General features: G+C 68.2%; 102 protein-coding genes and 2 tRNA genes (1 of these 104 cut by a window edge). 67 read left to right on the top strand and 37 right to left on the bottom strand.

All coding sequences use genetic code 11. From position 1 onward, the window contains the following. Nucleotides 1-143: 143 nt before the first annotated feature. The gene (gene glnK, locus J5T34_RS03080) at nt 144-482 is read right to left on the bottom strand and encodes a P-II family nitrogen regulator (protein ID WP_006578394.1); all 339 of its coding nucleotides are present in this window, start codon (nt 480-482) and stop codon (nt 144-146) included. Between the two features lie 81 nt (nt 483-563). Beyond that, nucleotides 564-2,681 carry an NAD(+) synthase gene (locus J5T34_RS03075; RefSeq protein ID WP_244258669.1) on the bottom strand — a complete coding sequence of 706 codons (2,118 nt, stop codon included), beginning with the start codon at nt 2,679-2,681 and terminating at the stop codon, nt 564-566. Between the two features lie 178 nt (nt 2,682-2,859). On the opposite strand from J5T34_RS03075, the gene J5T34_RS03070 reads away from it, so the two are divergent. Continuing rightward, on the top strand, nt 2,860-4,107 hold the full coding sequence (locus J5T34_RS03070; protein ID WP_208578535.1) for a GNAT family N-acetyltransferase: 1,248 nt from the start codon (nt 2,860-2,862) through the stop codon (nt 4,105-4,107). A gap of 174 nt (nt 4,108-4,281) precedes the next feature. On the opposite strand, the gene alaS is transcribed toward J5T34_RS03070, so the two are convergent. Then, nucleotides 4,282-6,906, bottom strand: coding sequence for an alanine--tRNA ligase (alaS, locus tag J5T34_RS03065; protein WP_208578534.1), 2,625 nt, complete (start codon nt 6,904-6,906; stop codon nt 4,282-4,284). Nucleotides 6,907-7,262: 356 nt separating this feature from the next. Here alaS and J5T34_RS03060 point away from each other — a divergent pair, with 356 nt between their 5' ends. From J5T34_RS03060 to J5T34_RS03045, 4 genes are all read left to right on the top strand, one after another. After that, on the top strand, nt 7,263-8,483 hold the full coding sequence (locus J5T34_RS03060) for a CaiB/BaiF CoA transferase family protein (protein WP_208578533.1): 1,221 nt from the start codon (nt 7,263-7,265) through the stop codon (nt 8,481-8,483). A gap of 161 nt (nt 8,484-8,644) precedes the next feature. Then, on the top strand, nt 8,645-9,103 hold the full coding sequence (locus J5T34_RS03055) for a DUF2214 family protein (RefSeq protein ID WP_208578532.1): 459 nt from the start codon (nt 8,645-8,647) through the stop codon (nt 9,101-9,103). Between the two features lie 130 nt (nt 9,104-9,233). Continuing rightward, nucleotides 9,234-10,262 carry a Bug family tripartite tricarboxylate transporter substrate binding protein gene (locus J5T34_RS03050; RefSeq protein ID WP_208578531.1) on the top strand — a complete coding sequence of 343 codons (1,029 nt, stop codon included), beginning with the start codon at nt 9,234-9,236 and terminating at the stop codon, nt 10,260-10,262. Nucleotides 10,263-10,462: 200 nt separating this feature from the next. Further along, nucleotides 10,463-13,402, top strand: a complete 2,940-nt coding sequence (locus J5T34_RS03045; protein ID WP_208578529.1) for a hypothetical protein — start codon at nt 10,463-10,465, stop codon at nt 13,400-13,402. On the opposite strand, the gene J5T34_RS03040 is transcribed toward J5T34_RS03045, so the two are convergent. Further along, nucleotides 13,399-15,117 (bottom strand): potassium/proton antiporter, encoded by a 1,719-nt coding sequence (locus tag J5T34_RS03040; protein WP_208578527.1) that lies wholly within the window; start codon nt 15,115-15,117, stop codon nt 13,399-13,401. The two genes, J5T34_RS03045 and J5T34_RS03040, sit on opposite strands and share 4 nt — an antisense overlap. 398 nt (nt 15,118-15,515) lie before the next feature. Here J5T34_RS03040 and J5T34_RS03035 point away from each other — a divergent pair, with 398 nt between their 5' ends. Then, nucleotides 15,516-15,977, top strand: coding sequence for a tripartite tricarboxylate transporter TctB family protein (locus tag J5T34_RS03035; RefSeq protein ID WP_174108168.1), 462 nt, complete (start codon nt 15,516-15,518; stop codon nt 15,975-15,977). Nucleotides 15,978-15,987: 10 nt separating this feature from the next. Then, entirely contained in the window at nt 15,988-17,490 is a 1,503-nt protein-coding gene (locus J5T34_RS03030; RefSeq protein ID WP_208578526.1) for a tripartite tricarboxylate transporter permease, read from the top strand. Between the two features lie 83 nt (nt 17,491-17,573). Here the strand turns inward: J5T34_RS03030 and J5T34_RS03025 are convergent, their stop codons facing one another. Continuing rightward, nucleotides 17,574-18,470 (bottom strand): LysR family transcriptional regulator, encoded by an 897-nt coding sequence (locus J5T34_RS03025; protein WP_208578520.1) that lies wholly within the window; start codon nt 18,468-18,470, stop codon nt 17,574-17,576. 162 nt (nt 18,471-18,632) lie between these two features. Between J5T34_RS03025 and J5T34_RS03020 the strand changes: the two genes are divergently transcribed. The 6 genes from J5T34_RS03020 (at nt 18,633) to J5T34_RS02995 (ending at nt 23,714) form a co-directional block, all read left to right on the top strand. Continuing rightward, entirely contained in the window at nt 18,633-19,610 is a 978-nt protein-coding gene (locus J5T34_RS03020; RefSeq protein WP_208578518.1) for a Bug family tripartite tricarboxylate transporter substrate binding protein, read from the top strand. A 49-nt stretch (nt 19,611-19,659) separates the two neighbouring features. Then, a complete protein-coding gene (ggt, locus tag J5T34_RS03015; RefSeq protein ID WP_208578516.1) occupies nt 19,660-21,285 on the top strand; it encodes a gamma-glutamyltransferase in 1,626 nt (541 codons plus the stop codon). Nucleotides 21,286-21,447: 162 nt separating this feature from the next. Further along, on the top strand, nt 21,448-21,702 hold the full coding sequence (locus J5T34_RS03010; RefSeq protein WP_208578514.1) for an AbrB/MazE/SpoVT family DNA-binding domain-containing protein: 255 nt from the start codon (nt 21,448-21,450) through the stop codon (nt 21,700-21,702). A gap of 2 nt (nt 21,703-21,704) precedes the next feature. Then, complete coding sequence (locus tag J5T34_RS03005; RefSeq protein WP_208578509.1) at nt 21,705-22,067, top strand: type II toxin-antitoxin system PemK/MazF family toxin; 363 nt, start codon at nt 21,705-21,707, stop codon at nt 22,065-22,067. Between the two features lie 104 nt (nt 22,068-22,171). After that, nucleotides 22,172-23,041, top strand: coding sequence for a PhzF family phenazine biosynthesis protein (locus J5T34_RS03000; RefSeq protein WP_208578507.1), 870 nt, complete (start codon nt 22,172-22,174; stop codon nt 23,039-23,041). Nucleotides 23,042-23,096: 55 nt separating this feature from the next. Beyond that, nucleotides 23,097-23,714, top strand: coding sequence for a pyridoxamine 5'-phosphate oxidase family protein (locus J5T34_RS02995; RefSeq protein ID WP_208578506.1), 618 nt, complete (start codon nt 23,097-23,099; stop codon nt 23,712-23,714). A 15-nt stretch (nt 23,715-23,729) separates the two neighbouring features. Here the strand turns inward: J5T34_RS02995 and J5T34_RS02990 are convergent, their stop codons facing one another. The 4 genes from J5T34_RS02990 to J5T34_RS02975 all read right to left on the bottom strand — a co-directional run bounded on the left by J5T34_RS02990 (nt 23,730) and on the right by J5T34_RS02975 (nt 28,374). After that, the gene (locus tag J5T34_RS02990; RefSeq protein ID WP_208578504.1) at nt 23,730-24,404 is read right to left on the bottom strand and encodes a TetR/AcrR family transcriptional regulator; all 675 of its coding nucleotides are present in this window, start codon (nt 24,402-24,404) and stop codon (nt 23,730-23,732) included. Further along, entirely contained in the window at nt 24,401-25,807 is a 1,407-nt protein-coding gene (locus J5T34_RS02985; protein WP_208578502.1) for a flavin-containing monooxygenase, read from the bottom strand. The genes J5T34_RS02990 and J5T34_RS02985 overlap by 4 nt, the downstream gene beginning before the upstream one ends. Further along, a complete protein-coding gene (locus J5T34_RS02980; protein WP_208578500.1) occupies nt 25,804-26,790 on the bottom strand; it encodes an NAD-dependent epimerase/dehydratase family protein in 987 nt (328 codons plus the stop codon). Before J5T34_RS02980 ends, J5T34_RS02985 begins: the two co-directional genes overlap by 4 nt. 159 nt (nt 26,791-26,949) lie before the next feature. Continuing rightward, nucleotides 26,950-28,374 carry a CoA transferase gene (locus tag J5T34_RS02975; protein ID WP_208578498.1) on the bottom strand — a complete coding sequence of 475 codons (1,425 nt, stop codon included), beginning with the start codon at nt 28,372-28,374 and terminating at the stop codon, nt 26,950-26,952. Nucleotides 28,375-28,642: 268 nt separating this feature from the next. Between J5T34_RS02975 and J5T34_RS02970 the strand changes: the two genes are divergently transcribed. From J5T34_RS02970 to J5T34_RS02945, 6 genes are all read left to right on the top strand, one after another. Further along, on the top strand, nt 28,643-30,400 hold the full coding sequence (locus J5T34_RS02970) for a glutamine--tRNA ligase/YqeY domain fusion protein (protein WP_208578496.1): 1,758 nt from the start codon (nt 28,643-28,645) through the stop codon (nt 30,398-30,400). A 68-nt stretch (nt 30,401-30,468) separates the two neighbouring features. Beyond that, a complete protein-coding gene (locus J5T34_RS02965; RefSeq protein WP_208578495.1) occupies nt 30,469-30,687 on the top strand; it encodes an RNA-binding S4 domain-containing protein in 219 nt (72 codons plus the stop codon). A 61-nt stretch (nt 30,688-30,748) separates the two neighbouring features. Next, nucleotides 30,749-31,132 carry an MAPEG family protein gene (locus tag J5T34_RS02960; RefSeq protein WP_208578494.1) on the top strand — a complete coding sequence of 128 codons (384 nt, stop codon included), beginning with the start codon at nt 30,749-30,751 and terminating at the stop codon, nt 31,130-31,132. Nucleotides 31,133-31,270: 138 nt separating this feature from the next. Next, a complete protein-coding gene (locus J5T34_RS02955; protein WP_174108151.1) occupies nt 31,271-31,594 on the top strand; it encodes a hypothetical protein in 324 nt (107 codons plus the stop codon). Nucleotides 31,595-31,786: 192 nt separating this feature from the next. Next, nucleotides 31,787-32,335, top strand: coding sequence for a YaeQ family protein (locus J5T34_RS02950; protein ID WP_053821239.1), 549 nt, complete (start codon nt 31,787-31,789; stop codon nt 32,333-32,335). Nucleotides 32,336-32,471: 136 nt separating this feature from the next. Continuing rightward, a complete protein-coding gene (locus J5T34_RS02945) occupies nt 32,472-32,819 on the top strand; it encodes an FKBP-type peptidyl-prolyl cis-trans isomerase (RefSeq protein ID WP_006578666.1) in 348 nt (115 codons plus the stop codon). Between the two features lie 34 nt (nt 32,820-32,853). Here J5T34_RS02945 and J5T34_RS02940 read toward each other — a convergent pair whose 3' ends face one another. Then, on the bottom strand, nt 32,854-33,174 hold the full coding sequence (locus tag J5T34_RS02940) for a hypothetical protein (RefSeq protein ID WP_208578493.1): 321 nt from the start codon (nt 33,172-33,174) through the stop codon (nt 32,854-32,856). 164 nt (nt 33,175-33,338) lie between these two features. Between J5T34_RS02940 and J5T34_RS02935 the strand changes: the two genes are divergently transcribed. Continuing rightward, nucleotides 33,339-34,076, top strand: coding sequence for a gamma-glutamylcyclotransferase (locus tag J5T34_RS02935; RefSeq protein ID WP_208578492.1), 738 nt, complete (start codon nt 33,339-33,341; stop codon nt 34,074-34,076). Between the two features lie 13 nt (nt 34,077-34,089). After that, nucleotides 34,090-34,902, top strand: coding sequence for an ankyrin repeat domain-containing protein (locus tag J5T34_RS02930; RefSeq protein WP_208578491.1), 813 nt, complete (start codon nt 34,090-34,092; stop codon nt 34,900-34,902). 82 nt (nt 34,903-34,984) lie between these two features. Here the strand turns inward: J5T34_RS02930 and J5T34_RS02925 are convergent, their stop codons facing one another. Continuing rightward, nucleotides 34,985-36,682 (bottom strand): long-chain fatty acid--CoA ligase, encoded by a 1,698-nt coding sequence (locus J5T34_RS02925; RefSeq protein ID WP_208578488.1) that lies wholly within the window; start codon nt 36,680-36,682, stop codon nt 34,985-34,987. 349 nt (nt 36,683-37,031) lie between these two features. Here J5T34_RS02925 and trxA point away from each other — a divergent pair, with 349 nt between their 5' ends. Further along, nucleotides 37,032-37,877 carry a thioredoxin gene (gene trxA / locus J5T34_RS02920; RefSeq protein WP_208578487.1) on the top strand — a complete coding sequence of 282 codons (846 nt, stop codon included), beginning with the start codon at nt 37,032-37,034 and terminating at the stop codon, nt 37,875-37,877. Between the two features lie 207 nt (nt 37,878-38,084). On the opposite strand, the gene J5T34_RS02915 is transcribed toward trxA, so the two are convergent. Further along, complete coding sequence (locus tag J5T34_RS02915; RefSeq protein ID WP_208578486.1) at nt 38,085-38,558, bottom strand: hemerythrin domain-containing protein; 474 nt, start codon at nt 38,556-38,558, stop codon at nt 38,085-38,087. A 107-nt stretch (nt 38,559-38,665) separates the two neighbouring features. On the opposite strand from J5T34_RS02915, the gene J5T34_RS02910 reads away from it, so the two are divergent. Further along, complete coding sequence (locus tag J5T34_RS02910) at nt 38,666-39,244, top strand: AAA family ATPase (RefSeq protein ID WP_208578479.1); 579 nt, start codon at nt 38,666-38,668, stop codon at nt 39,242-39,244. Between the two features lie 12 nt (nt 39,245-39,256). Here the strand turns inward: J5T34_RS02910 and J5T34_RS02905 are convergent, their stop codons facing one another. Then, nucleotides 39,257-40,099, bottom strand: coding sequence for a tRNA threonylcarbamoyladenosine dehydratase (locus J5T34_RS02905; RefSeq protein ID WP_432207622.1), 843 nt, complete (start codon nt 40,097-40,099; stop codon nt 39,257-39,259). Between the two features lie 296 nt (nt 40,100-40,395). Between J5T34_RS02905 and J5T34_RS02900 the strand changes: the two genes are divergently transcribed. The 5 genes from J5T34_RS02900 to J5T34_RS02880 all read left to right on the top strand — a co-directional run bounded on the left by J5T34_RS02900 (nt 40,396) and on the right by J5T34_RS02880 (nt 47,583). Continuing rightward, nucleotides 40,396-42,687, top strand: a complete 2,292-nt coding sequence (locus J5T34_RS02900; protein ID WP_208578475.1) for an AsmA family protein — start codon at nt 40,396-40,398, stop codon at nt 42,685-42,687. A 336-nt stretch (nt 42,688-43,023) separates the two neighbouring features. Beyond that, nucleotides 43,024-44,217, top strand: a complete 1,194-nt coding sequence (locus tag J5T34_RS02895; protein WP_208578473.1) for an MFS transporter — start codon at nt 43,024-43,026, stop codon at nt 44,215-44,217. Nucleotides 44,218-44,417: 200 nt separating this feature from the next. Then, on the top strand, nt 44,418-45,056 hold the full coding sequence (pdxH, locus tag J5T34_RS02890; RefSeq protein WP_053821232.1) for a pyridoxamine 5'-phosphate oxidase: 639 nt from the start codon (nt 44,418-44,420) through the stop codon (nt 45,054-45,056). 222 nt (nt 45,057-45,278) lie between these two features. Further along, the gene (locus J5T34_RS02885) at nt 45,279-46,511 is read left to right on the top strand and encodes an SAM-dependent methyltransferase (RefSeq protein WP_208578471.1); all 1,233 of its coding nucleotides are present in this window, start codon (nt 45,279-45,281) and stop codon (nt 46,509-46,511) included. After that, nucleotides 46,504-47,583, top strand: a complete 1,080-nt coding sequence (locus J5T34_RS02880; protein WP_208578469.1) for a DUF72 domain-containing protein — start codon at nt 46,504-46,506, stop codon at nt 47,581-47,583. The genes J5T34_RS02885 and J5T34_RS02880 overlap by 8 nt, the downstream gene beginning before the upstream one ends. Nucleotides 47,584-47,616: 33 nt before the next feature. On the opposite strand, the gene msrA is transcribed toward J5T34_RS02880, so the two are convergent. The 5 genes from msrA to J5T34_RS02855 form a co-directional block, all read right to left on the bottom strand. Further along, complete coding sequence (gene msrA / locus J5T34_RS02875) at nt 47,617-48,162, bottom strand: peptide-methionine (S)-S-oxide reductase MsrA (protein WP_208578467.1); 546 nt, start codon at nt 48,160-48,162, stop codon at nt 47,617-47,619. A 61-nt stretch (nt 48,163-48,223) separates the two neighbouring features. Then, nucleotides 48,224-49,816, bottom strand: coding sequence for a class I adenylate-forming enzyme family protein (locus J5T34_RS02870; RefSeq protein WP_208578466.1), 1,593 nt, complete (start codon nt 49,814-49,816; stop codon nt 48,224-48,226). After that, the gene (locus J5T34_RS02865; protein ID WP_208578465.1) at nt 49,813-51,057 is read right to left on the bottom strand and encodes an acyl-CoA dehydrogenase family protein; all 1,245 of its coding nucleotides are present in this window, start codon (nt 51,055-51,057) and stop codon (nt 49,813-49,815) included. The genes J5T34_RS02870 and J5T34_RS02865 overlap by 4 nt, the downstream gene beginning before the upstream one ends. 68 nt (nt 51,058-51,125) lie before the next feature. Continuing rightward, nucleotides 51,126-51,965 (bottom strand): alpha/beta fold hydrolase, encoded by an 840-nt coding sequence (locus J5T34_RS02860; RefSeq protein WP_208578464.1) that lies wholly within the window; start codon nt 51,963-51,965, stop codon nt 51,126-51,128. Nucleotides 51,966-52,016: 51 nt separating this feature from the next. Next, nucleotides 52,017-53,087 carry a peptidase M29 gene (locus J5T34_RS02855; RefSeq protein ID WP_208578463.1) on the bottom strand — a complete coding sequence of 357 codons (1,071 nt, stop codon included), beginning with the start codon at nt 53,085-53,087 and terminating at the stop codon, nt 52,017-52,019. A 192-nt stretch (nt 53,088-53,279) separates the two neighbouring features. Between J5T34_RS02855 and J5T34_RS02850 the strand changes: the two genes are divergently transcribed. Together J5T34_RS02850 and J5T34_RS02845 are read left to right on the top strand one after the other, a co-directional pair. After that, nucleotides 53,280-53,849 (top strand): flavin reductase family protein, encoded by a 570-nt coding sequence (locus tag J5T34_RS02850; RefSeq protein WP_174108769.1) that lies wholly within the window; start codon nt 53,280-53,282, stop codon nt 53,847-53,849. A gap of 47 nt (nt 53,850-53,896) precedes the next feature. Next, entirely contained in the window at nt 53,897-54,328 is a 432-nt protein-coding gene (locus J5T34_RS02845; protein ID WP_208578462.1) for a MarR family winged helix-turn-helix transcriptional regulator, read from the top strand. An 18-nt stretch (nt 54,329-54,346) separates the two neighbouring features. On the opposite strand, the gene J5T34_RS02840 is transcribed toward J5T34_RS02845, so the two are convergent. Continuing rightward, a complete protein-coding gene (locus tag J5T34_RS02840) occupies nt 54,347-54,829 on the bottom strand; it encodes an Lrp/AsnC family transcriptional regulator (protein ID WP_208578461.1) in 483 nt (160 codons plus the stop codon). 188 nt (nt 54,830-55,017) lie between these two features. Here J5T34_RS02840 and kynB point away from each other — a divergent pair, with 188 nt between their 5' ends. From kynB to kynA, 3 genes are all read left to right on the top strand, one after another. Further along, on the top strand, nt 55,018-55,680 hold the full coding sequence (gene kynB, locus J5T34_RS02835) for an arylformamidase (protein WP_208578459.1): 663 nt from the start codon (nt 55,018-55,020) through the stop codon (nt 55,678-55,680). A 79-nt stretch (nt 55,681-55,759) separates the two neighbouring features. Next, complete coding sequence (kynU, locus tag J5T34_RS02830; RefSeq protein WP_208578458.1) at nt 55,760-57,016, top strand: kynureninase; 1,257 nt, start codon at nt 55,760-55,762, stop codon at nt 57,014-57,016. A 64-nt stretch (nt 57,017-57,080) separates the two neighbouring features. Further along, nucleotides 57,081-57,941 carry a tryptophan 2,3-dioxygenase gene (gene kynA, locus J5T34_RS02825; protein WP_208578546.1) on the top strand — a complete coding sequence of 287 codons (861 nt, stop codon included), beginning with the start codon at nt 57,081-57,083 and terminating at the stop codon, nt 57,939-57,941. Nucleotides 57,942-57,971: 30 nt separating this feature from the next. On the opposite strand, the gene J5T34_RS02820 is transcribed toward kynA, so the two are convergent. Further along, entirely contained in the window at nt 57,972-58,799 is an 828-nt protein-coding gene (locus J5T34_RS02820) for an IclR family transcriptional regulator (RefSeq protein WP_208578545.1), read from the bottom strand. Nucleotides 58,800-59,076: 277 nt separating this feature from the next. On the opposite strand from J5T34_RS02820, the gene J5T34_RS02815 reads away from it, so the two are divergent. Continuing rightward, on the top strand, nt 59,077-60,270 hold the full coding sequence (locus J5T34_RS02815) for an acyl-CoA dehydrogenase (RefSeq protein WP_006578460.1): 1,194 nt from the start codon (nt 59,077-59,079) through the stop codon (nt 60,268-60,270). 193 nt (nt 60,271-60,463) lie between these two features. Here J5T34_RS02815 and J5T34_RS02810 read toward each other — a convergent pair whose 3' ends face one another. After that, nucleotides 60,464-61,108 (bottom strand): peroxiredoxin, encoded by a 645-nt coding sequence (locus J5T34_RS02810; protein ID WP_208578457.1) that lies wholly within the window; start codon nt 61,106-61,108, stop codon nt 60,464-60,466. Nucleotides 61,109-61,514: 406 nt separating this feature from the next. Here J5T34_RS02810 and J5T34_RS02805 point away from each other — a divergent pair, with 406 nt between their 5' ends. The 4 genes from J5T34_RS02805 to J5T34_RS02790 all read left to right on the top strand — a co-directional run bounded on the left by J5T34_RS02805 (nt 61,515) and on the right by J5T34_RS02790 (nt 64,308). After that, nucleotides 61,515-61,832, top strand: a complete 318-nt coding sequence (locus J5T34_RS02805; RefSeq protein ID WP_315904136.1) for a DUF883 family protein — start codon at nt 61,515-61,517, stop codon at nt 61,830-61,832. Nucleotides 61,833-62,013: 181 nt separating this feature from the next. Then, entirely contained in the window at nt 62,014-62,391 is a 378-nt protein-coding gene (locus J5T34_RS02800) for a phage holin family protein (protein ID WP_208578456.1), read from the top strand. Next, nucleotides 62,388-63,056, top strand: coding sequence for a DUF3318 domain-containing protein (locus J5T34_RS02795; RefSeq protein WP_244258667.1), 669 nt, complete (start codon nt 62,388-62,390; stop codon nt 63,054-63,056). Before J5T34_RS02800 ends, J5T34_RS02795 begins: the two co-directional genes overlap by 4 nt. A gap of 136 nt (nt 63,057-63,192) precedes the next feature. Further along, nucleotides 63,193-64,308: an AI-2E family transporter gene (locus tag J5T34_RS02790; RefSeq protein WP_208578455.1), complete on the top strand. Its 1,116-nt coding sequence runs from the start codon at nt 63,193-63,195 to the stop codon at nt 64,306-64,308. Between the two features lie 88 nt (nt 64,309-64,396). Here J5T34_RS02790 and J5T34_RS02785 read toward each other — a convergent pair. The 10 genes from J5T34_RS02785 to ybgC form a co-directional block, all read right to left on the bottom strand. Next, nucleotides 64,397-64,472 (bottom strand) — tRNA-Lys (locus J5T34_RS02785). A gap of 93 nt (nt 64,473-64,565) precedes the next feature. Then, nucleotides 64,566-65,678: a YeeE/YedE family protein gene (locus J5T34_RS02780; protein WP_208578453.1), complete on the bottom strand. Its 1,113-nt coding sequence runs from the start codon at nt 65,676-65,678 to the stop codon at nt 64,566-64,568. A gap of 57 nt (nt 65,679-65,735) precedes the next feature. Further along, nucleotides 65,736-66,425, bottom strand: a complete 690-nt coding sequence (queC, locus tag J5T34_RS02775) for a 7-cyano-7-deazaguanine synthase QueC (protein WP_208578451.1) — start codon at nt 66,423-66,425, stop codon at nt 65,736-65,738. Nucleotides 66,426-66,602: 177 nt separating this feature from the next. Further along, nucleotides 66,603-67,361, bottom strand: a complete 759-nt coding sequence (gene ybgF, locus J5T34_RS02770) for a tol-pal system protein YbgF (protein WP_208578440.1) — start codon at nt 67,359-67,361, stop codon at nt 66,603-66,605. A gap of 53 nt (nt 67,362-67,414) precedes the next feature. Continuing rightward, on the bottom strand, nt 67,415-67,921 hold the full coding sequence (pal, locus tag J5T34_RS02765) for a peptidoglycan-associated lipoprotein Pal (protein WP_432207621.1): 507 nt from the start codon (nt 67,919-67,921) through the stop codon (nt 67,415-67,417). A gap of 30 nt (nt 67,922-67,951) precedes the next feature. Continuing rightward, complete coding sequence (gene tolB / locus J5T34_RS02760; RefSeq protein WP_208578543.1) at nt 67,952-69,205, bottom strand: Tol-Pal system beta propeller repeat protein TolB; 1,254 nt, start codon at nt 69,203-69,205, stop codon at nt 67,952-67,954. Nucleotides 69,206-69,528: 323 nt separating this feature from the next. After that, nucleotides 69,529-70,527 (bottom strand): cell envelope integrity protein TolA, encoded by a 999-nt coding sequence (tolA, locus tag J5T34_RS02755; protein ID WP_208578438.1) that lies wholly within the window; start codon nt 70,525-70,527, stop codon nt 69,529-69,531. 51 nt (nt 70,528-70,578) lie between these two features. Further along, nucleotides 70,579-71,016, bottom strand: a complete 438-nt coding sequence (gene tolR / locus J5T34_RS02750; RefSeq protein ID WP_149317785.1) for a protein TolR — start codon at nt 71,014-71,016, stop codon at nt 70,579-70,581. Between the two features lie 25 nt (nt 71,017-71,041). Next, entirely contained in the window at nt 71,042-71,725 is a 684-nt protein-coding gene (gene tolQ / locus J5T34_RS02745) for a protein TolQ (protein WP_174108784.1), read from the bottom strand. Next, on the bottom strand, nt 71,722-72,126 hold the full coding sequence (ybgC, locus tag J5T34_RS02740) for a tol-pal system-associated acyl-CoA thioesterase (protein WP_208578437.1): 405 nt from the start codon (nt 72,124-72,126) through the stop codon (nt 71,722-71,724). The genes tolQ and ybgC overlap by 4 nt, the downstream gene beginning before the upstream one ends. A 530-nt stretch (nt 72,127-72,656) precedes the next feature. Between ybgC and glyA the strand changes: the two genes are divergently transcribed. From glyA to J5T34_RS02675, 13 genes are all read left to right on the top strand, one after another. Further along, a complete protein-coding gene (glyA, locus tag J5T34_RS02735; protein WP_208578436.1) occupies nt 72,657-73,904 on the top strand; it encodes a serine hydroxymethyltransferase in 1,248 nt (415 codons plus the stop codon). A gap of 69 nt (nt 73,905-73,973) precedes the next feature. Next, the gene (gene nrdR / locus J5T34_RS02730) at nt 73,974-74,438 is read left to right on the top strand and encodes a transcriptional regulator NrdR (protein WP_053821213.1); all 465 of its coding nucleotides are present in this window, start codon (nt 73,974-73,976) and stop codon (nt 74,436-74,438) included. 126 nt (nt 74,439-74,564) lie between these two features. Continuing rightward, nucleotides 74,565-75,131: a hypothetical protein gene (locus tag J5T34_RS02725; RefSeq protein ID WP_208578435.1), complete on the top strand. Its 567-nt coding sequence runs from the start codon at nt 74,565-74,567 to the stop codon at nt 75,129-75,131. After that, a complete protein-coding gene (locus tag J5T34_RS02720; RefSeq protein WP_244258666.1) occupies nt 75,128-76,135 on the top strand; it encodes a PilW family protein in 1,008 nt (335 codons plus the stop codon). The genes J5T34_RS02725 and J5T34_RS02720 overlap by 4 nt, the downstream gene beginning before the upstream one ends. Nucleotides 76,136-76,179: 44 nt before the next feature. Next, nucleotides 76,180-76,851 carry a pilus assembly protein gene (locus J5T34_RS02715; RefSeq protein ID WP_208578434.1) on the top strand — a complete coding sequence of 224 codons (672 nt, stop codon included), beginning with the start codon at nt 76,180-76,182 and terminating at the stop codon, nt 76,849-76,851. 2 nt (nt 76,852-76,853) lie between these two features. Further along, nucleotides 76,854-77,309 (top strand): type IV pilin protein, encoded by a 456-nt coding sequence (locus tag J5T34_RS02710; RefSeq protein ID WP_208578433.1) that lies wholly within the window; start codon nt 76,854-76,856, stop codon nt 77,307-77,309. 2 nt (nt 77,310-77,311) lie between these two features. Then, nucleotides 77,312-77,917, top strand: a complete 606-nt coding sequence (locus J5T34_RS02705) for a GspH/FimT family pseudopilin (protein WP_347880630.1) — start codon at nt 77,312-77,314, stop codon at nt 77,915-77,917. A 48-nt stretch (nt 77,918-77,965) separates the two neighbouring features. Continuing rightward, nucleotides 77,966-79,084: a bifunctional diaminohydroxyphosphoribosylaminopyrimidine deaminase/5-amino-6-(5-phosphoribosylamino)uracil reductase RibD gene (gene ribD, locus J5T34_RS02700; RefSeq protein WP_208578431.1), complete on the top strand. Its 1,119-nt coding sequence runs from the start codon at nt 77,966-77,968 to the stop codon at nt 79,082-79,084. A gap of 78 nt (nt 79,085-79,162) precedes the next feature. After that, the gene (locus tag J5T34_RS02695; RefSeq protein ID WP_208578429.1) at nt 79,163-79,792 is read left to right on the top strand and encodes a riboflavin synthase; all 630 of its coding nucleotides are present in this window, start codon (nt 79,163-79,165) and stop codon (nt 79,790-79,792) included. Nucleotides 79,793-80,018: 226 nt separating this feature from the next. Next, a complete protein-coding gene (gene ribBA, locus J5T34_RS02690; protein WP_208578427.1) occupies nt 80,019-81,128 on the top strand; it encodes a bifunctional 3,4-dihydroxy-2-butanone-4-phosphate synthase/GTP cyclohydrolase II in 1,110 nt (369 codons plus the stop codon). A 75-nt stretch (nt 81,129-81,203) separates the two neighbouring features. Beyond that, complete coding sequence (ribH, locus tag J5T34_RS02685) at nt 81,204-81,704, top strand: 6,7-dimethyl-8-ribityllumazine synthase (protein WP_053821206.1); 501 nt, start codon at nt 81,204-81,206, stop codon at nt 81,702-81,704. Continuing rightward, nucleotides 81,697-82,191, top strand: coding sequence for a transcription antitermination factor NusB (gene nusB / locus J5T34_RS02680; protein ID WP_149317773.1), 495 nt, complete (start codon nt 81,697-81,699; stop codon nt 82,189-82,191). The genes ribH and nusB overlap by 8 nt, the downstream gene beginning before the upstream one ends. 147 nt (nt 82,192-82,338) lie before the next feature. Continuing rightward, complete coding sequence (locus J5T34_RS02675; RefSeq protein ID WP_208578425.1) at nt 82,339-83,523, top strand: pyridoxal phosphate-dependent aminotransferase; 1,185 nt, start codon at nt 82,339-82,341, stop codon at nt 83,521-83,523. Nucleotides 83,524-83,629: 106 nt separating this feature from the next. Here J5T34_RS02675 and J5T34_RS02670 read toward each other — a convergent pair whose 3' ends face one another. Beyond that, a complete protein-coding gene (locus tag J5T34_RS02670) occupies nt 83,630-84,766 on the bottom strand; it encodes a lytic transglycosylase domain-containing protein (protein ID WP_208578423.1) in 1,137 nt (378 codons plus the stop codon). Between the two features lie 651 nt (nt 84,767-85,417). On the opposite strand from J5T34_RS02670, the gene ubiD reads away from it, so the two are divergent. The 5 genes from ubiD to J5T34_RS02645 all read left to right on the top strand — a co-directional run bounded on the left by ubiD (nt 85,418) and on the right by J5T34_RS02645 (nt 91,812). Further along, complete coding sequence (gene ubiD / locus J5T34_RS02665; protein WP_208578421.1) at nt 85,418-86,968, top strand: 4-hydroxy-3-polyprenylbenzoate decarboxylase; 1,551 nt, start codon at nt 85,418-85,420, stop codon at nt 86,966-86,968. Nucleotides 86,969-87,065: 97 nt separating this feature from the next. Further along, the gene (locus tag J5T34_RS02660) at nt 87,066-88,547 is read left to right on the top strand and encodes an NAD-dependent succinate-semialdehyde dehydrogenase (protein WP_208578419.1); all 1,482 of its coding nucleotides are present in this window, start codon (nt 87,066-87,068) and stop codon (nt 88,545-88,547) included. 103 nt (nt 88,548-88,650) lie between these two features. Continuing rightward, the gene (locus J5T34_RS02655; protein WP_208578416.1) at nt 88,651-90,690 is read left to right on the top strand and encodes an acetoacetate--CoA ligase; all 2,040 of its coding nucleotides are present in this window, start codon (nt 88,651-88,653) and stop codon (nt 90,688-90,690) included. 68 nt (nt 90,691-90,758) lie between these two features. Continuing rightward, nucleotides 90,759-91,691 (top strand): aldose epimerase, encoded by a 933-nt coding sequence (locus J5T34_RS02650; RefSeq protein WP_208578414.1) that lies wholly within the window; start codon nt 90,759-90,761, stop codon nt 91,689-91,691. 46 nt (nt 91,692-91,737) lie between these two features. Continuing rightward, nucleotides 91,738-91,812: transfer RNA gene (locus tag J5T34_RS02645), tRNA-Gly, on the top strand. Nucleotides 91,813-91,873: 61 nt separating this feature from the next. On the opposite strand, the gene J5T34_RS02640 is transcribed toward J5T34_RS02645, so the two are convergent. Beyond that, nucleotides 91,874-92,770, bottom strand: coding sequence for a LysR family transcriptional regulator (locus J5T34_RS02640; protein ID WP_208578412.1), 897 nt, complete (start codon nt 92,768-92,770; stop codon nt 91,874-91,876). Between the two features lie 133 nt (nt 92,771-92,903). Between J5T34_RS02640 and J5T34_RS02635 the strand changes: the two genes are divergently transcribed. The 4 genes from J5T34_RS02635 (at nt 92,904) to J5T34_RS02620 (ending at nt 96,708) form a co-directional block, all read left to right on the top strand. Beyond that, on the top strand, nt 92,904-93,392 hold the full coding sequence (locus J5T34_RS02635) for a (R)-mandelonitrile lyase (protein ID WP_208578411.1): 489 nt from the start codon (nt 92,904-92,906) through the stop codon (nt 93,390-93,392). Nucleotides 93,393-93,501: 109 nt separating this feature from the next. Beyond that, nucleotides 93,502-94,158 (top strand): carboxymuconolactone decarboxylase family protein, encoded by a 657-nt coding sequence (locus J5T34_RS02630; protein WP_244258664.1) that lies wholly within the window; start codon nt 93,502-93,504, stop codon nt 94,156-94,158. A 131-nt stretch (nt 94,159-94,289) separates the two neighbouring features. After that, entirely contained in the window at nt 94,290-95,339 is a 1,050-nt protein-coding gene (locus J5T34_RS02625) for an NAD(P)-dependent alcohol dehydrogenase (RefSeq protein WP_208578408.1), read from the top strand. Between the two features lie 133 nt (nt 95,340-95,472). Beyond that, nucleotides 95,473-96,708 (top strand): MFS transporter, encoded by a 1,236-nt coding sequence (locus J5T34_RS02620; RefSeq protein ID WP_208578406.1) that lies wholly within the window; start codon nt 95,473-95,475, stop codon nt 96,706-96,708. Here J5T34_RS02620 and J5T34_RS02615 read toward each other — a convergent pair. Continuing rightward, nucleotides 96,686-98,041: a Fic family protein gene (locus J5T34_RS02615; protein ID WP_208578404.1), complete on the bottom strand. Its 1,356-nt coding sequence runs from the start codon at nt 98,039-98,041 to the stop codon at nt 96,686-96,688. The genes J5T34_RS02620 and J5T34_RS02615 overlap by 23 nt on opposite strands. Nucleotides 98,042-98,312: 271 nt before the next feature. Between J5T34_RS02615 and trmB the strand changes: the two genes are divergently transcribed. After that, nucleotides 98,313-99,092, top strand: coding sequence for a tRNA (guanosine(46)-N7)-methyltransferase TrmB (trmB, locus tag J5T34_RS02610; protein WP_208578396.1), 780 nt, complete (start codon nt 98,313-98,315; stop codon nt 99,090-99,092). Nucleotides 99,093-99,291: 199 nt separating this feature from the next. Here the strand turns inward: trmB and J5T34_RS02605 are convergent, their stop codons facing one another. The 3 genes from J5T34_RS02605 to J5T34_RS02595 form a co-directional block, all read right to left on the bottom strand. Beyond that, nucleotides 99,292-100,173, bottom strand: a complete 882-nt coding sequence (locus J5T34_RS02605) for an undecaprenyl-diphosphate phosphatase (RefSeq protein WP_208578395.1) — start codon at nt 100,171-100,173, stop codon at nt 99,292-99,294. A 190-nt stretch (nt 100,174-100,363) separates the two neighbouring features. Then, nucleotides 100,364-100,930, bottom strand: coding sequence for a DUF1439 domain-containing protein (locus J5T34_RS02600; RefSeq protein ID WP_208578394.1), 567 nt, complete (start codon nt 100,928-100,930; stop codon nt 100,364-100,366). Between the two features lie 20 nt (nt 100,931-100,950). Further along, the gene (locus J5T34_RS02595; protein ID WP_208578393.1) at nt 100,951-101,241 is read right to left on the bottom strand and encodes a YkgJ family cysteine cluster protein; all 291 of its coding nucleotides are present in this window, start codon (nt 101,239-101,241) and stop codon (nt 100,951-100,953) included. Between the two features lie 250 nt (nt 101,242-101,491). On the opposite strand from J5T34_RS02595, the gene J5T34_RS02590 reads away from it, so the two are divergent. The 6 genes from J5T34_RS02590 to J5T34_RS02565 form a co-directional block, all read left to right on the top strand. Further along, on the top strand, nt 101,492-102,427 hold the full coding sequence (locus J5T34_RS02590) for a TetR/AcrR family transcriptional regulator (RefSeq protein WP_208578392.1): 936 nt from the start codon (nt 101,492-101,494) through the stop codon (nt 102,425-102,427). 2 nt (nt 102,428-102,429) lie between these two features. Continuing rightward, the gene (locus tag J5T34_RS02585) at nt 102,430-103,554 is read left to right on the top strand and encodes an efflux RND transporter periplasmic adaptor subunit (protein ID WP_208578391.1); all 1,125 of its coding nucleotides are present in this window, start codon (nt 102,430-102,432) and stop codon (nt 103,552-103,554) included. 18 nt (nt 103,555-103,572) lie between these two features. Then, nucleotides 103,573-106,815 (top strand): efflux RND transporter permease subunit, encoded by a 3,243-nt coding sequence (locus J5T34_RS02580; RefSeq protein ID WP_208578390.1) that lies wholly within the window; start codon nt 103,573-103,575, stop codon nt 106,813-106,815. Between the two features lie 165 nt (nt 106,816-106,980). Beyond that, on the top strand, nt 106,981-107,634 hold the full coding sequence (locus J5T34_RS02575) for a protein-L-isoaspartate O-methyltransferase family protein (protein WP_208578387.1): 654 nt from the start codon (nt 106,981-106,983) through the stop codon (nt 107,632-107,634). A gap of 14 nt (nt 107,635-107,648) precedes the next feature. Next, nucleotides 107,649-107,975, top strand: a complete 327-nt coding sequence (locus J5T34_RS02570; protein WP_006579501.1) for a rhodanese-like domain-containing protein — start codon at nt 107,649-107,651, stop codon at nt 107,973-107,975. 162 nt (nt 107,976-108,137) lie between these two features. Continuing rightward, nucleotides 108,138-108,852, top strand: the 5' portion of a protein-coding gene (locus J5T34_RS02565) for a TolC family outer membrane protein (protein ID WP_208578385.1). 680 nt of this gene lie beyond the right edge of the window; only the first 715 of its 1,395 coding nucleotides appear in the window; its start codon is at nt 108,138-108,140; the stop codon falls past the right edge of the window.

The raw sequence follows: 108,852 nt of genomic DNA, 5'->3' as shown, positions 1-108,852 counted from the left end.
GGCTTAGGCTGAACGCTACCAAGAATTGGACGCCCCGATCCTCGCTCTCCCTCGAACTTGAGCTCGCGCTCAGAGCATGGGTCAATCGATCTGAGGCGTCCGGGACGAATTTTGCAACATACAAGGGATCAGACCGGGCGGCCTCAGACCGCCGCTTCGTCCTGCTCGCCGGTGCGAATCCGGATCACGCGTTCGATCTCGGTGACGAAGATCTTGCCGTCGCCGATCTTGCCGGTATGGGCGGCCTTGACGATCGCGTCCAGCACGGTATCGAGCTGACTTTCCGCCACGACCACCTCGATCTTGATCTTCGGCAGGAAGTCGACGACGTACTCCGCGCCGCGATACAGCTCCGTGTGACCCTTCTGCCGGCCGAACCCCTTGACCTCGGTGACCGTCAGACCGGTCACGCCCACGTCGGCCAGCGCCTCACGCACTTCGTCCAGCTTGAACGGTTTGATGATGGCGGTAATTTGTTTCATGTCGGCCCCCTTTCTGTCGTGATTGGTTGATGCAAGATTCTAGCCCGCGCGGCGCGATGGCGCGCCAAAGCGGGCCGGGGATCACCCCTTGTCGTGTCGATTGCCGGCCTTCGCGGCCGCCCTGCCGTTGCCGTTGCCCTTGCGCGCGGTAACGTCGTCCGGAATGCAGTCCAGCTCCGCCAGCCATGCGGTCGATTCGCTGTCGCTGGGCGCGCGCCAGTCGCCGCGCGGCGACAGCGAGCCGCCCGAGCCCACCTTCGGTGCATTCGGAACGCACGAGCGCTTGAACTGGCTGGTGCGGAAGAAGCGGTCCAGGAAGATGCGCAGGTTGCGCTTGATGTCGGCCAGTTCGTACTGGTTGCGCGCCACGTGCGCCTCCTCGGGCCACTGTCCCGCCTCGCGGTCTCCCCAGGCATGCAACGCCAGATAGGCCACCTTCGACGGCGTGAAGCCGAAGCGCAGCGTGTAGTACAGATTGAAATCCTGCAGCTCGTAGGGCCCGATCACGCTTTCGGTCTTCTGGCCGGGCTTGTCGTTCGAATCGCCCGGCACCAGTTCGGGGCTGATATCGGTGCCCAGCACGTCGAGCAGCACCTCGCTGCCGCCCGCACCGATCTGCCCCGTTTCGGCGACCCAGCGCACCAGATGCGAGATCAGCGTCTTGGGCACGCTGGCATTGACGTTGTAGTGCGACATGTGGTCGCCGACACCATAGGTGCACCAGCCTAGTGCCAGCTCGCTGAGGTCGCCGGTGCCGATCACGATGCCGTTGTGGTGGTTGGCCAGCCGGAAAAGATGGTTGGTGCGCTCGCCGGCCTGCACGTTCTCGAAGGTCACGTCATAGACCGGCTTGCCGTCGGCGAACGGGTGGCCGAGGTCCTTCAGCATCGCCAGGCAGCTCGGCCGGATGTCGATTTCCCGCGCGGTGCAGCCGACCACTTCCATCAGCCGCCGGGCCTGCTGCAGCGTGCGGTCGCTGGTCGCAAAACCGGGCATCGTGAAGCCGAGGATATTGGCGCGCGGCAGCCCCAGCCGGTCCATCGCCTTGGCGCAGACCAGCAGCGCATGGGTCGAATCGAGCCCGCCCGACACGCCGATCACCACCTTCGAAATGCCGGTGGCAGACAGCCGCTGTACCAGCGCCTGCACCTGGATCTGGTAGACCTCGTTGCAGCGCTCGTCGCGCCGGCGGCGGTCGGCCGGCACATAGGGGAAGCGCTCGACGCGGCGTCGCAGCGGCAGATCGCGGTCCTCGTCGACGCCGAGCACGAAGCCGACGGTGCGGAATTTCGCCACCTCGCCGGCATGGCGGCGCACCGAGTCGCCGAACGTGGTCATGTGCATGCGCTCGCGCGACAGCCGCTCCAGATCGACGTCGGCGAAGATCATGTGCGAATCGTCGGCAAAGCGCTCGGATTCGGCCAGCAGCTCGCCGTTCTCATAGACCAGCGCCTGGCCGTCCCAGGCCAGATCGGTCGTCGATTCGCCCTTGCCCGCCGAGCTGTACAGATAGGCGGCCAGGCAGCGCGCCGATTGCTGCGACACCAGCTGATGCCGATAGCCGGACTTGCCCACCACGATATTGGACGCCGACAGGTTGACCAGCACCGTGGCCCCCGCCAGCGCGGCGAACGACGACGGCGGGATCGGCACCCAGACGTCCTCGCAGATCTCGACATGAAAGCGCAGCAGCGGGATGTTCTCGATCTCGAACAGCAGCCCGGCGCCGAACGGCACGCTCTGCCCCAGCAGGTCGATCTGCTCGACCGTGGCGCAGTCCGCGGCGCTGAACTGGCGGGCCTCGTAGAACTCCCAGTAATTCGGCAGGAAGCTCTTGGGCACGACGCCGCGCAGCTGGCCGCCGGCGACGACGACCGCGCAGTTGAACAGCTGATGCTGGACCCGCAGCGGCATGCCGACGACCAGCGCGCACGGCAGCGTGCGTGAAGCCTCGACGATCTCGCCCAAGGCCCGCTCGCAGGCATCGAGCAGCGTCTTCTGATGGAACAGGTCGTCGCAGCTGTAGGCGGACAGGCCGAGCTCGGGGAAGGCCACCAGCGCGGCGCCGCCATCTGCGGCCTCGCGGGCCAGCGCAATGGTCTGCTGCGCGTTGAAGACGGGATCGGCGACCTTGCAGCGCGGCACGCCGACCGCCACGCGCACGAAGCCATGGGAATACAGATTGAAGAATCGGCTCATCTCGAACACCCTTGTTGTGCGCAGGGCCGGCACGGGCCCGACCTGTGCGATGCGCGGCGGCAGGCGATAATGCGGCGTCGTGGTCCGCCGGATCCACCGACTTTCTCTACCGCATTTCGCCGAAATTCGCCGCAGGCTCCATCCCTCGGCAAGGCACACCGTGAAAGCACCCAAGCCAATGCCAACCCGCTCAGTGCCGTCTGACTCAGGCAGCGCCGCCGTCCAGGCGAAGCGACCGGAGAATTATCGCACGCGTATTGTCGAGAACCTGGCCGACATCTCGCCGGCCGAATGGGATGGCCTGCTGGCGCAGCAGCCCGCCCGCACGCCGTTTCTGCGCCATGCCTTTCTGCATGCGCTGCATGCCAGCGGCAGCGCCAGCGACGATACCGGCTGGAGTCCGCGCTATCTGACCTTGTGGAAGGACGCCGAGGACGTAATCCATGGCGAGCGCCTGGCGGCGGCGATGCCGCTCTACGCGAAGGCGCACTCCTACGGCGAGTATGTGTTCGACTGGGCCTGGGCCGACGCCTATGCGCAGAACGGCCTGGAGTACTACCCGAAGTGGCTGGCGGCGATTCCGTTCACGCCGGTGCAGGGCACGCGCCTGCTTGCCGAGAACGCGCTGGCGCGCGAGCTGCTGCTGCAGGTCGCGCTGACGCTGGCCGAGCAGAGCCAGCTGTCCTCATTGCATGTGCTGTTCCCCGACGACGCCGAGGCCGCGCTGATGGAGCAGGCCGGCATGTTGATGCGCCATGGCGTGCAGTTCCACTGGACCAATCCCGGCTATCCGGACTTCGAGGCGTTTCTCGCCACACTGTCGCAAAAGAAGCGCAAGAACATCCGCGCCGAGCGCCGCCGTGTCGCCGAGGCCGGCATCACGTTCCGTCATCTGCGCGGCACGCGGATCGGCCCCGACGACTGGCGGCTGTTCCATCGCTGCTATCGGCAGACCTATCGCGAACACCGTTCGACGCCCTATCTGAACCTGGACTTCTTCGAGCGCATCGGCGCGGCGATGCCCGAGCATCTGCTGCTGGTGATCGCGCAGCGCGAGGGGCGCGATATCGCGGCATCGCTGCTGGTCTACGATGACGACCCCAGGGTCAGCACGTTGTACGGCCGCTATTGGGGCGCGCTCGAACACCATCCCTGCCTGCATTTCGAGACCGCGTACTACCAGCCGCTCGCCTTCTGCATCGAGCACGGCATCGGCACGTTCGAGGGCGGCGCGCAGGGCGAACACAAGATGGCGCGCGGCTTCCTGCCGGTGGCCACCCGCTCCGCCCACTGGCTCGCGCACCCGGCCTTCGCCGACGCGGTCGAGCGCTTCCTGGCGCGCGAGCGCCAGGGCATCGATGCCTATCTGGATGAATTGAACGACAGGACGCCGTATGCGAGGACGGCGGGGGACGGTACGGAGTAGATGTACTCCCCTCTCCCGCTTGCGGGAGAGGGGTCGGGGGAGAGGGAACCGACGGTCGTTATGCCAACGCTGTCAGCGCTTGTGTACGCCCTTTGCCCTTTGCCCTCTCCCCCAGCCCCTCTCCCACGAGTGGGAGAGGGGAGCCAACCAACGGCAGGGCGAATCGAATCGACCTCAAACCTTCGCCGCCACCCACTCGCCCACGCCCGCCAGCGCCGCCGGCAGCTTCGCCGGTTCGGTGCCGCCCGCCTGGGCCATGTCGGGACGGCCGCCGCCCTTGCCGCCGACCTGCTGGGCGACGAAGTTGACCAGCTCGCCGGCCTTGACCTTGCCGGTCGCATCGGCGGTGACGCCGGCGATCAGGCTGACCTTGCCGTCCTGCACCGCACCGAGCACGATGGCCGCGCTCTTGAGCTTGTCCTTGAGCTTGTCCATGGTCTCGCGCAACGTCTTGACGTCGGCGCCTTCCAGCTGGGCCGCCAGCACCTTCAGGCCCTTGACCTCGATCGCCTGGCTCGCCAGCTCGTCGCCCTGCGACGCGGCCAGCTTGCTCTTCAGGCGTTCGAGCTCCTTCTCCAGCGCGCGGACCTGGTCCTGCATCTGGCCGATGCGCGGCACCAGTTCGCCCGGCTGCGCCTTCAACGCGGACGCGGCCTCGTTCAGCCGCGCATCGAGCGACTGCAGATAGTGCAGCGCGTTGTCGCCGGTGATCGCCTCGACGCGGCGGATGCCGGCCGCGACGCCGCCTTCCATCACGATCTTGAACAGGCCGATATCGCCGGTGCGGGTCACGTGGGTGCCGCCGCACAGTTCCTTCGAGCTGCCGATCGACAGCACCCGCACCTCGTCGGCGTACTTCTCGCCGAACAGCGCCATCGCGCCGCTCTTGACGGCATCGTCGAACGGCATGAGCTCGGCGCCGGTGGCCTCGTTGCGCAGGATCTCGGCGTTGACGATCTCCTCGACCTCGCGGATCTGCGCCGCGGTCAGCGGCGCATTGTGCGAGAAGTCGAAACGGGTCTTGTCGGCATCGACCAGCGAGCCCTTCTGCTGCACGTGGCTGCCCAGCACTTCGCGCAGCGCCTTGTGCATCAGGTGGGTGGCCGAGTGGTTGCGCATCGTGCGCGCGCGGCGCACGGCGTCGACCTCGGCGCTCACGGTGTCGCCGACCTTCAGCGCGGCGCCGCCGAGCGTGCCCTGATGGCCGAACACATCGGCCTGGACCTTGGTGGTATCGGCGACCGCGAACACCGCCGCGCCGGCCTTCAGTTCGCCCTGGTCGCCGGCCTGGCCGCCCGACTCGGCGTAGAACGGCGTATGGTCGAGCACCACCACGCCGGTCTGGCCCGGCTGCATGGCGTCGACCGAGGCGCCGTCGACATACAGCGCGACCACCTTGGCATTGTCCAGCGCCAGCTTCTCGTAGCCGTGAAAGGTCGTCTTGGCGCCGCTGTACTCGAGGCCGGCGGCCATCTTGAACTTGCCGGCGGCACGGGCCTGCTCGCGCTGGCGCGTCATCGCGGCGTCGAAGGCGGCTTCATCGACCGACACTTCCTGCTCGCGGCAGACGTCCTGCGTCAGGTCCAGCGGAAAGCCATAGGTGTCGTGCAGCTTGAACGCGAGCTCCCCGTCCAGCATCTTGCCGCCCTTGGCCTTCAGGTCGGCCAGCGCCGCATCGAGAATGCTCATGCCGTTCTCGATGGTCTCGAAGAAGCGCTCCTCCTCGGCCTTCAGCACCTCGACCACGCGCGGCGCGGCCTCGGCCAGCTCCGGATAGGCCTCGCCCATCTGCGCAACCAGGTCGCCCACCAGCTTGTGGAAGAACGGCGTCTTGCGGCCCAGCTTGTAGCCGTGGCGGATCGCGCGGCGCACGATCCGGCGCAGCACGTAGCCGCGGCCTTCATTGCCCGGAATCACGCCGTCGACGATCAGGAAGGAGCAGGCGCGGATATGGTCGGCGATGACCTTCAGCGAGTTGTTGTTCAGATCGTCGATGCCGGTCTCGCGCGCGGCGGCGCGGATCAGCGCCTGGAACAGGTCGATCTCGTAGTTGCTGTGCACGTGCTGCAGCACCGCGGCGATACGCTCCAGGCCCATGCCGGTATCGACGCAGGGCTTGGGCAGCGGCGTCATGTTGCCCTGCTCGTCCCGGTTGAACTGCATGAACACCAGGTTCCAGATCTCGATATAGCGGTCGCCATCCTCTTCCGGCGATCCCGGCGGGCCGCCCCAGACGTCCGGGCCGTGGTCGTAGAAGATTTCCGAGCAGGGGCCGCAGGGGCCGGTGTCCGCCATCTGCCAGAAGTTGTCCGACGCATAGCGCGCGCCCTTGTTGTCGCCGATCCGCACGATGCGCTCGACCGGCACGCCGACTTCCCTGGCCCAGATGTCATAGGCCTCGTCGTCCTCGGCATAGACGGTGACCCACAGCTTCTCGGCCGGCAGGTTGTAGACCTTGGTCAGCAGCTCCCACGCGTACTGGATCGCCTCGCGCTTGAAGTAGTCGCCGAACGAGAAGTTGCCCAGCATCTCGAAGAAGGTATGGTGGCGCGCGGTATAGCCGACGTTTTCGAGGTCGTTGTGCTTGCCGCCGGCGCGCACCGAACGCTGCGACGAGGTCGCGCGCGTGTAGGGCCGCTTGTCGGTGCCGAGGAAGACGTCCTTGAACTGCACCATGCCGGAGTTGGTGAACAACAGCGTCGGATCGTTGGCCGGCACGAGGCTCGACGAGCGGACCACGGTATGGCCCTTCGATTCGAAGAACTGCAGGAACTTGCTGCGGATGTCGGAGACTTTCATGTTTGGGGCAAGGCGTCCCCGCATGGACATCGCAGGGCGCAGTCGGATTGGATTTGCAAACCGTTGATTATACGGGGAACGCCGCCGCAACGGCAGGCCGGACCGGCGGTCGCGGGCGGGCGCAGGCCGGCTTGCGCGGGATCGATGCGACAGCATGGCCGAAGCCCGTCGATGTGCGTCCGGCGGCCCGCCGGTGGTACAGTGCTGGCTGTCCGGGCCGGGCCGCCAGCCCACCTGCGCGCCTGTGCCGCCTCGCGCCGCCTCGTGCAGCCACCCCGGTCCGGCCGGCCTTGCGCCGCCCTGCCCGATTCCCGATTCGCCGTCCAGCCGCCTCACCGCTACCGCCTGATATTCCCATGGGAGCTTTAAGCCACCTCCGCGTTCTCGACCTGACCCGCGTGCTCGCCGGGCCCTGGTGCGCCCAGAACCTCGCCGACTTCGGCGCCGACGTGATCAAGATCGAACGGCCCGGCGCGGGCGACGACACCCGTACCTGGGGCCCACCCTGGCTGCAGGACGAGTCCGGCCGCGACACCGCCGAGGCGGCCTACTATCTGGCCGCCAACCGCAACAAGCGCTCGGTGACCTGCGACATCAGCACGCCCGAGGGCCAGCAGCTGGTGCGCGAGCTTGCCGCACAAAGCGACGTGGTGCTGGAGAACTACAAGGTCGGCCAGCTGAAGAAGTACGGGCTCGACTACGAATCGCTGAAGGCGGTCAAACCCGACCTGATCTACTGCTCGGTGACCGGCTTCGGCCAGACCGGCCCCTACGCCGCGCGCCCGGGCTACGACTTCATCATCCAGGGCATGGGCGGCTTCATGAGCCTGACCGGCGAGCGCGACGACCTGCCGGGCGGCGGGCCGCAAAAGGCCGGCGTGGCGATCTCCGACCTGATGACCGGCCAGTACGCCACCATCGCGGTGCTGGCCGCGCTGGCGCACCGCGACCGCACCGGGGAGGGCCAGTACATCGACATGGCGCTGCTCGACGTGCAGGTCGCGATGCTGGCCAACATGAACACCAATTACCTGGCCAGCGGCGTCGCGCCGAAGCGCTGGGGCAACGCCCATCCGAACATCGTCCCCTACCAGACCTTCCAGGCGGCCGACGGCTGGATCATCGTCGCGGTGGGCAACGACGGCCAGTTCCGCAAGTTCGTCGAGGCCGGCGGCCGGCCCGAACTGTCGGCCGATCCGCGCTTTGCCACCAATCCGCAGCGCGTGGCCAACCGCGACACGCTGGTGCCGATCCTGGCCGAGATGGTCAGGCCGCGCACGCGCGCGCAGTGGATCGCCGATCTGGAAGCGGCCGGCGTGCCGTGCGGCCCGATCAATACGCTGGACGATGTGTTCGAGGACGCCCAGGTCAAGGCGCGCGGGCTGCGCGTGGACCTGCCGCACCCGAGCGCCGGCGAGGTCAAGCTGGTCGGCAGCCCGATCAAGATGAGCGCCACGCCGCCGCAGGCGGTCCGCCACCCGCCGCTGCTGGGCGAGCACACCGACGCGGTGCTGGGCGAGATGCTCGGCTACACGCCGGAGCGCATCGCCGAACTGCGGGCGAAGGGCGTGCTGTGAAGGCGCGCTGTGAAGGCGGCGTGAAGCGCTGAGCCAATCCGTGTGACGAGGCGGCGGCAGGGGCTGGCCGGCGCCGAACGCGTATCGAACGCATATCGAACGCATATCGAATGCGTATTGCAGCCCCAACCACCCCCACCCTGAACCGAGCCGGAGTACCCATGCAGATCGATGCCTTGCTCGCTTTTATCCACTTCCTGTCCATCTTCGCGCTGATCACCTTCCTGGCGGCGGAGGCCGTCGTGCTGCGGCCGGGCATCACGCCGGCGGCGGTGCGCCGGGTCGGCATCTACGACCTGCTGTACTTCGGCTCGGCGATGGCGGCGCTGGCTACCGGCCTGCTGCGGCTGTTCTATGGCGCCAAGGGCGTCGATTTCTATCTGCCCAATCCGTGGTTCCACGCCAAGATGACGGTGTTCGTGCTGATCGCGCTGTGCTCGCTGCCGCCGACCTTGCGCTTTCGCCGCTGGCGCACGCAGGCGGCGGGTCAGACCGGCTTCGTGCCGTCCGACGTGGAATTGAAGGGCGCCCGCCGCTGGGTCCTGATCCAGGCGCATCTGCTGATCCTGCTGCCCTTGTGCGCCGTGATGATGGCGCGCGGGCTCGGCATCCGCGGCTGATACGGCCGCGCCGCCCTCCGATCGCTGCCCTGCAGACCGAAAGACTGCAAGACCGAAAGACTGAAACTCCAATACGAGGCGCCGGCGGACCCGCCGCGCCCGCCGATTCCCAACCTGCTGACTGGCTACCATGTTCAAGACCTTCGCCGCCAACGCGCTGAGCGCGGCCGCCCTCGTGGCGTCCGTCGGCGCCGCCCTGTTCGCCGCTCCGGCGGCCGCGCAACCGCCTGCCGCCGCCTGGCCCAGCAAGCCGATCCGCTTCGTCGTGCCCTATCCGGCCGGCGGCCCGCTCGATACCGTCGCGCGCGCGATCGGCGACAAGCTCAAGGACTCGCTGGGCCAGCCGGTGGTCATCGAGAACCGCCCGGGCGCCGGCGGCAACCTCGGCGCGGACTACGTCGCCCGCCAGCCCGCCGACGGCTACACCATCGTGATGGGCGCGGTGGCGACGCACGCGATCAATCCCACGCTGTTCGCGAAGATGCCGTATGACCCGGTCAAGGACTTCACGCCGATCACGCTGGTCGCCGACGTGCCCAACGTGCTGGTAATGCATCCGGGCAAGGCCGCCGAGCTGCATATCGAATCGGTGCGCGATCTGGTCGAATACGCGCGCAAGAACCCGGGCAAGCTCGACTACGCCTCGGGCGGCAACGGCAGCGCCGGCCATCTGTCGGGCGAACTGTTCAAGAGCCTGGCCAAAGTCAGCATGGTCCATATCCCCTACAACGGGGCCGCGCCCGCGCAGCTGTCGGTGCTGTCCGGCCAGACCGATCTGATCTTCGACAACCTGGCTTCGGCCAGCGCCAATATCAAGGCCGGCAAGCTCAAGGCGTTCGCGGTGACCACGCCGGCGCGCGCCAGCGCGCTGCCCGAGCTGCCGACCATCGCGGAAGCGGGCAAGGGGCTGGGTCTGGAGAGCTTCGACATCTCGACCTGGTTCGGCGTGTTTGCGCCGGCCAACGTGCCGCGCGACATCGTCGACCGGCTCAATCGCGAGATCGTCGCGATCCTGAAGACCGACGAGATGAAGGCGCGCATGACCCGCATCGGTGCGCAACCGGCACCGACCACGCCCGAGCAGTTCGGCGCGCTGGTGCAGCGCGAGCTGAAGAAGTACGCGCAGATCGTCAAGGCGTCGGGCGCCAAGGTCGACTGAACCCGCGCGCCATAGCGAGGCTGGCCAATCGCGGCCCGCTGCCTGTCATGGGCAGCGGGCCGTTTCCTTTTTTGACAAGGGGAAGATGGCGCGGACCGCTTTAACGATTTTTGCGCATGCCCGGCCACGGCGCCTCCCATATCGTGATGCCACGGGACCGCCGACGCGGTCCTCGATCGAAACGCTACGGGGGAGACATCGTGAACGCCAGCCACATCGACTTCGACATGCCATTGCCGCCAGCCGCCTGGCACGGCGCCTATCAGGTGCAGTGCGGCGCCAACGGGACGCTGGAGGTGGGCAGCAGCTTCGGCATGGCGCTGCGCGCCGGACTGCACCGCATCTTCCGCATCGGCAAGACCAGCGCCGACGTGGCACGCAACCAGGCGTCCTGGCGCGCATTGATCGCCGCGGTCGAAAGCCGGGCCGGCGCGGCAGTGCGCGAGCGCCTTTGCCACGCCAGCCTGACATTGCCTGGCGATCGACTGCAAGGGTTGACCATCTCCGACCGGATCGAGCGCGGCACCTATCTGTCGCACGCGGCCCTGCAGCAGGTGTTCGCGCTGTTTCGCAGCGCCGTGTCCGTGCAGCGGGCCAATCAACGCGTGTATGACGAATTGCTGTCGCCGACGTCCACATCGTCATCGGCCACGCCGCTGTACGCCATGCTCGATGGCATCAGCTTCGGAATGAGCGAGGCCGCTGACGGCGGCTCGCCCTGCCCGCTGCCGGCCACCCGCGCCTACGTCGCCGAACAGCTCAAGCTCGGTCTGCAGGCGCAAGCCGCGCGGCCGCGCCGCCGCGATCCGGCCGTGCTGCGCTCCGCGCTGGCCAGCTGCGCGCCCGAACTGGCAGGTCCGAACAACGCCGCAGGCCGTGAGCGATGGCTGCGCGAATACGATCGCCGGCTGCGCAGCGGACCGATCCAGCATGCCGCCATGAGCCCCAGCGAACGCAAGGCGTGCGACCGGGAAGCTGCCGTCGCGGGATTGCTGGCCGAGCTGCGGCACGAGGAACTGATGCGCGCGCTGAAGCAGAACGAAGCCGGCATCGCCGAGGAACGGTCGCGGCTGGCACGCGAAGCGGCCGGTCCGGGTGCCGGACGCCTCGACGACGGCACCGCGGACGGCAATGGGGGCGCTCGCGGCGATGGCACGCTGACCGTGCTGCTTGCCTCTCGAACCAATCTGCTGGCCGCGCTGAAGGAACGCGAGCTGTACGACGTGCTGCGCCGCTGCGACGGCGAACTGGCGCTGAGCCCACTGAACCAGGACGTCGCGTCAATGCGCACGCTGATGCAGCGCCGCGCCCGGGCGCGCGAGCAGCTCGACGGCGACCTGGCGGTACAGAAGCAGCGAGAACTGCTCCGCGTCGATCTCGTCATGGGACTGTGCCAGGCCATATGCCACGCCGTCGATCGCCATACCGCACGTGGCGAGCGGCTGGACGAGTCGGGACTGCTGCGCATCGTCGATGCGAAATTGTCCGAACCCGGCTACTTGCGCCAGTTTCTCGCCGCCCGCAACCTGCAATATCTGCACGACCTCGGCCACGGACACGACCGAGCGGCGGCCATTGCCTGCCTGGTGCGTGCGAGCGATCAGCATCCTCTGGACGAAGCCGCACGGGGCGAGCTCGACAGCAGCGACTTCCAATGGCTGGCCGCCGCGCTGGAAAAGGGCGAAGGCGAAGCGGTGGCACTGAACTACCGGCCGATGCTGACCGGCGCGCGCAAGATGTTCGCCCGCTTTTTCCGCCAGCGCTGGCCGATCGAGTCGATCTGCAACAATGTCGCCTCGCTGCTGGACGACTTCGCCGAGGACCACACACAGGTGCAGCGGCAACGCGCCGGCCATCGCGAGATCCCGTTGGAGACGCGCTGGCAGGCCGGCGTGCACGCGGTTCGCGACGTGATACGCAATGACGAGCTCGGTCCGGGCGACCTGATCGACGTCATTTTTCCCGCGATCAAGCCGTATCTGCGTGAACGGCACATGGTGATGGAGGATGTGCGGCGCGAATTGTTGCTCGCCGAGGCCCGGCTGGAGGAATTGCGCGGGCTGTATCCCGCGCTCGCGAACTGGACCACCAGCGTGCCCGTCGGCGCGGTGGCCGCCACACTGCTCGACCTGGCCAGCGTCCAGATCACCGGCCGGCTGATGAACGCCCACAATCGGCGGCTGGACGTCAGGCGGGAGCACGACACCGTGCGGGAAGAAGAACAACTGGCGATCGAGACCGCCCGCAAGATGCATGACTCGCTGCACCAGTTGTCCAGCATGCGCGTCGAGTACCGCGCCCGGATGGCGGATCACGGCATCGGCGATCCGGAAGGGGATAGCCCGGATGCCGGTGACACTTCGGTCAGGGACATCCAGGCCACGGCCGCCGGCGCCGGCGCCGGCGCCGGCGCGCCGGCTTCCAACGGAATCGAGCACAGCCTCCGGCAGCAATGGGAACAAGCGGACCGGCATGTCTCGTTGGCGCTGGGCGCCACCGCCAATGCGCTGGAGAACGGCCTGGACGCGGAAGTCGAACGCGTGCGCCGTCGCTCGGCGCAGCGCATGGTCGATGCCAAGCGCGACATCGAGCGACATCTGCGCGACGCGCTCGAAGGCAGCCGATCCAAGGCCGGCAAGCTGGAAGTCATTTGCGACGTGCTCGAGCAGGTCAGCCCGCTATGGCCGCGACTGCTTGCGGCAATGAACCGCAACGGCGAAATCGACGCAAACAACGCCACCCGCCGGCAAGCCCTCGGTCTGCGCGAGGCGGCTCTGCGCGCGCTGCCGCTGATCGACGAGATCCGGCAGGAGTTCGTCGCCCCGCTCGCCTACTCGGCCGACCTGCCGGACGACGTCGTCGCGCCGTATCGGCAGGAAATCGAGGCGGCGCACCGGGCCCTGGACGCACTGGCGCATTCGCTGCAATGGGTCATCACGGGGATACGCGTCGCGGGGATGGCGCCGGCCGGTCAGCCCGGCGAACCCGGCAATGCAGGCGATACCGCCGCGTCCCGCCTGCAAGTGCAACGCAGGGCCCCGAGCGGCAACAGCCTCGTGCGCGACCTCTATCGAGGCAAGTTGCCCCCTGTGCTGGGCTGGACGGTGCGGCAATTGGTCAACATAGGAGCGCTGCGCTAAGTCTGCCGCGGCAGCCGCAACCCCACCTGCACGATTCGGCCATCTTCCATGCGCACCGCCGTCAACGTCAGCCCCGCGATCTCCACCGTATCGCCCTCCACCGGCGGCGTGGCAAAGGCGTGCAGCATCGCGGCCCCCAGCGTCGACGGATATTCGCCCGGCGCGAGTTCGCGCGTGCCGTACAGGCCCGCTACGTCGCGCAGCAGCGCGTCGCCGGACAGCACGAAGTCGTGCGGCACCTGCTGCCAGGCCGGCGCCTGCTCCGGCGTGCGGAACAGCCGCGCCAGCGTCGGCACGCTGCTGGCCGGTCCCAGCACCGAAACCGTATCGCCGGCATGCAGCACGGCCTGCTCCAGCGGAAGCAGCGCATCGTCGCGCGCCACCGTCATCAAGCGGCAACGCGGCGGCAGCTCGAGCCGGTCCGCGCGCACGCCGGCCACGGCGGAATCGGGCTCGACCTCGAACTGCATCAGGTCCATCGCCGGTGCACGGGTCCCATGCAGCCGCTCGCGCGCCAGCGGCTCGGGATACCCTGGCCGTTGCACCCTGCCAAGACGCGCGGCCAGCGGCACCGTGGTCCCCTGCAACAACAGGCTGGCCAGCACCACGGCGAAGGCGATGCGGAACAACAGGCCCGAATCGGGAATGCCCTGCAGCAGCGGAAACAGCGCCAGCACGATCGGCACCGCGCCACGCAGTCCCATCCAGGCGATGAAGCCCTTCTCGCGCGCATTGAAGCGGAACGGCAGCAGCGAGACCCAGACCGCCACCGGACGGGCCACCAGCATCAGGAACAGCGCCACCGCCATCGCCGGCACCGCCACGTCCCAGATCCGGTGCGGCGTGACCAGCAGGCCCAGCAGCAGGAACATCGCCGACTGGGCCAGCCAGGCCATGCCGTCCATCGCCCGCATCGCGTCCGGGCTGACGGCGCGGTCGCGGTTGCCGATCAGCATGCCGGTCAGATACACCGCCAGAAAGCCGCTGCCGCCGGCGGTCTGCACGATCGCAAACACCATGGCGCCGCCCGAACACAGCAGGATCGCCTGCAGGCCCTCGGCCACGCGAATGCGCTCGAGCACGTTGGCCAGGCAATAGCCCAGCGCCAGGCCCATCGCGCCGCCGACGCCGAACTGCACCACCAGCCGCCACAGCAGCGCGCCGGCGCTCAACCCTTCCGGCGCATGGATCCACTCGATCAGCGTCAGCGTCAGGAAGATCGCCATCGGGTCGTTGATGCCCGATTCGATCTCGAGCACGCTGGCGACCCGCTCCTTGAGCCGCACCCCGCTGCTGTTGAGCAGCGAGAAGACCGCGGCGGCGTCGGTCGATCCGACGATGGCGCCCAGCAGCAGGCCGAGCTTCCAGTCGATCTCCAGCACCCAGGCGGCGAACAGGCCGACCAGCCCGGTGGTCAGCAGCACGCCCACCGTGGCCAACGCCAGCGATGGCCGCAACGCGACGCGGAAGGTCGTGTACTGGGTGCGCAGCCCGCCATCGAGCAGGATCACCGCCAGCGCCAGGTTGCCGACCAGGAAACTGAGCCAGGTATTGGCGAAACGGATGCCGCCCGGACCGTCGACACCGGCCAGCATGCCGACCAGCAGGAATACCAGCAGGAAGGGCACGCCGATTCGCGAGGAGAACGCCCCGACGACGATGCCAAGGGACATCACCACGGCGCCGATCAGGATGACATGTTCGATGCTTTCCAAACTGGTCCTTGCAACGGTAACGGAGGGGATACGGACGACGAAGCCGCGACGCCGCAGCATGACGGCGGCGGCGCCGCCGATGATAGCCGACCGGGATGTCGGCCTTGCGGCGGTCCGAACTTCGCCGTCGCCGCGATCCGTTGCGCCGGCCGGCGGAGGACCTGGGGCGGACCTAGGGAGATACCCTCACATTGACCAAGTTTGCAGACATCTGAAAGGTCACTGAAAGGTGGCGCCCTTACCTTCCCCCTGCCTGCGGACGGGGAGGGTGCCGCGCGCGGTTTCGCTGCATCGCACAAACGCTGCAACGGCCCGTCGCGCCACCATGAGACCAGCGCATTCGACGCGCGGCTCACAGCACCGCAAGCACCAGTTTTGTCAAATCGAGGAGAATCATTTTGCGCATACGTAGCCAAAAGGACTTTGCCTCCGGCCTGATGTTCATCCTGGTCGGATTCGGCTTTTCCTGGGTCGCTCGCGGCTATTCGATGGGAACCGCCGCGAAGATGGGTCCGGGGTATTTCCCGTTCTGGCTCGGCGTCGTGCTCGCCCTGCTGGGCGTGCTGGTGCTGATCGGGTCCTTGTCCAGCAAGGGCGAGGGCGACGAGCTCGCCCGCTGGGACATCAAGCTGTTGCTGTGGATCCTCGGTTCGGTGGTGCTGTTCGGCCTGCTGCTCAAGCCGCTGGGCATGGTGCTGTCGGTGATCGTGCTGGTGCTGGTGTCGTCGATGGCCAGCCACGAGTTCACCTGGCGCGGCGCGATCCTGAACACCATCGTGCTGGTGCTGATCAGCATGGGCGCCTTCGTCTACGGCATCAATCTGCAGATGCCGGTGTGGCCGGCCTTCATTACCGGCTAAGGAGCGCCAGATGGAACTGCTAACCAACCTGGGCATCGGCTTCTCGACCGCCCTGACCTTCCAGAACCTGGCCTACGCCTTCCTCGGCTGTCTGCTCGGCACGCTGATCGGCGTGCTGCCTGGCCTGGGGCCGCTCGCGACCATCGCGATGCTGCTGCCGATCACCTATACGCTGCCTCCGGTGGCCGCGCTGATCATGCTGGCGGGCATCTACTACGGCGCGCAGTACGGCGGCTCGACCACCGCGATCCTGGTCAACCTGCCCGGTGAATCGTCCTCGGTGGTGACAACCATCGACGGCTACCAGATGGCGCGGCGCGGCCGCGCCGGGGTGGCGCTGGCGACGGCGGGCATGGGCTCGTTCTTCGCCGGCTGCGTGGCCACGCTGATCCTGGCCGGCTTTGCCGCGCCGCTGTCGGAACTGGCGTTCAAGTTCGGCCCCGCCGAGTACTTCTCGCTGATGGTGCTGGGCCTGATCGGCGCCGTGGTGCTGGCCTCGGGCTCGCTGGTCAAGGCGATCGCGATGATCGTGCTGGGCCTGCTGCTGGGCCTGGTCGGTACCGACGTGAACTCGGGCGCGGCGCGCTTCTCGTTCGACGTGCCGGAGCTGACCGACGGCCTGAACTTCGTCGCCGTGGCGATGGGTATCTTCGGTTTCGCGGAAATCATCGCGAACCTGGAGCAGCGCGAAAAACGCGAGACCTTCACCGACAGCATCACCAACCTGTTCCCGACCAAGGAAGACTTCAAGCGCATGATCCCGGCGGTGCTGCGCGGCACCGTGCTCGGTTCGGCGCTGGGCATCCTGCCGGGCGGCGGCGCGTCGCTGGCTTCGTTCGCGGCCTACACGCTGGAGAAGAAGTCGTCGAAGTATCCGCAGGAATTCGGCAAGGGCGCGATCGAAGGCGTGGCGGGTCCGGAATCGGCCAACAACGCCGCTTCGCAGACCTCGTTCATCCCGCTGCTGACGCTGGGCATTCCGCCCAACGCGGTGATGGCGCTGATGGTCGGTGCGATGACGATCCACAACATCCAGCCGGGTCCGCAGGTGATGACCAGCAACCCGCAGCTGTTCTGGGGCCTGATCGCCTCGATGTGGATCGGCAACCTGATGCTGATCATCCTGAACCTGCCGCTGATCGGCATCTGGGTCAAGCTGCTGAAGGTGCCCTACCGCTTCCTATATCCGGCCATCCTGACGTTCTGCTGTATCGGCGTCTACTCGGTCCAGAACACCACCTTCGACGTGTTCCAGACCGCGGCCTTCGGCGTGGTGGGCTATCTGTTCCTGAAGCTCAAGTGCGAACCGGCGCCGCTGCTGCTCGGCTTCGTGCTCGGACCGATGATGGAAGAGAACTTCCGCCGCACGCTGCTGCTCTCGCGTGGCGAATTCACGGTGTTCTTCACCCGTCCGCTGTCGCTGAGCCTGCTGATCGCCGCCGCGATCCTGGTGCTGATCGTGGCCCTGCCGTCGATCAAGGCCAAGCGCGAGGAAGCGTTCCAGGAAGAGTAAGAAGCAGGATGCAACATGCGAAACGGGGTGCCAGACGGCACCCCGTTTTGTTTTTGGCCGCTCTGCCGGGCGCCTGGGGCCAGCTAGCCCTGACGCGGCTCGCAGAACAGCGCCGCGCAGGCCGCGCGGATCGCCTCGGTGATATGCCGGCGCGAATGGTCGCGCCGCTCCAGCATGCCGATCGTGCGCCATACCGGCTCGCCGCCCGCCTCCAGCGGCAGCACGCGCAGCGCCTCGTCGTCCCGCCAGCGCGCCCGCTGCAGCAGCGGTACCACCGTCACGCCGACCTGCTGCCGCACCAGCTCGACCAGCGCCTCGATCGAATTGAGCTCGAGGAATTCGTTGACGCGCAGATGCGCGCGCCGCAGCGCCCGCTCGACCAGCATGCCGGTCAGCTGGGTACGGTCGAAGCGCAGGAAGGCCTGCCCGGCCAACGCCTGACGCGCGTCCGCGGCGGCGCTGCCGGCGGCGGCGATCGCCACCAGCGGCTCGCGATACAACGGCGTCCAGCGCAGCGCCCCGGCCAGCCGGCCCGGGCCCTCCACCACGATGGCCGCATCCAGTTCGCCGGCCTCGACCAGCGTCGACAGCTCGATCGACTTGGCGCCAACCAGCCGCACGTCCAGCGCCGGATGCTCGGTCTTCATGCTGGCGACCACATGCGACAGGCCGCCCATCACCGACACCACCGCGCCGACCGCGACCGCCCCGGCCATCGCCTCGGGCGTCTCCGGGGCGGCCCGCATTTGGTCGTAGAGTGCCAGCATCTGCCGCGCGCGCGGCAGCAGCTCGCGCCCGCCGGCGTTCAGTACCACCACGCGTCCGGTGCGGTCGAACAGATCGCGCCGCAGTTCGCCCTCGAGCGCGCGCATCTGCAGGCTGACCGCCGCCTGCGTCAGCGCCACATGGCCCGCCGCGGCGGCAAAGGAACCGTGCTCGGCGACGGCAACGAAGGTGCGGAGAAAGCGAATCGTGCTCATGAAGTGATGGGAGGAAGCCGGGCTCGGGACCGCAGGCCGTCCCTTAAGCAGAACTTGAGAAGCAAAAAAGAAATATTAACTTTCATTATGTAAAGGTGCACGGAATAATGCGCCATCGGCCGGTCCGCCGGCATCGAAACGACTACGTCCACGGAGATTGAAATGACATCCTGGCTGCGCCTGCTCGGCACCGGCCTGGCGGCCACGCTGGCCTTCGCCGCCGCGCCTGCCCTGGCGGAAAGCTATCCCGCCAAGCCGATCCGCCTGATCGTGCCCTTCCCCGCCAGCGGCGCGACCGATCTGCTGGCGCGCGCGATCGCGCAGAAGGTCGGCGCCAATCTGGGCCAGCAGGTCGTGGTCGACAACCGGCCGGGTGCCGGCGGCGCGATCGGCTCCGACATGGCCGCCAAGGCCCCGGCGGACGGCTACACGCTGCTGATCGCCACCAGCAGCACGCATTCGATCGGCCCGCATATCCATCCGCGCCTGCCATACAACGTGCAGACCGATTTCACGCCGGTCGGCCAGGTCGCCAGCGCGACCAATCTGCTGGTGGTGTCGAATCATCTGCCGGTCAACAGCGTCAAGGAACTGATCGCCTATGCCAAGGCGCATCCCGGCGAACTGAACTACGCCTCCAGCGGCAACGGCACCGTGGTGCATCTGATGGCCGAGGCCTTCAGCGCGCAGGCCGGCGTCCAGCTGACGCACATTCCGTACAAGGGCACGGCGCTGTCGATCGCCGACCTGATCTCGGGCAAGGTGCATATCCTGTTCGACAGCATCGTCACCGGCCTGCCGCACGTGCGCGACGGCAAGCTGAAGGCGCTCGCGGTAACCAGCCCGAAGCGCTCGGCGCTGGTGCCCGACGTGCCGACCGTCGGCGAATCGGGCCTGCCCGGCTTCGTCAGCGAGACCTGGTTCGGCATCTATGGCCCGAAGAACCTGCCGGCCGACATCGTGGCGCGCCTGAACGCGGAGTTCAACAAGGCGATCCAGGCGCCGGAGGTCAAGGAACGGCTGGCCAAGCTGGGCGCCGAGCCGGTCGGCGGCACGCCCGCGCAGTTCGCGGCGGTCGTGAGCAAGGAAAGCGCCCGCTGGGGCAAACTGATCAAGGACCGCAACATCACCGCGGATTAAGCGCCGGGCAACCGCCAGCCAACGGCCCCATAACGCCAAGAGAGACACCATGCAGACCTTCGACTGGACCAACCCCTACCAATCCGTGCGCATTCCGCTGTTTGCGCGCAACGTGGTATCGACCTCGCACCCGCTGGCCGCGCAGGCCGGCCTGCGCATGCTGCTCAAGGGCGGCAATGCGATCGACGCGGCGATCGCCGCCGCCGCCGCGATCACCATCGTCGAACCGGTCTCGTGCGGCCTGGGCAGCGACGCCTTCGCGATCCTGTGGGACGGCAAGCAGCTGCACGGCCTGAATTCGTCGGGCGTGGCGCCGGCCGCCTGGAATCCCGAGTACTTCCGCAACAAGTACGGCGAGGAAGGCAATGGCGTGGCCAGGCGGCCGATCCGCGGCTGGGACAGCGTCACGGTGCCGGGCGTGGTGGCGGGCTGGGCCGCGCTGCATGAGCGCTTCGGCAAGCTGCCGTTTGCCGACCTGATGGAACCCGCGATCGAGATCGCCGAGCGCGGCTATGCCGTGCCGCCGATCGTCGCGCACAAGTGGGCCGCCGCGGTGCCTGACCTGAAGGACCAGCCGGGCTACGCCGACACCTTCATGCCGAACGGCCGCGCGCCGCATACCGGCGAGAAGTTCGTGATGAAGGCCGCCGCGGAAACGCTGCGCCGCATCGGCGCCAGCAATGGCCGCGACTACTACGAAGGGCAGATCGCCGAGCGCATCGCCGCCTTCAGCAAGGAGTGCGGCGGCGCGATGACGATGGCCGATCTGCGCGACTACCGTCCGGACTGGGTCGAACCGATCCGCAAGTCCTATCGCGGCTACGAGATCCACGAGATTCCGCCCAACGGCCAGGGCATCGCCGCGCTGATGGCGCTCGGCATCCTGGACAACTTCGACGTGAGCGGCATGCCGGTCGATTCGATCGACTCGCAGCATCTGCAGATCGAGGCGATGAAGCTGGCGTTCGCCGACCTGTACCGCTATGTGTCCGATCCGCGCAGCATGGAAGTCACGCCCGAGCAGATGCTCGACGACGGCTACCTGAAGTCGCGCGCCAAGCTGATCGACATGAAGCGCGCCACGCATTTCGACTTCGGCATGCCCAAGGTCGGCGGCACCATCTACCTGACCGCGGCTGACGAGAGCGGCATGATGATCTCGTTCATCCAGTCGAACTACATGGGCTTCGGCTCCGGCGTGGTGGTTCCCGGCACCGGCATCAGCCTGCAGAACCGCGGCGTCGGCTTCTCGATGGATCCGAAGTCGCCGAACGTGGTGGCCGGCGGCAAGCGCCCGTTCCACACCATCATTCCCGCCTTCATGACGCGCGATGGCCAGCCGGTGATGAGCTTCGGCGTGATGGGCGGCGACATGCAGCCGCAGGGCCATCTGCAGACCGTGGTGCGCATGCTCGACTACAAGCAGCAGCCGCAGGCCGCCTGCTGCGCGCCGCGCTGGAAGGTCAACCGCGACTTCACGCTGGACGTGGAAGCAACCATGAATCCGGCCACCGTCGCCGGCCTGAAGGACCGCGGCCACCAGCTCAAGTCGGTGGCCGACCCGTACATGGACTTCGGCTCCGGCCAGTTCATCTGGCGCCTGTCGGAGGATCCCGAGCACGGCTATGTCGCCGCCAGCGACAGCCGGCGGGATGGGCAGGCGGTGGGGTTCTGACGGGCCACCCGATCTCGCTGTCCCCTGGACACTCATTGCGCCGGCTGATGCCGGCGTTTTTTTGTTTCTCGACCCTGCCTTGTACATTCGGTTGCCCCCATGTATAAACGATGTTGAAACATCTCGACCGATCAGCCGATACTTGCGCCACAGGAGGCTCAAATGGCCAAAGCAGCCAGACTGACCATCCAAAAATGGGGAAATAGCCTCGCCGTCCGGATTCCTTCCGCGGTGGCGAGGTCGGCGCACTTTGTAGAGGGACAGGAGGTTGAGGTGCAGGTGGAAGAAGTGGGAGTTACCGTCAAGCCTGTCGGAAAGCGGGCAATGACGCTGGATGAGAAGCTGGCTCTGTTTGATCCCGCGATCCACGGCGGAGAGGTCATGGCTACGTCACCGGTCGGTGTGGAGGCCGTGTAGCGATGGCGAAGACTGCGTGGGTACCAGATCGCCGCGATATTGTGTGGATCGAATGCAGCCCGCAAATCGGGCGCGAAATGAAGGACCGACACCCGTTGCTTGTCTTGTCGCCACAGGCATTCAATGCAAAGACGGGCCTCGTCATTGGCTTACCGATGACCACGGCCGACTACAACGAGACGAACCCTTTTGCCATCAAGCTCGAAGGTGTCGGCAAGCTGTCCGCTTACATCCTCGCTCATCAGCCAAAATCATTCGACTGGCGCGGCCGACACGCCAAACCCCACCCGTGGAAGCAGGCGCCACCGGATGCTTTCGCGGCGGCGTGCGAGCAATTGAACCAGATCGTCGCGCTGTGCGGCTAAGGCAGTAGATCGGAACTGGCCTGATGCCGGGCAAGCGAACTGTATATGGCTACGGATTCCCATCGCCCTACACTGGCAGCCTGTCCCCACTCGACGCCACTGCCATGCCAAGCTACGCCTTCCGCCTGCTCAATGTCTTTGCCGAATCGACCTTCGGCGGCAATCCCCTGTGTGTGTTCGAGGACGGGCGCGGGCTCGATGACGCGACGATGCAGGCGCTGGCGCTGCAGTTCAATCTGTCCGAGACGACCTTCATCCTGCCGTCCGAGCGTGCCGATGCGATGGTGCGGATCTTCACGCCCGGGTATGAAATGCGTTTCGCCGGCCATCCGACGCTGGGCACCGCACACGCGGTACGCGCGCTGCGCGACACCGGCGATGTGCTGACGCTCGAGTTCAAGGCCGGGGTGGTACCGGTGCGCGCGCAAGGCGATGTCTGGACCTTCACCGCGCCGCATCGCGGCCAGCCGAAGACCGCGCCGGCGCAGCTGCCCGATGCGGAAGTGGCCGCGCTGCTGGGCCTGAGCGCGGACGATCTGGCCGGCTCGCCGATCTGGGTCGATACCGGCGCCGATCAGCTGCTGGTGCCGTTGAACAGCCCGGACGCGGTACGCCGCGCGGTGCCCGACGGCAGCCGCCTGGACGCCTGGCCCGCCAGCAGCCTGGGCCGCAAGACCGCCTACGTGTTCGCCTTCGATCCGCAGCAGCCCGGCCGCGTGGTCGCCCGCTATTTCTTCACCAAGCAGGGCGGCGGCGTGGCCGAGGACCCGGGCACCGGTTCGGCCTGCGCCAACCTCGGCGGCTGGCTGCTCGCCACCGGCCACCCACTGCCGGCGCGTTACGAGATCGCGCAGGGCGATCTGGTCGAGCGGCCCTGCCGGCTGCGGCTGGAGGTCGATACCGACGATGGCGAGGGCGCGATCCGCGTCGGCGGCCGGGTGATCGAGATCGGCCGCGGTACCGTCACGCTGTAGACTTGGCGCTGTCGCCGATCCGCTCCGCCCTACTCCACTGCGCTCGCACTCCGCCATGACCGACCACACCATCGCCACGCTGGCTGACCTGGAAACGCACTACGGCAAGCCGGCCCCCGCTTCGCTGGCCAAGGAAGTCGATTACCTGCATCCGCACTATCGGGCCTTCGTCGAGGCCTCGCCGTTCTGCCTGCTGTCGACGGTAGCCGACGGCATGGCCGAATGCTCGCCGCGCGGCGACGCCCCGGGCTTCGTCAAGGTGCTCGACGACCGCACGCTGCTGCTGCCGGACCGCCGCGGCAACAACCGCATCGACAGCCTGCGCAATATCATCGCGGACCCGCGCGTCGGCCTGCTGTTTCTGGTGCCGGGCGTCGACGAGACACTGCGCGTGGCAGGCACCGCGACGATCTCGACCGACCCCGAACTGATCGCGCAATGCACGGTCGACGGCAAGGCGCCCTCGACCGTGCTGCTGATCGCGATCCGTTCGGTGTTCTTCCAGTGTGCCCGCGCGCTGGTGCGTTCGCGGCTGTGGTCGCCCGAAGCGCAGATTCCACGCAGCGCGCTGCCGAGCACCGGCACCATCCTGGCGACGCTGAGCCGCGATGCGATCGACGGCCGCGCGTACGACGCCGAATTGCCGCAGCGAATCCGGCAGACGCTGTACTGAGGCCGCGGTCCCGCGCTAGGCTGCGGGCGCGCGGGCGGACCTGCGTGCGGGCCGGATCGATGCCGATGCGGCCGCGGCTCGCTCCGGCCGCGCCCGGATGCCCTCGACCAGCGTGCGCACCATCGCCTCCGCCAACCGCTCGCGCGCATGCTCGTCGGCATCGGCCTCGGGCCGATACCAGATCAGCGACCACTGGATGCCGCCCAGCAGCGTCTTCACCGCGATCGACAGGTCGGCATCGGCGGCCAGCGAGCCATCGCGCCTGGCCGCCGCGGCCTGGTCCTTGAACATCTGCTCGAAGCGGTCGCGGCTCGCGATCAGTTCGTCCAGCGTCTGGCGCTGCGACGGCGTGGTCGCGCCGAAGCGATGCATCTGCACGCCCTGCGCCACCACGCTCTCGAAGGTGTGGTGTTCGAGCACGGCCACCGCATGCGCGCGCAGCATCGCCGCCAGCACCGTCACGCCGTCGCCCGCGACCTTGCGCGCGGGCTCGACCGCTTCGAACAACAGCCGCATGCCCTCGCGATGCACCTCGAAGAACAGATCGATCTTCGACGCGTAATGATGGTAGATGCGTCCCTTGGTCGCGCCGAGCCGCCGCGCGACATCGTCGATGCTGGTCGCATGGAACCCTTGTTCCATGAAGCATTCGGCGGCCTGAATCAGGATTTCCTGCTTGCTTGGGGTCATGTCGCCCCTCCCCGGGCGATATCGCGAAACAGCTGCTTTGCGTACTGGCGAAAGTCTACCTCCAGCGTGTAGCGCGCCGAGCCGACGAAGCGGCGCGACACGTAGTCCCGATGGGCACGGATCTCCGCCAGCATGCCGTCCTGGCTCGGCAGCCGTATCTCGTTGGCCAGCACCGCGGCCAGCCACTTGCCCTGAATCTCGACCAGCGGAATGGTGGGACCGATCGGCTGCACCAGTCCCAGCATGAACAGACCGTGCCGCCCCGGCGGCATCATGCGGCGATAGAGCTCGGCCTTGCCGTCGGCGACCTCGAATACCTGGCGGTCCAGAAACGGAAAGCTGGCCCGGTAGCCGGTCGCGTGGATGATCGCGTCGACCGCTTCGCGCGAGCCGTCGTCGAACTCGACGTGGTGGCCGTCCAGCTTGCGAACGTTCGGCTTGATGCGGATCCAGCCATGGCCGCAGTACGGGATCAGCTCCTGGCTCAGCGTTGCATGCTCGCGCCAGATCGCGTGGCGCGGCCGTGGGATGCCGACGCGCGCCTGATCGCCGGTGGCCAGATACGCGAGCCAGCGCACCAGCGTGCGCGTGACGCGCGTCGGCAGATGCAGGCGCCGCGCGAAGAAGGCAGACCAGCGGTCGGTGGGATGACCCATGATGTATTTGGGCATGATCCACGCGCTGCGCCGCGTGGAGATCCACGTGCGCTTCGCCGACTTGCAGACGTCGACCGCGATATCGACCGCCGAATTGCCGATGCCGACGATCAGCACGTTCTTGTCGCGGAACGGCTCGGCGGTCCGGTAGTCGTGCGAATGGATCTGCTCGCCGGAGAACTCGCCATCGAAGCTCGGCCAGCGCGGGTCCCACAGGTGGCCATTGGCGACGATCACCGCGCGATAGTGCCGGCTGCTGCCGTCGCCCAGCGTGACGCGCCAGCTGCCGTCGCCGGCCGGCTCGACGCGATCGACGCGCGTGTTGAAGCGGATATGCGGCGGGATGCCGAAGCGCTCGGCATAGGCCTCGAGATATTCGATGACTTCGTAGTGGGACAGGAAGTCCGGATAGCGGTCCGGAATCGGGAAATCGGAATAGCCGAGGTTGGTGCGGCTGGTGTCGATATGCAGGCTGCGATAGGCCGACGACATGCCGTTGTCGTTTTCGTAGCGCCACATGCCGCCGATCTTCGAGCCCAGCTCGAAGCAGTCGAAGGCGACGCCCTTCTCCTTCAGCGCCTTGGCGGCGGTGACCCCGGACGATCCGGCACCGACGATGCAGACCGGCAGCGCGGCGACTTCCGGCGACAGCCGGTCGTTGAAGCGCATCGCCGCCTCCGCTTGCCGTTCGGCCTCGCCGGTGGACGTGGGGCCATTGCGGCGAAATCCGATCGCGGGGTTCTTCATGCCACCCCCCTTTCAGCGAGATAGGCCGCCAGGATCGCGTCGATATCCGCATCGGCATGCAGGCCGAGCGCGCTGGCCTTGTCCGACGCGAAGGCGCGCGGCCAGCTGTCGACCACGCGCTGCAGGGCGGCGTCCGGCTCGTAGCGGACCCGCGCCGCGGCGGCGTCGCCGCCGATCCGGCGCAAGGCGTCCACCATCTCGGCCACCGTGGTCGACAGCGACGGCAGATTCAGCGCGCGGTCGTGCGACAGCCGTTCCGCCGGCAGATCGTGCAGCGCGATCAGGGCCTGCGCGACCGCCTGGGCCGACGCGACCGGCATCCGTGTTTCCGGGCGCAGCCCGCACACCACGTCGCGGCCCGCCAGCGGCTCGCGCAAGATCGCGGCGATGCGGTCGGACACCGCGGGCGATGGCGCCCCATCGCGGATCAGCACGATCGGCAGGCGCAACGCCCGCGCATCGACGCGGCCGCGGCGGCTGTAGTCGGCCAGCAGCAGCTCGGCGATGGCCTTGTGGGTGCCGTAGGTCGTGTCGGGCTCCGAGCGAAGACCGTCGCCCACCGTCGCCGGCAGATCGCCGCCGAACACGGCGATCGAGCTGGCGAGCACCAGCCGTGGCGGCTTGACGAAGCCCGCGATCAGCGCGCGCAACGCTTCGACATGGACGCGATACGCGCGCGGCTCGTCGGCTTCGGTCTCCAGCGTCAGGCTGGCGGCCAGATGGAACACGCTGTCGGGCGCCAGGGCCGCCAGCTGCGCGACAAAGGCGGGATCGTCCAGATCGCCGCGCAGCACGGTGCGCCGGCACGGCAGGTGCTGGTGCTGGTGCGGGCCGACCAGCGGCACATCGGCCCGGTCGGCCAGCACCAGTTCCTCGATCCGGCGCGGCTTGCCGCCGGCGTCGACCAAACTCCCGCGCGCCATCAACGCACGTTGCAGCGCGGCACCGATAAAGCCGGCTGCGCCCGTGATCAGAACCCGCATGTCGGTGTCTCCTCTTGTGTGCCGGCAGGTGTGACCCCTGCCGTTTCGGGAAACATACTACTCAGTAGGTTTGCGGCGGTCAAAATTTTTTGACCGATACAGACCTGTCGCCCCCCGCGAACGCGGGGGTCCGTTCATGCAGGTCGACGGGGTAAGGCGTTACTTGGCCGCACCGCGCGGCAGCCACTCCGCCGCGTCGCTGCCCAGCGGTACCGACGGCTGTTCCCAGCGTGCCGGCGTCTCCGACAGTTGCGCGGCGTGGCGGACCGTGGTCAGCATGCCGAAGCCCGACGGCACGGCTTCGAGCAGGTCGCTGATGTCGTCGATCCGTTGGTCCGGCGCCTGCAGGCCGTTGTCGATCCGGCCGAGGCCGCGCAGCCACTGCGCGGTCTGCGCCAGCGACACGCGCACGTGCCAGCTGCCGCCCTCGGTGGCGCGCCGATGCAGCGCGGCCATCGCGCCCGCCGCCAGCAGATACCCGGCGGCGTGGTCGAGCACCTGGGCCGGCAACGGGCGCGGCGTGTCGCTGCCGGCTGCGCGCGCCTCGGCGTCGTTGAAGCCGGTCGCCGTCTGCACCAGCGAATCGAAGCCGCGCTTGCCGGCCCACGGGCCGACATGGCCATAGGCCGACAGCGAGACGTAGACGATGCCGGGGCGGGCGCGCGCCGCCGCTTCGGGGCCGAAGCCCAGCGCCGCGAGGCCGCCGGGCCGATAGCCCTGCAGCAAGACATCGGCGCCATGCAGCAGCTTGTGCAGCGTGTGCTTGTCGTCGGCGTCGCGCAGATCGAGCTGGCAGGAGCGCTTGCCGCGTCCGGTGTCGATCACCAGCGGCGCGATCGACGGCAGATGCGGGGCGGTGACCAGCAGCACGTCGGCGCCATGCGCGGCCAGCGTGCGGCCAGCCACCGGGCCGGCGATGATGCGGGTGAAATCGAGCACGCGCACGCCGGACAGCGGCCGGGCGTCCTGCGCCGGCAAATCAGGCAAGGGCAGCGGCGGCGCGTCGCCGAACCGTTCGATCACGATCGGCGGCAGCTCGCGCAGCGCGGCGGCCTGCGGATGGCGGTCCCATTCGTCGAAGCTGCGCATCGCTGCGACCACCAGGCCGGCATCCGAGGCCGCGGTCTCGAAGGCCTCGGCCTCCCATTTGCCGAGCGCGGCCTGCACCGCGTCCTTGTCGTTGGCGCAGCCGAGCAGGCGCAGCACGCCGTCGCGGTGATGCAGGAAATTGGTGTGCAGCCGGACCCAGCGGCCATCGCCGCAGCGATAGGCGCCGGCGATCTTGTCCCACAGCTCCGGCGCGGCGCCGCCATCGACGCGCAGATAGCGCTCGCTGCGAAATTCCGCGATGGCGTGGCGCATGTCGACCGCGACCTGCTGCCAGCGGCCCGTGCGCTGCTGCCACAGCGCCGCGGCCGCCAGCGCCGCCGCGGCGAGACTCGCCTGCGCGGCGGTGCCGACCGCAAACGACGACGGCAGCACCGGCTCGGCGCCCGTCAGCCGCGCGTGGGCGAGCGCGGCCTCCGGCAGTCCGGTGAAGCGCCATAGCGCGGCAAGGGTGGCGGAAGGATCGGGCGATGACATGGCGCTCCTCGGCAACGAAGACGATCGAAATGAACGGGCACGGTGCGCGCACGGACGGGCCAGGCCGTGCGCGCGAACTCCATGCTAGCGCGCCGGCAAAGATTGCGCGCGCGGGCAATGCGCCGGCACGGTAAAATCCCGGGTTCCCGCCAGCAGGCCGGGCCCCCGGGCCGCGGCGCGCTGGCCCGGCGCACGCCGCGCCGATCCTTGCCCAGAATCGAATCTGCCCTGAAGCCGGCCGCGACCCGCGGCCCAACCTGGCCAAACCATGAGCCACGACCCGAAAGCCCAAGACAGCACGCCCGCCGCCTCGAACTTCCTGCGCAGCATCATCGACCAGGATCTGGCCGCCGGCACCTATGCCGGCCGCACCGACGCGCAGGGCCGGCCGCTGCCCACCGTGATCACGCGCTTCCCGCCGGAGCCCAACGGCTATCTGCATATCGGCCACGCCAAGAGCATCTGCCTGAATTTCGGGCTGGCGCGCGACTACGGCGGCCGCTGCCATCTGCGCTTCGACGACACCAACCCGGTCAAGGAAGACACCGAATACGTCGATTCGATCATCGACGCGGTGCACTGGCTCGGCTTCAGCTGGGACAGCAACGACGCGCAGGCCGGCCCGCAGGCCCACCTGTACTACGCCAGCGACTACTTCGACCAGCTGTACGCCTTCGCCGAGAAGCTGATCGAGCGCGGCGTCGCCTATGTCGACAGCCAGAGCGCCGAGCAGATCGCCGCCAGCCGCGGCAACTTCGCCGAGCCGGGCACGCCTTCGCCCTACCGCGAGCGCAGCGTCGAGGAGAACCTGCAGCTGTTCCGCGACATGCGCGCCGGCAAGTATGCCGACGGCGAGCACGTGCTGCGCGCGAAGATCGACATGGCCGCGCCGAACATCGTGATGCGCGACCCGGTGCTCTACCGGATCCGCCATGCGCACCACCATCGCACCGGCGACAAGTGGTGCATCTATCCGATGTACGACTTCACGCATTGCATCTCCGATGCGCTGGAGAACATCACGCACTCGCTGTGCACGCTGGAGTTCGAGAACAACCGCCCGCTGTACGACTGGGTGCTGGCGCAGCTGCGCGAATGCGGCGTGTTCCGCGAACCGCTGCCGCATCAGTACGAATTCGCCCGGCTGAACCTGACCTATGCGATCACCAGCAAGCGCAAGCTGCTGCAGCTGGTCAACGAGGGGCGCGTCGACGGCTGGGACGATCCGCGCATGCCGACCATCGTCGGCATCCGCCGCCGCGGCTATACGCCTGAGTCGATCCAGCTGTTCTGCGATCGCGTCGGCGTCGCCAAGTCGGACAGCTGGATCGACATGAGCACGCTCGAAGGCGCGGTGCGCGACGACCTCGATGCGCGCGCGGCGCGCGGCGTGGCCGTGCTCGATCCGCTGAAGCTGATCCTGGACAACTACCCCGAGGGCCAGAGCGAGGAGTGCTCGGCACCGGTCCATCCGAAGCAGCCCGAGCTCGGCAAGCGTGTGTTCCCGCTGTCGCGCGAGCTGTGGATCGAGCGCGAGGACTTCAACGAGAACCCGCCGAAGGGCTATTTCCGGCTGTTCCCGGGCAACAAGGTGCGGCTGCGCTACGGCTACGTGATCGAATGCACCGGCGTCGACAAGGACGCCGACGGCAATGTCATCGCCGTGCACGCGAACTACCTGCCCGACACCAAGAGCGGCACGCCCGGCGCGGACAGCGTCAAGGTCAAGGGCAATATCCACTGGGTCAGCGCGGCGCACGCGCTGCAGGCCGAGGTGCGGCTGTACGACCGGCTGTTCAACGACCCGCATCCGGACGCCGGCGGCAAGAACTTCCTCGATGCATTGAACGCGGACTCCAAGCGCGTGGTCACAGCGTATCTGGAGCCCGGCCTGCGCGAGGCCAGGGCCGAGGACCGCTTTCAGTTTGAGCGGCACGGCTATTTTGTCGCGGACCGCGTCGACAGCCAGCCGGGCCGCCCGGTCTTCAACCGCATCGTCGGACTGAAGGACAGCTGGGGCAAGTAATCGCCCCGCTCCACGCCGGCGCGCCGCAAGTTCGGCGCCCGGCGCCACACCCCAACCCCATCATCGCCATGCAGACCCTCACCTTCCCGCTGGACCGCGAGCACATCGCGCTGAACGATCTGCTCAAGCTGGCCGGCGTGGTCGACAGCGGCGGCGCCGGCAAGGCGCTGGTCGCGGCCGGCGAAGTCGCGGTCGACGGCGCGGCGGAATCGCGCAAGACCGCCAAGATCCGCGCCGGCCAGGTGGTGACCCTGCCGGGCGTGACGATCCGGGTGGTGGCGGCGTGATTGCCGTGTCAGCGCCGCCCGACCTCTGCCCATCGCCGAAGACAGGACCAAGGACAACGCCATGCCGATCGCTTTCTGGTGCGTGCTGATCGCCGGCATCCTGCCCATCGTCACCGTGGGCATCGCCAAGTGGGGCGCGCCCGCTTTCGACAATCACGATCCGCGCGCCTGGCTCGAGCGCCAGACCGGCCGCGCCCGCCGGGCCGACCTCGCCCACCGCAACCACTTCGAAGCCTTTCCGCTGTTCGCCGCGGCGGTGCTGTGCGCCAGCCATCTGCAGGCGCCGCAGGCGCGCATCGACGAACTGGCGATCGCCTTCATCGTGATTCGGGTTCTCTACACGGTCTGCTATCTGGCCGACCGCGCCACGCTGCGCTCGCTGTGCTGGACGCTCGGCTTCCTGTGCGTGCTTGGCATTTTCCTGCTGCCGGTGCTGGTGCCCTGAACGTCTGTTGCGTTCTGTCCCACTTCTGTTTCAGGTCGACCCGGCGACACCTGAAATCCGGAATTCTTCTGTAGAATCAGCGCTTTGCAAAATTTATGCCCCGGCTTTTTGCGCCCGGGCGCGACGGGACGGGGAATCATGTTCGGGATTGGACTGGGGGATGTGGTGGCGGCTTCGCTCGCTGCCGCAGGGGCGTGCTTGATCTGCAGCATTCCGCGCGATTTTGTCGGCCATCTGCTGCGCAACTTTCCCGGCTGGGTGATGCGCACCTACGGTCGCCGCGCGCTGGTGATCCCGGTGCTGGTGATGCTGGTGATCGGCCGCCTGGTCGAACTCGGCGTCAACGGGCAGATGAACAGCCCCGCCGGCCAGGCGATGGTGATCGCCGCCGCCTTCCTCGCCCTGGTGATCGCTTCTGCGCTGCTGCGCTTCTACTTCAGCGATTACCGCAAATCCCGCTGACCGTCGCGCCGCGCATACCGCGCGGCGCCGTTCGTTCCGCCGCCGTTTCTCTGCCTGACCTCCGCCATGCCGTCCGCACCGTCACGCACACGGTGATCGGGTAACATGCGCCGTTTGCCGGCCGTGCCGGGCATCCTGCCCGCGCCATCGGCCGGCGTGCCGCTTTCGGCGTCCCCGCTTCCCTCTTTCCCCATGGCCCTGAAGTCCACCATCTGCAAAGCCGAGCTGTCGATCTCCGATATGGATCGGCACTACTACGGCACCCACGCGCTGACCGTCGCGCAACACCCGTCCGAAAACGATGCCCGCATGATGGTGCGGCTGCTGGCGTTCGCCTGCGAGGCCAGCGAGACGCTGAGCCTGACGCGCGGGCTCGACGAACCCGACGAGCCGGACCTGTGGGAGCGCAGCCTGACCGGCGAGATCGAACACTGGATCGACCTGGGCCAGCCCGACGAGACCCGGCTCAAGCGGGCCGCCTCGCGCGCCGCGCGCGTGACCGTGTTCGCCTATCAGCCCGCCAGCGCCCGCGAATGGTGGAAGGGCATCGCCGGCAAGGCCGGCAAGCTGCGCAATCTGACGGTCCATGCGGTACCCGGCGAGGCGGTCGACGCGCTGGCCGGCATGGCGCGCCGCGCGATGCGGCTGACCGTGACGATCCAGGACGGCGAGATCTGGTTCAGCGACGACGAGCGCAGCGTGCAGCTGCGCCTGGACACCTGGCAGCGGGCCGACGCCTGACGCCCGGCCGCTTGCGGGTACACTGCCGGCTCGGTGCCACGCGCACGCCGGCCACGGCGGCGCGATCCCGGGCCCCGAATCACCACGCACGTCGCGGCGCGAAGCCGCGGCGGGCAGTCACACAAAGGAAAGACCGATGATCACCACTCCTTCCGGCCTGCAATACGAAGACACCGTGACCGGCCAGGGCGCCGAAGCGACCGCGGGCAAGCACGTCACCGTGCACTACACCGGCTGGCTGTACGAGAACGGCCAGGCTGGCCGCAAATTCGATTCGAGCAAGGATCGCAACGATCCGTTCGTGTTCCCGCTGGGCGCCGGCCACGTGATCCGCGGCTGGGACGAAGGCGTGCAGGGCATGAAGGTCGGCGGCACGCGCCGGCTGGTGATTCCGGCCGACCTCGGTTATGGCGCACGCGGCGCCGGCGGCGTGATTCCGCCGAACGCCACGCTGCTGTTCGAAGTGGAACTGCTGGCCGTCTGAGGCGGTAGCTGCGGCAATCGCGTCGATATCCGGCTCAGAAGCCGATCGACGCGTTGCCCACGTCGACGCGGACCCGATCGCGGCCCAGGATATGCGCGGCATGCCGCGCGTAGTCCCGGGCCCAGTCCGGATCGCTGGTGAAACGCTGCTCGCCCGAGAAGCGCGCCACGCTGAGAATCTTGTCGATGACCAGCACCTTGCCCACCGGGCTGGAAGCCTGGCAGTCGAGCTCCGCATACTCCCGATCGAACCAGCGCCAGCCGGCATCGTCGCTGATGCCCGCGAGCTCGGTATCGCCGATGGTGAACTCGAATTCCTTGCCGGTGCCGAAGGCCACCGTAAGCGTTCGCGCCATGGTCCATCCCTCCTGGTAGTTGGCAGCCATTGTAAGGACGGCGCAACATCGGCCGCCACCCCGCCGGCAGTGGGTGCGGTCCGCACCGTTGCCGCACGCCGACATCCCGCCGCCATGTGGTGTAGCAAGCCTCCCGACGCCCGGCTTTGCATTATGCTTGCACCATGGCCATCACCCGACAAGATCTTGAAGCGGACCGGCTGCGGACCACGCTGGGCGGTACCCCGGTGGCTTCCTCGCTGCTGTCGGACGACGCGCTCGAGCGTTCGTTGCGGTCCACCCTCGATCGCCGGCCCGACCAGCCGGACATGCATGGCGACGTCTGGTTGTTCGGCTACGGCTCCCTGATCTGGAATCCGATGGTGGTGCACACCGAGCGCCGGCTCGCGACCGTGCACGGCTATCACCGCGGCTTCTACCTCTATTCGCGCATCAATCGCGGCACCTGGGACAACCCCGGGCTGGTGCTGGGCCTGGACCGCGGCGGCAGCTGCCACGGCATGGTGTTCCGCATCCCGAGCCATGTCGTCGAGCAGGAATTCCGCGTGCTGTGGCGCCGCGAGATGATGACCGGCGCCTACCATCCGCGCTGGCTGCGCGTGAAGCTCGAGGGCGAGGCGGCCCCGCAGCGGGCGCTGGCCTTCGTGATGAACCGCGCCCACGAGGCCTATGCCGGCCGGCTGCCCGACGAGCGGGTGGTCGCCTGCCTGCGGCGCGCCACCGGCCTGTACGGACCGGCGCGCGACTATCTGCACCAGACCCTGCTGGGCCTGGCCACCCACGGCGTCGACGATCCCTATCTGGGCCGGCTGTGGCGGCAGATCCAGGCCGCCGACGCGGAACCGGCCAGCGAACCCGCCAGCGAACCGGGCCCAGATACCGAACCGGCCGACGCCGCCTGAACCGGAGACCGCCATGCCCGCCCCCGCCGCTCGAGCCCGCCGCCTGATGGTCGCCGAAGCGCTGGGGGTGACCGGGCTGCTGCTCGGCGGGGCGCTGCTGTCGGGGCCCGCCGGCGTGTCGATGGCGGCCCGGCCCGGTTCCTCGCCCCCCTCTCCCGCCTCGCCACCGACGTCCTCGCAGCGTGCCGCCGCGCAGCCGGGCAGTGCCGGCCGGCCGCACGACGCGCTGAGCGCCCTGAACCGCAATCTGCTGACTGCCGCTTCGCTCGGCGACGCAGCGCTGGTGCGCAAGCTGCTGGGCGCCGGCGCCTCGCCGCATGCCGCCGACGAGCGCGGGCGTACCGCGCTGCTGATCGCGGTCTATCAGCGGCACGGCGAGGTCGCCCGCGCGCTGATCCACGCAGGCGCCGATGTCAATCGCAAGGACGATCAGGCCAACAGCGCCTTCCTGCTGGCCGCCGCCAGCGGCCAGTTGGAACTGGTGCAGCTGACGCTGGCGCACGGGGCCGACCCGCACAGCACCGACCGCTATCGCGGCACCGCGCTGACCGCGGCCTCGCAGCACGGCAGTCCGGAGGTGGTCCAGCTGCTGCTGCAGGCCGGCGTGCCGGTCGATCATGTCAATGCGCTGGGATGGACGGCGCTGCTCGAAGCGATCGTGCTCGGCGACGGCAGCGCGCGCTACGAACACGTGGTGCAGCTGCTGCTCGATGCGGGCGCCGACGCCAATCTGGCCGATCGCGACGGCGTCACCCCGACGCGCCATGCGCGCGAGCGGGGCTACAAGACGATGGTCAAGATGCTGATGCGGGTGCGCGGGCACTGACTGGCGCTGGCATCGCGCCCCGCCAGACCGGCACGGATGGACCGGGGCAGGACCCGTTGCCCTGCCCCGGCGTCGCGGACCATCAGCCCAGACGGGCGTTTTCGGCTTCCTGCAACTGGCGCCACATCACCTTGCCGGTCCCGGACTTCGGCAGCGCGTCGACGAACTCGACCACGCGGGGGTACTTGTAGGCGGCCATGTTTTCCTTGGCCCAGGCGATGATGTCGTCGGCCGTGGTCTTGCCCTTCGCGTGCGCCTTCAGCACGACCACCGCCTTGACCGTCTCGCCGCGATAGGCGTCGCGCGTGCCGATGATGCAGGCTTCCTGCACGTCCGGATGCTTGTACAGCAGGTTCTCGACCTCGGCCGGCCAGACCTTGAAGCCCGACGCGTTGATCATCCGCTTGAGCCGGTCCGTGATGAAGAAATAGCCCTCCTCGTCCATCCGGCCCAGGTCGCCGGTGCGGAAGAAGGTCTTGCCTTCGAACTCGATGAAGGCCTCGCGCGTCGCGTCCGGCTTGCCCCAGTAGCCCTTGAACACCTGCGGGCCGCAGACGATGATCTCGCCTACCTCGTTCGGCGGCAGTTCCTTCAGCGTGACCGGGTCGATCACGCGGGCGTCGGTGTTGAACGTCGGCACGCCCAGGCACTGCAGCTTGGGCCGATCGCCCGGGTTGCTGTGGGTCGGCGCCATCGTTTCGGACAGCCCGTAGCCCTCGAGATAGTTCAGGCCGAACTGCTCGCGCAGCCGCTCGGCGATCGCCTGCGGCATCGCCGCGCCGCCGCCGCCGATATAGCGCAGGCTCGACAGATCGAACTCGGCCAGGTTGGGGCTGGCCAGGAAGTCGATCACCATGGTCGGGATATTGGTCCAGTGCGTGACCTGATAGCGCGAAATCAGCCGGCCCGCGACTTCGCGGTCCCAGCGCGGCAGCATCACCACCGTGGCGCCGCTGTAGATCGGGCCGTTCATGCCGTACTGCATGCCGGTCACGTGGAACAGCGGCAGCACCGACAGGATCACCGATTCGGCGCCCGAGCCCGACCAGGTCGAGCCGCCGACCACGTTGTGCATCACCGAGCGATGGGTGTGGATGCAGCCCTTCGGAAAGCCCGTGGTGCCCGAGGTATAGGGCATCACCGCCATGTCGTCCGGACCGGCGGTATGCGGACCGGGCTGATGGCCGGCCGCCAGCGCGTCGCGCCACTGCACGGCGCCGGCCGGCAGCGCATGCTCGGCGGTCAGCCAGGCGGGAGGCGCGTCCTCGGGGTGTTCGTGGCTCTCCGGCAGCGCATCGGCGTATTGGGTGACCAGCAGATGCTGCAGCTGCTGCCCGGCCGGCAGCTCGGCATTGGCGGCCGCGGCGCCGCCGGCGAGGTCCGCCGAGCAGATCGCCACGCGCGCCTGCGCATCGGTGATGTAGTGCTTGAATTCTTCGGCCCGGTTCATCGGATTGACCGGCACCACCACCGCATCGGCGCGCAGGATCGCGTAGTAGCTGACGATGAACTGCGGGCAGTTCTGCATGTACAGCAGCACCCGGTCGCCCTTGGCCACGCCCGCCTCGCGCTGCAGCCAACCGGCCAGCGCGGTGGCCTGCGCCTCGAGCTCGCGGAAGGTGATGGCCTTGCCGAAATAGCGGATCGCGGCCTTGTCGGCATAGCGCCGCGCCGACACCTCCAGATTGACCCAGAGCGAGGTCTCCGGCAGCACGATGGCGGTGGGCGCCCGCTTGGGCCAGAACTGGAAATGCGGGCGCGCGGCCTTCTGGGTCTGCATGCGTGGTCTCCTGAGCGGTCTTCGCGACCTGTTCTCAAGCGTCTCGAGCGTCTTGAGCGTCTTGAGCGCGTGTTGGACGGGATGGGATTTCGGACGCCGCCGTGGCGGTCAAGCAGCCCCGGCGATGAGTCGTCAAGCAATATAACCGAACGACCGTTCTATTTCCAAGGGGTAGATTCCCGCAAGCGGGGTTGACATGAGCGGCGCCGTCCCCACATCGACAACAGGAAACCGGCCGTGCGGCGCGATTGCGCGCGCCTCGGGCCGGATCATGGGACTTGCGACTTCCCGCGGCTCCCACGCGGCTCCCCCGCGATATCAGGCGAATTCAAGAACAGCGAGGCAAGCAATGAGCGACGTCACCCTGCAGAACTTCGACCACGACGTGATTGCGCTGTCGCGCAGCGTCCCTGTGCTGGTGGACTTCTGGGCGCCATGGTGCGGACCGTGCCGCACGCTGGGGCCCCTGCTGGAAAAACTCGAACGCGAGGCCGGCGGCAAGTGGAAGCTGGCCAAGATCAATGTCGACGAGAACCAGGAGCTGGCGGCCCACTTCGGCGTGCGCAGCATTCCCCATGTGGTGGCCTTCGTCGACGGCAAGCCGGTCGACCAGTTCGTCGGCGTGCTGCCCGAATCGGGCCTGCGCGAATTCATCGCGCGGGTCACGCCGAACCCAGGCGAGGTCGCACTGCGCGAGGCCCGCAAGGCGGCGGCCGGCGGCAAGCACGAGATCGCGCGCGAGGCCTTCCAGGCCGCGCTGGCCTTCGATCCCGGTTTCGACGAGGCGCGCATCGACTACATCGCCTTCCTGCTCGACGGCAATGCGCTGGAGGAAGCCGAGGCCCAGTTCGGCATGCTGACGCCGCGCGCGCCGCAGCACGATGCCTATGCGGCGCTGCAAACCCGGCTCGAGGCGATGAAGGGTCTGGGAGACCTCCCCGACGAGGCCACGCTGACCGGCCGCATCGCCGCCGATCCGGCGGATCTGCGGGCCCGCCTCGATCTGGCGCGGCTGCTGATCGCCCGGCGCCAATACGAACCGGCGCTGGAGCAGCTGCTGGCGATCGTGACCACCGACCGCGCGTTCGAGGACGATGTCGGCCGCAAGACAATGCTGTCGGTGTTCGAGATGATGGGCGACGCACCGGAGGCGGTGTCGCGCTGGCGCCGGCAGTTGAGTGCGGCGCTGAATTGAGGTCGGTGGTCTGACCGGGGGCGGTTGCCCTCTCCCCCGCCCCTCTCCCGCAAGCGGGAGAGGGGAGAAAACCGTTGGCGTTGTCCCTTGTCCCTTGTCACCTGAGCGGGATAGCGGAGAAAACCAGCGGTGTTCTCCCTCTCCCCCTCAGGGGGGAGAGGGTTGGGGAGAGGGGGTGGTTTCGAAGCGCAGGCAGCCGCCTCGCCCTCACCCCGCCGGCCCCTCCACCAGCGTAAACCCGTTCTGCCGCATATACGCGACCATCGCGGCGTCCTGCTTGCGCACATGCAGTGCGAACCAGCCGGGCAGCTCGGCCACCAGGCGGCGCCCGGTCTCGAAGTCGCCCTCCTGCTCGACCTTCGCGCGGACCTTGTCGACGATCTCCAGCATCTGCCGATGCTCGCCGGCATGGCACTGGCGCGGGCCGAAGTTCATCGCCTCCATCCACGCCTCCTCCATGCCGAAGTGGTAGCGCGTGTGGTCGATCCATTCGTCCAGCGCGGCCAGAAAGCCCTCGTCGCTGGCGCGTGCGGCCGCCTGCAGCAGCAGCACGAACTCCGCATGCGTATGGTCGGTGACCGGCTCGCCCAGATGCAGATCGGCCGGCAGCGCGCTGCTGTCGAGGTCGGGCGGAGCGGCCGCTGGCGTCGCGGCGGCGGTGGTGGGGTCGGAAACGGTCATCAGGTCGATCGGTTATGCTGCGCGGAATGCCCGAAGGCACCGGGATACGCGCAAGGATACCGAATCCCCGCGCCGGGCACCCCGCTCCCCTCTCTCGCGCCGCCTCGATGCCACGACTGATTTTCTTCTGCGGACATGCCGGCACCGGCAAGACCACGCTGGCCCATCGGCTGATCGGCCCGCTGATGGAGGCCACCGGCGAACCGTTCTGCCTGCTCGACAAGGACACGCTGTACGGCCGCTACAGCGCGGCCGCGATGGGCGCGCTGACCGGCGATCCGAACGACCGCGACAGCCCGCTCTATCTGAAGCATCTGCGCGATCCGGAATATCAGGGCCTGCTCGATACCGCGCGCGAGAACCTGGCGCTTGGCATCAGCGCGATCGTGATCGGCCCGCTGTCGCGCGAGATCCGCGAGCATCGCCTCAGCGATCCGCAGTGGCTGGCGCTGCCGGCCGGCACCACGGTGCGCGTGGTCTGGGTGCACCTGCCCGAGGACGAGGCGCACGCGCGCATCGTGCGGCGCGGCAATCCCAACGATGCCTACAAGCTGGCGCACTGGGAAGACTACCGGCAGCGGCGCTTCATGCCGGATCCGGCCGAGTATCCCGAACTGATCTACTTCGACAACCTGGCACCCGATGACGCCGCGGTGGCCGGACTGCTCGATGCCCTGAGCACGTAGCCTGGACCGCCGTCAGCGCGGCTGGGCGATCGCGCTCAGCGCCACCGACGCCGCGACGAAGCCGAACACCGCGGTGACCGCCACCGACGAGCCGAAGCCCGCGCAAGCCAGCCCCTGCGGCCCTTGCCGCGGCGGATGTGCGGCATCGGCAAAGGGCGCCTCGTCGATTTCGCAGGCCTGCTGCTCCGGCTCGGGATAGCGCAACGGTTCGTCGGAATACACCGCCTGCAGGCCGAACGGCTTTTTCGGATCGCGGGGGAATCCCCATTGCTGGCGCAGCCCGGCACGGACCTTGGCCAGCAGCGGATCCTGGACGGTACGCGACAGGTCGGCGACGCGCACGCGAGTCGGGTCGAGCTGCCCGCCGGCGCCGCCGCAGGTGACGATCGGCAGCCGCTGGCGCCGGGCCCAGCCCAGCATCGCAATCTTGACCTTGACCGCATCGATCGCGTCGATCACATGGTCGTGGCCGGCCAGCAGCGCCTCCACATTGTCCGGCGTCACGAAATCGTCGACCGGACGCACGCGCACGCGCGGGTTGATCTGCAGCAGCCGCTGCGCCATCGCCTCGACCTTGGCCCGCCCGTATTCGTCGCCCAGCGCGTGGATCTGGCGGTTGGTGTTCGACGGGGCGATGTGGTCCAGGTCGATCAGCGTGATGCGGCCGACCGCATTGCGGGCCAGCGCTTCCGCGGCCCAGCTGCCGACCCCGCCGATGCCGACCACGCAGACGTTGGCGGCCTCCAGCCGCGCCAGGCCGTCGGCGCCGTAGAGCCGCGCCACGCCGCCGAAGCGGCGATGGTAGTCGTCGTCCCCGGCACTGTCGTGCGGCAGCGCGGCGGGCAGTTCCGCCAGCGCGTGCACGGCGGAGAGGTCGTCATTGCGGTCGGCACTGTAGCTGGCGCTGGCGTCAGCGCGGGAGTCGGCGTTGCGGTCGTCGGCCATCGAGGACTTCACCATCGGCTGGGCCCGCCGGCCTGAACGTGCAAGGGGCGGCGGCGGGCAAAAAATGCGGAATTCGCGGGCATCATTGTCAGTCGCATGCCGACAGGAGGGCCCGGCGCGCAACTATACAATAGCCGCAACGTGGTACGTTCGCCGCGCCCGGCGAGCCAGTTCGGTTCGTGCATGCGCCGGCCAGGGAGCCCCTCATGTCGATGCGCCGCCAGGCCGTGCTGTGGAGTGTATTGACGCCCTTGGTGTTGATTGCGGCGGTGGTGGCCTTCGTGCTGCTGTTCGACTGGAACCGCCTGAAGCCGTGGCTCAACGACAAGGTCAGCGACGCCATCGGCCGGCCCTTCGCCGTCAACGGCGACCTGATCCTGACCTGGCGCAGGCCCGAGGGCGAAAGCGGCTGGCGCCGCCTGGTGCCGTGGCCGCGGCTGTCCGCGCGCGATGTCACCATCGGCAATCCCGACTGGACCCAGCAGCCCAACCTCGCCACCGCGCGCGAGCTGGTGTTCCTGCTGCGGCCGCTGCCGCTGCTGACGCGCGAAATCTCGCTGCCGAGCATCACCATCGACGGTCCCTCGGTCGCGCTGGAACGGCTGGCCGACAAGCGCAACAACTGGACCTTCCCCACCCGCGAAGACAAGGAGCCATCGCAATGGCATCTCGAAATCGGCGAGGTGGTGCTGACGCGCGGGCATCTGGCGCTGAACGACGCCGCCAGCAAGATCGAGCTGCGCGCGACGCTCGAGACCATCGGCGATGCGGCGCTGTACGACAAGGACCGCGACGGGCCGCTGGCCCCCTCATCGGCGCCGGCGGCCTCGGCGGCGCCCGCCAGCGGCGCCAGCACCCCCGCCGCCGCCAGCGCGTCGGCGCCGGCGGCCTCCCCCGCCGACGCGAAGAACAGCAAGGGCGAACCGGTCTATGGCATCCGCTGGCGCGCGGTCGGCCACTACAACAAGGCCACCATCAATGCCAACGGCAAGGCCGGCGCGGTGCTGAACCTGCGCGACGCCAGCCGCCCCTATCCGCTGCAGGCCGATGTGCGCGTCGGCGCCACCCGCGCGCAGATCGAAGGCACGCTGACCGAACCGGCCCGGCTGGCGGCGCTGGACCTGATGCTGCAGCTGTCCGGCGAGAGCATGGCCGATCTGTATTCGCTGACGGGTGTCGTGCTGCCCGAGACCCCGCCATATCGCACCAACGGCCGTCTGACCGCGACGCTGCGCAAGGGCGCGTCGGTCTACCGCTATCAGAACTTCACCGGCCGGGTCGGCGGCAGCGACCTTGCCGGCACGCTGACCTATAGCCAGCGCGATCCGCGCCCGCTGCTCGCCGGCGAGTTGGTGTCGAAGCAGCTGCGCTTCGAGGACCTGGCGCCGCTGATCGGCGCGGACGCCAAACCCGGCCAGCCCGCGGCGCGCAGCCCGGTGCGCCAGCCGGCCGACAAGGCGTTGCCGGTGGCGCCGTTCCGCACCGAGCGCTGGGACGACATCGACGCCAACGTGCGCTTCACCGGGCAGCGGATCATCCGCGACGTCGATCTGCCGATCAACAATCTGGAGACCCATATCCAGCTGCAGGACGGCGTGCTGAACCTCAAGCCCCTGAACTTCGGCGTGGCTGGCGGCACCCTCGCGTCGAACCTGCAGCTGAACGGCAAGCGCACGCCGATGGGCGCGACCATCGACATGACGGCGCGCCGGCTCAAGCTCAAGCAGCTGTTCCCGAACCTCGAATCGATGCGCGCCAGCGTCGGCGAGATCAACGGCGCGGCCAAGCTGTCGGCGACCGGCAATTCGGTGGCGGCGCTGCTCGGTTCGTCCAATGGCGAGGCGCGGCTGCTGGTCGAGAACGGCACCATCAGCAAGTTCATCCTGGAGGCGATGGGGTTGAACGTCGGCAGCGTGATCATCGCCAAGCTGTTCGGCGACAAGCCGGTGCAGATCCATTGCGGCGTGGCGGACTTCACCTTCACCAACGGCATGGGCCGCGCCCGCACCTTCGTCATCGATACCGAGGACGCCACCATCAACGCCACCGGCGTGGTGGACCTCGCCAGCGAGCGGCTGGGCCTGACGATCAATCCCGACTCCAAGGGCATGCGGGTGTTCTCGCTGCGCTCGCCGCTCTATGTCGGCGGCACGCTGAAGGATCCGCGCGTCAGTCCGGACATCGGCGTGCTGGCGCTGCGCGCCGGCGGCGCGGTCGCGCTGGCGCTGCTGGCGCCGGTCGCAACGGTGCTGCCGCTGATCGATCTGTCGCCGGCCGAGGACAGCCAGTGCGCCAAGCTGCTGGCCGAACTGCGCAAGCGCCCGACCGCGCCGCCGCCGGGCAAGACCTACCGCGACCGCCGTGCGCCGGCGGCCTCGGGTCCGGCGGCCCAGCCGCCCGCCGGCGGCAACGAGCCCGAGCCGCGTCGCCAAAATCCAACCACGCCCGCCGCACCGTCGCCCGGACCCAACAGATCGCCAATGTATCAGGGCGGCTGACGCGCTGCCCGGTTCACATCGCCGCGCGGGCCCGACGCGCACCGATGCTCCAGCGCAACACTCCCGTGCACACGCCCCCTTTCTGTGCACCAAAACCTAAAAGACCGTTGCACCCTGTCAACAAGCGCACCATAATTAAACGGCCATTTACATGGAGCTGCGGCGCAGTCACAGCGGCTCGATGCACAAGACAACGCTGTAAACAGATGGCACTTTGCGGACGGCGCCCGACAGGGCGCGGTCTGTTGCGGGGCGCGGCGCATGCCGCCCCCCGTTCGTCTTTTTCGGTCTTGCCGGTCGTTCCGGCTCACCCCTCCGCCTCCCGGTCCAGCACGAATGACGCCGTATCCCGCCGCCGCCATGCCGATCAGTGTTCTGATCGCGCTGACGGTGTGCAACCACGTCGCGTTCAACGCCAGCCGCGTCGTCGTTTCCCTGTTCGCCATTTCGCTGAAGGCTTCGACCATCACGCTCGGCCTGCTGATGTCACTGTACGCGCTGCTGCCGATGCTGCTGGCGATCCGCGCCGGGCGCCGCATCGACCAGATCGGGCCGCGCCGGCCGATGACGGCGGGCTCGCTGATGGTGGTGGCCGGCACGCTGCTGCCGGCGATCTGGCCGAGCGTCGCCGCGCTGTACGCCTCGTGCGCGCTGATCGGCGTCGGCTTCATGCTGGTCCAGGTCGCGATGCAGCTGCTGATCGGCCAGCTGTCGACCGACGAGACCCGTCTTCGCAACTACACCTGGCATGCGCTGGGCCTGTCGGTGTCCGGGACGCTGGGCCCGGTGACAGTCGGCTACGTGATCGAGCACGCCGGCTATCGGCCTGCCTTTCTGCTGCTGGTCGGCATCGCGCTGATCGGGCAGATCGGCCTGCGCCTGGTGCATGACCGCCTGCCCGCGCAGGGCGCCGGCGCAGCGCGCCAGGCCGCGCTCGACGGCAGCCGCGGCTCGGCGCTGGACTTGCTGATGGTGCCCGAGCTGCGCGCGGTCTTTGTCGCCAGTGCGGTGCTGTCCGCCGCGTGGGATCTGCATGCGTTCCTGATCCCGATCCAGGGCACGCGCGTCGGCCTGTCGCCGTCGTCGATCGGCTGGGTGCTCGGCGCCTTCGCGATCGCCACGCTGGCGATCCGCATCGCGATGCCGCTGGTCACGCGCCATCTGTCCGAATGGAAGATCATCCGCGGCGCGCTGCTGGTCGGCGGCATCGCCTATCTGCTCTACCCCTTCGTCTCGACCTTCTGGCTGATGTGCTGCCTGGCGTTCGTGCTGGGCCTGGCGCTGGGCAGCGCGCAGCCCAACGTGATGAACATCCTGCATAGCGCGTCGCCGTCGGGCCGCGCCGGCGAGGCGCTGGGCCTGCGCTCGGCAGTGCTGAACACCAGCCAGGTGGTCTGGCCGCTGACCTTCGGCGTGGTCGGCACCGCGCTCGGTATGCTGCCGATCTTCCTGTCGATGGCGGGCGCGATGGGCGTGGCCGGTTTCTATTCGCGCGGACAGACGCGCAAGCTGCCGCCGCCAGCCGCATGAGGCCTGACGCCTGAGGCCTGCGGCCTGCGGCGGCTATTGCGGGCCGGCCTTCGTACGGGTTCCGCGCCGGGATGCCTTCGCTATACTCCAGGCATCCGGATCCGCATATCGGCCGCGCAAGCAGGTGTGCCGTCGCTATCGGAGACCGATCAGGACGCTTCAACCATCCCTCCCGCGGCCGTGCCGCTGCCCTTCCCGCCATGACGCAACTCGCCGATCTCCGTCGTACCTATGTGCTCGGTTCGCTGACCGAAGCCGATGTCGCGCCCCAACCCATCGCGCAATTCGAACGCTGGTTCGAGGAAGCGCTGACCGCCAAGCTGCCCGAGCCGAATGCGATGACGCTGGCCACGGTCGACGCCAGCGGCCAGCCCTCGGCCCGCATCGTGCTGCTCAAGGGCATCGACGAGCGCGGCTTCACCTTCTTCACCAATTACGAGAGCCGCAAGGGTCTGGACCTGGCGGTCAATCCGCGCGCCGCGCTGCTGTTCCACTGGGTCCAGCTCGAACGGCAGGTTCGCATCGAAGGGGTCGTCGAGAAAGTCAGCGACGCCGAGAGCGATGCCTACTTTGCCTCGCGTCCGCTGGGCTCGCGCATCGGCGCCTGGGCCTCGGCGCAGAGCCAGGAGGTGGCCGACCGCGCGCTGCTCGAGCAGCGCGAAGCCGAGTTCCGCCAGCGCTTCGGCGAGAACCCGCCGCGGCCGCCGCACTGGGGCGGCTATCGCGTGGCCCCGACGCGCGTCGAATTCTGGCAGGGCCGTCCGTCGCGGCTGCACGATCGCATCGCTTATCTGCGCCAGCCGGACGGCAGCTGGCGCATCGCGCGGTTGTCGCCGTAAGTGGGTTGGCGCAGCGGCGCGCGGTTTGCCCCTGTCATCGATATGGGGTCTAGGCAGTGCACTGCACACCGGCGCGGTTTGGCGTATAAAGTGAAACGCCAGACGCACCGGGCAGCGGGCTCTGGCGTTGGGTATGGCACAGTCTGATATATCGGAAGACGTAGCCGCGCCCACAGTTGTTCGTTGGAGAAGTATGCCGCCATTCATCAGGAGGAAAGCCGCATGTTTTTCAAGCAAGCACTGGACACGCAACTGGAGCGCTGGGTCGCGGAACTGCGCGACAAGGCCAACCTGCCCGTCAAGCTGCGGCTCTGGAATGGCCACGAATACGCGCTGGGCAACTTCGAACAGCCGGCCGTCACGCTGACCGTGCGCGAGGCCGGCGCGCTGCCGCTGCTGCTGACGCCGACGCTGGACAATCTGGGCGAGGCCTACGTCCAGCAGAAGATCGATCTGGAGGGCAAGCTCGCCGACATCATCGCGGTCGGCTACGGCTTCTCCCGCGCCACCACGCAACTGGCCGGCAGCACGCTGGCCCGCGTCGCGCAGCGCTTCACCCATACGAAGCAGGAAGACAAGGCGTCGATCGAATACCACTACGACGTTTCCAACGACTTCTACAAGCTGTGGCTGGACCCGAACATGGTCTACTCGTGTGCGTACTTCGAGCACGGCACCGAGGACCTGGCCACCGCGCAACTGAAGAAGATCGACCACATCCTGACCAAGATCCGGCTGCAGCCGGGCCAGACGCTGCTCGACATCGGCTGCGGCTGGGGCGCGCTGGTGCTGCGCGCCGCGCAGAAGTTCGGCGCGCGCTGTGTCGGCATCACGCTGTCGGAAAACCAGTTCGCGCTGGCGACCGAGCGGGTCAGGCAGGCCGGGCTGCAGGATCAGATCGAGATCCGCCTGCAGGACTACCGCGACGTGACCGGGACCTTCGATCGCATCACCAGCGTCGGCATGTTCGAGCACGTCGGCAAGGAGAACCTGGTCACCTACTTCAGCCGCATGTGCGAGCTGCTGGCCGACGACGGCATCGCGATGAACCACGGCATCACCTCGCCCGACCCGGACAGCGGCAAGGTGCCGATGGATGGCGCGCAGTTCATGGATCGCTACGTGTTCCCGCAGGGCGAGCTGCCGCATATCAGCATGGTGCTGCATACGCTCGCCAAGGGCGGCCTCGAGGCTTACGACGTCGAGCTGCTGCGCCGGCACTATGCGCAGACGCTGCGCCACTGGGCCGAGAACTTCGAGACGCACGGCGAGACCATCCGCGCGATGGTCGGCGAGAAGAAGTACCGCATCTGGCGCGTCTACCTGGCCGGCTGCGCGCAGGCCTTCGACAGCGAGAAGATGTCGATCTACCAGGTGGTCTGCCACAAGGCGACCCAGCCGTCGAACACGCTGCCCTGGTCGCGGCATTACATCTACGACAAGACGCTTGATTGACGATTTGTTTGGCGACCCGGTATCCGAGGCGGCACCGGGTCGCACCGCTACTTCCCCCGATGGCCCCGTCGCTGTGCCGAATGGCACCGCCAAGCCGGCCCGGCGCGGCAAGACGATCCAGCCCGTCGCGGCCTGCGCCGAACTGACGGCCCTCGCCGCCCGGCTGCCCCGCCACCTCTACCTCGGCACCTCGACCTGGTCCTACCCCGGCTGGAAGGGCCTCGTCTACGACGGCGACTACAGCGACAGCCTGCTGTCGCGCAAGGGGCTCGCCGCCTACGCCTGCCATCCGCTGCTGCGCGCGGCCGGCGTCGACCGCGGCTTCTACGCACCGATTCCGCTGGCCGACTACCTCGCCTATGCGGCGCAGGTGCCCGAGGATTTCCGCTTTCTGGTCAAGGCGCCTGCCAGCGTCTGCGATCCGTGGCTGCGCGACAGCAACGGCGCCGGCCGGCTCGCCAATGCGGCGTTTCTCGACGTCGAGATCGCGGTCCGCGATTTCGTCACGCCGGCCACCGCGGGACTCGGCGCCAAATGCGGGCCGCTGCTGTTCCAGCTGTCGCCGCTGCGCGCGATGGCCAACGATGCCGCGGCCTTTCTGGCGCGGCTCGATGCCTTCCTGTCGGCCCTGCCGGCGCTCGACCCCGTGCAGACGCCCCATGCCTGTTATGCGGTCGAACTGCGCGACCCCGAACTGCTGACGCCGCGCTTCATCAAGCTGCTGCGCGCGCGTGGCGTGCGCTTCGGCTGCGGCGCGCGCGACCGCATGCCGCCGCTGACGCGCCTGGCCGCCGCGCAGACGTTGCGCGACGAAGGCGAGCCGGGCCCGCTGGTGCTGCGCTGGCTGCTGCATCCGGGCTATGGCTACGACCAGGCCGAGGCGGCCTTCGAGCCGTTCGACCGGTTGCGCGCGCTCGATCCGCAGACGCTGGCCGCCGCGGCGGACCTTGCCGTGCGCACGCTGCAGGCCGGGCAACCGGCCTATCTGATCGTCAGCAACAACGCCGAGGGCTGTGCGCCGCTGACGCTGGCGCGGCTGGCCGAGGCGATCGCGCAGCGGCTGGGCGTGTAGCTGCCCGCCGCTGCGGCCGCCATCGACGCGCGCTTACTGTGCGCGCAGCCGATGGGCGAAGCTCTTGCGGAACTTGGCCACCTTCGGCGAGATCACGAAGGCGCAATAGCCCTGCTCCGGATGATTGCGGAAGTAGTTCTGGTGATAGGCCTCGGCGCGCCAGTAGCGCTGCGCCGGTTCGACCTGGGTGACCAGCGAGCCGTCGTAGAGCTGGCGCGCGGCGATGTCGGCCATCACCTGCTGCGCGGTGTCGCGCTGCGCGTCCGAATGGGTGTAGATCACCGAGCGGTACTGCGTTCCGACGTCGTTGCCCTGACGATTAAGCGTGGTCGGATCGTGGATCGCGAAGAAGATCTCCAGGATCTCGCGATAGGAGATCACCGCCGGATCGAAGCTCACCCGCACGACTTCGGCATGGCCGGTGTCGCCGCTGCAGACCTGCTCATAGCTGGGATCGTCGACATGGCCGCCGGTATAGCCGGACTCCACCGCGGTCACGCCTTCGACCTGCTGATAGACCGCCTCCAGGCACCAGAAGCAGCCGCCACCGAGCGTGGCGATTTCGGTTCGATCTTCCATGGATGCTTACCCATTGAGGATGCGCCGCGAGGGCGCGATCGAACGATGATACCCGCCGCGCTTACATCGTGCCGCCGCGCCGCGCCTCCAGCGTCGCGCGCAGCTGCGGCTTCAGGACCTTGCCGAGCGCGCTCCTGGGCAGCGCATCGAGCAGCACCACCTCGCGCGGCAGCTTGAAGCGGGCGATGCGGGCCGACAGCGCCTCGCGCAGCGGTTCGGTCGCCAGTGCCGCGCGATCCGCGCCGGCCGCCGGCACGATGACAGCGACCGGCACCTCGCCCCAGCGCGGATCGGGCAAGCCCACCACCGCGCATTCGGCCACGCCGGGCAGCGCGACCAGCGCGTTCTCGATCTCGGCCGGATAGATGTTCTCGCCGCCCGAGATGATCATGTCCTTGCTGCGGCCGACCACCTCGATGCAGCCGTCGGCGTCGCGATGCGCCAGATCGCCGGAACGGAACCAGCCGTCGACGAAGCCGGGATGGGCGGGCTCGCGCCAGTAGCCCTGCATCAGATTGCTGGCGCGGATGCAGATCTCGCCGACCTCGCCCTCTGCGACCTCCTCGCCGTCGCGGCCAAGCAGCCGCACCTGCGCCTCGGGCTGCGGCCAGCCCGCATAGCCCGGCCGCGCCATCGCCTCGTGCAGACGCAGCACGATCGAAACCGGCCCGGTCTCGGTGGCGCCGTAGACCTGCCCCAGCGGCACGCCGCGCGCGTGGAAGGCATCGATATAGGCGCGCGGGATCGTCGACGAGCCGGCCATCACGCCGCGCAGCACGCTCAGGTCGGCGTCGGCCCATGCCGGATGTTCGAGCACCGCGCGCAGCGTGGCCGGCACCATCAGCGACAGCGTCGGCCGCGCCTGGGCGAGCGCGTCAAGCCAACCGTCCGGCGTGAAGCGCTCGTGCAGCGTTACCTGCGCGCCGAGCAGCAGCGCCGGCACGGTCTGGATGCACAGTCCGCCCACATGGAACATCGGCAGCGTCGACAGGACATGGTCGGTGTCGCGCATGTCGTGCGCCCACCAGCTGGCGCGCGCATTGGCCAGCAGCGCGGCCTGCGTATGCAGCGCGCCCTTGGGCTGGCCGGTGGTGCCCGAGGTGTAGACCAGCAGCAGCGGCGTGTCGTCGGGCATCGGGCCGATCGGCGACTCGGTCGGCTCGGGCGGCGCCGGGCTGTCGATCAGGCGGTCGATATGGGCGTGGCGCACCGTGCCGCCCTCGTTCGCACCTTCGCCTGCGTCCCTGCTGGCGTTCGCCACCGCAGCGGCGGCCTCGGCGTGCGCGTCGTCATGAAAGATCGCGCGCACGCCGGCATGCGCCGCGATTGCGGCGAGCTCGGGCACCGCCAGCCGATAATTCAGCGGCACGAAGATCGCGCCGAGCCGCGCGCAGGCGAACAGCAGCGCCAACTGCAGATCGTGGTTCAGGCACAGCGTGGCGACGCGATCGCCGCGGGCGATGCCCCAATCGGCGAGCAGATGGGCGGCGACGCGTTCGATTCGGCTCCACAGCTTCGCATAGCCGATCGTGCGCCCCTGAAAATGCAGCGCCGGCCGATGCGGCTGACCGTCGGCCAGCGCATGCAGCGGGCGCAGCAGCGCGCCGACGCTGGCCGCATCGAGGTGCGGCCGCCCTCCGCAGGCGCCGCTCATTCGTCGCGCTCGCCCGGTTCGTACAGCGTCTCGCGGCCCATGCGGTCGAGGATCAGCTCGGCGGTCCACGGCAGCATCAGCGCGCCGCAGCGCGAATCGCGATAGAGCCGCTCGAGCGGCAGGTCCTTGAGCATCGACTGGCCGCCGCAGGTGCGGATCGCCAGCCGTGCGATATCGTTGGCGCCTTCCATCACCGCGTAGTGCGCGGCATAGAGCCGCATGCGCTGGTCCTTCGACGGATTGGGCCGCGCCTCGTGGATGACGCGCCAGAACAGCGAGCGCATCGACTCGAGCTGGATGCGCATCTGCGCCACCGCGATCTGCTTGGTCGGATACATGCGGCGCTTGACCGGCGGCTGGCCGGGCACCTCGCCGCGCAGGTATTGCACCGTGAAGTCGTAGGCGGCCTGCGCCACGCCCAGATAGGTGGGCGACAGCGTGAAGAACATCGCTGGCCAGGTCTGCGCGGCCTTGTAGTAGACGCCGCGCGGCATCAGCTGCTCGTCGTCCGGCACGAACACGTCCTTGAGCAGCAGCGTGCGCGAGACCGTGCCGCGCATGCCCATCGGGTCCCAGTCGCCGGTCACGGTCAATCCCTCGGCCTTGCCCGGCACCGCGATATACAGCGTGTCGCGCATGTCGGGATGATGGTCGCCGCGGTCCTCGGTGCAGAGGATGCCGTAGTAATCCGCCGCGCCCGACAGCGACGCGAAGATCTTGCGGCCGTTGAGCAGCCAGCCGCCCTCGACCTTGCGCGCGGTGGTGCCGAACGGCGCCTTGCCGGCCGCGGCGGCCGAGCCTTCGGAGAACGGCTGCGCGTAGACCGCGCCGTCCTTGACCACACGGGCGAAATGCAATTCGCGACGGGCCGCGTGTTCGGCGCGCTGCGCGTCCGTCATCGCGATGCCGTCGGCCAGCATGCCGGTCCACATCGTCGAGCAGATATGCATGTTGTAGGTGAGCGCGGTGGCGCCGCAGAAGCGGCCGATCTCCGCGCCGATCATGCAGTAGGTCGCGAAGTCCGCGCCCTCGCCGCCAAAGGCCTTCGGCACGCACAGCGCCAGCAGCCCGGCCTCGCGCAGATCGTCGTAGTTGGCGAACGGGAAGCTCGCCTCGCGGTCCCATTGCGCCGCGCGCGGGGCGAAGCGTTCGCGGCCGAGCCGGTTGGCCAGCGTCAGCAGACGGACCTGATCGTCGGTGAAGTCGGCCTCGCCGACGGCGGGAACGAAGTCCAGGGGCATGATGGTGTCTCTCGTGGTCAGCTTGTTATGGGTCCGGCGTGGCCGCGTTGCCGCGCTTCGAAGTTGCGTCAGCGCGCGGGGAAATGCCGCCGCAGGAAATCGAGCACGGCCGCGTTGAACAGCGCCGGCTGCTCCATGCAGGCCAGATGGCCGACGCCCGGCAGGCAGCGGTACTCGGCGCCCGGAATGCGCGCCGCCATCCGTTCCATCACCGCCGGCGCCGCATTGGCGTCGTGCTCGCCGGCCAGCGCCAGCACCGGCACCGCGATGCCTGCCAGCGCCGCGCGCTGGTCGAACCGCACCAGCGCATGCAGCGCGGCGCGATAGGTGTCGGGCGGCACGCTGGCCATCACGCGCGTGGCGAAGGCCACCGCGTCGGCCGGCGCATCCGGGGCCACCATGCCGCGCACGAGGCCGGCGGCCATCTCGGCCATGGTGCGGCCCGCATCCAGCGGCGCCGTGCGCGCCGCGATGAAGTCGCGCTGCCAGTCGCCGTCGGCCTTGCCGAAGGCCGGCGAGGTGCCCGACAGCACCATGCCGTCGATCGCCGCGGGCATCGCCGCACAGGCCTGCTGCGCGACCATGCCGCCCATGCTGTGGCCGAGCAGCACCACGCGGCGGCCGGCGTCGCGCTCGGCTCGCAGCACCGGTGCCAGCGCGGCGGCCAGGCCGGCGAAGTCGTACGGGTCGATCGTCGCGCTGTCGCCGTAGCCGGGCATGTCCCAGGCGACCGCACGGTAGCCGGCCTCGGTCAGCGCGTCGAATTGCGCGGGCCAGGCGGCCTTGCCGCCGCCGATGCCGTGCAGCATCACCACGGCAACGGGGCCATCGCCGCGTGCCACGGTGGCGATGCCGTTGGGGTGGCGGACTACATGGTCGGCGTGGCGGTCGGAATCAAGCTCGGACATCGAAGCTCCTTGCGGCGTATCGGGGTATCGGCGTGTCGGGGTGTCGGCGCGTCAGCGCGGCATATCGGCCAGCCGGCCCTGCTCGACCTCGGCCACGCCGTCCAGCGTCACCGTGCAGCCGCGCAGCGGCAGATCGAAATGGCCCAGCGTATGGCGGCCGGCCACTTCGTTGGCGCCCGTCGAATAGAGGAAATTGCCGGCAAACGCGCGCAGCTCGGTGCCGTTGCAATCGCGCCGGTCGTAGAAGGTCAACGCGTCCCAGCGCGCCTGCGGGTTCATGCCCCAGCCGACATGCGAGACCGCGTAGGCATCGCGCGTGCCTTCCTTGTCGGCCCAGGCCGCGTAGTAGCCGCGCATCATGTCGGCATCGACGCCGTGACCGTCGATGTCGACGATGTAGTCGTTCTCGACATGGCAGACCACCGTGTCGCGCAGATAGGTCTTGAAGGTCAGGTTGACGTCGCCCGGCGCCAGCACCAGCGTGCCGTTGACCTGGCCGGTGGCCGGGAATGCCAGGCACAGCCCGCCCGGCCAGTGCGCGACCTGGCCCGGCTTGTTGCAATAGCCCCAGACCCCGCCGACGCGCGCGCCGGCCAGTCCGATGCGCAGATCGGTGCCGGCGCCGGAGCTCACGCGCATCTCGGCGGCACCGCGCAGCCGCCGCATCGCCGCGCGCACGCCGGTCTCCAGCGCGGGATCGGGCACGCAGCGTTCGAGGATTTCGGGATGTTCGTTGCTGATCATCAGCAGCCGCGGCACGACGCCGTCGGCGCCGCGCAGGATTCGCGGCAGTTCGGGCGCGTGCAGCAGCCCTTCGACGGTGCAGTCCAGCACCAGGTGGCAGCGCGACAGCGCGGCGATCACCGGCTCGAGCTGCTGCAGCGCATCGCTGGCGCCGGTCGAGCGCACCGGCGCCGGCGCCTGCAGCGCGGGGCTCGGCACCCGCACCCGGATCGGGGTCGCGCCCAGCGCCTGCACCGCCAGCTCGGCCAAGTCCACGATGACTTGTCGGGATTGCGACTCCGCTACAATGCCGACAACTTCACCCGCGGAAAGCGCGCACAGCTCCAGCGTTCGGCGAAAGGCCGCCAGCCAGCGGTGTTCGATCTGCTCGACGAGCATGACACTCCTCCTCTGCTACTGCTGATTGGGGATCCGGCCCCGCCGCGCGGTGCGTTGCACGGTGCCGCAGCAAAGCGCCGCCTTGCCGTTTGCGATCCCGCCTGCGTTCCTCGCTTGTGTTTCCAGCTTGTGATTCTGCGTTCTGCGGCAAATAATATATGAAATTTCATGGAAATCAGCGGTACCCGACCTATGGGATTTCCCGACGCCAACCCGCCTGACGGGAACCTGATGCCCCACGGCCAAGCCGCCGCGCCGGACTTCGACGCCCTGCATTTCCGCCGTGCGCTGTCGCAGTTCGCCACCGGCGTGACGGTCATCACCACGCGCGCGATGCGCGAATCCCCGGCCGATCCGCCTTTCGTCGGCATCACGGCCAGCTCGTTCAATTCGGTCTCGCTCGATCCGCCGCTGGTGCTGTGGAGCATGGCCAGCCGCGCCAACAGCCTGCCGATGTTCCGCGGCGGCTCGCACTACATCATCAACGTGCTGGCCGCGACCCAGCTGGACCTGTGCCAGCGCTTCGCCACGCTCAAGGGCGACCGCTTCGCCGGCGTCGATTACCGGCTGTCGGCCACCGGCCTGCCCATCCTTGCCAATGCGCTGGCCTGGTTCGAATGCCACAACCGCAGCCGCTACGACGAGGGCGATCACGTGATCTTCGTCGGCGAGGTGGAACGTTGCGGCATCCACACCAGCGGCGGCCTGCCGCTGGTGTTCCAGGGCGGGGCGTTCTCCACCACCTGCCCGCTGCGCGACTGAACGCGCCGCGCCTTCCCCTTCGACCGCCGTCCCGGCCGCACACGACCATGCCCTTCGTCGACGGATATCTGCCCTATCTGCTGGCGCGCGCCAGCCATCTGGTGTCGGGGGAATTCCACCGCAAGGTCGAGGCGGCGGGCCTGAGCGTGCCCGAATGGCGCGTGCTGGCGACGCTGGCGGACCGCGACGACTGCACGGTCGGCACGCTGGCCGATATCACGCTGACCAAGCAGCCGACGCTGACCAAGCTGCTCGATCGCATGACCGCCGACGGCCTGGTCGAGCGCCGCCGCGACGGCGCGCCGGATCGGCGCCAGGCGCTGGTGTCGATCACCGAGCGCGGACGCGAACGGGCCCGGCCGCTGCTGGTCCAGGCGGCCCAACACGAGGCCCAGGTACTGGCCGCGTTCGGCGCCAGCCAGGGCGACCAGCTGAAGGAAACGCTGCGCCGGCTGATCGCACTGCACGCACGGCGGTAAGCTTCGGGGCTCCCCGGGCTACCCCTGCCCGTCCGGCTGAACCAGCGCCAGAGGCGAGCCTTCGCTCTTGATCCGCTGCAGCACGATGTTCGAGCGGATGTCCATCACCCCCGGCGTGCGATAGAGCCGGTTCACGATGAAATCGGAGTAGTGCTTCAGGTTGCGCGCCTGCACGCGCAGGATGTAATTGCTGTCGCCGGTGATCACATAGGCCGACAGCACCTCGGGCCACGATTGCACCGCCGCGTTGAAGGTGTCGTGCCATCCCTCGACCGCCGGCCGCATCGACACCTGCACGATCGCTTCCAGCTCCAGCCCCAGCCGCTCGGCATCGAACCAGGCGCGATAGCCGCCGATCACGCCGCTTTCCTCCAGCAGCCGCACGCGGCGCAGGCAGGCCGACGGCGACAGCGCCACGCGCTCGGCCAGGTCCTGATTGCTGATGCGGCCGTTCTGCTGCAGGCAGGTCAGGATGCGCAGATCGATGGGATCGAGGGTCATGTCGAAGATTCTTTCGTGGTGGCGTTTATTTATCGAATTCTATGCGAATTTCGGCATGAACAGCCGTCGAAATAGCAAGCCTCTTTCCCGAATTCTTGACTATCATGCCGGGATCGGCACCACCGCCGCCCGCTGCGGCCATTCCCATGAACCGCGGCAAAGCGCGAACACATCACGACAAGCGCCCCATGTCCGACGCCTTTTCCGCTTCTCCGCCCACGGCGCGCACGCTGTGGGACATCAGCCCGCCGCTGTCGCCGGCGACGCCGGTGTGGCCGGGCGACACGCCGTTCCAGCAGCAGAGCGCCTGGCAGATGGACGAGCACTGCCCGGTCAACGTCGGCCGCATCACGCTGTCGCCGCACACCGGCGCGCATGCGGATGCGCCGCTGCATTACGCGGCCGATGGCGCGCCGATCGGCGAGGTGGATCTGGACCCGTATCTGGGCCCGTGCCGCGTGATCCATTGCATCGGCGCCGCGCCGCTGGTCCGGCCCGAACAGGTGGCGGGCGCACTCGATGGCGTGCCGCCGCGCGTGCTGCTGCGCACCTACCGCAGCGCGCCGCTCGCCGCATGGGACCCGGATTTCTGCGCGGTGGCGCCGGAAACCATCGCGCTGCTGGCCGAACACGGCGTGCGGCTGATCGGCATCGACACACCGTCGCTGGACCCGCAGCAGTCCAAGACCATGGACGCGCACCGCATGGTGCGCCGGCACCGGATGGCGATTCTCGAAGGGCTGGTGCTCGACGCGGTGGCGCCGGGCGACTACGAACTGATCGCGCTGCCGCTGCGCTTTGCGCAGCTGGACGCCAGTCCGGTGCGTGCGGTGCTGCGCAGCCTGGGCTGAGCGCCCACCGCCCCGAACTTCCCGCATCGATCACGGTCGCCGCCCCGGCGGCGATCGGACAAACCTCATCAAGGAACCCATGACCGCAACTACCCGCGAGCAATGCCTGTCGCTGGACCGGCAAGACCCGTTGCGCCCGCTGCGCGACGCCTTCGCGCTGCCCGAGGGCGTGATCTATCTGGACGGCAATTCGCTGGGCGCCCGTCCGCATGCGGCCGCCGCGCGCGCCGCCCAGGTGGTCGAGCAGGAATGGGGCGAAGGCCTGATCCGCAGCTGGAACAGCGCCGGCTGGTTCGAGCTGCCGCAGCGCCTGGGCAATCTGCTCGCCCCGCTGGTCGGTGCCGGCCCGGACGAGGTCGTCGTCACCGACACCACCTCGGTCAATCTGTTCAAGGTGCTGGCCGCCGCGCTGCGCGTGCAGGGCCTGCGTGCTCCGGCACGCAAGGTGATCGTCTCCGAGCGCAGCAACTTCCCGACCGATCTGTATATCGCCCAGGGCCTGGCCGATCTGCTGCAGCAGGGCTATTCGCTGCGCCTGGTCGACAGCCCCGACGAGATCGACGCCGCGGTGCGCGACGATACCGCCGTGCTGATGCTGACCCACGTCAACTACAAGACCGGCGAAATGCTCGACATGGCGGCGCTGACCGAGCTCGCGCATGCGCGCGGCGCGCTGACGGTCTGGGATCTGGCGCATTCGGCGGGCGCGGTGCCGGTGGCGCTGCGCGAGTCCGGCGCGGACTACGCGGTCGGCTGCACCTACAAGTATCTGAACGGCGGTCCCGGTTCGCCGGCCTTCCTGTGGGTCGCGCCGGCGCTGCGCGACGCCTTCTGGCAGCCGCTGTCGGGCTGGTGGGGCCACGCCGCGCCGTTCGCGATGGAGCCCGACTATCGCCCACGCAGCGGCGTCTCGCGCTTCCTGTGCGGCACGCAGCCGATGACTTCGCTGGCGATGGTCGAATGCGGACTGGAAATCTTCGGCCGCACCGACATGCAGGCGCTGCGCGCCAAATCGCTGCAGCTGACCGACCTGTTCATCGCGCTGGTGGAAAGCCGCTGCGGCCATCATCCGCTGACGCTGGTCACGCCGCGTGAACACGCGCGCCGCGGCAGCCAGGTCAGCTTCGCCCATCCGCAGGGCTATGCGGTGATGCAGGCGCTGATCGAGCGCGGCGTGATCGGCGACTATCGCGAACCGCAGATCATCCGCTTCGGCTTCACGCCGCTCTACACTGGTTTTGCGGACGTCTGGGATGCGGTGGAAGTGCTGCGCGACGTGCTGGACAGCGGCGCCTACGAAGCGGCGCGCTTCCAGACGCGCACGGCGGTGACCTGAGCGGCGAGCGAACGAGATGACCATGCAATCCGATAACACCAGGGCCGGGCACGGCGGCTGCCCGATGTCCGGCGCGGCGGCCCGCCACGACGAGGCTTCCCGCGAGGGCGATTGGCACGGCGCCCAGCTCGACATGCGCCAGCAGATGAGCTACGGCGACTATCTGGCGCTCGACCAGATCCTCAACGCCCAGCATCCGCTGTCGCCCGACCACAACGAGATGCTGTTCATCGTCCAGCATCAGACCACCGAGCTGTGGATGAAGCTGATGCTGCATGAGCTGCGCGCCGCGCGCGACGCGGTGCGGCGCGACGATCTGCCGCCGGCGTTCAAGATGCTGACGCGGGTCTCGCGCATCATGGATCAGCTGGTGCAGGCGTGGAACGTGCTGGCGACGATGACGCCGCCGGAGTATTCGGCGATGCGGCCCTATCTCGGGATGTCGTCGGGCTTTCAGTCGTTCCAGTACCGCGAGATCGAATTCATCCTCGGCAACAAGAACGCCGCGATGCTGCGCCCGCATGCGCATCGTCCCGAGCACCATGCGCTGGTCGAGGAGGCGCTGCGCACGCCGTCGCTATACGACGAAGCGATCCGGCTGATGGCGCGGCGCGGCTTCGCCATCGACGCGGCATGCCTGGAGCGCAATTGGACGGAGCCTGCCGGCTACAACGCGTCCGTCGAGGCGGCCTGGCTCGAGGTCTATCGGCAGCCCGAGGCGAACTGGGAGCTGTACGAGCTCGGCGAGAAGTTCGTCGATCTGGAGGACGCCTTCCGCCAATGGCGCTTCCGCCATGTCACCACGGTCGAACGCGTGATCGGCTTCAAGCGCGGCACCGGCGGCACCGAGGGCGTCAGCTATCTGCGCAAGATGCTGGACATCGTGCTGTTCCCCGAACTGTGGAAGCTGCGCACCGACCTGTGAGGTCCGCCTGAAACGGCGGGGCCGCCGTGCTCAGCGCGCGGCCCCTGCCGCTCCTTCCGCCAGCCGCGCCGCCAGCGCGCGCAGCGCTGGCGCCAGCGTGTCGTGGAAGGCCGCCTCGTCGACGCTGCCATATGACGCGCTGCAACTGAGCATGTGGATGTCCTTCTCGCCGATCGGGCGGAACGCCACCGCGACGGCGTGAATGGCCGGGTGCCAATCGCGGAACGACGCCGCATAGCCGCGCTGCTCCGCCTCGGCCACCGCCGCCCGCATCGGCGCCTCCTGCGCCTTCCATTGCTCGGGATAGGCTTGCGCGAATTCGACCAGCAGCCGCTCGCGCTTCGGCCCGGGCAGCGCCGCCAGATAGGCGCGCCCCATCGAACTGGACACCAGCGACAACCGCGATCCCACGCCGAGCCCCAGCATCGAGCCGGCGTCGTTACGGATCGATTCCAGATAGATGACCTCCAGCCGCTCGCGCTTGCCGAGCGACACCGACACGCCATGCGTCTGCGCGAATGCCAGCATGTGCGGCCGCGCCAGCGCCACCACGTCGGAGGCCGACAGATAGGCGAAGCCCAGCGCCAGCACGCCGGCATCCAAGGCGTACTTGCCCAGGCTGTCGTCGTAGCGCAGATAGCCCAGTTGCACCAGCGTGCCGGCGAGGCGGCTGATGGTCGCCTTCGGCAGGCCGGTGCGCCGCACGAAATCCTGATTGCCGAGCATCGACTCGCCGGTGCGGAAGCAGCGCAGCAGCTCGAGGCCCCGCGCCAGCGCGGTGACGAAATTCGGATCGCTCTCGCGCACCGCGCGTTCGGGCCTGGCCTCGTCGGCAGCGGGGCCGGCGGCGGCGGACAGGCCCGCGGAAGAAAGCACGTCGGAGTTGGCCACGGCAGGCTCCTGGTTCGAATGGCGGTTCAAGGAAAGACGGATAAGGAAGACGGAACGCGGCCGGCCCTGTTGCCGGCCGGACGCTTTGCGCTATACTAACGCATCGGAACATGGTTCCGCAATGCGGAACTTCGCAAGCGGCCCGCCAGCAGCTGCGGCGGTCGACCTTGCCGATGCTTCGCCGACCCGATTCCAAGTCCAATCACGCTGACCCGCGTTCACCGTTCTACCGAAGGAGACCTCGATGGCCGCCAACGCCGAATTCCACTGGGCCGATCCCCTGCTGCTCGACCAGCAACTGACCGCCGACGAGCGCATGGTGCGCGACGCCGCCGCGGCCTATTGCCAGGACAAGCTGATGCCGCGCGTGCTGGAGTCGTTCCGGCATGAAAAGACCGACGCCACGATCTTTCGCGAGATGGGCGAACTCGGCCTGCTCGGCCCGACCATTCCCGAGCAGTACGGCGGCCCGGGGCTGAACTACGTCAGCTACGGCCTGATCGCGCGCGAAGTCGAGCGCGTCGATTCGGGCTATCGCTCGATGATGAGCGTGCAGTCGTCGCTGGTGATGGTGCCGATCTACGAATTCGGCAGCGAGGCGCAGAAGCAGAAATACCTGCCCAAGCTGGCCACCGGCGAATGGATCGGCTGCTTCGGCCTGACCGAGCCGAACCACGGCTCCGACCCGGGCTCGATGGTCACGCGCGCGAAGAAGGTCGACGGCGGCTACGAACTGAGCGGTGCCAAGATGTGGATCACCAACTCGCCGATCGCCGACGTGTTCGTGGTGTGGGCCAAGCTGATGGGCGAGGACGGCAAGGAAGCCATCCGCGGCTTCATCCTCGAAAAGGGATGGAAGGGCCTGAGCGCGCCGGCGATCCACGGCAAGGTCGGCCTGCGTACCTCGATCACCGGCGAAATCGTCATGGACCAGGTGTTCGTGCCGGAAGAGAACCTGATGCCGGGCGTCAGCGGCCTGAAGGGCCCGTTCACCTGCCTGAACTCGGCCCGCTATGGCATCGCCTGGGGCGCGCTGGGCGCCGCCGAATTCTGCTGGCATACCGCGCGTCAGTACACGCTGGACCGCAAGCAGTTCGGCCGCCCGCTGGCCGCGACCCAGCTGGTGCAGAAGAAGCTGGCCGACATGCAGACCGAAATCACGCTGGGCCTGCAGGGCTGCCTGCGCCTGGGCCGGATGAAGGACGAGGGCACCGCGGCGGTCGAGATCACCTCGATCATGAAGCGCAACTCCTGCGGCAAGTCGCTCGACATCGCTCGCGTGGCGCGCGACATGCTGGGCGGCAACGGCATCTCGGACGAGTTCGGCGTGATCCGCCATGTGGTCAACCTCGAGGTGGTCAACACCTACGAGGGCACGCACGACATCCACGCGCTGATCCTCGGCCGCGCGCAGACCGGCATCCAGGCCTTCTTCTGACCGGCCTTGCGCTGAACCGGGCCGGGCACGCAAGCACGGCCCAATAAAAAGGCCCGGCTGTCGCCGGGCCAAAGCACACTACCAAGGAGACGACGGGCGAACCCGTCGGTACGACACCGTTGCCGCCGCCCCGGCCCCGCTTGCGCCATGCGCACGATGCGGGCCTGGGGCGGCGTTTCTGTTTCTTGCGACGCTATTGCTGCTTGTCCGGCTGCGGGGTCATCCGCAGGTACGGGCGAATCGCCTTGTACCCCTTCGGGAACTTCTGCTTGATCACCTCTTCGTCCTTCAAGGACGGCACGATCACCACATCCTCGCCCTGCTGCCAGTTGCCCGGTGTCGCCACGCTGTGCTTGTCGGTCAGCTGCAGCGAGTCGATGACGCGCAGGATCTCGTTGAAGTTGCGGCCGGTGCTGGCCGGATAGGTGATGATCAGCCGCACCTTCTTGTTCGGATCGATCACGAACAGCGAACGCACGGTCAGCGTCTCGTTGGCGTTCGGATGGATCATGTCGTAGAGCTCGGACACCTTGCGGTCGGCGTCGGCCAGGATCGGGAAATTGACCTGGCAGCCCTGCGTCTCGTTGATGTCCTGGATCCAGCCCAGGTGCGACTCGACCGGGTCTACCGACAGCGCGATCGCCTTGACATTGCGCCTGGCGAACTCGTCCTTGAGCTTGGCCGTCAGCCCCAGTTCGGTGGTGCAGACCGGGGTGAAGTCCGCCGGATGGGAGAACAGCACGCCCCAGCTGTTGCCCAGCCATTCGTGAAAGCGGATGCGGCCTTCGCTGGAATCCTGTTCGAAGTCCGGCGCAATGTCGCCTAGCCTGAGTGCCATGGTTGCCTCCTTGCCTGTCGATCGTCAGTGTTTATCCAATGATGCTTGCCTCCGGGCCAGCCAGCGCCCGGACTCAGACCAGTCTATTCCGATTGCGGTGAGACACAAACAAATATAAAGTCACTACAACATCACGCGAAGTCATTTGCCGAATTCATCGTCGACGACTTCGGCGTGACGCCGAAACCCGCCGCCACCTCGCGATCCGGGGTCGCGCCAAACGGCGCGAGACGCCGACGGGCGCGCCGGCCGATCAAAATCGCCTAAGGTTTGCATCGCGCTGCGCCGATGTCCTACATGACTTGTAGGACTCGCTGTCTTGAAACCATTGCTGAGCGCCGCATATCCTAGGAATGCTTGGACCGCAGCAAGGCGAAGACACCCTACGAGAGCGAGGAAGGCCAACATGCAACTATCCGAAACAACCGCCCGCAACCAGGAGAAACTGATGAGCGATGTCAAAACCGTCCTGTCCGATGCCGAGGAGCTGCTCAAACAAGCCGCCTCGACCACCGGCGAGAAGGCCGCCGAACTGCGCGAGCGTGGCATGGGCCTGCTGAAGCAAGCCAAGGAAAAAGCGCAGGACCTGCAGGACGCCGTCGTCACCAAGAGCAAGGCCGCGGCCCGCGCCACCGACGACTACGTACACGACCATCCCTGGCGCGCGGTCGGCATCGCGGCCGGTGCCGGTCTGCTGATCGGGCTGCTGCTGAACCGCAAGTAATGCCAGCCGGCCGGGCGCACGGGATCCCTTGGGGTCCCGGTGCCCGACCGCGACTTGCCGGCCTTCGCGCCGACGCCCTCGGGCCCCGTTCGCGGGCGCCCCTGGCGCGCCGATGGCGCGGGCCCCCTCCTGCCGGGTGCCGCGACGCGGCGCATGACGACACTCCAATCAGCGGAACCGCATGACCGACACCTCCTCACCCAAGTTACTGGACTCGCTGCGCGCGCTGGGCAGCTCGGTGGCGGCGATGGTGCAGACCCGACTGGAACTGGCCAGCGTCGAACTGTCCGAGGAAAAATCGCGGCTGTTGCGCATGGCGCTGCTGGCGCTGGTCGGCCTGATCTTCTTCGGGCTCTCGCTGTTCGCGTTGACCGGCCTGGTCGTGCTGCTGTTCTGGGACAACTACCGGGTGCAGGCGCTGGGCGCGGTGGTCGTGGTCTATCTGCTGCTCAGCGCGATCTGCCTGCTTGCCGCACGCAACATCATCCGCAATTCGCCGCCGATGTTCGAAGCCACGCTGGCCGAAATCGACAAGGACCGGGAGAGCCTGCGCCAATGACACCGACCCCCGCTCCGACGCCGGCCGCTTCTCCGGCCGCCTCTCCGGCCGCTTCTCCGGACTCTACTCCGCCCCCTGCGCGGACCGCCCCCGCCACGGCACCTTCGGCCGACGCCTACGCCACGCCGTCGGCCACCGCGCTGAACGATGCCGGACTGCCGCCGATGCCGCCGACCGGCGTCGGCGCGCGCACCGCGAGTTCCGAACCGCCGGCACGCCGGCGCACGGGGAGCGAAGTGCGGCTGCCGCTGGCCGTCCGCAAGGAATTGCTGATCACGCGTGCGGCGCTCGAGCGCTACGATTGCGCCCAATCGCTCGCCGACGTGCGTGCCAGCGTCCGCAACATCGGCCGCATCGGGGCCTGGCTGCCGCGCATGGCGCGGCCGCAATCGATGTGGAAACTGCTCGGCATGGCCAAGGACTATCCGGTCATGAGCTCGGCGCTGTCGCTGGCGCTGCCGCTGATGCGGCGCGTGCCGGTACTGCGCTGGGGCTGGAAGCTGTCCAAGCTGGGCGCGGTAGCGGGCGCCGGATATTGGGCCTACCGGACCTGGCAGCAAGCGCGCGCGCAGACACCGGAAGGCAATGTCCCTGCACCAGCCCCCGCCCGTGGCGACGCCCCCGCGCGCACCGATACCGGCTTTCACGATCCGCTGGTACGCTGAGCCGTCGCGCCCCGGCGCGGGACACCAGATACCACTGGCATCCGCACGGGCCGCCGGCTCGCCAGCCGGTCGCCGATCCTTCGCCGATCCTTCGCCCATCCATCTCGTGTCTTCGACACCTCGACACTGAACCGCCATGCACCAGAAGGCCTTCTACCTGCTGTTGGCCATCGTCACCATCGCCTTCTTCTGGGTGCTTCAGCCGTTTTTCGGCGCGGTATTCTGGGGCGTGATCCTGGCGATCATCTTCACCCCGCTGAACAATCTGTTGACGCGCAAGATGCGCGGCCATCCGAACCTGGCAGCGCTGATCACGCTGCTGCTGTGCCTGCTGGTGGTGGTGCTGCCGATGTTCCTGGTCACCGCCTCGCTGCTCAATGAAACCACCGCGGTGGTGCACCAGATCCGCTCCGGCCATATCAATTTCACCGCCTACTTCGAGCAGGCCGTGGCCGCGCTGCCGTCGACGATCAATACCGCGCTGACACGGCTCGAGCTGAACGACGTCGCCTCGATCCAGGAAAAGCTCGCCACCGCCGCCGGCCAGATCAGCCAATACCTGGCGACGCAGGCGCTCAGCATCGGCCAGAACACGTTCCAGTTCGTCATCAGCTTCGGCGTGATGCTCTATCTGCTGTTCTTCCTGCTGCGCGACGGCGCCAGGCTGACGCGCAGGATCCGCCTGGCGCTGCCGCTCAGCGAAGAACACAAGCAGATGCTGCTGCTCAAGTTCACCGGCGTGATCCGCGCCACGATCAAGGGCAATCTCGCCGTCGCCGCGCTGCAGGGCCTGCTCGGCGGCGTGCTGTTCGCCGTATTGGGCATTCAGGGCGCGGTGCTGTGGGGCGTGGTGATGGCGGTGCTGTCGCTGCTGCCCGCGGTCGGCGCGGGCCTGATCTGGGGGCCGGTCGCGATCTATTTCCTGCTGACCGGCGTGATCTGGAAGGGCATCACCGTGATCGCGTTCGGCGCGCTGGTGATCGGCGCGGTCGACAACGTGCTGCGCCCCATTCTGGTCGGCAAGGACACCAAGATGCCCGACTGGGTGATCCTGATCTCGACGCTGGGCGGCATGGCGCTGTTCGGCATCAACGGCTTCGTGATCGGACCGCTGATTGCCGCGCTGTTCATCGCCAGCTGGGATCTGTTCGTGTCGATGCGGGAGACGGAGTCGAACACCACGCCGAAGGTCCCGCCCACGCCGCCCACGCCCCCTACCCCGCCTACGCAACCGCCAGCCCCGGGCCGCTGAAGCCGCGGCCGGCGCGGCGCCATGCAAGACGCGCCCACGTAAAACTAAAAGGGCCTGTGACTTGCGCCACAGGCCCTTCTTCAATACCTGGTGGGTCGTGCAGGATTCGAACCTGCGACCAACGGATTAAAAGTCCGCTGCTCTACCGGCTGAGCTAACGACCCGAAAAAACCGAAGCCGCGATTATAGTCAGCCTCGCTTGATCATGTCAACGGCAATGCCCTTGGCCGCACGCTGGCGCCCCCCACCGGACGGGCTCAGGCCATCCGTTCCAGCCGCCACATCTGGTAGCGGAACGCCAGCACCGCGCCGAGCAGAATTCCGGCCAGCGCGATGAACGAACCGATCGCCAGCGTCGATACGCCGGACAGCCCCTGCCCGATCGTGCAGCCCAGCGCGGTCACACCGCCGGCGCCCATCAGGATGCCGCCGACGATATGGTTGGCGACGTCCTCGGCATTGCCGAAGCCTTCCCACCGGAACGTGCGCGAGGCCAGCGCATAGGCCGCCGCGCCGGCGATCACGCCGATCACGCTGACGATGCCGACGGTCAGCACCTTGCTCTTGTCGCTGAACATCATCAGCCAGTCCAGCGTATAGGCATACGGCGCGACGAAGCTCAGGCTTTCCATGCGGCCGCTGTTGGTGGCGACGAATACCTCTTCCAGCGTGTTCGGATCCTCGGGCACGAAGCCGAGATGGCCCGACACGTACCACATCGCCACGATGATCAGGCCGACCGCGATGCCGCCGAGCAGATTGTCGAAGGTGCGAAAGCCCTTGCCGGCCAGCGCCCACAGCGACAGCACGCCGCCGAGCAGCAACCCCAGCACCAGCTGCAGCGTGCCGCGCGACAAGCCCGTCTGGGCCAGCAGCGACGGCAGGTCCTGCGAGGTCGGCAGCTGCACCGCCACCGCGTCGACGGTATTGACGCGGATCACGCCGAACAGGCCGCGCAGCGTCATATAGGCCGACAGGCCCAGAAACACGAACACCACCAGCGACTTCAGATTGCCGGCGCCGATCCGCACCAGCGTCTTGCTGCCGCAGCCCGATGCCAGCACCATGCCGAAGCCGAACAGCAGCCCGCCGACCAGTGCTGACACCCACGCCAGCTTGTCGGCCGCATAGATGGTCCGGGCCGGATCGATCTGGCCCGACCACGCCAGCACGCCGGTGCCGATCATGGCAACGCCGATCGCCAGCACCCACATGCGCATGCGGGTCCAGTCGCCCATGTTGACGATGTCGGAGACGGCGCCCATGGTGCAGAAGTGCGTACGCTGCAGCACCGCCCCGAACAGGAACGTCAGGGCGAAGGTGCAGACCAGCACGGTGCGCGTCAGCGCGGGGACGTCGATTTCAGGCATGGCGGTTGGCCGGTGGCAGGACGATAAGAGGCAAGCGGAACAGCGGGTCCAGGGCGATCAGGACGCCGGGGCATTCTGATAGCGGGTCGGGTCCGGCACGCCGGCGGCCTCGAAGCCCGCCCGGCGGATCCGGCAGGAATCGCAGACGCCGCAGGCGCGGCCCTGCTCGTCCGCCTGATAGCACGACACGGTCATGCCGTAGTCGACCCCAAGCCGGACACCGGCCTGGATGATCTCGGCCTTGGTCATATCGATGATCGGTGCGTGGACCCGAATGCGCTCGCCCTCGACGCCGGCCTTGGTGGCCAGGTTGGCCAGCGCTTCATAGGCCTGCACATATTCCGGACGGCAATCGGGATAGCCCGAATAATCGACCGCATTGGCGCCGAAGAACAGGTCGCGGCCGCCGATCGCCTCGGCCCAGCCAAGGGCCAGCGACAGCATGATGGTGTTGCGTGCGGGCACGTACGTGACGGGGATGCCGCCGGCCGCGCCATCGGTCGGCACGTCCAGCGTGTCGTCGGTCAGCGCCGAGCCGCCGAAGCGGCGCAGATCCAGGTCGACGATCTCGTGCCGCTTCGCGCCCAGCGCGGCGGCGACACGCCTGGCCGCCTCCAGTTCGGACGAATGCCGCTGGCCATAGCGCATCGACAGCGCATAGGTTTCGAAGCCCTGGGCATTGGCCATGGCAAGCACGGTGGCGGAGTCCAGACCGCCGGAAAGCAGGACGATTGCGCGTTGGGTCATCTCGGATTGGCGCGTGCCGGGTAACGCGCGAAGCGCCAGCCGGCCTTCGCGGTAAATCGGGTAACCCGTTATTTTAGCGCGGCCACGAAAAAAGGCCCGCTTGCGCGGGCCTTCGGCATCCTTGCACACGTCGCCCCGCGAACGCCGGGACGAAGGGGACGAGGGGACCAGGGGACGTTACTTCAGCGTCTTCAGCCGGTTGCTGGCCGCCTGCGCGCCCTCGGTGCCGGGATACTTGGCCACCACCTGCTCGAGCGTCTTGCGCGCCGCCGGCTTCTGGTTCGATTCCAGCTGGTTGTTGGCGATCGCGATCATCGCGTCGGGCACCTTGGGGTGCGTCGGGTTGGCCTGCACCATGTTCTGCAGCACCGTGATCGAGCCGCGGTAGTCGCGCTGGGCGTACAGCGAATTGCCCAGCCAGTACTGCGCCAGCGGCAGATACGGGCTCTGCGGATACTTCTTGATGAAGGCCGAGAAGTTGGCGCCGGCACCCTTGAAGTCCCCGGTCTGGAACTGCTTGAGCGCGGCGTCGTACTCGGTCTTCTCGCCCGGCTGGGCCAGGCCCTGCTGGCCTTCCACGGTGACCTGCTGCGGCTCGAACTTCTTGAGCCGCGCGTCCAGGTCCGCGTAGTAGTCCTTCTGCTGGCGCTGCAGATTGGCCACCTCGTTCTGCAGCACCTCGTTCTGGCCCCGCAGCCGCGCCACTTCCTGGCGCAGCCCTTCGAGCTGGTTCTGGATATCGATCTGGGCGCGGCTGTTCTGGTCGATCCGCTGCGAGGCAGTGGCCTGGAAGCCATTGAACTGCTCTCGCAGCGTGATGATGGCGCGACGCGCCTCGTCATCGTCGAAGACACCGGCCTGCGCCTGGGCGGCCGGCAACAGGCCGGCACAAACTGCGGCGACTAGCCACGACAGAGTAAAGACGCGTGCTTTCATGGATCGACTTTCTTCAGCGCAGGATCAACGGATCGAAATGATTCCAGACCGTATCAATACACGATATCGGCGCGGCGGTTCTCTGCCCACGACGCTTCGTCATGACCGGTCGCCTTCGGCTTTTCCTTGCCCAGGCTGACCGCTTCCATCTGGCTCTCGGGCACGCCCATGGTCGCCAGCGAACGGCGCACCGCCTCGGCACGCTTCTGGCCCAGCGCCAGGTTGTACTCGCTGGTACCGCGCTCGTCGGTGTTGCCCTGGATCAGGATGCGGCGGCTGCGGTTGCCCTGCAGGTACTTGGCGTGCTCGTTCAGCATGCCCTGGTATTCCGGCTTGACGCTGTAGCTGTCGAAGTCGAAGTAGACGCTGCGGCGCGCCAGCGGGCTGTTCGGGTCGTTCAGCGGATCGCGCGAGACGTCGACCGGCGCGACGGCGCGCGGGTCGGTGGTCGAGGCGCCGCCGGTGCCGGCACCGGCCTTGGCGGAGTCGTCGAGCTTGACGCCCGACGAGCAGGCGCCGAGGGTCAGCAGAACGGCGATGGCGAGAGACTTGGTGATCATGTTGGACATGGTAGGAGGCTCCTGTTTCTGTTATTGCATGAAGGGTCCCCAGGACGGCTCGCGAACCTCGCCGGACTGGAGCGACAAAACCTGCTTGGTACGTCCATCGGTCGACACCGCCGCCAGCACCGCGCGACCGCCGACGCGAGTGGCGTAGAGAATGTACTTGCCGTTGGCGGCGAAGCTCGGCGCCTCGTCGTTGGCCGTGTCGGTCAGCGCGGTGACATCGCCGCTGGCCAGATCCATCAGTTGCAGCTTGAAACCGCCGCCGCGGCTAATGTACGCCAGCTGCTTGCCGTCCGGCGAGATCCGCGGGCTGACGTTGTAGTTGCCCTTGAAGGTCACGCGCTGCGCGGCGCCCGACTCTTCGCCGGCGGCCGGCATGCGGTAGATCTGCGGCGCGCCCCCGCGGTCGCTGGTGAAGTAGATGGAGCGGCCGTCCGGCGAATACTGCGGCTCGGTATCGATCGCGCTGCTGCGGGTCAGGCGGCGCAGCCCCGAACCGTCGGCGTTGACCTGATAGATCTGCGTATTGCCGTCGCGCGACAGCGCCAGCGCCAGATGGCGGCCATCGGGCGACCATGCCGGGGCGCTGTTGTTGCCCTTCTGGTTCGACACCAGCGTGCGGCGCCCCGTGGCCAGGTCATGCACATAGACCACCGGCTTCTTCGCCTCGAACGAGACATAGGCCACCTTGGCGCCGTCCGGCGACCACGACGGCGAGATGATCGGCTCGTTGCTGGTCAGCGCGACGCGCGAGTTCTGACCGTCGGAGTCGGAGATCAACAGCTGGAAGCGGTTGCCGACGCGCGAGACATAGGACAGCCGGGTCGCGAACACGCCGCGCTCGCCCAGCAGCTTCTCGTAGATATAGTCGGCGATCTTGTGCGCGGTCACGCGCAGCTGGTCCTGGCCGACGGTAAAGGCGAGACCGCCCAGGCTGGCGCCCTTGACGGTGTCGTACAGGCGGAAGCGCACCTCGTAGCGCCCGCCGCCGGCCGGCGTCACGCTGCCGGCGACGAAGGCGTCGGCGCCGCGGGTCTTCCAGCCGGCCAGATCGACGTTGGCGGTCTCGGCCACGGTCGCGCCGGCCACGTCGACGTTGCGGAAACGCCCGCTGCGTTGCAGGTCGGCGCGGATGATCGCGGTCAGGTTGGTCGGCGCCGCGCCTTCATTCTGGAAGTTGGCGACGGCGATCGGGAACTGGCTGGAGCCGACGCCCGAGATTTCGACGTTCAGCTGGGCGTGAGCCGTGCCCATCGTCAGCATCATGGCCAGCGCCATGGTGATCCAGGCCAGCACGGCCGAACGGCCGGTGCGCCGGTTGGTGAGGGTCGTGGCCGGGGTGCCGCGGCGGGCGTCGGTCGCCCGATAGGCGAAGCCCCCATGGGCCGGACGGGCCAAATGAGCCAAAAGCGGGGCCAAAAGCGATCGCATGCTGCTCCTCTATCTAGATCGAGATCGTCAATCGATGCATCGGACGCGTCGGCAACGGCGCGCGGAGCGAGGCGCCGCCGGGCCGCGTCGGGCAACCGTGGATGGTAGCCAGCCGCCCGGCAGGCAGCGATCCCGGTTGCACTATGTTGCAAATCATACGCTTCCCCGCCTCAGTCCTTGGGCCGGAAAGTGATCGTGAAGCTCGACGGCGCCTTGCCGTTGTCGTCGCGCGGCAGCGGGTCGGAACGCTCGACCGCGCGCAGCACGGCGTTGTCCCAGGCCGAATTGCCGCTTGACTTGGACAGGCGGGCCGACAGCAGCGAACCGTCCGGCGCCAGCGACACCGACACCACGGCGGTCGGATTGCCCTGCACGTCCTCGGTAAACACGATGTTCGGCTTGACGCGGCGGCGCACCTTGTCGGCGTAGCCTGGCGAGGCGCGGCCGCCCGACCCGGCGTTCTCGGAAGTGCCGCCGCCCGAGCCGCTGCCGCCGGCCAGCGCCTTCAGGCGGGCCAGTTCGGCCTGGCGCTGCGCATTGGCGGCGGCCTCGCGCTTGGCCTTGGCTTCGGCATCGGCCTTGGCTTTTGCCTTGGCCTCGGCGTCGGCCTTGGCCTTCTTCGCCTGCTCTTCCTTGCGCTCGCGCTCGGCCTGCTCCTTGCGCTTCTGCTCGTCGGCGCGCTGCTGGTCTTCCTTGCGCTGCGCCTCTTTCCGCTGTTCTTCCTTGCGCTGCTCTTCCTTGCGCAGGGCTTCCTTGCGTTGTTCTTCCTTGCGCTGCGCCTCGCGGCGTTCGGCCGCCTCGCGTTCCTCGCGCTCCTGGCGCGCCTTCAGCTCGGCCTGCTTGCGCGCGGCTTCCCGCTGCTCGGCTTCGCGGCGCTTCTGGCGCTCGAGCGCGATGTCGGCGTCTTCTTCCGGCTTGGGCTGCGCCACGGGCGCAGGCGGCGCCGGGGTCGGCTGCGGCTGCGGGCGCGGCGCGGGCTCCGGGGCCGGGGTATCGGGGACTTCCTCCCACAACTCGGCTTCGACGCCGGCCGGGGTGCTGATCTGCCAATTGACACCGTAATACAGCACGATGGCCAGCAGCAGATGCATGAAGAGCGCCAGCAGGAAGGAGCGCAGCGTGCCGCGTTCCTTGACCGGCTGATACGGATAGGAGTCGGCGGTCTTCATGGGAAAGGCTAACGGCAAGGTTCCGGGCGACATCCGGTCGTCATCCAGCGGTTACTTGGACTTGACCATCAGGCCGACGCGCTTGACGCCATCGGCCTTCAGTTCGGACATCACGTCGAGCACCGCCTCGTACTTGACCGCACGGGCGGCGGCGATCACCACCGGCTGGTCCGGGTTCTCGTTCTGGCGCTGGTGCACGAAGTCCAGCAGGCCCTTGGTGTCGAGCTTGCGCTCGAACGAGGCGCCCTCCGGGCTCTTGCCGCGCGCGGTCAGCGTGCCGTCCTCGTGCACGGTGACGACGATCGGCGGGGTTTTCTGCTGCGGCGTGGCGTCGGCCACGGTCGGCAGGTCCACCACGGCGGGGCTGACGATCGGCGCCGCCACCATGAAGATGACGAGCAGAACCAGCATCACGTCGATATACGGCACGACGTTGATGTCGGCACTGGCCCGGCGGCGCGAGCCGCCGCGGCGCTGAATGGCTGCCATGCTGCGCTTCTCCTTGGCCTGGCCTTCAGCGGGTCTGCCGCTGCAGGATGTTGAGGAATTCTTCCATGAAGCTCTCGAAGCGGATCGCCAGACGGTCGATCTCGGTCGCGTAGCGGTTGTACGCGATCACGGCCGGAATCGCGGCGAACAGGCCGATCGCGGTGGCGACCAGCGCTTCGGCGATGCCGGGCGCGACCGAGGCCAGCGTCGCCTGCTGGACGTTGGACAGGCCGCGGAAGGCGTTCATGATGCCCCAGACCGTGCCGAACAGACCGATATACGGGCTGACCGAGCCCACCGAGGCGAGGAACGGCAGGTGGGATTCGAGCACGTCCATCTCGCGCTGGTAGGCCGCGCGCATCGCGCGGCGGGCCGCGTCGAGCAGCGCGCCGGCGTCGTTGCTGCGCTCGCGCGCCTTCAGGTATTCGCCCATGCCGGATTCGAAGATCCGCTCGAGCGCGCCGGTGCTGTGCCGGTTGTTGGCCGCGCTGTGATACAGCGCCTGCAGATCGCCGCCCGCCCAGAAATCGCGCTCGAAGCCTTCGGTCTGGGTGCGCGCGGCGCGCAGCGCCATGTGCTTGCGGAAAATATAGGTCCAGGAGAACAGGGACATGACGACCAGCAAGGCCATCACGGCCTGCGCCAGGAAGCTGGCGTGCAGCACCAGCGTAAGGATCGACATGTCTTGCGTGACGGTCACGGGATTCATCGAGCGGTCTTGATGGTTGCGAGGACGGGTGCGGGAATCGGGGCCGGGCGGAAGCTGTCGCGGTCCACGCATCCCACCCGGATCGTGCCCGCGGCCAGCATCTGCTCCCCGCGCCACGCTTCCTGGGCGAATTGGACCGAGGCCGGCCCGACCCGTTCAATACGGGTGCGGATCTCCAGCAGATCGTCCAGCCGGGCGGGCGCATTGTATTCCACCGCCGTGCTGCGCACGACAAAGACCACGCCGGATTCGTCGGCGAGGGCCTGCTGCTCGATACCGAGCGCGCGCAGCCATTCGGTGCGCGCGCGTTCGAAAAACTTGAGGTAGTTGGCGTAGAACACCACCCCGCCGGCGTCCGTGTCTTCCCAGTAGACGCGCAGGGGCCATACGAAATTCTTCATGGCCGCGATTGTAACGGACGCGGGCGCGGCTTCGGTGTCACACGGCGTCCGACAACGCAACGCCGGGCCGTCCGACAGACGAACGCCCCCTTCATCGCCCGCCAGGCCCCGCGCCAGGCGGCCCGGCCGGCTTGCGGCGAGCCTGTGCCTCGCGTAAACTCCGGCCAACCATTCCACCTTGCGCGACTGGCGAAGTCAGTGGGCACTACCACGAGGAAGCGCAAGATCTCTGGCGCCAAGCCACCGGAAGCGGTCCGAAGCCAGCGCGCCGCGCCCGGCCCCGGACCCTTGCGATAGCCGCCGCGCCTGCCGCTCGCCTGGGCCAGCGAATGGGAAGCAGGGTGCGCCCTGCGCCGCCAGTTCCGGGCCTCGTGCCCACGCCGGCGACGCGGTTCGCATGCGTCTTCCCCGCGCGCCCTACCGTCGTACCGTTCCCGTATCCTTCGGTAATCCGCCGTAATCGCGTCATTCGCGTCGTTCGCGTCAATCGCCGACGTATTTCACCGACCCATTTACAGACGAGTTTCGCCATGTTCGAACGCAGCCGCTACACGATCGACCAGATCGATCCCGAACTCTGGTCCGCCATCCAGCAGGAAAATCAGCGCCAGGAAGACCATATCGAGCTGATCGCCTCCGAGAACTACACCTCGCCGGCCGTGATGGCCGCCCAGGGCTCGCAGCTGACCAACAAGTACGCCGAGGGCTATCCCGGCAAGCGCTATTACGGCGGCTGCGAATATGTCGACATCGTCGAGCAGCTGGCGATCGACCGCGTCAAGCAGCTGTTCGGCGCCGAGGCCGCCAACGTGCAGCCGAACTCGGGCTCGCAGGCGAACCAGGGCGTGTTCTTCGCCGTGCTCAAGCCGGGCGACACCATCATGGGCATGAGCCTGGCCGAAGGCGGCCACCTGACCCACGGCATGGCGCTGAACATGAGCGGCAAGTGGTTCAACGTGGTCAGCTACGGCCTGAACGCCGACGAGGACATCGACTACGGCGCGCTGGAAAAGCTGGCCCAGGAGAAGAAGCCGAAGCTGATCATCGCCGGCGCGTCGGCCTTCTCGCTGCGCATCGACTTCGAGCGCATCGCCGCCGTGGCCAGGTCGGTCGGCGCCTATTTCATGGTCGACATGGCGCACTACGCCGGCCTGATCGCCGCGGGCGTCTACCCGAATCCGGTGCCGCACGCGGACTTCGTCACCACCACCACGCACAAGAGCCTGCGCGGCCCGCGCGGCGGCGTGATCCTGATGAAGGCCGAGCACGAGAAGGCCATCAACTCGGCGATCTTCCCCGGCATCCAGGGCGGTCCGCTGATGCACGTGATCGCCGGCAAGGCGGTCGCCTTCAAGGAAGCGCTCTCGCCCGAGTTCAAGGCCTACCAGGAGCAGGTGGTCAAGAATGCGAAGGTGCTGGCCGAAACGCTGATCTCGCGCGGTCTGCGCATCGTCTCGGGCCGCACCGAGAGCCATGTGATGCTGGTCGACCTGCGCGCCAAGCAGATCACCGGCAAGGAAGCCGAGAAGATCCTGGGCGAGGCGCATATCACGGTCAACAAGAACGCGATCCCCAACGATCCGGAAAAGCCGTTCGTGACCTCGGGCATCCGCCTGGGTTCGCCGGCGATGACCACGCGCGGCTTCAAGGAAGAGGAAGCGCGCCAGGTCGCCAACCTGATCGCCGACGTGCTGGACAACCCCCACGATGCCGACAACATCGCGCGCGTGCGCGAGCAGGTCGCGGCGCTGACCAAGCGCTTCCCGGTCTACGGCTGATCGGCCGTCGCCGCGCGTCCCCGGTGCGCCGGGGCGCGCGGCAGCCCAACTCCGCCTCCAGGTGGTCCGATGAAATGTCCCTTCTGCGGTCACTCCAATACCCAGGTGCTCGACACCCGCATGTCCGAGGAAGGCGATACCGTGCGCCGGCGCCGCCGTTGCGAGGCCTGCGACCGGCGCTTCACCACCTATGAGCGGATCGAGCTGTTCTTCCCGGCCATCGTCAAGAAGAACGGCAGCCGCGTCGATTACGCGCGCAGCAAGCTGAAGGATTCGATGCGGCTGGCCCTGCGCAAGCGCCCGGTGTCGGCCGAGGCCATCGACGAGGCCATCGCGCGCATCGAGGAAAAGCTGCTGGCGCTGGGCCAGAAGGAAATTCCGAGCAGCCAGGTCGGCGAACTGGTGATGCGCGAACTGCGCAAGCTCGACAAGATCGCCTATATCCGCTTCGCTTCGGTCTACCGCAGCTTCGAGGACGTGTCCGAGTTCTCCGACGTGCTGGCCGAAGTCAGTTCGCCCAACGGCAAGCGCTGAACACCGTTGCACGGTTGCACGGTTGCCGCTGTTGCAATCCTTGTCGGATCCTCCACGGTCGGAAACCTTATTCCCGCTCGCTGACGACTAATCTGGTCCCCGCTTGTCACGCACAGGACCAGAGCAATGGATGCAATCCCTTCGGCGGCTTCCGCGTTGTCGGCCGCGTTGTCGACCGCTTCGGCGCCTTCCCGCGCCTCGGACACCGGCGCCCTTCGATGGCGCACGGGTTCTTGTGACTGCCCTCCCCTCTGCTTGTCGAACCGCCGGTGGATACGCCACCGCGGATACCTGCTGCTCGAATCGCTGGTTGCACTGGCCTTGCTCGGCATCGGCCTGCTGCCGCTGGCCTGGCTCGGCCCCACCGCCCTGCAATGGTGGCGCGAGCCCTTGTTGATTGGGCAGGCGCTGCGGCTGGCCGCCGAGGGCGCCGAACTGGCCGGGTTGGCCGGGCTCGCGGGACATGAAGCCGTACCCGACCTCGCCCGCTTGCCGGCGCTCGCGCAGCGTCCAGGCCTGCCATCGCCACGCTGGTGCGCGACGGTGCCGGCCGACGCGCAGTCGAGCTGTCCCGCCGGCCTGCGCGTCGTCGTGGTCGGTCCGTTGCCTTCCACACCCGGCATACGCACGGAAGCTGGCGATGCCCCACCCGGGACCGCGTTACGCGCCATCGCGCTGCGGTTGCGGCCATGATTGCGACGATCATCACGATCGCGATGGTCGTGGCGCCGCCCGCCATCGCCTCGACCGTCATCGTCGGCGCGGACCCGACGTGGCGCACCGCCGCACCGGCCGGGTCGTCGCTGGTCGAGGTGATGGTCGGCTTGCTGCTCGGCACGCTGGCGACCGGCGCTGCGGTGACGACGTTCCACACCATGCGCACCGCCTATGTCATCGCCGCCGAGCAACGCGAACTGGAGCAGCGCGGCGGCGCCTTGCTGGAAACCATCGCCACGCTGCTGCGCCATGCGGGTTGGCATCCGGCGCCGACCGCCGCGCTGCCCCCGCCGCTGATCGGCCGCGACGACTGCGGCCAGCCGGCTCTCGGAGACGCACTGAACTGCGGCAAACCCGGCATCGCCGGCAGCGATGCGCTGTGGATCCGCTTCGGCGGTGACCATCCGTTCGGCGATCCGGCGATGCCGGACCGCTATCTGTCCGATTGCAGCGGGTATCCGGTCGCCGTCACGGTGCCGGGGGCCGCAACGGCGCCGGCCTCGTCGCCGCGGGTAGCAGGCTATCTGAGCGCCCATCTGCTGTACGTCGCCGACGGCGCGGACGGCGAGCCGCAACTGCTGTGTCGCTACCCCGGTCGTGCCGATGGCGGTACCGCGAACAACACGTGGAACTCGGGCGCGCTGGCCCGCGGTGTCGAGACGCTGCAGCTGCGCTACGGTGTCGATCGCGATGGCGATGGCCGCGTCGACACCGTGATGCGCGCCAGCGAGCTGAACATCGACGGGCCGGCTGCCTGGCGCAAGGTGTTGGCGGTACAGATCGCACTGGTGCTGCGCACCGGGGCCGGCGTGGCAGGCTCGCCAGCCTCGCCGCTTGCCCTGCTGCCGGCGCGCACGGCGGGCGAGCAAGGCGACGACATCGCATTCGTGCCGCGCACGCGTCCTGCCGCTTCGCGCCGGGTCTTCGCCACCACGGTATGGCTGCGCAATGCCCCATTCTGCGCGGCGTCATCATGCTGAGGGCCATTGAGCAGGCGCCGCCGCGGCACCGTGCTGGAGGTGCGATGACGCTGATCTCCGTGGTGGTGATGTCGACGCTGACCCTGGCGCTGGCGGGCGCGCTGTTCGTGCTGCTGCTCGCGGGACATCAGGCGATCGGTCAGCGGCTCGAACGCGAGATCGCCTTCCGCGGCGCCGAGACGGCGCTGTTCGATGGCGAGCGCGATCTGTCGCGCGCCACGGCAGCGGCGGAAGGCACCGGCGCGGCATCGACCGTTTCCACCGGCCGCTTTGCCTCATGGCCTGCGCCCGGGCATTGCGGCACGCAGGCGCAGCGCGGCCTGTGCAGCCCCGTCCCAGGCCAGCCGCCGCCATGGCGCGCCTGGATGGACGGCGTCCTGCTCGCCCCCGACATCGGCATACCGATCGGCAGCGTGACCGGCGCCACCTTGCCCCCGATTCCACCGGAAATGGCGGGGACGACCATCGTGCCGCGCTATCTGATCGAACGCCTGCCACTGCCGAGCGCCGGCGGCTCGTCGCCCGCTGGTACCCCAGCTGGTGCGTCCCCGCAGCGCTATCGCATCACCGCGCTCGGTCAGGGCCGCGACCCCGCCACCCGCGTCGTGCTGCAGACCGAATGGATCGATCCGTCGCCACGGGCGGCAGCGGCGAGCCAGCCCGGACGCGGCCGAGTCGGGCGCGTGAGCTGGCGCGAGCTCGTCCCGCCTTTTTGATCATGACCCCCAACCGCGCGGCCTTCACGCTGATCGAGCTGCTGATCGCGATCGTCATCGCCGCCATCGTCGCCGGCATCGCGGCCACCAGCTGGCACCGCCACGTGCAACGCAGCTGGCGCGCGCAAGCACGCACCGCGATGATCGCGGCGATGCTCGAATTGCAGCGCCACGCGATGGCCCGCGGCAGCTTCGCCGACGACAGCGGCCAGCGTCCGGCCGGAAGCTGGCCGCTGTGGGTGCCTGCGCCGCCAGCGCGCCCGCACTACCGCCTTGCGGCGCTGCCCTGCACCGATGCCGGCCAGCGCGACGCGGACATCGGCCTTTGCATCGAACTGCACGCCGTGCCCCAATGGCCCGACCCCGCTTGCGGCACGCTGATCCTGCGCAGCAGCGGAGCGTGGCTGCTGGAACCGGCGGACACGGCCGGCCCCGTACCGTGGCCGGAAGGCTGTTGAAGGTGCCCCGCCGCGATGCCCGAGCGCACCGCCACAGCATGGCGGGCGCCGCGCTGATCGAATGGCTCGCCGCGATGGCGATCACGGCGACGCTGGCCGCTTCCGGCTATCCGTCCTATCGCGACGCGCTGGAGCGGCAGCAGGTGCGCCTGGCGGCCGATCTGCTGGCGGCATCGATCGAAGCCGCGCGCGAATTCGCGCTGGCCAGGCGCAGCACCGTCCTGCTGGCGCCGCAGCCCGGCGCGGCCGACTTCTCGCGCGGCTGGCGCATCGTCGCAAGCGAGGCCAACGAGGCGCCGGCGTTGTCGGCGGTGGGCCTGGGCGCCGCCTGCCTGCGCGTCGCGCTGCGTGCTACCGATGGCAGCCGCGCGCTGCGTCTGGCTCCTGTGGGATACTCTCGGTCGGAACGTGGCGGCTTCTATGCCGCCACCTTTACCCTGCGCTGCGGCCGCGCCCAACGTCAGGTCAGGCTCGGCGCGCTGGGGCGCTTGCGCAGCTGTACACCCGGACAGGACGCCGACTGCGACAGCCGGAGCGGCCCGAGCCCTGAGCCGAGCCCTGAGCCGAACCCAGCCACGGACCGCCGCCCGGCACGCCCGATCGAATGACCCGGCCCGCCACGCCAGCCAAGACAACCGGCAGGAAACCGCCCACCCATGTTCTCCGATACCGACCACGCCGCCATGCAGCAGGCCCTCGCGCTCGCCGCGCGGGGCATGTTCATCACCACGCCGAATCCGCGCGTGGGCTGTGTGCTGACCAAGGGCGGCAAGGTGATCGGGGAAGGCTATACGCAGCCCGCTGGCCAGGACCATGCGGAGATCCAGGCGCTGAAGAACGCCGCCGCGCGCGGCATCGATCCGGCCGGGGCGACCGCCTACGTCACGCTCGAACCGTGCAGCCATTTCGGCCGCACGCCGCCGTGCGCCGATGCGCTGGTGCGCGCCGGCGTCAAGCGCGTGGTCGCGGCGATGGAGGATCCGAATCCCGCGGTATCGGGCCGCGGCCTGCAGCGGCTGCGCGATGCCGGCATCGACGTGCGCTGCGGCCTGCTGGAAAAGGAGGCGCGCGACCTGAATATCGGCTTCGTCTCGCGCATGACGCGCGGCCTGCCCTGGGTCCGCGTCAAAGTCGCGGCATCGCTCGATGGCGGCACCGCGCTGCACGACGGCACCAGCCAGTGGATCACCGGCCAGGCCGCGCGCGACGACGGCCATGCCTGGCGGGCCCGCGCCTGCGCGATCCTGACCGGCATCGGCACGGTGCGCGACGACGACCCCCAGCTGACCGTGCGTGCCATCGACACGCCGCGCCAGCCGCAACGCGTGCTGATCGACTCGCGCCTCGAGGTCCCGCTCGACGCCCGCATGCTGACGCCGGACACCGGCGGCTATGCCAAGCCCGTGCTGGTGTTCTGCGCGATCGACGATCGCGCGCGCCGCACCGCGCTGGAGGCGCGCGGCGCCGAAGTGGTGGTGCTGCCGAACGCCCACGGCAAGGTCGAGCTGCGCCGCATGCTGGAGGAACTGGGCCGGCGCGGCATCAACGAGCTGCACGTCGAGGCCGGCTTCAAGCTCAACGGCTCGCTGATCCGCGAGGGCTGTGCCGACGAACTGCTGGTCTATCTGGCGCCCCGGCTGCTCGGCGACGCGCAGGGCATGTTCAACCTGCCGCCGCTGGCCCGCCTGCAGGATGCGCCGGCCTTTCGCTGGCACGATGTGCGGCAGATCGGCGACGACCTGCGGCTGATCGCACGGCGCCATCCGGCCGGCTGAACGGCACGGCCCCCGCACCGGACTGCCAGCATGCCGCTTTCCTCTTTCCCCTCGATTTCCTTCTCTGCTGACCAGACCATGTTTACTGGCATTGTGGCGGCCGTCGGCCGCATCGACTCCGTGACGCCGCTTGGCGGCCCGAACACCGAGAACGCCGGCGTCCGCCTGCAGATCGACGCCGGCGGCCTCGATCTGTCCGACGTCCAGATCGGCGACAGCATCGCCATCCAGGGCGCCTGCATGACCGTGGTGGCGCTGCAGCCCGGCCGTTTCGACGTCGAGGTGTCGCGCGAGTCGCTGGACAAGACCACCGGCCTGGCGCAGCCCGGCCGCGTCAATCTGGAAAAGGCGCTGCGGCTGGCGGACCGGCTGGGCGGCCATCTGGTGTCCGGCCATGTCGACGGCCTCGGCGAGGTCACCCATTTCGCGCCGGTCGGCGAATCGCACGAGCTGCGCATCCGGGCGCCGCGCGAGCTGGCGCGCTATCTGGCCTACAAGGGCTCGGTGGTGGTCAACGGCGTCTCGCTGACCGTCAACCGCGTCGCCGACCAGGCGGACGGCTGCGAGTTCTCGATCAATCTGATTCCCCATACGATCGAGGTCACCACGCTGCAGGAGCTGCGTCCCGGCGCGAAGGTCAATCTCGAGATCGACCTGATCGCCCGCTACGTGGAACGAATGCTGAGCGCCGAGGCCAAGGCGGACTGAGGGACAGGCCAGGCCGACCTCAGCCGAGGGTTCGGCCGACGCCAGGCCCGGCTTGCGCCCAGCCGGCCGCCGGGAGCCACCAAGGCCACCAAGGCTCCAGGGCCCCTTGCCCCCGCGCTGCATCGCGTACAATGCCGGGTTAAACCGCGCGCCGCCCCGGCGCGCCGCAGTCGCCTCACGGGCATCGCCCGAGGCCGCCCCCGCCAGACTTTCCTTTGCCTACCTCATGACGATCGCCCCAACCGAAGACATCATTGCCGAGATCCGTGCCGGTCGCATGGTCATCCTGGTCGACGAGGAAGACCGCGAGAACGAGGGCGATCTGGTGCTGGCGGCCGATTTCGTGACGCCCGAGGCGATCAATTTCATGGCCAAGTACGGCCGCGGCCTGATCTGCCTGACGCTGACGCCGGAACGCTGCCGCCAGCTGGACCTGCATCCGATGGTCAGCCGCAACGGCACCCCGCACGGCACCGCGTTCACCGTGTCGATCGAGGCGGCCGAGGGCGTCACCACCGGCATTTCGGCGGCCGACCGCGCCCGTACCGTGCAGGCCGCGGTGGCGCGCGACGCCAGGCCGAGCGATCTGGTCCAGCCGGGCCACATCTTTCCGCTGACCGCCCAGCCCGGCGGCGTGCTGATGCGCGCCGGTCATACCGAAGCGGGCTGCGACCTGGCCGCGCTGGCCGGCGTGACGCCCGCCGCGGTGATCTGCGAAATCATGAAGGACGACGGCACCATGGCGCGGCTGCCGGACCTGATCGAATTCGCCGAGCTGCACGGCCTGAAGATCGGCACCATCGCGGACCTGATTCACTACCGCAGCCGCACCGAATGCATCGTCGACCGCGTCGGCGAGCGCACCATGCAGACGCCGTACGGCACCTTCCGCAGCATCGCCTACCGCGACACGCCGAGCGGCCAGGCCCATCTGGCGCTGATCAAGGGCGAGCCGCAGCGCGACCGCGAAACGCTGGTGCGCGTGCACGAGCCGCTGTCGGTGCTGGACCTGCTCGAAGTCTCCCGCACCACCCACTCGTGGACCGTGCCGGCCTCGCTGGAGGCGATCGGCGCGGCCGACAGCGGCGTGATGGTGCTGCTGAACTGCGGCGACAGCGCCGAGCGGCTGTTCGCGCAATTTACCGCGCTGGACGAGCCGCAGACCCGCGCCCCGCGCAAGCCGGACCTGCGCACCTACGGCATCGGCGCGCAGATCCTGCGCGATGTCGGCGTCGGCAAGATGCGCGTGCTGGCCTCGCCGCGCAAGATGCCCAGCATGACGGGCTACGATCTCGAAGTGACCGGCTACCAGCCGATGAACGGCGACGACGACTGAGCGCCCCCTGACACTACCCAATACCGGCGGCCGCCCCACCCTTGCGCGGCTGCCCACCGAACCCTGGAGAACGATATGGATCACGGTTTCTACCCGAGCAACCTCGACGGCGAAGGCCTGCGCATCGGCATCGTGCAGGCGCGTTTCAACGAGCCGGTCTGCGACGAGCTGCGCGAAGCCTGCCTCGCCGAGCTGGAAAAGCTTGGCATCGAAGGCGAAGACACGCTGGTGGTGACGGTGCCCGGCGCACTGGAAGTCCCGCTGGCGCTGCAAAAGATGGCCGAGAGCGGCCAGTTCGACGCGCTGATCGCGCTGGGCGCCGTGGTGCGCGGCGAAACCTACCACTTCGAGCTCGTCTCGAACGAGTCGGGCGCGGGCATCACGCGCGTCGGCCTGGACTTCAACCTGCCGATCGCCAACGGCATCCTGACCGTCGATACCGACGCGCAGGCCCATGCCCGCACCCGCGAGAAGGGCCGCGACTGCGCCCGCGCCGCGGTGGAGATGGCCAACCTGGTGGCGGCGCTCGATTCGCTGCGCGGCCAGGACGACGAGGACGAGGACGACGATGAGTGATGCAGCACAGGGCGGCAAGCCTGCCGCCAAGTCCGGCCGCTCCGACGCCAAGGCCCCGCCCAAGAGCGCGCGCCGCCGCTCGCGCGAACTGGCGCTGCAGGGCCTGTACCAGTGGCTGCTGAACCGCAACGACATCGGCGCGATCCAGGCCCATCTGCACGACGCCCAAGGCTTCAACAAGGCCGACCGCGAGCATTTCGACGCGCTGCTCAATGGCGCCGTGCGCGAGGAAGAACGGCTGACCGCCGCCTTCTCGCCGTTCCTGGACCGCACCGTCGAGGAGCTGTCGCCGGTCGAGCGCGCCGCGCTGCTGATCGGCAGCTACGAGCTGGTGCACTGCATCGACATCCCGTACAAGGTCGTCATCAACGAGGCCGTCGAGCTGACCAAGACCTTCGGCGGCGTCGAGGGCTACAAGTACGTCAACGGCGTGCTCGACAAGGTCGCCGCCCAGGTGCGCGCCACCGAGGTCGCGGCCCGACGCTGACCGGCGCCCTGCCCCGCGGCACGCGCCGGACCGACACCCGCCCAGGCGGGTGTTTTCATTTCGGGCGATGATCGCGGTACCGCACCGTTTGCCGCGCGCATTTTTCCCCGACATCGACAACAACGACACCGAATCCTCTTTCCCGCCATGGACCCACAGCGCCTCGCCACCGCCTCCCGCCTCGCCAATATCCGCGCCTTCCACGTGATGGAGCTCGCCAAGCAGGCGGCCGAACTGGAACGCGCCGGCCGGAACATCATCCATATGGGCATCGGCGAGCCCGACTTCACCGCGGCCGAGCCGGTGGTGCGCGCGGCGGAAGCGGCGATGCGTCGTGGCGTGACCCAATACACCGGCGCGCTGGGCATCCACGCGCTGCGCGAGGCGATCGCCGGCTATTACAAGAGCGCCTACGGGCTCGATATCCCGGCCCGGCGTGTGATCGTCACCGCCGGCGCCTCGGGGGCGCTGCTGCTGGCCTGCGCGGTGCTGGTGGAGATCGGTGCCGAGGTGCTGATGCCGGACCCGAGCTATCCGTGCAACCGGCATTTCGTCGCGGCCTTCGACGGCGTCGCCCGGATGATCCCCAGCGGTCCGCAGGCGCGCTTCCAGCTGACCGCCGATCAGGTGCGCGAACATTGGGGCGAGCAAACCCGCGGCGTGCTGCTGGCCTCGCCGTCGAACCCGACCGGCACGTCGATCCTGCCGGACGAGCTGGCAGGCATCCTGGCCGAGGTGCGCCGGCGCCAGGGCTTTGCCATCGTCGACGAGATCTATCAGGGGCTGTCGTACGACGGCGCGCCGGTGTCCGCGCTGTCGCTGGACGACAATGTCGTCACCGTCAACAGCTTCTCCAAATACTTCAACATGACGGGCTGGCGGCTGGGCTGGCTGGTGGTGCCGGACGCGCTGGTCGCGGACTTCGAGAAGGTCGCGCAGAACCTGTTCATCTGCGCCTCCGCGGTGGCGCAGCACGCGGCGCTGGCCTGCTTCACGCCCGAGGCGCTGGCGATCTACGACGAGCGCAAGGCCGAGTTCCAGCGCCGCCGCGACGCCATCGTGCCGGCCCTCGAAGCGCTGGGCTTTCGCGTACCGGTCAAACCCGACGGCGCGTTCTATGTCTACGCGGACTGCCGCGGCGTCCAGCATCCGGCCGCGGGCGATTCTGACCGGCTGACGCAGGCGATGCTGCACGATGCCGGCGTGGTGTTCGTGCCCGGGCTCGATTTCGGCCCGCATACCGCGCGCGAGTACATCCGCATCTCATACGCAACGTCGATGGCACACATCGAGGAGGCGATGCGGCGGCTGGGCAAGCTGTTCGGGAAATAACGATCGCCGTCGCAGCGGCCCGCCAAAACGAAAGCGGCGCAGCCAATCAGGCTGCGCCGCTGTTCTTTCGGCCCTGCGCGGACCAACCCGCGCGGCATTCCGGCAATCAGGCCTTGCGGGGCGTCTGTGCCGCCTCGAGTTCGAGGCTGTCCTGCGGCTCCGGCGTGTGCTCGGCCTGCGTCTTGGTCGACGACGGACCCGGCAGCGACTCGGTCGCGTCCGGCGTGGCGCCCGGCGTCACTGCCGGCGCGTTGCCGCGGATGCCCAGCACCTGGCGCAGCTTCGCGCGCTCGGCCAGCACCTTGGCGCCATAGCCGCCGTCGGTCGCCGTGGTGGCCCCGACGTAGTACTTCAGGCCGCCCTCGATCGAACCGGCGCGGGCGATGCAATCCTTCAGCACCAGCGCACCGATCTTGATGTTGGCGTACGGATTGAGTGCTGCCGCGACGCCGCCGACGTGCTCGTACTTGTCCTGGTGGACCTTGGTCATCACCTGCATCAGGCCCTGCGCGCCCACGCCGCTCTCCGCGTACGGATTGAAGCTGGACTCGATCGCGATCACGCCCAGGATCAGCAGCGGATCGATGCCGACCTCGCGGCCGGTCAGATACGCGGCCTTGACCAGTTGCGCGGTCGCCTGCGCGGCCACGCGGTACTTGCGCGCGATGTACTCGGCCACCGCGGCCTGTTCGCGGGCGCTGGCCAGCGTGCTGCTGTAGCGCGCGTCCAGAGCCACGCGCTGGGCCGGAATACGGGCCGCCAGATGGGCGACCGACGGCACCTTCGACTGGCTGGCATTGGCCCACTCGCCAACGCCCGACACGGTCGGCAGACCGGCCGTGGCGGCCGTCGTAACCGGCGACGCAGCGGCGGCACCGGCCGGCACCTTGACCGCCGGCAGCAGCTTGGCTGCCGCCACGTCGGCCGTGCTGGCATGCGCCGGCGCCGAGGCGGTCGCCGCCTGCAGCAGAATCGCAGGCGCTTCGTCGCCGGCCAGCATGCCGGCCAGCGCGGTGCGCCATTCCTGGCTGACCGACAGCGAAATACCCGCCACCACCGCCATCAGACCTGCGCTGTTCAGCGCGTATTTCAAGGTTGCACGGCCGCTGCGCAACGCGCGGCCTGCGACCGGATGTGCTAGACGAACCTGCAGGGCACGCCGCACACCGGGAACCGGTTGCCTGAAGCGGACCTGCAACGCCCGCCCGACTCCGGGAAGATGAAGGGTTTTCCAACCACTCATGCTTACCTCCATGCGCCGCCGTCTCCCGGTCCTGCAGGGCATTCGCCCACGCATCACCGTCCTCTGGCGACGTAGTCAAGTAAGGACACCGCACCGCCTTGCAGGGGCGACCGGCATCTGTTGTTGGTGGGCGCTCCCCAAGCGCCCAGCGATTAGCAGAGGAGGCTCTTGGGGTAGCCTGCCCTGCTGCGAAGACTCAAGACGCGCCGGCCAGTGCCGGCGGTGATCGGAGGGACCTCCCTTGTAGCGGTCCGCTCTGGTTGATCCAACGTGGTGATCTGCGTTACACCCCTTGACAGGATCGAGAAGTTCGTTGTTGCAACGCAGCACACCTTTGAGCAGACGCGATTGTAAAAACCGTTTTATATCGAGTCAAGAATTAAAGAACGCAAAACCATTCCTTTGAGTTATAACGAAACCCCGCTATCGTGGGGTCAAGGAATCACTCGACTGGCCGCAATCGCAGTGCTGGCCTAGGTTGTCAGGCCCGGTGCGTCCGCCTGCCTTTGAAAAAAACTTACAATTTGCCGGTACGCTGTAGCGCAAAATTTTTCCCGCGGCGCGGTCCAATAGGGACCGTACTGCACTTCAATCCGCTCTCCGACGCGCGTGGCGCCATCGCCCCGCCCCTCGCCAAACGACAAATTCCTGATGCAATACAAAGACTTGCGCGATTTCATCGGTCAACTCGAACAGCAGGGCGAGTTGCGGCGCATCGCGGCGCCGGTGTCGCCCGACCTCGAAATGACCGAGATCTGCGATCGGCTGCTGCGCGCCGAAGGCCCTGCCGTGCTGTTCGAGAAGCCCAAACGGACCGCAACGGCAGGCGACACCACGGCAGCTGGTGGGGCGATTTTCGACACGCCGGTGCTGGCCAATCTGTTCGGCACCCCACGCAGGGTCGCATTGGGCATGGGCGCGGAATCGCTGGCCGATCTGCGCGACATCGGGCGCGTGCTGTCGGCGCTGAAGGAGCCCGAGCCGCCGCGCGGCCTGCGCGAGGCCGGCAAGCTGTTCACGCTGGTCAAGTCGGTCTGGGACATGGCGCCGAAGAAGGTCTCCAGCCCCGCCTGCCAGGAGATCGTCTGGGAAGGCAACGACGTCGATCTGGCGCGCCTGCCGATCCAGACCTGCTGGCCCGGCGACGCCGCGCCGCTGATCACCTGGGGGCTGGTGGTCACCAAAGGCCCGCACAAGAAGCGGCAGAACCTGGGCATCTACCGCCAGCAGGTGATCGGCCGCAACCAGGTCATCATGCGCTGGCTGGCGCACCGCGGCGGCGCGCTGGACTTCCGCGAGCACGCGCTGGCCCATCCCGGCAAGCCGTTCCCGATCGCGGTCGCGCTCGGCGCCGATCCGGCCACGATGCTCGGCGCCGTCACGCCGGTGCCAGATACGCTGTCCGAATACCAGTTCGCCGGCCTGCTGCGCGGCAGCCGTACCGCGCTGGCCGGCTGCCTGACGCCGACGCTGTCCGAACTGAGCGTGCCGGCCTCGGCCGAGATCGTGCTGGAGGGTCATATCCAGCCCGACCCCACGCATCCGTCCGGCTACCAGCACGCGCTGGAAGGCCCGTTCGGCGACCACACCGGCTATTACAACGAGCAGGACTGGTTCCCGGTCTTCACCATCGACCGCATCACGATGCGGCGCGATCCGATCTATCACTCGACCTACACCGGCAAGCCGCCCGACGAGCCGGCCGTGCTCGGCGTCGCGCTGAACGAGGTGTTCGTGCCGCTGCTGCAGAAGCAGTTTCCCGAGATCACGGACTTCTATCTGCCGCCCGAAGGGTGCAGCTACCGGATGGCGGTGGTGCGCATGAAGAAGCAGTACGCCGGCCACGCCAAGCGCGTGATGTTCGGCGTCTGGAGCTTCCTGCGGCAGTTCATGTATACGAAGTTCATCGTGGTGGTCGACGACGACGTCGACGTGCGCGACTGGAAGGAGGTGATCTGGGCAATCACCACGCGGGTCGACCCGACGCGCGATACGGTGCTGGTCGACAATACACCGATCGACTACCTGGACTTCGCCTCGCCGGTGTCGGGCCTGGGTTCAAAGATGGGCATCGATGCCACCGACAAGTGGCCGGGCGAAACCACGCGCGAATGGGGACGTCCGATCCAGATGGACGCGGCGATCAAGACCCGCGTCGACGGCATGTGGGAGACGCTGTTCGACCGGTCGGCCGGCGCCTGAGCGTCCGCCTCCGGGCGGCGCCCCGACGCGGCCTGCGCCATCCCCCGCTATCATCTGCAACCAGAACCGATACCAGAACCCATTACAGGAGACCACGATGGCCAATGCGCTAGACCGAATCCAGGACCGTGCCCTGGTCCGCAGCCAGTCCTATGTCAACGGCGAATGGGTGGGGGCCGACAGCGGCGCAACCTTCCCGGTGATCGATCCGGCCAACAACCAGGAACTGCTGCAGGTCGCCAATCTGGGCGCCACGGAAACCGAGCGCGCCATCGCCGCCGCCGAAGCCGCCTGGCCGGCCTGGCGCGCGAAGACCGCCAAGGAGCGCGCCAACCTGATGCGCCGCTGGTTCGATCTGCTGATCGCCCACACCGACGACCTGGCCGCGCTGATGACCGCCGAGCAGGGCAAGCCGCTGGCCGAATCGAAGGGCGAGGTCGTCTACGGCGCGTCCTTTATCGAGTGGTTCGCCGAGGAAGCCAAGCGCGTCAGCGGCGACGTGCCCGCCTCGACCTGGGCCGACAAGCGGATGGTGGTGCTGAAGCAGCCGATCGGCGTCTGCGCGTCGATCACCCCGTGGAACTTCCCGATCGCGATGATCACGCGCAAGTGCGCGCCCGCGCTGGCCGCCGGCTGCACCATCGTGGTCAAGCCGGCCGAGCAGACGCCGCTGTGCGCGCTGGCGATGGCCGAACTCGCGCACCGCGCCGGCATCCCGGCCGGCGTGATCAATATCGTCACCGGCGATGCCGACCAGTCGATCGCGATCGGCAAGACGCTGTGCGCCTCGCCGGTGGTCCGCCATCTGTCGTTCACCGGTTCGACGCCGGTGGGCCGCATCCTGATGGAGCAATGCGCGCCGACCGTCAAGAAGATCGCGCTCGAACTGGGCGGCCATGCGCCCTTCATCGTGTTCGACGATGCCGATATCGATGCCGCGGTCGAAGGCGCGATCGCGTCCAAGTACCGCAACGCCGGCCAGACCTGCGTCTGCACCAACCGCTTCTATGCGCACGAGTCGATCTACGACGAGTTCGTCGCCAAGCTCGCGCGCCAGGCCGAGGGCCTGCGGGTCGGCAACGGCTTCGATGCCGGCGTGGCACAGGGTCCGCTGATCGACGATCAGGCCGTGCAGAAGGTGCGCCAGCATATCGACGACGCGACCTCGCGCGGCGCCCGGCTGCTGACCGGCGGCAAGCTGGTCGAGGGCCTGGGCTCGGGCCGCTTCATCGCGCCGACCGTGCTGGCCGACGCGACCCCGGAGATGCTGATCTCGCGCGAGGAAACCTTCGGGCCCGTGGCCGCGGTGTTCAAGTTCCGCGACGAGCAGGAAGCGGTGGCGCTGGCCAATGCCAGCGAGTTCGGGCTGGCCTCGTATTTCTACAGCCGGGACATTGGCCGCGTCTGGCGCGTGGCCGAGCAGCTCGAATACGGCATGGTCGGCATCAACACGGGCCTGATCTCGAACGAGGTCGCGCCGTTCGGCGGCGTCAAGCAATCGGGCCTGGGCCGCGAGGGTTCGGTCTACGGCATCGACGAATACCTGGAGCTGAAGTACCTGTGCCTCGGCGGCATCTGACCGCACCGCGGGCGCCGACCGCGCCCGCAACCATCCCTTGAGCCACCCCAAAGTCCGCGCTGCCATCGGCAAGCCGGCGTAAGAACAAGGCAAAGGAGGAGACATGACGACACTGGAAGACGGCAAGCTGGTCTGGACGCCATCGCCCGCCGTGCGCGAGCGCGCCCGGCTGACGCGGTTCATGCAGTGGCTGCGCGACGAGCGCGGTCTGGCCTTCGACGATTACGACAGCCTGTGGCGCTGGTCGGTCACCGAGATCGAAGCCTTCTGGGACGCGATCCGCGCCTACTTCGATGTCCGCTTCGACACGCCGGCCCGCCAAGTGCTGGCCCGCCGCGAGATGCCGGGTGCGCGCTGGTTCGAGGGGGCCACCCTGAACTATGTCCAGCAGGTCTTCCGCCACGCCGGTGAAGGCGCCGAACGGCAGCGCGCCGCCATCCGCTATGCGGGCGAAGCGCAGCCGCTGACCGAGTTGAGCTGGGAGGCGCTCGAAGCGCAGGTCGCCGCGCTGGCGCATACGCTGCGGCAACTGGGCGTCGGCCGGGGCGACCGCGTGGCGGGCTATCTGCCCAATATCCCGCAGACCATCGTCGCCTTCCTCGCCACCGCCAGCGTCGGCGCGGTCTGGTCCGGCTGCGCGCCGGACATGGGCCAGGTCGCGGTGATCGACCGCTTCCGCCAGATCGAGCCGAAGGTCCTGATCGCCGTCGACGGCTACCGCTACGGCGGCAAGACCTACGATCGCACGCCGGTGATCGCGCAGCTGGTGCAAGCGCTGCCCTCGCTGACGGATCTGATCGTGGTGCCGCTCCTTGGCACGCCGGAAGATGGTCGCGATACGTCGCCGCCCGCCGCGTCGGCCAACGCGACCCTGCGCCGCCATCGCTGGCAGGACGCCCTGGCCCACCAGGTACCGCTGCAGATCGACAGCGTGCCGTTCGACCACCCGCTGTGGATCGTCTATTCGTCGGGCACCACCGGCATGCCCAAACCCATCGTGCACGGCCACGGCGGCGTCGTGATCGAGCAGCTCAAGCTGATGGCGTTCCACAACGACCTCGGGCCCGACGATGTCTTCCACTGGTACAGCAGCAGCGGCTGGATCATGTGGAACGCGCAGGTAGCCGGGTTGCTGCTGGGCAGCACCATCGCAATCTACGACGGCAATCCGGCCTGGCCGGACGCCGGTGTGCTGTGGCGCTTCGCCGAACAGGCCGGCATCACGGTCTTCGGCGCCGGCGCCGCCTTCTACACCGGCGGCATCAAGGCCGGCGTGGTGCCCTCGCGCGAGGCCGACCTGAGCCGCCTGCGCGGCATCGGGTCGACCGGCTCGCCGCTGCCCGCCGAAGCCTACGACTGGATCTACCGCAACGTGCGCGCCGATATCTGGCTCGCGCCGATGTCCGGCGGCACCGACTTCGCGGGCTCCTTCGTCGCGGGCTGCCCGCTGCTGCCGGTCTACGCCGGCGAGATGCAATGCCGCTGCCTCGGCGCCAAGGTCGAGGCCTTCGACGAGGCCGGCCATGCGTTGATCGACGCCGTCGGCGAGCTGGTCTGCACCGAGCCGATGCCGTCGATGCCGCTCTATCTGTGGGGCGACGCCGACGGCAAGCGCTACCGCGACAGCTATTTCGATACCTACCCCGGCGTCTGGCGCCACGGCGACTGGATCAGGATCACGTCGCGCGGCGGCGCCATCATCTATGGCCGGTCGGACGCCACCATCAACCGGCACGGCATCCGCATGGGGACCAGCGAGCTGTATCGCGTGGTCGAGGAACTGCCCGAGGTGCTCGACAGCATGGTGGTCGATCTCGAATATCTCGGCCGCGACTCGTATATGCCGCTGTTCGTCGTGCTGCGCGACGGCGTCGCGCTCGACGACAGGCTGGTCGACACGATACGCGCGCGCATCCGCGAGGCGCTGTCCTCGCGGCACGTGCCCAACGCGATCCTGCAGGTGCCCGGCATCCCGCGCACGCTGTCGGGCAAGAAGATGGAGGTGCCGATCAAGAAGCTGCTGCTCGGCCACGACCCCGACAAGATCGCCAATCGCGATGCGATGGCCAATCCGGATACGCTCGACTGGTACTTCGATTACGCACGGCGGTATCTGCGCGAGACCAGCGCGGCGACCGCGTAGGGTTTTGCAGCGGGGGCATGTCGCACCGGTATCATGCGGCATCCCCTTCGTTCGTCTTCGGTGACACCATGCCCAGCACTCCGACGTTTCGCTTCCAGGACCAGGACCTGATCCGCATCGGCGACGAACACAACGCCCTGCTGCTGGCGCCATGGGCCGGCGGCCGCCTGGTGCGCTGGCTGCATCGCGGCACCGACATCCTGTACTGGCCGGACAATGCCGACTGGTCGCGCCCGGCCAAAATCCGGGGCGGCAATCCGTTGCTGTTTCCCTTTATCGGGCGCCATTTCGTCGACGGCGAAGCGGGCAAATGGCGCGATCGCCATGGCGTGGTGCGCGAGATGCCGCAGCATGGCTTCGCGCGCGACCTGCCCTTCGAGATCGCGCAGTGCGATCCGGCACGGTCGATCACGATGGCGCTGGTCGACTCGGATGCGACGCGCGACGCCTACCCGTTCGCGTTCCGCTTCGAGGTCCGATACCGGTTGTTGCCCGAGGGGCTGGAGGTCGCCCTGGCGGTGCGCAACGCCGGCACCGCGCCGCTGCCCTTTTACGCCGGTCACCACTTCTATTTCGCCGTACCGCACACGCTGCGCGGCCAGTGCCAGCTGGCGATACCATCGGCCGATCGGCTGCGGCAGCGTCCCGACGGCAAGCTGACCACCGCCGAGGTGGGCGAGCCGATCTACGCGCTGGACGATCCGCGGCTGCAGGACACCTTCCATCGCCTGCACCGCGTCGGCCGCGACACCTGCAAACTGCGCATTCCGGCCGCGGACGGTGGCGGCAGCAACGGCCGCACGATCACCTTGCACCTCGACGGCGATCAGCACTCGGCTTGCTGGCACGCCGTGACGACGTGGAGCGAACGCGAGGACTCTGACTTCTATTGCGTCGAGCCGTGGCTCGGTCTGCCCGACGCCATTCACCGGCCGGGGGAAGCGCTGTGGGTCGCGCCGGGGGACAAGACCGAGGCGGTGTGCCGGCTGCTGCTGGCGTAGCCGCCTTGCGCGGCCGGGCAAATCGCGCATAAAATGGCCGCCTCACGCGGGCGTCGTATAATGGCTATTACCTTAGCTTCCCAAGCTAAAGACGTGGGTTCGATTCCCATCGCCCGCTCCACCCCTCCCCTCCCTGCCATCCCCGGTTTCAAAGCTGCATCAGTCATCGATCAAGGCCGAGATCATTTCGCGGGATAGCGCAGCGCCTCGATCAGCAAGCGCATCGCGCGCGACGAATGGCGGCGGCTCGGATAGTAGAGGTGATAACCCGGAAACACCGGGCACCAGTCTTCCAGCAACGACACCAGGCGGCCCCGTGCCATATGCGCAAGCGCCATGTCCTCCGGCAGGAAGGCCAGCCCCAGACCGGCCAGCGCGGCCGTCACCATCTGTTCGCTGTCGTTGACGACGAACTGCCCTTCCACGCGGATATTCAGTTCGCGTTTGCCTTTCCGGAATTCCCACGCATAGAGCCCGCCATAGGTCGGCAGATACAGGTTGATGCAGCGATGTCCGGTCAGGTCCCGCGGCGTCTTCGGATGTGGTTTCCCGGCGAGATAGGCCGGCGATCCGACGACGGCGAAGCGCACATCGGGACCGATGCGCACCGCGACCATGTCCTTCGCGACGAGGTCGCCCAATCGCACGCCCATGTCGTAGCGGTCCGCGGCGATGTCGGATAGACCGTTGTCGAGCATCAGTTCGACGCGAACATCGGGATGCTTGCGCAGGAACTCGGCCAGCCTCGGCCACAGCACGGCATTGGCGGCGTGCTCGGTGGCCGTGATCCGGATGGTGCCGCGCGGCTCGTCCCGCAATTCGGCGATCGCACCCAGTTCGGCCTCGACCTCCTCCAGACGCGGCGCCACGGTTGCCATCAGGCGCTCGCCCGCCTCGGTGGCCGAGACGCTGCGGGTCGTGCGCGTCAGCAGGCGAACGCCCAGCCGTGCCTCCAGGCCACGGACCGCCTGGCTCAAGGCGGACTGCGACACGCCCAGTTGCGCGGCCGCGCGAGTGAAGCTGCGCGCCCGCGCGACCGCGATAAAGGCGGCCAGATCGTCGAAGGTCGTGCGCGGCATTGATAAGCCCTCCTTATAACGGCTTGCGAATTTAGCATCTTTTTGCGCCAACGGATCGCGCGTAAAGTCGGCGCAACGATGGCAGGCGCCGGACCGCTGCTGCCTGTCGGTCCACCGCCAAAGGAGCATCGCCATGAAGACCCCACTGACACGAACCGCACTTTGCGCGGCCGCACTGCATGCGGCCGTCGCCGGCGCAGCAGAGCCGCAGACGCCCACCGGCCAACGGATCTCCCGGCTCGGCAGCCAGGCGTCGGTCGCCGGCCCGGCCGACACCTTCACCGGGCGCGTACGCGTCGACATGCTGTGGCCGGCAGGCGACGACATCCCTGCCTCGGGGGCGATGGTGACCTTCGAGCCCGGCGCTCGTTCGGCGTGGCACACGCATCCGGCCGGTCAGCGCCTGGTAGTGGTCTCCGGTGTCGGCCTGACGCAGGAATGGGGCAAGCCCGTGCAGGAGATCCGCCCCGGCGACGTGGTCTGGTGCCCGCCCGGCGTCAAGCACTGGCACGGCGCCGCGCCGACGATTGCGATGACGCATCTTGCGGTCAGCGGCACCAAGGACGGCAAGAACGTCGAATGGATGGAAAAGGTCAGCGATGCGCAATACCAGGGCCGCTGAGGTGCTTTCCCGCCGCCGCGTGGCCGCGATGGTTCGCGTCGTTGCGGTGGTACTCGGCCTCGCGACGGCGCTGTGCCAGGCCCAACCCAACCGACAGGAGTCGACAGGCATGCCACAAACCCCAGCCACCGCCGAAACGCTCGACGCCCGGCAGCAGGCCATCGTCCCCATCGCGGCCTTCGCCGCGGCCGGCGACATCGCAAAGTTGAACCTCGCACTCGAGCAGGGGCTGGACGCGGGCCTGACGATCAGCGACGCCCGGGAAATCCTGGTGCAGCTCTACGCCTACGCCGGCTTCCCGCGCAGCCTGAACGCGCTCGGCGAACTGATGAAGGTGTTGGAGTCGCGCCGGCAACGGGGCCTGCGCGATGCGCCGGGCCGCGAGCCGAGCCGGCCCATTCCCGAGGGCGAAGCGTTGCACGCGGCCGGCACCGCCAATCAGACCCGACTGGCCGGCGCGCCGGTCAGCGGTCCGGTGTTCGAGTTCGCGCCGGCCATCGACCAATACCTGAAGTCGCATCTGTTCGGCGCCATCTTCGAGCGCGACAACCTCGACTGGCAAAGCCGCGAACTGGCGACGGTCGGCATGTTGTCCGCACTGCCGGGCGCCGAGTCGCAACTGCAATCGCACATGCGGATCAGCATGAATGTGGGCATCACATCGAGCCAGTTGCAACAGCTTGCGCGGGTGCTGAACGAACGCGTGGATGCCGATGCTGCCCGGCGTGCAACGCAAGCGCTGGCGCGCGCCACCGCGGCTCGCTGAGTCATCGATTGATCGATGGGCTGCATAGATGCATGCGCCCCATGCCCCTTAATCAATCCCCGCGAGAGCCCTACAGTATCGGTACGCGCCCCGGCATCGGGGCGATTGCATTTGAGAAAGGAGAATCCCTGATGGCTGTGAAAGCATACGGCGCCTACGCCGGCGACAAACCGCTCGAGCCGATGGAGATCACCCGCCGCGCGCCGGGACCGCATGACGTCCAGATCGACATCGCGTACTGCGGCATCTGCCATTCCGATCTGCATCAGGTCCGGGCCGAATGGGCCGGCACCCAGTTTCCCTGTGTTCCGGGCCACGAGATCGTGGGCCGCGTCGCCGCCGTGGGCGCGCACGTGTCGGGCTTCCGTCCCGGCGATCTGGTCGGCATCGGCTGCATCGTCGACAGCTGCCAGCACTGCGCGGAATGCGACAGCGGCCTGGAGAACTACTGCGACGGCATGGTCGGTACCTACAACTCGCCGACGCCGGACGCGCCGGGCTGGACGCTGGGCGGCTACTCGCAACAGATCGTCGTCCACGAGCGCTACGTGCTGCGCATCCGCCATCCCGAGGCGCAACTGGCCGCGGTCGCGCCACTGCTGTGCGCGGGCATCACGACGTATTCGCCGCTGCGCCACTGGAATGCCGGTCCCGGCAAGAAGGTGGGCATCGTCGGCATTGGCGGCCTTGGCCATATGGGTATCAAGCTCGCCCATGCGATGGGCGCGCATGTGGTCGCCTTCACCACGTCGGAATCGAAGCGCGAGGATGCCCGGGCGCTGGGCGCAGACGAAGTCGTGGTTTCGCGCAATGCCGACGAAATGGCCGCGCACGCCGGGAGCTTCGACTTGATCGTCAACACCGTGGCCGCGCCGCATAACCTCGACGCCTTCCTCGCGCTGCTCAAGCGCGATGGCACGCTGACGCTGGTCGGCGCACCGGCCTCGCCGCACCCGTCGCCCGAGGTCTTCAGCCTGATCTTCAAGCGCCGCTCGCTGGCGGGCTCGATGATCGGCGGCATTCCCGAGACCCAGGAAATGCTGGACTTCTGCGCCGAGCACGGCATCGTCGCCGATATCGAGCTGGTCCGCGCCGACCAGATCAACGCGTCGTACGAGCGCATGCTCCGGGGCGACGTCAAGTACCGCTTCGTGATCGACAACGCCACGCTCGCCGCTTGATGTTGGCTTGATGTCGATTTGATGGCCTGCTGAGGGCCGTGCCGATGGCCGCCTGATTGCGGCCCTTCCCCTTGCTTGTCCCCGACTCCCCGGAACGCCTGACCGTTCCGGGGAGCGTCATTGCATTGCATCGATGAATCCAACCTCTTCCCTGCCTCACGCCGACCGCGGCGACCAGCCCGCTGCGTGGGGCGCCGTGCTGGCGATGTCGCTGGGCGCCTTCGCACTGGTCGCCTCCGAGTTCATGCCGGTCAGCCTGCTGACGCCGATCGCGGCCGACCTGCAAATCACGGAAGGACAGGCCGGACAGGCCATCTCGATCTCCGGTGCATTCGCGCTGCTGACGAGCCTGTTCATCTCGTCGCTGGCCGGGCGGCTGGACCGAAAGGTCCTGCTGCTGGGGCTGACGCTGCTGATGGCCGTGTCCGGCACGGTCGTCGCGCTGGCGCCCAACTACGCGATCTTCATGATTGGCCGGGCGCTGATCGGCGTGGCCATCGGCGGCTTCTGGTCAATGTCCGCCGCCACCGCGATGCGGCTGGTGCCGGATCGGCATGTCCCCCGCGCGCTGGCGATCCTGAACGGCGGCAACGCGCTGGCGACGGTGCTGGCGGCGCCCCTGGGCAGCTTTCTTGGCGCCATCGTCGGATGGCGGTGGGCGTTCTTCGCCGTCGTGCCGGTGGCGATGATCGCGCTGTGCTGGAAGCTGTTCAGCCTCCCCACGATGGCGGGCCAGCGCGCCGAGGGGTCCAGCAATGTCTTCCTGCTGCTGAAGCGGCCTGCCGTCGCGCTGGGCATGGCGGCGGTCAGCCTCTTTTTCATGGGGCAGTTCGCGCTGTTCACCTATCTGCGGCCCTTCCTGGAGACGGTGACGCATGTCGACGTCGCCACGCTGTCGCTGATGCTGCTGATCGTCGGCGTGGCCGGCTTCGTCGGCACCACGGTGATCGGCGCGTTCCTGAAGGATGGCCTGTATCGGACGCTGATCGTGATCCCCGCGTTGATGGCGATCATCGCCGTGGCGCTGGTGGCCGCGGGCAGCTCGGTCGCCACGACCGCGGTGCTGCTGGGCTTGTGGGGGTTGCTCGGCACGGCGGCGCCAGTGGGCTGGTGGACGTGGCTCGCAAGGACGTTGCCGCGGGATGCCGAAGCCGGCGGCGGCCTGATGGTCGCGGTCGTCCAGCTCGCCATCATGCTCGGCGCGACCGTGGGCGGCGTGCTGTTCGACTGGAGCGGCTACCGCGCGACCTTCGAGACCAGCGCAGGGCTGCTGGTCATCGCCGCCATCCTCGCGATGCTGGCGGCGCGCACCGCGCGGTCCGCAGCCGCCGGCCCCGCGTCGACCGCTACCGAGGCCTGCCTGCGCTGATCCATTGCTCGACCTGTCGCAGGGTCAGGCGATAGCGGGCGCAGTTATGGAGGTCCAGTGCGCGAAGCTCAGCATCGAGAAGGGTCCGGAAGACCTCGGCTTGATCGGGCGGCAACGCCATGGCGGCGATCGCCTCCTCAGCGGTTTGGCGCTCCCGTACCACGCGCCCGATCGCTTCATTCAAGGCTTCCCGAAACTGTAGCCGCACAGGATCAGGGACGCCCATCGCCTCCAGCATCACGGCATACTTCCTGATCGAACGCCGGTAGGCCCATTCGAAAAGGTCGGCGGCCAGGGCAACGTTGCGGTGTTCGTAGACACCCATCATGGCCAATGCGTAGTCGCGCACCTCGATATCGAGAAACGACAGCGGCGCACAGTTGTAAAGCATCAATGGAATGTTGGCCGACAGCCGGCTGGTGCGCTTGTTGCCATCCTCGAACGGCTGCAGGTAGGCAAGGTTGACCCAAAGGAAAAACGAGGCTTCCACGGGGTTCTTGATGCTTCTGGCCTTGTCGATGATTTGCCCGAGCATCTCTTCCAGCAGGCCAGGCACCTGGGTCGGCAAATAGGTCGTGTCGGTGATATTGACGACCTTGCGACGAATACCCCCGAGCCCGCTGGCATCCACCAACAGGTCACGCATCAGAATGGCATGCACGTTTCGGACAAGCACCGTGGTCAGCCCATACTCGGGAACCGCATCGACCAGGAACTCGATCGCGGCCTTGTGATTGAGCAGCATGACCGCATCAAGATCGCCGTTTGTGACGCCGCCCTTGAAGAGCTGTTCCGTGGCGAGCAGCGAATAGCGGTTGCCTTCGAGCTTCGACGACGACCAGGACAGATCGATCAGCAACGGTTCCAGCACCTTGCGTGCATACGTGCCAGCGGGCTGCTGGCCGTTCATCCGGCCTTCCTCGGCCAGCGAGGCCGCCAGCGCGGGAGGCAACAAGGCGCTGACGTTGGGCACATAGTCGTCCACGAACGACCGATCGTAGGTAACCGGCTCGCGCATACCAAGGGGAAGCGTCAGTATCCCCAGAATCGCCTTGCTTTCGTCGGACCACTCAGGTCCGACATGATCCGCAGGCTGTGGAGCGACTGTCGCGACCGTCGCGACCGACAGGCCGGCGTCGGCAAGGCGATATCGCGTGGCGCGCGACTGCCCCTGGCGCACCACCTGGCCGTCGCGAATCAACGCGTCGAGTTGACGTTTGACCGTGGTCCAGCTGGCGCCGACTTTATTTTTCAGTTCGCTCGAACTGAGCCATGGATTGGTCGTACGGCTTTGCTGTCGAAGGGCAGCAAGAACCTCATCTCTAACTGTCATTGGGCTTCGTTCGGGTGGTTTCAGCCCATTCTAGCTCATTTCAGCTCATTTTCAGCCCGTTTCAGCTCATCGCAGCTCTTTTCCAGCCCAATGCAGCCCAATCCGGTCCGAAAGCCTGCCACACCCCTGGCCGAAGCATTGCCGCGAGACAAACAGCGGCGCGGCGATTGCCGCGGTAACGCCTGCGGTAAAATGGCGCCCCTGACAAACGTACCCTCTGGCCGCCGCTTCCGACTTGTTCGGTGAATCGCCCGGCGGCCTTTTTGTTGCCATGCTTCCCGACGAATCCAACCCTACCCTGCCCGACGACGAGATGTCCGGCATTGCCGGCGACCCGAGCAGCCACGCCGAAGACCCCGCCGGCAACGTCGCCCATCCTCGCCGCATCCGCTCCTTCGTGCGCCGTGCGGGACGGACCTCGACCGGCCAGCAGCGCGCCATCGAAGAGCTGGGGCCGCGCTTCGTGCTGCCCTACACCGGCCAGCCGCTGGACTGGCAGGCGGCGTTCGGGCGCGAGGCGCCATCGATCCTGGAGATCGGCTTCGGCATGGGGGAGACGACGGCGCATATCGCGCAGCTGCGGCCGCAGGACAACTTCCTGGGCTGCGAGGTGCACGAGCCCGGGGTGGGGGCGCTGCTCAAGCTGATCGGCGAGCGCGGCATCGACAATATCCGGATCCTGCAGCACGACGCGGTGGAAGTGGTCGCCCACATGCTGACCGAAGGCAGCCTGGACGGCGTCCATATCTTCTTCCCCGATCCGTGGCACAAGAAGCGCCACAACAAGCGCCGGCTGGTGCAGCCGCCGCTGGTCAAGCTGTTGGCGAGCCGTCTGAAGACCGGCGGCTATCTGCACTGCGCGACCGACTGGGAGGAATACGCGCACCAGATGGTCGAGGTGCTGTCGGGCGAGCCGACGCTGGCCAATACCTCCGACGCACCCGGCGGCTTTGCCGAGCGGCCGGATTACCGGCCGGTGACCAAGTTCGAGCGCCGCGGACTACGGCTGGGGCACGGCGTGTGGGATGTGGTGTTCCGCAAGCAGGGATAAGCGGAAGCTGAGCCTTCGGTAACCCGAAGGTGTTCTCGGCGAACCTGATGTGTTCTCCCTCTCCCCCTCATGGGGAAGAGGGTTGGGGAGAGGGAGGTGGTTTCAACCGGCATCCGCATAACGGCCGCCGCTTGCCCTCTCCCCCGCCCCTCTCCCGCAAGCGGGAGAGGGGAGAAAACCAGTGGCAAATCCAGGGCCCTCAACCGTGCCAGGCCACGATCCCGAGCTGCGCGGTCGCCAGCACCAGCACGCCGAACACGATCCGATACCAGGCGAACGGCTTGAAGTCGTGCGTCGCGACGAATCGCAGCAGCCAGCGCACGCACAGGAAGGCCGACAGGAAGGCGAACACGAAGCCGATCGCGAACACGCCGATGTCGTCGGCCGACAGCAGGTTGCGCGCCTTGTATAGCTCGTAGACGCTGGCGCCGAAGATCACCGGGATCGCCAGGAAGAACGAGAATTCGGTCGCCACCTGACGCGACAGGCCGAACAGCATGCCGCCGATGATGGTGGCGCCCGAGCGCGAAGTGCCCGGCACCAGCGCGAAACACTGCGCGATGCCGACCTTCAGCGCATCGCGCCAGCCCATGTCGTCGACCGATTCGATACGCGGCGCGCCGGCCTTGGCCGCCTCCAGCAAGGCGTTGCCCTGCGGATGCGACACCTGCCCACGCTTGCTCTCGCGCCATTCGGCCAGCAGGATCACCAGCCCGCCGACGATAAACGCGGTGGCCACCGTGATCGGGTTGAACAGATAGGCCTTGATCCATGGGCCGAGCAGAAAGGCCAGCACGATGGCCGGCACCGTGGCGATGATCACGTTCATCGCGAAACGCTGCGCACGCGGCTCGGTGGCAAGCCCGCCGACCACGTCGACGATGCGCCGGCGGAATTCCCAGCACACCGCCAGGATCGCGCCGAACTGGATCACGATCTCGAAGATCTTGCCCTTCTCGTCGTTGAAGTTCAGCAGCTCGCCAGCCAGGATCAGATGCCCGGTGCTGGAGATCGGGAGAAACTCGGTCAGACCTTCGACGATGCCGAGGATCAGGGCTTTGAGGGCAATGGCGATATCCATGCGATAACGGGCAATTGGAGCGATTCAGGGACAAGGCGCTCGCCGGCCGGCGCATTGGCGCAGCCACACGAGCACGCGGTAATACCAGGGGACGACCCGTGGCGGCACGGCCATGCCGCCCTGCGAAGACCGTGCGAACGCCGGCCTCGCGTTGAATGTTGTCGTTGCTTGTTGTTGCTTGTTGGTGCCGCTACTGCCGGTTGATCTTGACGTTGATGCCGTCCGGCAGCACGGTGATTGTACCGGGCTCGACACGCGAGCCGCCGAACTTGAGCTCGTCGGGCTTGAACGTATAAAGCGGATAGTCCTGCAGCAGCTGCTCGGCCAGAATGCCGCCCAGCGCGTTCAGCTGGCGCGAGTACTGCTGCGGCAGGCCGGCCACGTCGAACTGCTTGACCTCGGGGTCCTGCAGCACCACGGACTGGGTCGCCGGGTCGTAGCGCAGCGCGCTGTCGAGGGCGAAGCGGCCCTTCATTGCCTCGCGGAAGAACAGCCGGTTGTCCAGCGTGGCGTCGAACGTGATGCTGACGCGATTGCGCTGCGGATCGAGCAGCAGCCGCGGGTTGGCCAGCTGGATGTCGAACAGCTGCATGTAGCGCTGGCTGAACGGGAATTTGCGCTCGAGCGCCGCCTGCAGCTGGCTCTGCGAGAAGGTGTAGTCATTGCCGACCCAGCCGCAGCCGGCCAGCCAGGCCGTCAGGGTCAGCGCGGTCGTGCCGCAGGCCGCCAGCCAGCGCCGGCGAGAAATCGTGGCCATCCACAGGTCTCCAGGTTGGGTCAGGCGCCGCGGGCCGATGCCGGCGCGGTCGCGACCTCAAGTTGCGTCAGCCAGTGCAGCGCCGCCTCGCGCGATTCGCCGCACATCTCGCTAGAGGGCCGCAGGCCGCCGCAGAAGGCGGGCCGCTCGGGGCGGCCGAACACCGCGCAGCGCATATCGGGCAGCAATTGCGCGCATGGCACGCCGGCCGGCTTGCCGTGGGGCATGCCCGGCAGCGGCGAGGCGATCGACGGCGCGATACAGCAAGCGCCGCAACCGGCACGGCAGGAAACGTCAGACTGACAGGACATCGCAATGGTTCAGAACGCCTTGGCGGGGGATCCGGCCGAGGTTGCGTTCACCCCGCCGACCGGCGCCAAAGCCGCCATTGTGCACCAGCGCATCGGCAGGGCCTGTGTTCCGGCCCACATCCCCGCTTATCCCCACTCAACCCCGGTCGCTGGCCGGCGCCGCGCTTGACCGCTCCGGGACCGCACACTACATTACTGACCCATCGGTTATTAACTTCGCCGCCCGCCTCGGCGCGGCGCCCCGCCTGCAGTGAACCCACCCCAAGCCCACCGCCTCGATGCCGCGACGCCGTCCGACGCGGCAGAAAGCCCGAGCGCCAGCGACACCCACGGCGCGCCCGAAGCGCGACGCTGGTCGCGCCGCAAATCCGCCCGTCCGCAGGAACTGGTGGCGGCCGCGCTCGAACTGTTTGTCGAGCGCGGCTACGCGGCCACGCGGCTCGAGGACGTCGCCGCGGCGGCCGGGGTGTCGAAGGGCACGGTCTATCTGTACTTCGCCAACAAGCAGGAACTGTTCAAGACCGTGGTGCGGGAGAACCTGGTGCCGGCGCTGGTGCGCGGCACCGATCTGGTCGACACCTACGAGGGCTCGACCCCGGAGCTGCTGCGCGAACTGCTGCGCGGCTGGTGGGGCCTGATCGGGGCGACGCCGGTGGCGGGCCTGACCAAGCTGATCATGGCCGAATCGGCCAACTTCCCCGATATCGCCCGCTTCTACCACGAGGAAGTGATGGTGCCCGGCGACGAGCTGTTCGCGCGCGTGCTGGCCCGCGGCGTCGCCCGCGGGGAGTTCCGCGCGCTGCCCGCCAATCCGACCACCACGCTGATCTGTGCGCCGCTGGTGTTTCTGATGCTGTGGCAGCGCGCGTTCAGCATCGGCTCCGACAGGGACATCGATCCGGAGGCGTTTCTCGACAACCTGCTGCAGGTGCTGCTGTTTGGCCTGACCGCGGGCGCCGCGCGCGATACGCCGCTGCCGCCGCAGGCCGGCCCCTATGTCTGGGAGCAGATCCGCGACGAGATGCAGCAGGAGCAGGCCCAGGCCCGATCGCAAGGCGACGCGCCGGCCGATGCCTCCACGCGCGCAAACGGCCGCCCGGCCCCGGCCGTCTCCGCCGAGCCGAACGAACCGAACGAACCGAACGAACCGAAACCGAAGCGCCGCCGCACCGGCCGTGCCCCCTGACGATGAAGATCTCGCGTAACAAGCTGCTGCTCGCGGTGTTGGGCCTGGCCGTGCTGGTCGGCGCCGGCGCCATGGTGCGCAAGGCCAGCGGCAGCAAGCAGCCGCCGGCCGCGGTAGCCAGTGCTCCGGCGGTCAATGTGGTCGAGCTGCTGCAGACCGACGTGGTCGCCGCCGGCACCCACGATCTGCGCGTCACCCTGCCGCTGTCGGGCAGCCTGCGCGCGCTGAACCAGGCTGCCGTCAAGGCCAAGGTCTCGGGCGAGGTGCGCGACGTGCTGGTGCGCGAGGGCGAGCCGGTACGCGCCGGCCAGGTCATCGTGCGGATCGATCCGACCGAATACCAGGCCAAGGTCACGCAGGCGCGCGGACAGATGCTGGCCCAGCGCGGCCAGTACGAGAACGCGCGCCAGACCTATGAGCGCAATCGCGACCTGGTCGCGCGCGGCTTCATCTCGAAGACCGCCTTCGACAAGTTCCAGTCCGAGCTCGACGTGGCCAAGGCCAATCTCGATGCCGCCGAGGGCGGGTTGGCGGTCGCGCAGAAGGCGCTGGCCGATACCGTGGTCAAGGCGCCGCTGGACGGCATGGTCGCGGTGCGCTCGGTGCAGCCCGGCGAGAAGGTCTCGCCCGATACCGCGCTGCTGGAAGTGGTCGACCTGCGCGTGCTCGAACTGGAGGCGCCGGTGCCGATGGCCGATGTCGGGCGCGTGGCGATCGGCCAGCCGGTGCAGCTCGACGTCGAGGGCGCGGGCCGCTTCGAGGGCAAGCTGGTGCGGATCAACCCGGCCGTCATGCAGGGCACGCGCAGCATCATGGTCTATGTCCGCGTCGACAACCCCGAGCACCGGCTGCGCGCCGGCATGTTCGCGCAGGGCGGCCTGGTGCTCGGGCAGCGCACCGGCGTGGTGTCGGTGCCCATCACTGCAGTGCGTACCGAGGGCGAGCGCGCCTTCGTCTATGTGGTCGAGAACGGCGTGCTCGCCGAGCGGCCGGTGCAGCTGGGCATTCGCGACGACAGCACCGGGCTGGTCGAGATCGCCGGCGGCCTGGCCAGCGGCGCGCAGGTCGTGCGCAGCAATCTCGGCACCTTGCGGGTCGGCAGTCAGGTTCGCCTGATCAAGGCCTGAACGAGCGGAGCGCCCGATATGTGGTTCACGCGTCTGTCGATCCGCAACCCGGTGATGGCCACCATGATGATGATGGCCTTCATCGTGATCGGGCTGTTCTCGTATCAGCGGCTGCCGGTCGACCAGTTTCCGGACATCACCTTCCCGATCGTCGTGGTGCAGACCGAATACCCGGGCGCGCCGCCCGAATCGGTCGAGTCCGACGTCACCCGCAAGGTCGAGGAGATCGTCAACACGATCTCGGGCATCGACGAGATCTTCTCGCACTCGTACCAGGGCACCTCGGTCGTGGTGATCAAGTTCGACCTGTCGGTCGACGTGGCGCAGGCCGCGCAGGACGTGCGCGACAAGATCGCGCTGATCCGGCCGCAGTTCCGCGACGAAGTGGAAGAGCCGCGCGTGCTGCGCTACGACCCGTCGGACGCGCCGATCTTCCATCTGTCGGTCTCGAACGCGCCCGGCTCCGCCCGCAGCCAGCGCGAGCTGACCACCATCGCCGACCAGATCGTGCGCAAGCGGCTGGAGACGGTGCGCGGCGTCGGCGCGATCAGCATCGTCGGCGGCACCAAGCGCGAGATCGAGATCCGCATCCGCCCTGCCCAGCTCGAAGCGCTGGGCATCGGCGTCGATCAGGTGATGAACGCGATCCGCAACGAGAACCAGGAGCTGCCGGCGGGCGAGCTGCGTTCGTCAGCGACCGAGACCGTGGTGCAGATCAAGGGCCGCGTGGTCGATCCCGCCGCGTTCAAGCAGATCATCGTCGCGCGCCGCGGCAACCAGCCGGTCACGCTCGAGCAGGTGGCCGAGGTCCGCGACGGCGAGCAGGAACAGGAGAGCCTGGCGCTGCTGGGCGGCAAGCGCGCGCTGTTCCTGTCGGTGGTCAAGGCGCAGGGGCAGAACACCGTCGATACGGTCGACGGCCTGATCCGCATGACCGACGAGGTGCGCAAGCTGGTGCCCGCCGGCGTGCAGCTGACCGTGATCAACGACAGCGCGCGCGGCATCCGGCGCAGCGTCGACGAGGTCCGCTCGACGCTGCTCGAAGGCGCGTTCCTGACGGTGGCGATCGTCTTCCTGTTCCTCGGCTCGTGGCGCAGCACGGTGATCACCGGCCTGACGCTGCCGATCGCGCTGATCGGCACCTTCGGCGTGATGTACCTGTTCGGCTTCACGCTGAACGTGATCACCCTGATGGCGCTGTCGCTGTGCGTCGGCCTGCTGATCGACGACGCCATCGTGGTGCGCGAGAACATCGTGCGGCACAACCTGATGGGCAAGAACCATCGTGCGGCAGCGCTGGATGGCACGGAAGAAATCGGCCTGGCGGTGCTGGCGACGACCTTCTCGATCGTCGCGGTGTTCCTGCCGGTCGGCTTCATGGGCGGCATCATCGGCCGCTTCTTCCATCAGTTCGGCATCACCGTGGTCGCGGCGGTGATGATCTCGATGTTCGTCTCGTTCACGCTGGACCCGATGCTGTCGTCGGTCTGGCACGATCCGGACCTGCACGGCACCGGCAACAAGCGCAGCTGGTACGGGCGCAGCATCGGCCGGCTGCTGGACTGGTTCTCGGCGCGCATGGACGCGCTCGGCCACGGCTATGGCGCGATGCTGGGCTGGGCGCTGAGGCACCGGCTCGCGACCGCGCTGATCGCCGTGGTGACGTTCTTCGGCAGCTTCGCGCTGGTGCCGCTGATCGGCACCGAGTTCGTGCCGAACGCCGACCTCGGCGAGACGCAGATCGGCTTTACCACGCCCGTGGGCACCGCGCTCGAGGTTACCGAGGCCAAGGTGCGGCAGGTCGAGGCCGCGCTGCGCGAATTCCCCGAGGTGGCCTACACCTACGCCACCATCAATGCGGGCAATACCTCGGGCCGCAACAACGCGCTGGTGTCGGTGCGGCTGGTCGACCGCAAGCAGCGCGAGCGCACCACCGCGCAACTCAATCCGCTGATCCGCGAGCGGATGAACCGCATTGCCGGCATCACGCTGACGATGGTCGGCATGCCGGACGGCGCCGGCGGGCAGAAGGCGATCCAGGTCTCGCTGCAGGGCGACGACCTGGGCGAACTGAAGCGGCTGTCCGAGGAGGCGTCGCGCCGGATGCGGGCGATCCCGGGGCTGGTCGATCTCGATTCGAGCATGAAGGACGATCGCCCCACCGTGGAGGTGCGCATCCGTCGCGAGCTCGCCTCGGATCTGGGCATCGGCATCACGCAGATCGGCAACGCCTTGCGGCCGCTGTTGGCCGGCGATGCGATCAGCAGCTGGCGCGCGCCGGACGACGAGAACTACGACGTGCGCGTGCGGCTGCCGAAGGACGCGCGCACCGGCATGGCCGACCTGTCCGCGCTGATGATCGCCAGCACGCAGACCAACCCGGACGGCTCGCCGAAGATGGTGCCGCTGCGCCAGATCGCCGAGCTGGTGCCGACCACCGGCGCCAACCAGATCAGCCGCCGCGACCTCAATCGCGAGGTCGAGCTGACCGCCAATACGGCCGGACGGTCGCAGGGCGAGGTCGCGCGCGACATCCAGCATGCGCTCGACGGCATGACCTGGCCGGTCGGCTACAAGTACCGCTTCGGCGGCTCGACCAAGTCGATGAACGAATCGTTCGGCTACGCGGTGTCGGCGCTCGCGCTGGCGGTGATCTTCATCTACATGATCCTGGCCTCGCAGTTCGCCAGCTTCTTCCAGCCGATCGCCATCATGACGTCGCTGCCGCTGACGCTGATCGGCGTGTTTGCGGCGCTGCTGCTGTTCGGCTCGACGCTGAACATGTTCTCGATCATCGGCTTCATCATGCTGATGGGCCTGGTGACCAAGAACGCGATCCTGCTGGTGGACTTCGCCAACCAGGCCCGGCGCGGCGAGCATGGCAAGGCCCCGTTGTCGCGCGAGGCCGCGCTGGTCGAGGCCGCCCGCGTGCGGCTGCGCCCGATCCTGATGACCACGCTGGCGATGATCTTCGGCATGGTGCCGCTGGCCTTCAGTCTCGGCGAAGGCGCCGAGCAGCGCGCGCCGATGGGGCAGACGGTGATCGGCGGCATCATCACCTCGTCGATCCTGACGCTGGTGGTAGTGCCGGTGATCTACACCTACCTGGACGATTTCGGAGGCTGGCTGGCCCGGCGCTGGCGTGGCAAGGCCGCCCCGGAGGGGGCGCAGGCCGGGGGCGAAACGGTTGACGAACCCGGCCGCGATTCCGCTGCGGGCCCCGCGCTGCCGGCTTCGGGCCGGCCTGCGAGCGCGGAATGACGGCCCGATGCACCAGCGTCGTGCGTACCGCCCCCCCGCTCCGGTCGGATGCCCCGGCGTCACGCCGGGGAGTTAAAATGTCGGGTTTGACGGAATTCCCCGGCCCCAGGCACCGCGCGGCCGGAACACGAAACACATAGCGGTTGGCATAGCAAGGAAGGCAAGATGGACCTCGAAAAAGCCCGATTCAACATGATCGAACAGCAGATCCGGCCCTGGGACGTGCTGGATCAGGAAATCCTCGACCTGCTGGCCGTGGTCAAGCGCGAGCAGTTCGTGCCCACGGCTTACCAGGCGCTGGCCTTCGTCGACACGGAAATCCCGCTGCCGGGCGGCCAGAACATGCTGGCCCCGCGCGTCGAAGCCCGCGTGCTGCAGGAGCTGGGCGTGCGCAAGCACGAGAACGTGCTGGAGATCGGCGCCGGTTCGGGCTACATGGCCGCGCTGCTGGGCCATCGCGCCCGCCACGTGCTGACCGTCGACATCCGCCCTGAGCTGGCTGCGCTGGCCCGCGAGAACCTCTCCAAGGCCGGCATCGTCAATGTCGAGGTCGCCGAGGGCAACGCCGCCGAAGGCTGGCCCGCCGGCGCCCCGTACGACGTGATCTGCATCTCCGGCTCGCTGCCGGTGGTGCCCGAAGCGATCCTGTCGCAGATCAAGGTCGGCGGCCGCATCTGCGCCTTCGTCGGCACGCTGCCGGTGATGGAAGCGCAGCTGATCACGCGCGTATCCGAGACCGAATACCAGACCGTCAATCTGTTCGAGACCGCGGTCGTCCCGCTGACGGGCGTCAAGGCGCCGTCGCGCTTCCAGTTCTGAGCCCGGAAACCACCATGCAGCAGATTACCGCCACCGAGTTGTCCCAATGGCTGGGCGACGCCAACCGCGCCAAGCCGGTGCTGCTCGACGTGCGCGAGGACTGGGAAGTCCAGACCTGCGCGCTGCCCGGCATCACGCATATCCCGATGGGCCAGATCGTCGCGCGTGCGGCCGAGCTGGACCCGGACGCCGAAGTCGTCTGCGTCTGCCATCACGGCGGCCGCAGCATGCAGGTGGCCAACTTCCTGGAGCGGCAGCATGGCTTCGGCAAGGTCTACAACCTGAGCGGCGGCGTGCATGCCTGGGCCGAGCAGGTCGATCCCGCGATGCCGAAGTATTGAGCGGACGCTAACCGTCGGCCGCGCCGCGTCCGACAAGCTGGAGACGTCATGAGGTTTGCGCTGTGTCCCGCGCGGAGTGCCGCGCATGCTGTTGCGTCGAATGGTGTGCCGAAGGATCTGCGAGATAGCGGTCTACCGCTTCCATCGCGGTCCGTCTCCGGCTTGGCGCTGGCGCTCTGCCTGGCCGCCCTGCTGCCCTTGCCGGCCGGCGCGGCCGACCTGCTGCAGGTCTATCGCGAAGCGCAGTCCAACGACGCCCAGTTCGCCAGCGCGCGCGCCCAGCTTGCCGCCTCGCAGGAACGGCTGCCGCAGGGCCGTGCCGGCCTGCTGCCGCAGATCAATGGCGTGGCCGGCGTCACGCGCACCAAGATCGACCAGAGCGCGCCGATCGACGCCAACCGCTTCCTGAACAACAAGAACTGGGCGCTGCAGCTGACCCAGCCGCTGTTCCGCTGGGACCGCTGGGAAACCTACAAGCAAGGCGAACTGGCCGCGCTGGCGGGCGAAGTGACCTTCAGCCAGGCGCAGCTTGACCTGATCACGCGCACCGCGCAGGCCTATTTCGACGTGCTGGCCGCGCAAGACAACCTGTATCTGGCCGGCGCGCAAAAGCGCGCCATCGCCGAGCAGCTGGAGCAGGCCAAGCGCAATTTCGAGGTCGGCACCGCCACCATCACCGATACCAACGACGCGCAGGCCCGCTACGACCTTGCCGTCTCGACCGAGATCGCCGCGCAGAACGAGCTCGAGGTCCGGCGCGCGACGCTGCAGCAGATCACCGGCAGGCCGGTCGACGAACTGATGGGGCTGCGCCCGGCAGCCGATATCCCCGGCCCGCAGCCGGCCGACGTCAATCTGTGGGCGCAGCAGGCCGAAC

Source organism: Cupriavidus gilardii (assembly GCF_017598945.1).
Lineage (GTDB): Bacteria > Pseudomonadota > Gammaproteobacteria > Burkholderiales > Burkholderiaceae > Cupriavidus > Cupriavidus gilardii_E.
The sequence above is the reverse complement of the archived record's forward strand: the minus strand, read 5'-3'. Positions and strand labels throughout refer to the sequence as shown.

Coding starts and splice junctions, on each gene's coding strand:
- glnK (WP_006578394.1), bottom strand. CDS start 482: ATGAAACAAATTACCGCCATCATCAAACCGTTCAAGCTGGACGAAGTG.
- J5T34_RS03075 (WP_244258669.1), bottom strand. CDS start 2,681: ATGAGCCGATTCTTCAATCTGTATTCCCATGGCTTCGTGCGCGTGGCG.
- J5T34_RS03070 (WP_208578535.1), top strand. CDS start 2,860: ATGCCAACCCGCTCAGTGCCGTCTGACTCAGGCAGCGCCGCCGTCCAG.
- alaS (WP_208578534.1), bottom strand. CDS start 6,906: ATGAAAGTCTCCGACATCCGCAGCAAGTTCCTGCAGTTCTTCGAATCG.
- J5T34_RS03060 (WP_208578533.1), top strand. CDS start 7,263: ATGGGAGCTTTAAGCCACCTCCGCGTTCTCGACCTGACCCGCGTGCTC.
- J5T34_RS03055 (WP_208578532.1), top strand. CDS start 8,645: ATGCAGATCGATGCCTTGCTCGCTTTTATCCACTTCCTGTCCATCTTC.
- J5T34_RS03050 (WP_208578531.1), top strand. CDS start 9,234: ATGTTCAAGACCTTCGCCGCCAACGCGCTGAGCGCGGCCGCCCTCGTG.
- J5T34_RS03030 (WP_208578526.1), top strand. CDS start 15,988: ATGGAACTGCTAACCAACCTGGGCATCGGCTTCTCGACCGCCCTGACC.
- J5T34_RS03025 (WP_208578520.1), bottom strand. CDS start 18,470: ATGAGCACGATTCGCTTTCTCCGCACCTTCGTTGCCGTCGCCGAGCAC.
- J5T34_RS03020 (WP_208578518.1), top strand. CDS start 18,633: ATGACATCCTGGCTGCGCCTGCTCGGCACCGGCCTGGCGGCCACGCTG.
- ggt (WP_208578516.1), top strand. CDS start 19,660: ATGCAGACCTTCGACTGGACCAACCCCTACCAATCCGTGCGCATTCCG.
- J5T34_RS03010 (WP_208578514.1), top strand. CDS start 21,448: ATGGCCAAAGCAGCCAGACTGACCATCCAAAAATGGGGAAATAGCCTC.
- J5T34_RS03005 (WP_208578509.1), top strand. CDS start 21,705: ATGGCGAAGACTGCGTGGGTACCAGATCGCCGCGATATTGTGTGGATC.
- J5T34_RS03000 (WP_208578507.1), top strand. CDS start 22,172: ATGCCAAGCTACGCCTTCCGCCTGCTCAATGTCTTTGCCGAATCGACC.
- J5T34_RS02995 (WP_208578506.1), top strand. CDS start 23,097: ATGACCGACCACACCATCGCCACGCTGGCTGACCTGGAAACGCACTAC.
- J5T34_RS02990 (WP_208578504.1), bottom strand. CDS start 24,404: ATGACCCCAAGCAAGCAGGAAATCCTGATTCAGGCCGCCGAATGCTTC.
- J5T34_RS02985 (WP_208578502.1), bottom strand. CDS start 25,807: ATGAAGAACCCCGCGATCGGATTTCGCCGCAATGGCCCCACGTCCACC.
- J5T34_RS02980 (WP_208578500.1), bottom strand. CDS start 26,790: ATGCGGGTTCTGATCACGGGCGCAGCCGGCTTTATCGGTGCCGCGCTG.
- J5T34_RS02975 (WP_208578498.1), bottom strand. CDS start 28,374: ATGTCATCGCCCGATCCTTCCGCCACCCTTGCCGCGCTATGGCGCTTC.
- J5T34_RS02970 (WP_208578496.1), top strand. CDS start 28,643: ATGAGCCACGACCCGAAAGCCCAAGACAGCACGCCCGCCGCCTCGAAC.
- J5T34_RS02965 (WP_208578495.1), top strand. CDS start 30,469: ATGCAGACCCTCACCTTCCCGCTGGACCGCGAGCACATCGCGCTGAAC.
- J5T34_RS02960 (WP_208578494.1), top strand. CDS start 30,749: ATGCCGATCGCTTTCTGGTGCGTGCTGATCGCCGGCATCCTGCCCATC.
- J5T34_RS02955 (WP_174108151.1), top strand. CDS start 31,271: ATGTTCGGGATTGGACTGGGGGATGTGGTGGCGGCTTCGCTCGCTGCC.
- J5T34_RS02950 (WP_053821239.1), top strand. CDS start 31,787: ATGGCCCTGAAGTCCACCATCTGCAAAGCCGAGCTGTCGATCTCCGAT.
- J5T34_RS02945 (WP_006578666.1), top strand. CDS start 32,472: ATGATCACCACTCCTTCCGGCCTGCAATACGAAGACACCGTGACCGGC.
- J5T34_RS02940 (WP_208578493.1), bottom strand. CDS start 33,174: ATGGCGCGAACGCTTACGGTGGCCTTCGGCACCGGCAAGGAATTCGAG.
- J5T34_RS02935 (WP_208578492.1), top strand. CDS start 33,339: ATGGCCATCACCCGACAAGATCTTGAAGCGGACCGGCTGCGGACCACG.
- J5T34_RS02930 (WP_208578491.1), top strand. CDS start 34,090: ATGCCCGCCCCCGCCGCTCGAGCCCGCCGCCTGATGGTCGCCGAAGCG.
- J5T34_RS02925 (WP_208578488.1), bottom strand. CDS start 36,682: ATGCAGACCCAGAAGGCCGCGCGCCCGCATTTCCAGTTCTGGCCCAAG.
- trxA (WP_208578487.1), top strand. CDS start 37,032: ATGAGCGACGTCACCCTGCAGAACTTCGACCACGACGTGATTGCGCTG.
- J5T34_RS02915 (WP_208578486.1), bottom strand. CDS start 38,558: ATGACCGTTTCCGACCCCACCACCGCCGCCGCGACGCCAGCGGCCGCT.
- J5T34_RS02910 (WP_208578479.1), top strand. CDS start 38,666: ATGCCACGACTGATTTTCTTCTGCGGACATGCCGGCACCGGCAAGACC.
- J5T34_RS02900 (WP_208578475.1), top strand. CDS start 40,396: ATGTCGATGCGCCGCCAGGCCGTGCTGTGGAGTGTATTGACGCCCTTG.
- J5T34_RS02895 (WP_208578473.1), top strand. CDS start 43,024: ATGACGCCGTATCCCGCCGCCGCCATGCCGATCAGTGTTCTGATCGCG.
- pdxH (WP_053821232.1), top strand. CDS start 44,418: ATGACGCAACTCGCCGATCTCCGTCGTACCTATGTGCTCGGTTCGCTG.
- J5T34_RS02885 (WP_208578471.1), top strand. CDS start 45,279: ATGTTTTTCAAGCAAGCACTGGACACGCAACTGGAGCGCTGGGTCGCG.
- msrA (WP_208578467.1), bottom strand. CDS start 48,162: ATGGAAGATCGAACCGAAATCGCCACGCTCGGTGGCGGCTGCTTCTGG.
- J5T34_RS02870 (WP_208578466.1), bottom strand. CDS start 49,816: ATGAGCGGCGCCTGCGGAGGGCGGCCGCACCTCGATGCGGCCAGCGTC.
- J5T34_RS02865 (WP_208578465.1), bottom strand. CDS start 51,057: ATGCCCCTGGACTTCGTTCCCGCCGTCGGCGAGGCCGACTTCACCGAC.
- J5T34_RS02860 (WP_208578464.1), bottom strand. CDS start 51,965: ATGTCCGAGCTTGATTCCGACCGCCACGCCGACCATGTAGTCCGCCAC.
- J5T34_RS02855 (WP_208578463.1), bottom strand. CDS start 53,087: ATGCTCGTCGAGCAGATCGAACACCGCTGGCTGGCGGCCTTTCGCCGA.
- J5T34_RS02850 (WP_174108769.1), top strand. CDS start 53,280: ATGGGATTTCCCGACGCCAACCCGCCTGACGGGAACCTGATGCCCCAC.
- J5T34_RS02845 (WP_208578462.1), top strand. CDS start 53,897: ATGCCCTTCGTCGACGGATATCTGCCCTATCTGCTGGCGCGCGCCAGC.
- J5T34_RS02840 (WP_208578461.1), bottom strand. CDS start 54,829: ATGACCCTCGATCCCATCGATCTGCGCATCCTGACCTGCCTGCAGCAG.
- kynB (WP_208578459.1), top strand. CDS start 55,018: ATGTCCGACGCCTTTTCCGCTTCTCCGCCCACGGCGCGCACGCTGTGG.
- kynU (WP_208578458.1), top strand. CDS start 55,760: ATGACCGCAACTACCCGCGAGCAATGCCTGTCGCTGGACCGGCAAGAC.
- kynA (WP_208578546.1), top strand. CDS start 57,081: ATGTCCGGCGCGGCGGCCCGCCACGACGAGGCTTCCCGCGAGGGCGAT.
- J5T34_RS02815 (WP_006578460.1), top strand. CDS start 59,077: ATGGCCGCCAACGCCGAATTCCACTGGGCCGATCCCCTGCTGCTCGAC.
- J5T34_RS02810 (WP_208578457.1), bottom strand. CDS start 61,108: ATGGCACTCAGGCTAGGCGACATTGCGCCGGACTTCGAACAGGATTCC.
- J5T34_RS02805 (WP_315904136.1), top strand. CDS start 61,515: ATGCAACTATCCGAAACAACCGCCCGCAACCAGGAGAAACTGATGAGC.
- J5T34_RS02800 (WP_208578456.1), top strand. CDS start 62,014: ATGACCGACACCTCCTCACCCAAGTTACTGGACTCGCTGCGCGCGCTG.
- J5T34_RS02795 (WP_244258667.1), top strand. CDS start 62,388: ATGACACCGACCCCCGCTCCGACGCCGGCCGCTTCTCCGGCCGCCTCT.
- J5T34_RS02790 (WP_208578455.1), top strand. CDS start 63,193: ATGCACCAGAAGGCCTTCTACCTGCTGTTGGCCATCGTCACCATCGCC.
- J5T34_RS02780 (WP_208578453.1), bottom strand. CDS start 65,678: ATGCCTGAAATCGACGTCCCCGCGCTGACGCGCACCGTGCTGGTCTGC.
- queC (WP_208578451.1), bottom strand. CDS start 66,425: ATGACCCAACGCGCAATCGTCCTGCTTTCCGGCGGTCTGGACTCCGCC.
- ybgF (WP_208578440.1), bottom strand. CDS start 67,361: ATGAAAGCACGCGTCTTTACTCTGTCGTGGCTAGTCGCCGCAGTTTGT.
- pal (WP_432207621.1), bottom strand. CDS start 67,921: ATGATCACCAAGTCTCTCGCCATCGCCGTTCTGCTGACCCTCGGCGCC.
- tolB (WP_208578543.1), bottom strand. CDS start 69,205: ATGGCGCTGGCCATGATGCTGACGATGGGCACGGCTCACGCCCAGCTG.
- tolA (WP_208578438.1), bottom strand. CDS start 70,527: ATGAAGACCGCCGACTCCTATCCGTATCAGCCGGTCAAGGAACGCGGC.
- tolR (WP_149317785.1), bottom strand. CDS start 71,016: ATGGCAGCCATTCAGCGCCGCGGCGGCTCGCGCCGCCGGGCCAGTGCC.
- tolQ (WP_174108784.1), bottom strand. CDS start 71,725: ATGAATCCCGTGACCGTCACGCAAGACATGTCGATCCTTACGCTGGTG.
- ybgC (WP_208578437.1), bottom strand. CDS start 72,126: ATGAAGAATTTCGTATGGCCCCTGCGCGTCTACTGGGAAGACACGGAC.
- glyA (WP_208578436.1), top strand. CDS start 72,657: ATGTTCGAACGCAGCCGCTACACGATCGACCAGATCGATCCCGAACTC.
- nrdR (WP_053821213.1), top strand. CDS start 73,974: ATGAAATGTCCCTTCTGCGGTCACTCCAATACCCAGGTGCTCGACACC.
- J5T34_RS02725 (WP_208578435.1), top strand. CDS start 74,565: ATGGATGCAATCCCTTCGGCGGCTTCCGCGTTGTCGGCCGCGTTGTCG.
- J5T34_RS02720 (WP_244258666.1), top strand. CDS start 75,128: ATGATTGCGACGATCATCACGATCGCGATGGTCGTGGCGCCGCCCGCC.
- J5T34_RS02715 (WP_208578434.1), top strand. CDS start 76,180: ATGACGCTGATCTCCGTGGTGGTGATGTCGACGCTGACCCTGGCGCTG.
- J5T34_RS02710 (WP_208578433.1), top strand. CDS start 76,854: ATGACCCCCAACCGCGCGGCCTTCACGCTGATCGAGCTGCTGATCGCG.
- ribD (WP_208578431.1), top strand. CDS start 77,966: ATGTTCTCCGATACCGACCACGCCGCCATGCAGCAGGCCCTCGCGCTC.
- J5T34_RS02695 (WP_208578429.1), top strand. CDS start 79,163: ATGTTTACTGGCATTGTGGCGGCCGTCGGCCGCATCGACTCCGTGACG.
- ribBA (WP_208578427.1), top strand. CDS start 80,019: ATGACGATCGCCCCAACCGAAGACATCATTGCCGAGATCCGTGCCGGT.
- ribH (WP_053821206.1), top strand. CDS start 81,204: ATGGATCACGGTTTCTACCCGAGCAACCTCGACGGCGAAGGCCTGCGC.
- nusB (WP_149317773.1), top strand. CDS start 81,697: ATGAGTGATGCAGCACAGGGCGGCAAGCCTGCCGCCAAGTCCGGCCGC.
- J5T34_RS02675 (WP_208578425.1), top strand. CDS start 82,339: ATGGACCCACAGCGCCTCGCCACCGCCTCCCGCCTCGCCAATATCCGC.
- J5T34_RS02670 (WP_208578423.1), bottom strand. CDS start 84,766: ATGAGTGGTTGGAAAACCCTTCATCTTCCCGGAGTCGGGCGGGCGTTG.
- ubiD (WP_208578421.1), top strand. CDS start 85,418: ATGCAATACAAAGACTTGCGCGATTTCATCGGTCAACTCGAACAGCAG.
- J5T34_RS02660 (WP_208578419.1), top strand. CDS start 87,066: ATGGCCAATGCGCTAGACCGAATCCAGGACCGTGCCCTGGTCCGCAGC.
- J5T34_RS02655 (WP_208578416.1), top strand. CDS start 88,651: ATGACGACACTGGAAGACGGCAAGCTGGTCTGGACGCCATCGCCCGCC.
- J5T34_RS02650 (WP_208578414.1), top strand. CDS start 90,759: ATGCCCAGCACTCCGACGTTTCGCTTCCAGGACCAGGACCTGATCCGC.
- J5T34_RS02640 (WP_208578412.1), bottom strand. CDS start 92,770: ATGCCGCGCACGACCTTCGACGATCTGGCCGCCTTTATCGCGGTCGCG.
- J5T34_RS02635 (WP_208578411.1), top strand. CDS start 92,904: ATGAAGACCCCACTGACACGAACCGCACTTTGCGCGGCCGCACTGCAT.
- J5T34_RS02630 (WP_244258664.1), top strand. CDS start 93,502: ATGCCACAAACCCCAGCCACCGCCGAAACGCTCGACGCCCGGCAGCAG.
- J5T34_RS02625 (WP_208578408.1), top strand. CDS start 94,290: ATGGCTGTGAAAGCATACGGCGCCTACGCCGGCGACAAACCGCTCGAG.
- J5T34_RS02620 (WP_208578406.1), top strand. CDS start 95,473: ATGAATCCAACCTCTTCCCTGCCTCACGCCGACCGCGGCGACCAGCCC.
- J5T34_RS02615 (WP_208578404.1), bottom strand. CDS start 98,041: ATGACAGTTAGAGATGAGGTTCTTGCTGCCCTTCGACAGCAAAGCCGT.
- trmB (WP_208578396.1), top strand. CDS start 98,313: ATGCTTCCCGACGAATCCAACCCTACCCTGCCCGACGACGAGATGTCC.
- J5T34_RS02605 (WP_208578395.1), bottom strand. CDS start 100,173: ATGGATATCGCCATTGCCCTCAAAGCCCTGATCCTCGGCATCGTCGAA.
- J5T34_RS02600 (WP_208578394.1), bottom strand. CDS start 100,930: ATGGCCACGATTTCTCGCCGGCGCTGGCTGGCGGCCTGCGGCACGACC.
- J5T34_RS02595 (WP_208578393.1), bottom strand. CDS start 101,241: ATGTCCTGTCAGTCTGACGTTTCCTGCCGTGCCGGTTGCGGCGCTTGC.
- J5T34_RS02585 (WP_208578391.1), top strand. CDS start 102,430: ATGAAGATCTCGCGTAACAAGCTGCTGCTCGCGGTGTTGGGCCTGGCC.
- J5T34_RS02580 (WP_208578390.1), top strand. CDS start 103,573: ATGTGGTTCACGCGTCTGTCGATCCGCAACCCGGTGATGGCCACCATG.
- J5T34_RS02575 (WP_208578387.1), top strand. CDS start 106,981: ATGGACCTCGAAAAAGCCCGATTCAACATGATCGAACAGCAGATCCGG.
- J5T34_RS02570 (WP_006579501.1), top strand. CDS start 107,649: ATGCAGCAGATTACCGCCACCGAGTTGTCCCAATGGCTGGGCGACGCC.